Source organism: Bradyrhizobium sp. NP1 (assembly GCF_030378205.1).
Classification (GTDB): Bacteria; Pseudomonadota; Alphaproteobacteria; order Rhizobiales; family Xanthobacteraceae; genus Bradyrhizobium.
Map to the genome: position 1 here is coordinate 6,461,619 of NZ_CP127385.1, position 113,649 is coordinate 6,575,267.

At 63.0% G+C, this 113,649-nt stretch carries 110 protein-coding genes, 1 tRNA gene and 1 riboswitch (2 of these 112 running past the window's edge); of the genes, 53 read left to right on the forward strand and 58 right to left on the reverse strand.

What is annotated here, in order from left to right; genetic code table 11:
• The 5 genes from QOU61_RS31265 to QOU61_RS31285 form a co-directional block, all read right to left on the reverse strand.
• A protein-coding gene (locus tag QOU61_RS31265; RefSeq protein ID WP_289655043.1) for a DUF4118 domain-containing protein crosses the window boundary here: on the reverse strand, positions 1-593 show its beginning. The gene continues 2,125 nt to the left of window position 1, outside the view; only the first 593 of its 2,718 coding nucleotides appear in the window; the start codon lies at positions 591-593; the stop codon falls past the left edge of the window.
• Positions 594-634: 41 nt separating this feature from the next.
• Positions 635-1,237, reverse strand: a complete 603-nt coding sequence (locus tag QOU61_RS31270; protein ID WP_289655044.1) for a K(+)-transporting ATPase subunit C — start codon at positions 1,235-1,237, stop codon at positions 635-637.
• Between the two features lie 73 nt (positions 1,238-1,310).
• On the reverse strand, positions 1,311-3,428 hold the full coding sequence (gene kdpB / locus QOU61_RS31275; RefSeq protein WP_289655045.1) for a potassium-transporting ATPase subunit KdpB: 2,118 nt from the start codon (positions 3,426-3,428) through the stop codon (positions 1,311-1,313).
• Positions 3,429-3,450: 22 nt separating this feature from the next.
• Positions 3,451-5,151, reverse strand: coding sequence for a potassium-transporting ATPase subunit KdpA (gene kdpA, locus QOU61_RS31280; protein WP_289655046.1), 1,701 nt, complete (start codon positions 5,149-5,151; stop codon positions 3,451-3,453).
• Positions 5,152-5,187: 36 nt separating this feature from the next.
• Entirely contained in the window at positions 5,188-5,277 is a 90-nt protein-coding gene (locus QOU61_RS31285) for a K(+)-transporting ATPase subunit F (RefSeq protein ID WP_016846764.1), read from the reverse strand.
• A gap of 464 nt (positions 5,278-5,741) precedes the next feature.
• Between QOU61_RS31285 and QOU61_RS31290 the strand changes: the two genes are divergently transcribed.
• From QOU61_RS31290 to QOU61_RS31315, 6 genes are all read left to right on the forward strand, one after another.
• Positions 5,742-6,209 carry a hypothetical protein gene (locus tag QOU61_RS31290; protein ID WP_289655047.1) on the forward strand — a complete coding sequence of 156 codons (468 nt, stop codon included), beginning with the start codon at positions 5,742-5,744 and terminating at the stop codon, positions 6,207-6,209.
• A 15-nt stretch (positions 6,210-6,224) separates the two neighbouring features.
• A complete protein-coding gene (locus QOU61_RS31295) occupies positions 6,225-6,527 on the forward strand; it encodes a hypothetical protein (protein WP_289655048.1) in 303 nt (100 codons plus the stop codon).
• Positions 6,528-6,712: 185 nt separating this feature from the next.
• Positions 6,713-6,985: a hypothetical protein gene (locus QOU61_RS31300; RefSeq protein ID WP_289661944.1), complete on the forward strand. Its 273-nt coding sequence runs from the start codon at positions 6,713-6,715 to the stop codon at positions 6,983-6,985.
• A gap of 26 nt (positions 6,986-7,011) precedes the next feature.
• A complete protein-coding gene (locus tag QOU61_RS31305; protein ID WP_289655049.1) occupies positions 7,012-7,455 on the forward strand; it encodes a hypothetical protein in 444 nt (147 codons plus the stop codon).
• Between the two features lie 16 nt (positions 7,456-7,471).
• Positions 7,472-8,395, forward strand: coding sequence for a 4-hydroxy-tetrahydrodipicolinate synthase (gene dapA / locus QOU61_RS31310; protein ID WP_289655050.1), 924 nt, complete (start codon positions 7,472-7,474; stop codon positions 8,393-8,395).
• Positions 8,396-8,425: 30 nt separating this feature from the next.
• Complete coding sequence (locus QOU61_RS31315) at positions 8,426-8,827, forward strand: hypothetical protein (RefSeq protein ID WP_289655051.1); 402 nt, start codon at positions 8,426-8,428, stop codon at positions 8,825-8,827.
• Positions 8,828-8,843: 16 nt separating this feature from the next.
• Here the strand turns inward: QOU61_RS31315 and QOU61_RS31320 are convergent, their stop codons facing one another.
• Together QOU61_RS31320 and QOU61_RS31325 are read right to left on the reverse strand one after the other, a co-directional pair.
• Positions 8,844-9,041, reverse strand: coding sequence for a hypothetical protein (locus QOU61_RS31320; RefSeq protein ID WP_289655052.1), 198 nt, complete (start codon positions 9,039-9,041; stop codon positions 8,844-8,846).
• Positions 9,042-9,046: 5 nt separating this feature from the next.
• Entirely contained in the window at positions 9,047-9,289 is a 243-nt protein-coding gene (locus QOU61_RS31325) for a hypothetical protein (protein WP_289655053.1), read from the reverse strand.
• A gap of 282 nt (positions 9,290-9,571) precedes the next feature.
• On the opposite strand from QOU61_RS31325, the gene QOU61_RS31330 reads away from it, so the two are divergent.
• A complete protein-coding gene (locus QOU61_RS31330; protein ID WP_289655054.1) occupies positions 9,572-9,760 on the forward strand; it encodes a hypothetical protein in 189 nt (62 codons plus the stop codon).
• A 162-nt stretch (positions 9,761-9,922) separates the two neighbouring features.
• Here the strand turns inward: QOU61_RS31330 and QOU61_RS31335 are convergent, their stop codons facing one another.
• The 11 genes from QOU61_RS31335 to mobB all read right to left on the reverse strand — a co-directional run bounded on the left by QOU61_RS31335 (position 9,923) and on the right by mobB (position 20,844).
• A complete protein-coding gene (locus tag QOU61_RS31335) occupies positions 9,923-10,177 on the reverse strand; it encodes a hypothetical protein (protein WP_289655055.1) in 255 nt (84 codons plus the stop codon).
• 121 nt (positions 10,178-10,298) lie between these two features.
• On the reverse strand, positions 10,299-13,064 hold the full coding sequence (fdhF, locus tag QOU61_RS31340; RefSeq protein ID WP_289655056.1) for a formate dehydrogenase subunit alpha: 2,766 nt from the start codon (positions 13,062-13,064) through the stop codon (positions 10,299-10,301).
• A complete protein-coding gene (locus tag QOU61_RS31345) occupies positions 13,061-14,764 on the reverse strand; it encodes an NADH-ubiquinone oxidoreductase-F iron-sulfur binding region domain-containing protein (RefSeq protein WP_289655057.1) in 1,704 nt (567 codons plus the stop codon). The genes fdhF and QOU61_RS31345 overlap by 4 nt, the downstream gene beginning before the upstream one ends.
• A 154-nt stretch (positions 14,765-14,918) precedes the next feature.
• On the reverse strand, positions 14,919-15,173 hold the full coding sequence (locus QOU61_RS31350) for a hypothetical protein (RefSeq protein ID WP_289655058.1): 255 nt from the start codon (positions 15,171-15,173) through the stop codon (positions 14,919-14,921).
• A gap of 91 nt (positions 15,174-15,264) precedes the next feature.
• On the reverse strand, positions 15,265-16,917 hold the full coding sequence (locus QOU61_RS31355; protein ID WP_289655059.1) for an OFA family MFS transporter: 1,653 nt from the start codon (positions 16,915-16,917) through the stop codon (positions 15,265-15,267).
• Between the two features lie 436 nt (positions 16,918-17,353).
• Positions 17,354-17,695, reverse strand: coding sequence for a DUF190 domain-containing protein (locus tag QOU61_RS31360; protein ID WP_289655060.1), 342 nt, complete (start codon positions 17,693-17,695; stop codon positions 17,354-17,356).
• Positions 17,696-17,697: 2 nt separating this feature from the next.
• Positions 17,698-18,126: a fluoride efflux transporter CrcB gene (crcB, locus tag QOU61_RS31365; RefSeq protein ID WP_289655061.1), complete on the reverse strand. Its 429-nt coding sequence runs from the start codon at positions 18,124-18,126 to the stop codon at positions 17,698-17,700.
• Between the two features lie 10 nt (positions 18,127-18,136).
• On the reverse strand, positions 18,137-18,511 hold the full coding sequence (gene crcB, locus QOU61_RS31370) for a fluoride efflux transporter CrcB (RefSeq protein WP_289655062.1): 375 nt from the start codon (positions 18,509-18,511) through the stop codon (positions 18,137-18,139).
• Between the two features lie 133 nt (positions 18,512-18,644).
• Positions 18,645-18,705: riboswitch (Fluoride riboswitch) on the reverse strand.
• Between the two features lie 62 nt (positions 18,706-18,767).
• Complete coding sequence (locus QOU61_RS31375; RefSeq protein WP_289655063.1) at positions 18,768-19,013, reverse strand: sulfurtransferase TusA family protein; 246 nt, start codon at positions 19,011-19,013, stop codon at positions 18,768-18,770.
• Positions 19,014-19,059: 46 nt separating this feature from the next.
• Positions 19,060-20,313 (reverse strand): molybdopterin molybdotransferase MoeA, encoded by a 1,254-nt coding sequence (locus QOU61_RS31380; RefSeq protein ID WP_289655064.1) that lies wholly within the window; start codon positions 20,311-20,313, stop codon positions 19,060-19,062.
• Positions 20,314-20,322: 9 nt separating this feature from the next.
• Positions 20,323-20,844, reverse strand: coding sequence for a molybdopterin-guanine dinucleotide biosynthesis protein B (gene mobB, locus QOU61_RS31385; RefSeq protein ID WP_289655065.1), 522 nt, complete (start codon positions 20,842-20,844; stop codon positions 20,323-20,325).
• Positions 20,845-21,046: 202 nt separating this feature from the next.
• On the opposite strand from mobB, the gene fdhD (QOU61_RS31390) reads away from it, so the two are divergent.
• Positions 21,047-21,937, forward strand: coding sequence for a formate dehydrogenase accessory sulfurtransferase FdhD (fdhD, locus tag QOU61_RS31390; protein WP_289655066.1), 891 nt, complete (start codon positions 21,047-21,049; stop codon positions 21,935-21,937).
• Between the two features lie 4 nt (positions 21,938-21,941).
• The gene (gene mobA / locus QOU61_RS31395) at positions 21,942-22,574 is read left to right on the forward strand and encodes a molybdenum cofactor guanylyltransferase MobA (protein ID WP_289655067.1); all 633 of its coding nucleotides are present in this window, start codon (positions 21,942-21,944) and stop codon (positions 22,572-22,574) included.
• Here mobA and QOU61_RS31400 read toward each other — a convergent pair.
• Positions 22,571-24,520 carry a molybdopterin biosynthesis protein gene (locus QOU61_RS31400; RefSeq protein ID WP_289655068.1) on the reverse strand — a complete coding sequence of 650 codons (1,950 nt, stop codon included), beginning with the start codon at positions 24,518-24,520 and terminating at the stop codon, positions 22,571-22,573. The two genes, mobA and QOU61_RS31400, sit on opposite strands and share 4 nt — an antisense overlap.
• Before the next feature lie 177 nt (positions 24,521-24,697).
• On the reverse strand, positions 24,698-25,810 hold the full coding sequence (locus QOU61_RS31405; RefSeq protein WP_289655069.1) for a molybdopterin-binding protein: 1,113 nt from the start codon (positions 25,808-25,810) through the stop codon (positions 24,698-24,700).
• 240 nt (positions 25,811-26,050) lie between these two features.
• Between QOU61_RS31405 and QOU61_RS31410 the strand changes: the two genes are divergently transcribed.
• Positions 26,051-27,241, forward strand: a complete 1,191-nt coding sequence (locus tag QOU61_RS31410; protein WP_289661946.1) for an ABC transporter substrate-binding protein — start codon at positions 26,051-26,053, stop codon at positions 27,239-27,241.
• 65 nt (positions 27,242-27,306) lie between these two features.
• Here the strand turns inward: QOU61_RS31410 and QOU61_RS31415 are convergent, their stop codons facing one another.
• Positions 27,307-28,272 carry a TAXI family TRAP transporter solute-binding subunit gene (locus tag QOU61_RS31415; RefSeq protein ID WP_289655070.1) on the reverse strand — a complete coding sequence of 322 codons (966 nt, stop codon included), beginning with the start codon at positions 28,270-28,272 and terminating at the stop codon, positions 27,307-27,309.
• Between the two features lie 124 nt (positions 28,273-28,396).
• Between QOU61_RS31415 and QOU61_RS31420 the strand changes: the two genes are divergently transcribed.
• The 3 genes from QOU61_RS31420 (at position 28,397) to QOU61_RS31430 (ending at position 30,729) form a co-directional block, all read left to right on the forward strand.
• Positions 28,397-29,374 carry a Bug family tripartite tricarboxylate transporter substrate binding protein gene (locus tag QOU61_RS31420; RefSeq protein ID WP_502876989.1) on the forward strand — a complete coding sequence of 326 codons (978 nt, stop codon included), beginning with the start codon at positions 28,397-28,399 and terminating at the stop codon, positions 29,372-29,374.
• A 94-nt stretch (positions 29,375-29,468) separates the two neighbouring features.
• Positions 29,469-30,446, forward strand: a complete 978-nt coding sequence (locus QOU61_RS31425) for a Bug family tripartite tricarboxylate transporter substrate binding protein (RefSeq protein WP_502876843.1) — start codon at positions 29,469-29,471, stop codon at positions 30,444-30,446.
• A gap of 207 nt (positions 30,447-30,653) precedes the next feature.
• Positions 30,654-30,729: transfer RNA gene (locus tag QOU61_RS31430), tRNA-Ile, on the forward strand.
• Positions 30,730-30,756: 27 nt separating this feature from the next.
• Here QOU61_RS31430 and QOU61_RS31435 read toward each other — a convergent pair.
• Positions 30,757-31,650 carry an MBL fold metallo-hydrolase gene (locus QOU61_RS31435; RefSeq protein ID WP_289655072.1) on the reverse strand — a complete coding sequence of 298 codons (894 nt, stop codon included), beginning with the start codon at positions 31,648-31,650 and terminating at the stop codon, positions 30,757-30,759.
• Between the two features lie 195 nt (positions 31,651-31,845).
• Positions 31,846-32,772 (reverse strand): ABC transporter substrate-binding protein, encoded by a 927-nt coding sequence (locus QOU61_RS31440; protein WP_289655073.1) that lies wholly within the window; start codon positions 32,770-32,772, stop codon positions 31,846-31,848.
• A gap of 556 nt (positions 32,773-33,328) precedes the next feature.
• Between QOU61_RS31440 and QOU61_RS31445 the strand changes: the two genes are divergently transcribed.
• Positions 33,329-34,291, forward strand: a complete 963-nt coding sequence (locus QOU61_RS31445) for a tripartite tricarboxylate transporter substrate binding protein (protein ID WP_289655074.1) — start codon at positions 33,329-33,331, stop codon at positions 34,289-34,291.
• A gap of 68 nt (positions 34,292-34,359) precedes the next feature.
• On the opposite strand, the gene QOU61_RS31450 is transcribed toward QOU61_RS31445, so the two are convergent.
• A complete protein-coding gene (locus QOU61_RS31450; protein WP_289655075.1) occupies positions 34,360-35,154 on the reverse strand; it encodes an adenylate/guanylate cyclase domain-containing protein in 795 nt (264 codons plus the stop codon).
• Between the two features lie 892 nt (positions 35,155-36,046).
• Between QOU61_RS31450 and QOU61_RS31455 the strand changes: the two genes are divergently transcribed.
• The 3 genes from QOU61_RS31455 to QOU61_RS31465 all read left to right on the forward strand — a co-directional run bounded on the left by QOU61_RS31455 (position 36,047) and on the right by QOU61_RS31465 (position 37,271).
• Positions 36,047-36,178 (forward strand): hypothetical protein, encoded by a 132-nt coding sequence (locus QOU61_RS31455; protein WP_289655076.1) that lies wholly within the window; start codon positions 36,047-36,049, stop codon positions 36,176-36,178.
• A 69-nt stretch (positions 36,179-36,247) separates the two neighbouring features.
• Positions 36,248-36,580, forward strand: a complete 333-nt coding sequence (locus tag QOU61_RS31460) for a hypothetical protein (protein WP_289655077.1) — start codon at positions 36,248-36,250, stop codon at positions 36,578-36,580.
• 196 nt (positions 36,581-36,776) lie between these two features.
• A complete protein-coding gene (locus QOU61_RS31465; protein WP_289661953.1) occupies positions 36,777-37,271 on the forward strand; it encodes a Dps family protein in 495 nt (164 codons plus the stop codon).
• Positions 37,272-37,613: 342 nt separating this feature from the next.
• On the opposite strand, the gene QOU61_RS31470 is transcribed toward QOU61_RS31465, so the two are convergent.
• Complete coding sequence (locus QOU61_RS31470; protein WP_289662314.1) at positions 37,614-37,817, reverse strand: hypothetical protein; 204 nt, start codon at positions 37,815-37,817, stop codon at positions 37,614-37,616.
• Here QOU61_RS31470 and QOU61_RS31475 point away from each other — a divergent pair.
• Complete coding sequence (locus tag QOU61_RS31475) at positions 37,744-38,616, forward strand: lactate/malate family dehydrogenase (protein WP_289661955.1); 873 nt, start codon at positions 37,744-37,746, stop codon at positions 38,614-38,616. The two genes, QOU61_RS31470 and QOU61_RS31475, sit on opposite strands and share 74 nt — an antisense overlap.
• Positions 38,617-38,708: 92 nt before the next feature.
• On the opposite strand, the gene QOU61_RS31480 is transcribed toward QOU61_RS31475, so the two are convergent.
• Positions 38,709-39,014 (reverse strand): BA14K family protein, encoded by a 306-nt coding sequence (locus QOU61_RS31480; RefSeq protein ID WP_289655078.1) that lies wholly within the window; start codon positions 39,012-39,014, stop codon positions 38,709-38,711.
• Between the two features lie 251 nt (positions 39,015-39,265).
• On the reverse strand, positions 39,266-39,508 hold the full coding sequence (locus QOU61_RS31485) for a hypothetical protein (RefSeq protein ID WP_289655079.1): 243 nt from the start codon (positions 39,506-39,508) through the stop codon (positions 39,266-39,268).
• Positions 39,509-39,673: 165 nt separating this feature from the next.
• Between QOU61_RS31485 and QOU61_RS31490 the strand changes: the two genes are divergently transcribed.
• From QOU61_RS31490 to QOU61_RS31500, 3 genes are all read left to right on the forward strand, one after another.
• On the forward strand, positions 39,674-39,925 hold the full coding sequence (locus tag QOU61_RS31490; RefSeq protein ID WP_289655080.1) for a hypothetical protein: 252 nt from the start codon (positions 39,674-39,676) through the stop codon (positions 39,923-39,925).
• Between the two features lie 199 nt (positions 39,926-40,124).
• Positions 40,125-40,499 (forward strand): DUF2231 domain-containing protein, encoded by a 375-nt coding sequence (locus QOU61_RS31495; protein WP_289655081.1) that lies wholly within the window; start codon positions 40,125-40,127, stop codon positions 40,497-40,499.
• Positions 40,500-40,504: 5 nt separating this feature from the next.
• Positions 40,505-41,866, forward strand: a complete 1,362-nt coding sequence (locus QOU61_RS31500) for a PQQ-dependent sugar dehydrogenase (protein ID WP_289655082.1) — start codon at positions 40,505-40,507, stop codon at positions 41,864-41,866.
• 88 nt (positions 41,867-41,954) lie between these two features.
• Here QOU61_RS31500 and fdhD (QOU61_RS31505) read toward each other — a convergent pair whose 3' ends face one another.
• Positions 41,955-42,788 carry a formate dehydrogenase accessory sulfurtransferase FdhD gene (gene fdhD, locus QOU61_RS31505; protein WP_289661956.1) on the reverse strand — a complete coding sequence of 278 codons (834 nt, stop codon included), beginning with the start codon at positions 42,786-42,788 and terminating at the stop codon, positions 41,955-41,957.
• Between the two features lie 623 nt (positions 42,789-43,411).
• On the opposite strand from fdhD (QOU61_RS31505), the gene QOU61_RS31510 reads away from it, so the two are divergent.
• Together QOU61_RS31510 and rpoH are read left to right on the forward strand one after the other, a co-directional pair.
• Positions 43,412-43,792, forward strand: coding sequence for a hypothetical protein (locus QOU61_RS31510; protein ID WP_289655083.1), 381 nt, complete (start codon positions 43,412-43,414; stop codon positions 43,790-43,792).
• Positions 43,793-44,140: 348 nt separating this feature from the next.
• On the forward strand, positions 44,141-44,962 hold the full coding sequence (gene rpoH / locus QOU61_RS31515) for an RNA polymerase sigma factor RpoH (RefSeq protein WP_289661959.1): 822 nt from the start codon (positions 44,141-44,143) through the stop codon (positions 44,960-44,962).
• Positions 44,963-45,173: 211 nt separating this feature from the next.
• On the opposite strand, the gene QOU61_RS31520 is transcribed toward rpoH, so the two are convergent.
• From QOU61_RS31520 to QOU61_RS31535, 4 genes are all read right to left on the reverse strand, one after another.
• Positions 45,174-47,474 (reverse strand): FdhF/YdeP family oxidoreductase, encoded by a 2,301-nt coding sequence (locus QOU61_RS31520; protein WP_289655084.1) that lies wholly within the window; start codon positions 47,472-47,474, stop codon positions 45,174-45,176.
• A 313-nt stretch (positions 47,475-47,787) separates the two neighbouring features.
• Positions 47,788-48,735 carry a hypothetical protein gene (locus QOU61_RS31525; RefSeq protein WP_289655085.1) on the reverse strand — a complete coding sequence of 316 codons (948 nt, stop codon included), beginning with the start codon at positions 48,733-48,735 and terminating at the stop codon, positions 47,788-47,790.
• Positions 48,736-48,834: 99 nt separating this feature from the next.
• Positions 48,835-49,116: a hypothetical protein gene (locus tag QOU61_RS31530; RefSeq protein ID WP_289655086.1), complete on the reverse strand. Its 282-nt coding sequence runs from the start codon at positions 49,114-49,116 to the stop codon at positions 48,835-48,837.
• A gap of 102 nt (positions 49,117-49,218) precedes the next feature.
• A complete protein-coding gene (locus tag QOU61_RS31535) occupies positions 49,219-49,401 on the reverse strand; it encodes a hypothetical protein (protein ID WP_289655087.1) in 183 nt (60 codons plus the stop codon).
• On the opposite strand from QOU61_RS31535, the gene QOU61_RS31540 reads away from it, so the two are divergent.
• The 4 genes from QOU61_RS31540 (at position 49,378) to QOU61_RS31555 (ending at position 55,639) form a co-directional block, all read left to right on the forward strand.
• Complete coding sequence (locus tag QOU61_RS31540; protein ID WP_289655088.1) at positions 49,378-50,832, forward strand: efflux RND transporter periplasmic adaptor subunit; 1,455 nt, start codon at positions 49,378-49,380, stop codon at positions 50,830-50,832. The two genes, QOU61_RS31535 and QOU61_RS31540, sit on opposite strands and share 24 nt — an antisense overlap.
• Positions 50,829-53,948 carry an efflux RND transporter permease subunit gene (locus QOU61_RS31545; RefSeq protein ID WP_289655089.1) on the forward strand — a complete coding sequence of 1,040 codons (3,120 nt, stop codon included), beginning with the start codon at positions 50,829-50,831 and terminating at the stop codon, positions 53,946-53,948. Before QOU61_RS31540 ends, QOU61_RS31545 begins: the two co-directional genes overlap by 4 nt.
• A 199-nt stretch (positions 53,949-54,147) precedes the next feature.
• Entirely contained in the window at positions 54,148-55,419 is a 1,272-nt protein-coding gene (locus tag QOU61_RS31550) for a cupin domain-containing protein (RefSeq protein ID WP_289655090.1), read from the forward strand.
• Between the two features lie 34 nt (positions 55,420-55,453).
• Positions 55,454-55,639, forward strand: a complete 186-nt coding sequence (locus tag QOU61_RS31555) for a hypothetical protein (RefSeq protein ID WP_289655091.1) — start codon at positions 55,454-55,456, stop codon at positions 55,637-55,639.
• A 90-nt stretch (positions 55,640-55,729) separates the two neighbouring features.
• Here QOU61_RS31555 and QOU61_RS31560 read toward each other — a convergent pair whose 3' ends face one another.
• On the reverse strand, positions 55,730-56,197 hold the full coding sequence (locus tag QOU61_RS31560) for a phosphate-starvation-inducible protein PsiE (RefSeq protein WP_289655092.1): 468 nt from the start codon (positions 56,195-56,197) through the stop codon (positions 55,730-55,732).
• A gap of 158 nt (positions 56,198-56,355) precedes the next feature.
• Positions 56,356-56,793, reverse strand: a complete 438-nt coding sequence (locus QOU61_RS31565; RefSeq protein ID WP_289655093.1) for a hypothetical protein — start codon at positions 56,791-56,793, stop codon at positions 56,356-56,358.
• A 323-nt stretch (positions 56,794-57,116) separates the two neighbouring features.
• Here QOU61_RS31565 and QOU61_RS31570 point away from each other — a divergent pair, with 323 nt between their 5' ends.
• The 5 genes from QOU61_RS31570 (at position 57,117) to QOU61_RS31590 (ending at position 61,619) form a co-directional block, all read left to right on the forward strand.
• The gene (locus tag QOU61_RS31570) at positions 57,117-57,521 is read left to right on the forward strand and encodes a cupin domain-containing protein (RefSeq protein WP_289655094.1); all 405 of its coding nucleotides are present in this window, start codon (positions 57,117-57,119) and stop codon (positions 57,519-57,521) included.
• Between the two features lie 98 nt (positions 57,522-57,619).
• Positions 57,620-58,282, forward strand: a complete 663-nt coding sequence (locus QOU61_RS31575) for a 2Fe-2S iron-sulfur cluster-binding protein (protein WP_289655095.1) — start codon at positions 57,620-57,622, stop codon at positions 58,280-58,282.
• Positions 58,279-59,259 carry an FAD binding domain-containing protein gene (locus QOU61_RS31580; protein WP_289661962.1) on the forward strand — a complete coding sequence of 327 codons (981 nt, stop codon included), beginning with the start codon at positions 58,279-58,281 and terminating at the stop codon, positions 59,257-59,259. Before QOU61_RS31575 ends, QOU61_RS31580 begins: the two co-directional genes overlap by 4 nt.
• 12 nt (positions 59,260-59,271) lie before the next feature.
• A complete protein-coding gene (locus tag QOU61_RS31585; RefSeq protein WP_289655096.1) occupies positions 59,272-61,473 on the forward strand; it encodes a xanthine dehydrogenase family protein molybdopterin-binding subunit in 2,202 nt (733 codons plus the stop codon).
• A complete protein-coding gene (locus QOU61_RS31590; RefSeq protein ID WP_289655097.1) occupies positions 61,470-61,619 on the forward strand; it encodes a hypothetical protein in 150 nt (49 codons plus the stop codon). The genes QOU61_RS31585 and QOU61_RS31590 overlap by 4 nt, the downstream gene beginning before the upstream one ends.
• A 254-nt stretch (positions 61,620-61,873) precedes the next feature.
• Here QOU61_RS31590 and cydB read toward each other — a convergent pair whose 3' ends face one another.
• The 4 genes from cydB to QOU61_RS31610 all read right to left on the reverse strand — a co-directional run bounded on the left by cydB (position 61,874) and on the right by QOU61_RS31610 (position 66,413).
• On the reverse strand, positions 61,874-62,866 hold the full coding sequence (gene cydB / locus QOU61_RS31595; RefSeq protein WP_289655098.1) for a cytochrome d ubiquinol oxidase subunit II: 993 nt from the start codon (positions 62,864-62,866) through the stop codon (positions 61,874-61,876).
• A gap of 2 nt (positions 62,867-62,868) precedes the next feature.
• Positions 62,869-64,284, reverse strand: coding sequence for a cytochrome ubiquinol oxidase subunit I (locus QOU61_RS31600; protein ID WP_289655099.1), 1,416 nt, complete (start codon positions 64,282-64,284; stop codon positions 62,869-62,871).
• Between the two features lie 167 nt (positions 64,285-64,451).
• Positions 64,452-65,477 (reverse strand): aldo/keto reductase, encoded by a 1,026-nt coding sequence (locus QOU61_RS31605; RefSeq protein ID WP_289655100.1) that lies wholly within the window; start codon positions 65,475-65,477, stop codon positions 64,452-64,454.
• Positions 65,478-65,540: 63 nt separating this feature from the next.
• Positions 65,541-66,413, reverse strand: a complete 873-nt coding sequence (locus QOU61_RS31610) for an NAD(P)-dependent oxidoreductase (protein ID WP_289655101.1) — start codon at positions 66,411-66,413, stop codon at positions 65,541-65,543.
• Between the two features lie 380 nt (positions 66,414-66,793).
• On the opposite strand from QOU61_RS31610, the gene QOU61_RS31615 reads away from it, so the two are divergent.
• From QOU61_RS31615 to QOU61_RS31625, 3 genes are all read left to right on the forward strand, one after another.
• Positions 66,794-67,807 (forward strand): helix-turn-helix domain-containing protein, encoded by a 1,014-nt coding sequence (locus QOU61_RS31615; protein ID WP_289655102.1) that lies wholly within the window; start codon positions 66,794-66,796, stop codon positions 67,805-67,807.
• Positions 67,808-67,950: 143 nt separating this feature from the next.
• Positions 67,951-68,607, forward strand: coding sequence for an HD domain-containing protein (locus QOU61_RS31620; RefSeq protein ID WP_289655103.1), 657 nt, complete (start codon positions 67,951-67,953; stop codon positions 68,605-68,607).
• A 140-nt stretch (positions 68,608-68,747) separates the two neighbouring features.
• A complete protein-coding gene (locus QOU61_RS31625) occupies positions 68,748-70,205 on the forward strand; it encodes a catalase (RefSeq protein ID WP_289655104.1) in 1,458 nt (485 codons plus the stop codon).
• A 127-nt stretch (positions 70,206-70,332) separates the two neighbouring features.
• Here QOU61_RS31625 and QOU61_RS31630 read toward each other — a convergent pair whose 3' ends face one another.
• Both QOU61_RS31630 and QOU61_RS31635 read right to left on the reverse strand, forming a co-directional pair.
• Complete coding sequence (locus tag QOU61_RS31630; RefSeq protein WP_289655105.1) at positions 70,333-70,587, reverse strand: hypothetical protein; 255 nt, start codon at positions 70,585-70,587, stop codon at positions 70,333-70,335.
• Between the two features lie 167 nt (positions 70,588-70,754).
• The gene (locus QOU61_RS31635; protein WP_289655106.1) at positions 70,755-70,982 is read right to left on the reverse strand and encodes a hypothetical protein; all 228 of its coding nucleotides are present in this window, start codon (positions 70,980-70,982) and stop codon (positions 70,755-70,757) included.
• Between the two features lie 259 nt (positions 70,983-71,241).
• Between QOU61_RS31635 and tetH the strand changes: the two genes are divergently transcribed.
• Positions 71,242-72,027: a thiosulfate dehydrogenase gene (tetH, locus tag QOU61_RS31640; protein WP_289655107.1), complete on the forward strand. Its 786-nt coding sequence runs from the start codon at positions 71,242-71,244 to the stop codon at positions 72,025-72,027.
• 287 nt (positions 72,028-72,314) lie between these two features.
• Here the strand turns inward: tetH and QOU61_RS31645 are convergent, their stop codons facing one another.
• The 3 genes from QOU61_RS31645 to QOU61_RS31655 all read right to left on the reverse strand — a co-directional run bounded on the left by QOU61_RS31645 (position 72,315) and on the right by QOU61_RS31655 (position 76,167).
• Entirely contained in the window at positions 72,315-72,704 is a 390-nt protein-coding gene (locus QOU61_RS31645; protein WP_289655108.1) for a response regulator transcription factor, read from the reverse strand.
• Positions 72,705-72,808: 104 nt separating this feature from the next.
• Entirely contained in the window at positions 72,809-73,468 is a 660-nt protein-coding gene (locus QOU61_RS31650) for a response regulator transcription factor (RefSeq protein ID WP_289655109.1), read from the reverse strand.
• Positions 73,465-76,167, reverse strand: coding sequence for a PAS domain-containing protein (locus QOU61_RS31655; RefSeq protein WP_289655110.1), 2,703 nt, complete (start codon positions 76,165-76,167; stop codon positions 73,465-73,467). The genes QOU61_RS31650 and QOU61_RS31655 overlap by 4 nt, the downstream gene beginning before the upstream one ends.
• Before the next feature lie 1,550 nt (positions 76,168-77,717).
• Between QOU61_RS31655 and QOU61_RS31660 the strand changes: the two genes are divergently transcribed.
• The 5 genes from QOU61_RS31660 (at position 77,718) to QOU61_RS31680 (ending at position 82,308) form a co-directional block, all read left to right on the forward strand.
• Positions 77,718-78,116: a hypothetical protein gene (locus QOU61_RS31660; protein WP_289655111.1), complete on the forward strand. Its 399-nt coding sequence runs from the start codon at positions 77,718-77,720 to the stop codon at positions 78,114-78,116.
• 278 nt (positions 78,117-78,394) lie between these two features.
• Complete coding sequence (locus QOU61_RS31665; protein ID WP_289655112.1) at positions 78,395-79,180, forward strand: winged helix-turn-helix domain-containing protein; 786 nt, start codon at positions 78,395-78,397, stop codon at positions 79,178-79,180.
• A gap of 20 nt (positions 79,181-79,200) precedes the next feature.
• Positions 79,201-80,463, forward strand: a complete 1,263-nt coding sequence (gene hemA / locus QOU61_RS31670) for a 5-aminolevulinate synthase (protein WP_289655113.1) — start codon at positions 79,201-79,203, stop codon at positions 80,461-80,463.
• Between the two features lie 160 nt (positions 80,464-80,623).
• On the forward strand, positions 80,624-80,827 hold the full coding sequence (locus QOU61_RS31675; RefSeq protein ID WP_289655114.1) for a hypothetical protein: 204 nt from the start codon (positions 80,624-80,626) through the stop codon (positions 80,825-80,827).
• A gap of 449 nt (positions 80,828-81,276) precedes the next feature.
• Positions 81,277-82,308: a bile acid:sodium symporter family protein gene (locus QOU61_RS31680; protein ID WP_289655115.1), complete on the forward strand. Its 1,032-nt coding sequence runs from the start codon at positions 81,277-81,279 to the stop codon at positions 82,306-82,308.
• Positions 82,309-82,318: 10 nt separating this feature from the next.
• On the opposite strand, the gene QOU61_RS31685 is transcribed toward QOU61_RS31680, so the two are convergent.
• The 3 genes from QOU61_RS31685 to QOU61_RS31695 all read right to left on the reverse strand — a co-directional run bounded on the left by QOU61_RS31685 (position 82,319) and on the right by QOU61_RS31695 (position 84,957).
• On the reverse strand, positions 82,319-83,686 hold the full coding sequence (locus QOU61_RS31685) for a sensor histidine kinase (RefSeq protein ID WP_289661964.1): 1,368 nt from the start codon (positions 83,684-83,686) through the stop codon (positions 82,319-82,321).
• Between the two features lie 63 nt (positions 83,687-83,749).
• Positions 83,750-84,427, reverse strand: coding sequence for a response regulator transcription factor (locus tag QOU61_RS31690; protein WP_289661968.1), 678 nt, complete (start codon positions 84,425-84,427; stop codon positions 83,750-83,752).
• Between the two features lie 353 nt (positions 84,428-84,780).
• Positions 84,781-84,957: a hypothetical protein gene (locus QOU61_RS31695; RefSeq protein WP_289655116.1), complete on the reverse strand. Its 177-nt coding sequence runs from the start codon at positions 84,955-84,957 to the stop codon at positions 84,781-84,783.
• Between the two features lie 106 nt (positions 84,958-85,063).
• On the opposite strand from QOU61_RS31695, the gene QOU61_RS31700 reads away from it, so the two are divergent.
• Entirely contained in the window at positions 85,064-85,882 is an 819-nt protein-coding gene (locus tag QOU61_RS31700; protein WP_289655117.1) for a hypothetical protein, read from the forward strand.
• Here QOU61_RS31700 and QOU61_RS31705 read toward each other — a convergent pair.
• From QOU61_RS31705 to copM, 3 genes are read right to left on the reverse strand one after another with little or no spacing between them, the layout of a single operon-like run.
• Positions 85,818-87,089, reverse strand: a complete 1,272-nt coding sequence (locus QOU61_RS31705; protein WP_289655118.1) for an efflux RND transporter periplasmic adaptor subunit — start codon at positions 87,087-87,089, stop codon at positions 85,818-85,820. The genes QOU61_RS31700 and QOU61_RS31705 overlap by 65 nt on opposite strands.
• Positions 87,086-90,271, reverse strand: a complete 3,186-nt coding sequence (locus QOU61_RS31710) for an efflux RND transporter permease subunit (RefSeq protein ID WP_289655119.1) — start codon at positions 90,269-90,271, stop codon at positions 87,086-87,088. Before QOU61_RS31710 ends, QOU61_RS31705 begins: the two co-directional genes overlap by 4 nt.
• 54 nt (positions 90,272-90,325) lie before the next feature.
• Positions 90,326-90,844, reverse strand: coding sequence for a CopM family metallochaperone (copM, locus tag QOU61_RS31715; RefSeq protein WP_502876844.1), 519 nt, complete (start codon positions 90,842-90,844; stop codon positions 90,326-90,328).
• 455 nt (positions 90,845-91,299) lie between these two features.
• On the opposite strand from copM, the gene QOU61_RS31720 reads away from it, so the two are divergent.
• The gene (locus QOU61_RS31720; RefSeq protein WP_289655120.1) at positions 91,300-91,530 is read left to right on the forward strand and encodes a hypothetical protein; all 231 of its coding nucleotides are present in this window, start codon (positions 91,300-91,302) and stop codon (positions 91,528-91,530) included.
• 391 nt (positions 91,531-91,921) lie between these two features.
• Complete coding sequence (locus QOU61_RS31725; RefSeq protein WP_289655121.1) at positions 91,922-92,656, forward strand: MIP/aquaporin family protein; 735 nt, start codon at positions 91,922-91,924, stop codon at positions 92,654-92,656.
• Positions 92,657-92,752: 96 nt separating this feature from the next.
• Here the strand turns inward: QOU61_RS31725 and QOU61_RS31730 are convergent, their stop codons facing one another.
• The 3 genes from QOU61_RS31730 to QOU61_RS31740 form a co-directional block, all read right to left on the reverse strand.
• On the reverse strand, positions 92,753-92,911 hold the full coding sequence (locus QOU61_RS31730) for a hypothetical protein (protein WP_289655122.1): 159 nt from the start codon (positions 92,909-92,911) through the stop codon (positions 92,753-92,755).
• A gap of 295 nt (positions 92,912-93,206) precedes the next feature.
• Entirely contained in the window at positions 93,207-94,685 is a 1,479-nt protein-coding gene (locus tag QOU61_RS31735; protein WP_289655123.1) for a cytochrome-c peroxidase, read from the reverse strand.
• 171 nt (positions 94,686-94,856) lie between these two features.
• Positions 94,857-95,465 carry a TetR/AcrR family transcriptional regulator gene (locus QOU61_RS31740; protein ID WP_289655124.1) on the reverse strand — a complete coding sequence of 203 codons (609 nt, stop codon included), beginning with the start codon at positions 95,463-95,465 and terminating at the stop codon, positions 94,857-94,859.
• Between the two features lie 210 nt (positions 95,466-95,675).
• Here QOU61_RS31740 and QOU61_RS31745 point away from each other — a divergent pair, with 210 nt between their 5' ends.
• The 3 genes from QOU61_RS31745 (at position 95,676) to QOU61_RS31755 (ending at position 101,043) form a co-directional block, all read left to right on the forward strand.
• Complete coding sequence (locus QOU61_RS31745) at positions 95,676-96,908, forward strand: NADH:flavin oxidoreductase/NADH oxidase family protein (protein ID WP_289655125.1); 1,233 nt, start codon at positions 95,676-95,678, stop codon at positions 96,906-96,908.
• Positions 96,909-97,097: 189 nt separating this feature from the next.
• A complete protein-coding gene (locus QOU61_RS31750) occupies positions 97,098-97,523 on the forward strand; it encodes an IclR family transcriptional regulator (protein WP_289655126.1) in 426 nt (141 codons plus the stop codon).
• Between the two features lie 244 nt (positions 97,524-97,767).
• A complete protein-coding gene (locus QOU61_RS31755) occupies positions 97,768-101,043 on the forward strand; it encodes an efflux RND transporter permease subunit (RefSeq protein ID WP_289655127.1) in 3,276 nt (1,091 codons plus the stop codon).
• A 31-nt stretch (positions 101,044-101,074) separates the two neighbouring features.
• Here QOU61_RS31755 and QOU61_RS31760 read toward each other — a convergent pair whose 3' ends face one another.
• The gene (locus tag QOU61_RS31760) at positions 101,075-101,863 is read right to left on the reverse strand and encodes an IclR family transcriptional regulator (protein ID WP_289655128.1); all 789 of its coding nucleotides are present in this window, start codon (positions 101,861-101,863) and stop codon (positions 101,075-101,077) included.
• Positions 101,864-102,003: 140 nt separating this feature from the next.
• Here QOU61_RS31760 and QOU61_RS31765 point away from each other — a divergent pair, with 140 nt between their 5' ends.
• From QOU61_RS31765 to QOU61_RS31790, 6 genes are read left to right on the forward strand one after another with little or no spacing between them, the layout of a single operon-like run.
• Complete coding sequence (locus QOU61_RS31765; RefSeq protein ID WP_289655129.1) at positions 102,004-102,993, forward strand: ABC transporter permease; 990 nt, start codon at positions 102,004-102,006, stop codon at positions 102,991-102,993.
• Positions 102,994-103,001: 8 nt separating this feature from the next.
• Complete coding sequence (locus QOU61_RS31770; protein WP_502876990.1) at positions 103,002-103,949, forward strand: ABC transporter permease; 948 nt, start codon at positions 103,002-103,004, stop codon at positions 103,947-103,949.
• On the forward strand, positions 103,946-104,932 hold the full coding sequence (locus QOU61_RS31775) for an ABC transporter ATP-binding protein (RefSeq protein WP_289655131.1): 987 nt from the start codon (positions 103,946-103,948) through the stop codon (positions 104,930-104,932). Before QOU61_RS31770 ends, QOU61_RS31775 begins: the two co-directional genes overlap by 4 nt.
• The gene (locus QOU61_RS31780; RefSeq protein ID WP_289655132.1) at positions 104,929-105,957 is read left to right on the forward strand and encodes an ABC transporter ATP-binding protein; all 1,029 of its coding nucleotides are present in this window, start codon (positions 104,929-104,931) and stop codon (positions 105,955-105,957) included. The genes QOU61_RS31775 and QOU61_RS31780 overlap by 4 nt, the downstream gene beginning before the upstream one ends.
• A gap of 25 nt (positions 105,958-105,982) precedes the next feature.
• Positions 105,983-107,572 carry an ABC transporter substrate-binding protein gene (locus QOU61_RS31785; RefSeq protein WP_289655133.1) on the forward strand — a complete coding sequence of 530 codons (1,590 nt, stop codon included), beginning with the start codon at positions 105,983-105,985 and terminating at the stop codon, positions 107,570-107,572.
• 54 nt (positions 107,573-107,626) lie between these two features.
• Entirely contained in the window at positions 107,627-109,036 is a 1,410-nt protein-coding gene (locus QOU61_RS31790) for an amidohydrolase family protein (RefSeq protein ID WP_289655134.1), read from the forward strand.
• A gap of 70 nt (positions 109,037-109,106) precedes the next feature.
• Here QOU61_RS31790 and QOU61_RS31795 read toward each other — a convergent pair whose 3' ends face one another.
• The 5 genes from QOU61_RS31795 to QOU61_RS31815 form a co-directional block, all read right to left on the reverse strand.
• On the reverse strand, positions 109,107-110,666 hold the full coding sequence (locus QOU61_RS31795) for a tetratricopeptide repeat protein (RefSeq protein WP_289655135.1): 1,560 nt from the start codon (positions 110,664-110,666) through the stop codon (positions 109,107-109,109).
• Entirely contained in the window at positions 110,632-110,817 is a 186-nt protein-coding gene (locus QOU61_RS31800; RefSeq protein ID WP_289655136.1) for a hypothetical protein, read from the reverse strand. Before QOU61_RS31800 ends, QOU61_RS31795 begins: the two co-directional genes overlap by 35 nt.
• Positions 110,818-110,944: 127 nt before the next feature.
• Entirely contained in the window at positions 110,945-112,246 is a 1,302-nt protein-coding gene (locus tag QOU61_RS31805; RefSeq protein WP_289655137.1) for an MFS transporter, read from the reverse strand.
• Between the two features lie 102 nt (positions 112,247-112,348).
• On the reverse strand, positions 112,349-113,086 hold the full coding sequence (locus QOU61_RS31810; protein WP_289655138.1) for a TetR/AcrR family transcriptional regulator: 738 nt from the start codon (positions 113,084-113,086) through the stop codon (positions 112,349-112,351).
• A 110-nt stretch (positions 113,087-113,196) separates the two neighbouring features.
• Positions 113,197-113,649, reverse strand: the final stretch of a protein-coding gene (locus QOU61_RS31815) for an ABC transporter substrate-binding protein (RefSeq protein ID WP_289655139.1). 639 nt of this gene lie beyond the right edge of the window; only the last 453 of its 1,092 coding nucleotides appear in the window; its start codon lies off the right edge, out of view; it ends in the stop codon at positions 113,197-113,199.

Below are 113,649 nucleotides of genomic sequence, written 5' to 3' on the forward strand. Positions count from 1 at the left end.
TTCAGCCGCTGGATCAGGTCGTCGGGGGTAAGATCGATCAGCTCGATGCCGTCGGCACGGTCGAAGATCGAATCCGGCACCGTTTCGCGCACCCTCACATGCGTGATCTGCGCGACCACGTCGTTCAGGCTTTCGATATGCTGGACGTTGACCGCGGTATAGACGTCGATGCCGCGGGTCAGCAGCTCCTCGACGTCGAGATAGCGCTTCGGATGCCGGCAGCCGGGCGCGTTGGTGTGGGCGAGCTCGTCGACCAGCACGAGCTGCGGCCGCCGCGCGATCACGGCATCGAGATCCATCTCCTCCAGGATCTGGTCGCGGTATTCGAGGCGCTTGCGCGGGATGATTTCGAGGCCGCGCAGCAGCGCTTCCGTCTCCGCCCGGCCGTGCGTTTCGACGACGCCCACCACGACGTCGACGCCGGACTTCGCCCGGGCATGCGCGCTCTGCAGCATCTCGTAGGTCTTGCCGACGCCGGGGGCGGCACCGATGAAGATCTTCAGCCGCCCGACGCCGTTTTCCTCGCGCCGGGCGGCTTCCAACAGGGCTTCGGGCGACGGACGCTGTTCAGGATCTCGGCGTTGACTGGCCATACCGCATTATAGTCGCAGCACCGCGCATTCGCCTAGCGCGGCTATTTCGCCGCCGCATCCAGCGCCAAATTGAGCGCCAGCACGTTGACGCGGCGCTCGCCGAGCAGGCCGGCAAAGCGGGCCTGCGTGTTCTGCGCTACCAGCTCGCGGACACGCTCTTCGGGCATGTTGCGCGCCTTCGCCACCCGCCGCACCTGGAAGAGCGCGCCTTCCGGCGAGATATCGGGGTCGAGGCCGCTCGCCGAGGTGGTGACGAGGTCGGCGGGCACCGGCGTCGACGGATTTTCCGTCTTCAGCTTGTCGACGTCCTCCTTCAGACGGTCGGCCAGCGCCTTGCTGGTCGGCCCGAGATTGGAGCCGCCGGAATTGGCCGCGTTATAGGGCGCCGGCACGGTCTTGGTGGAATCGGCGGGATCGGGCGCCGTGGTCGCCGAGAGCCGGCCGTGGAAATACTTCTCGTCCTTGAATTCCTGGCCGATCAGCGCCGAGCCGACCACCTTGCCGTCCTTCTCGATCAGGCTGCCTTGCGCCTGCGTCGGGAAAAGCACGCCGGCAATGCCGGTCATGGCGAGGGGATAGGCCAGGCCCGTGATCAGCGTAAGCGCGACCAGGAGCACGATGGCGGGACGGATTTCTCTGATCATGGTGTGTCTCCTTTGTCATTGCGAGGAGCGAAGCGACGAAGCAATCGCTGCGCTCGCAGTGACGACATGCTGTCTAGGCCAGATGCAGGGCGGCGACCACGAGGTCGATCGCCTTGATCCCGATGAAGGGAATGATGATGCCGCCGAGGCCGTAGATCATCAGGTTGCGGCGCAGCAGCGCACCGGCGCCGACGGCGCGGTAGGCGACGCCTTTCAACGCCAGCGGAATCAACGCGATGATGATCAGCGCATTGAAGATGATCGCCGACAGGATCGCGCTCTGCGGGCTATTGAGCTGCATGACGTTGAGCACGTTGAGCTGCGGATAGAAGGCGAGGAACATCGCGGGGATGATCGCGAAATACTTCGCCACGTCGTTGGCGATCGAGAACGTCGTCAGCGCGCCGCGGGTCATCAGCAGCTGCTTGCCGATCTCGACCACCTCGATCAGCTTGGTCGGGTTGGAATCGAGGTCGACCATGTTGCCGGCCTCGCGCGCGGCCTGCGTGCCGGTGTTCATGGCGACGCCGACGTCGGCCTGCGCCAGTGCCGGCGCGTCGTTGGTGCCGTCGCCGCACATCGCCACCAGCTTGCCCTTGGCCTGCTCGTCGCGGATCAGCTTCAGCTTGTCCTCGGGCGTCGCCTGCGCCAGGAAATCGTCGACACCGGCTTCGGCTGCGATCGCCGCCGCCGTCATCGGGTTGTCGCCGGTGATCATGATGGTGCGGATACCCATGCGGCGCAGCTCCGCGAAGCGCTCGCGGATGCCGCCCTTGACGATATCCTTGAGGTGAATGACGCCAAGCAGGCGGCCGTCTCTTGCAACCGCAAGCGGCGTGCCGCCATCCTTGGCGATCTCGTCGGCCATCAGCTGGACTTCGCGGGCCACCTCCGAGCCGGCGGTGGCCTGGATGGCGCGCACCGTGTTGCCTGACGCCAGGGCCTGCGCCGCGCCGCCACCGACATAGTTGAGGATCGCATCCACCGCGCCCTTGCGCACCGACGAGCCGCCGCTGTCGACGCCGCTCATGCGGGTCTGCGCGGTGAAGGGAATGAAGGTGGCGCCGAGCTCAGCCATGTCGCGGCCGCGGATGCCGTATTTCTCCTTGGCCAGCACCACGATGGAGCGGCCTTCCGGCGTCTCGTCGGCCAGCGAGGCAAGCTGGGCCGCATCGGCAAGCTCCTGCTCGCTGACGCCGCGCAGCGGCCGGAACGCGGTCGCCTGGCGGTTGCCGAGCGTGATGGTCCCGGTCTTGTCCAGCAGCAGGGTGTCGACGTCGCCGGCGGCCTCGACCGCGCGGCCCGACATCGCGAGCACGTTGAAGCGCACCAGGCGGTCCATGCCGGCGATGCCGATCGCCGACAACAGCGCGCCGATCGTGGTCGGGATCAGCGTCACGAACAGCGCAACCAGCACCACGACCGAGATCGAGCCGCCGGCATAGGCGGCGTAGCTCGGGATCGTGACGGTCGCGAACACGAAGATGATGGTGAGGCCGGCGAGCAGGATGTTGAGTGCGATCTCGTTCGGCGTCTTCTGCCGCTCGGCGCCTTCGACGAGCCTGATCATGCGGTCGATGAAGGTCGAGCCCTGCTCCGCGGTGATGCGCACCTTGATCCAGTCGGACAGCACCTGGGTGCCGCCGGTGACCGCGGAGCGGTCGCCGCCGGACTCCCGGATGACGGGCGCGGATTCGCCCGTGATCGCCGCTTCGTTGACCGAGGCGACGCCTTCGATCACCTCGCCGTCCGACGGGATGTTGTCGCCGGCCTCGACCAGCACGATGTCGCCGACCTTCAGGCTGGTGCCGGGAACGAGGCGATAGGTGCCCTCCGAGCCCGACAGGAGCTTGGCCTGGCTTTCGGTGCGGGTCTTACGCAGCGTCTCCGCCTGGGCCTTGCCGCGGCCTTCGGCCACGGCTTCGGCAAAATTGGCGAACAGCACCGTGAACCAGAGCCACAGGATGATCTGGAAGGTGAAGGACAGGTTTGCGCCACCGCTCACGAGATCGCGGATGAAGATCACCGTGGTCAGCGCGGCGACGATCTCGACCACGAACATCACGGGGTTCTTGATCATCGCCCGCGGATCGAGCTTGACGAACGCGGCGGTGATCGCTGGCCATACAATCTTCGGATCCAGCATCGTGGCGACCGGCATCCGCTTGTTGGCTTTGAGGACAGGCTCCATGGATGTAACTCCGAAAGATCGATCAGAACAGGTTGCCGGCATTGTCAGCGAGATGCTCGACGATCGGCCCCAGCGCGAGCGCGGGGAAGAAGGTCAGACCGCCGATGATCAGGATGACGCCGACGACGAGGCCGACGAACAGGCTGCCCGTGGTCGGGAAGGTGCCGGCCGAGGGCGGAATCGATTTCTTGCTCGCGAGCGAGCCGGCGATCGCCATCGCCGGCACGATCATGAAGAAGCGGCCGACGAACATCGCGCTGGCAAGCGTCAGGTTATAGAAGAAGGTGTTGCCGGAGAGCCCAGCGAAGGCCGAGCCGTTGTTGCCGGTCGAGGACGTATAGGCATACAGCACCTCGGTGAAGCCGTGCGGACCCGCATTGGCCATCGACGCCACCGCCGACGGCAGCACGACCGCGACCGACGTCCAGCCGAGATACATCAGCGGCAGCACCAGGATCGCGAGCATCGCCATCTTGACCTCGCGCGCCTCGATCTTCTTGCCGACATACTCCGGCGTGCGGCCGACCATCAGGCCCGCCACGAAGATCGACAGGATGACGAACAGCAGCATGCCGTAGAGCCCGGCGCCGACGCCGCCGACGATGATCTCGCCGAGCTGCATGTTGATCAGCGGGATCATGCCGCCGAGCGCGGTGAAGCTGTCATGCATGGCGTTGACGGCGCCGCACGAGGCCGCGGTGGTGACGACGGCAAACAACGCGGACCCGACGATGCCGAAGCGGACCTCCTTGCCTTCCATGTTGCCGGAAAGCCCCAGCGCCTGCATGGTGCTGGTGCCATTTGCTTCCGCCCAGTAGGCAACCGCGACGCCGGCCACGAACAGCACGCCCATCACGGCGAGGATCGCCCAGCCCTGGCGCTGGTTGCCGACCATGCGGCCGAACACATTGGTCAGCGCCGCCCCGATCGCAAAGATCGAGATCATCTGCACGAAGTTCGACAGCGCGGTCGGGTTCTCGAAGGGATGCGCGGCATTGGCGTTGAAGAAGCCGCCGCCATTGGTGCCGAGCATCTTGATCGCGACCTGCGAGGCGACCGGGCCGACCGCGATGGTCTGCTTGGCGCCCTCCAGTGTCGTCGCGTCGACATAGGGACCGAGCGTCTGCGGCATGCCTTGCCAGACCAGGAACAGCGTGTAGACGACGCAGATCGGCAGCAGCACATAGAGCGTGCAGCGGGTGATATCGACCCAGAAGTTGCCGACGGTACGCGCCGAGGCCCGGGCAAAGCCGCGAATCAGCGCGACCGCGAGCACGATGCCGGTCGCCGCCGACAGGAAGTTCTGATGCGTGAGACCGACCATCTGGACGAGATAGGACAGCGTGCTTTCGCCACCGTAGTTCTGCCAGTTGGTATTGGTGATGAAGCTGATCGCGGTGTTGAAGGAAAGATCTTCCGCGACCGCCGACTGTTCGGCCGGATTGAACGGAAGATGGGCCTGCAGCCGCATCAGGAGGTAAATGACCAGGAAGCCGCCGACGTGGAACAGCAGCATCGCGACCGTGTAAGTCAGCCAATGCTGCTCGCGCCGCTCGTCGACGCCGCCGATCCAGTAGAGGCCGGCTTCGACCGGACGCAGCACCGGCGAGAGAAACGTGCGCTCGCCGCTGAACACGCGCGTCATGTACCAGCCGAGCGGCTTGGTGAGTGCGACGATGATCGCGCAATAAAGGATGATTTGAAGCCAGCCGATGACGGTCATGGGAAACCCTTGGAGATGGCGGAGTTTGCGAGACGGTCAGAACCGCTCGGGCCGCAGCAGCGCGTAGGTCAGGTAGAACAGCAGGCCGAGTGAAACGAGGCCGGCGAGCGAATAGTCGAAGATCATGGGTTTCGCTCCTCTCAGAGCCGTTCGCAGGCATAGGTGTAGCCAATCGCAAGAGCGAAAAGGCCGAATGCGAGTGCGAGCATGACAAGATCGAGCATGAGGTGTTCCCGTGCGTTCTCGAAAGGCCTTACGGCCTCTTGATCGCGGGAACAGGTGCCACCCGAAGCATAGGTTTTCGAGATAACCGAGCGGCCAACGTTATAGGAATCTTATAAAGACGATCCTCTTCCGCCTCCTCCTGCAGGCGCCAGCGCCGCGATCGCGTTGACGCGCCACATCGCGGCGGCGCGGGCCTCGCGCGTTTCGCAGGATCACATATAGGCGGATGGCGGCACCCGGTCGCCGGCCCCTATGAAATCCCTATATCTTGGCCTGCCGATCCCTCTCGTTTTCCAACAGCGTTCCGACCATCTTGCCGGCAACGGCCGCATCGATCGCGGCCTTTCCGTCATTGGAACGCCGTCATGTCAGCCTTCTCCGAACACCATGAGCCCGCCACCGTTGCCGATCGCCTGGGCGAGGCAGCGGGCGCGAGCGAAAGCCTCTTGCGCGACGTCATCGACAAGGCATGCCGCCGATTCCCGTCACTTGGTCAGCGCGAGAAGAGTGCGCAGGTCGAACGCTTCATCGCATCGCGCGCCTGGACGGACGCGGCGCTGGCGCTGATCGAGCTGGAACTGCCGCTGTGGCAGCTGCGCCGCATCGCCTATGATGGCGGCGAATGGTACTGCGCCCTGTCCCGAACCTGCGGCCTTCCCGACTGGCTCGATCAATCGGTCGAGGCGCGGCACACCGATCTGGCGCTGGCATTGCTCGCCGCGCTTGTCGAGGTCCAGCGCATAGCGGCGCCGGAAAGCCGGCCGAGCGTCCCGACGGTCGCGTGCGACGCGCGGCCGCTCGATGAGCCGCTCTGCTGCGACAATTTCGGCTGAGCGATGAAGAACCGCATGCCGGAGCAGCGAAGCCTGGTGCAGCCGCCGAGCCGGTCGAGACGGCTGAATTCGAAGCAGGCACTCGTTCGTTTCGGCTTCCGCATTCTCATCCTCGGCGGATTTGCGGCCTTCAGCAGCATCGGATTCGAACGGGGTCTTGCGACGCTGCTGTGGATGTCGATCGTGCTGTGCGCCGTCATCGGCACCATCAGGCGCGAACCGGTCTTTGGCCCGATCCTCAACCATTGGGACGAGGCCGCTGCCTATGCCGCGCTCTACGCGCTGGTCGGCGCGCTCGGCCTCCACGCGCCGGCCTGACGGCCGCTATGCCGCGCCTATAAGATCGATTTCGCGTTGCCCTCGAATTCATATCTGCCCGGGACGATATTGGCGCCGTGAGCAACAAGCCTGCCTCAGCCGCCCATCGTCGGCGCATTCCTCCGAAAACGCAGTCCGCTGGTCCGGTGCGCAGGCCCTGCTCCATCTTTGAAAGGAACAGCAACGTGAAGCTCGTCGAACCTCCATCGTGCAGTTTGCCTTCCAGCGTCGTCTTCATCGGCCGCGACAGCCACGGCCATTGGGTCGCGCAAGAACAGAATGGCCGCTTCGGCGGCCTGTTCGTCAACCGCGCGCAAGCTGTCAAATACGCATTGTTCGAGAACGGCCAGCACCCCGAAATGATCGTCGAGCTCTCGGGTGCGATCGAGCTCGATACCGACGGCGGACTGCTTTCACCCCGGCGCGGCAGGGCGCGCAAGACCCAGGCTACCGCCTGACGCCGTCGTTCACGCGGGAGGACCAGATGATCGAACCTCGTTCGGATTCAGATCGGGAGCAGCTCGTCGATACCCTGATCGCGCTGACGCACATGTCCAATCATCATCGCACCATCGTCGGCGGCGAAGATGGCGTGGAGCTGCTTCCGGCGCTTCGGCGCCGCGGACTGGTTCGCATCACGCTTGCCGCGGCGAGCCGTATCGGGAAGGGACAGTATCCGGTCGGCCTGATTGCGGGCGCTAGCACGCCGGCGGCGATCGAAACCGCGCTCGCCCGGATCTCGCCTTACCTCGGCGCCAGCGCTGCTGTCGCCGTCGTCATCGCATCGCGCGATGCGGAGTGCTGCCTGACCATCCGCAACAAGCTGGAACGGATGGGCTTCCGGATCGAAGCCGGTGTGCGGTGCCAGCTCGGCCTGGTGCTCTCGGCCCGGCGTCTGGGTTTCAACCACATGAAAGAGGCGGCCTAGCCGTTACAAGCCCGCCATGACGACCGCCGTCGACTCCGCTTCCTGGCTCACGGGCTACATCCCCGATCTCCCGACCCCTTTCGATGCGGCCGGCGGGCTCGATCTCGAGGCTTTCGCGCGGCTTTGCGCGCGCCAGATCGAGGCAGGCGTGCCTGCGGTCGTGGTCTGCGAAACTGCCGGCGAGGCATCGACACTGACGCTTGCCGAGCGCAAAGCCATCATTCGCACCGCGGCCGGGATCGCGCGCGGGCGCGCCCGGATCATCGCCGGCGCCGGCTCGAACGCCACCGCACGTGCCATCGAGCTGGCGCACTGCGCGGAAGCGGCAGGCGCCGACGCCGTCCTTTCGGTCGTGCCCTATTACAACAAGCCGATGCAGGCGGGCATCTACCAGCACTTCCGGGCCATCGCCGATGATAGTCGCCTGCCGATCATCATCCACGATGCGCCCGCGCGAACGGTTCGCGAGCTCGCCGACGACACGCTCGCAAAGCTGGCGCAATCGAGCCGGTTCGTGGCCTTGCGCGACGGAGCCGGCGATGTCGGCCGACCGCTGCGTCTGGCGGGCCTGCTCCGCCCGGGATTCCGGCTGCTATCCGGCCATGATGCAACCGCGCTCGGCTATATCGCGGGCGGCGGTGATGGCTGCATCTCGGCGGTTTCCAACGTCATGCCTGACCTCTGCCAGGCGATCTTCACCAATCTGAAGCAAGGCCGACCGCAGGCGGCGCGGCACCTGTTCAGGCGACTGATACCGCTGCAAGCCTGCCTTGCCGACGCCGATCCCGCCGCGCTCAAATATGCGTTGAGCCTTCTTGGTCTGTTGCGACCGGATTCGCGGCTGCCCATCGTTGAACCGGACGACGCTGCGAAAGCCGTAATCGCAAGAGCCGTCGCCGGGGTGGCCGACGAGGATTTGGCCTGGGCAGCCGAGGCATAGATCTGAACGACGCGCCTGGGAGGCGCCGTCATGAATGCACCACCCTCGATTCAACCGCATGCGAAGATGCTGCGCGCGTGGCAGCTGGCGATCCTGCGCTTCGCGGTGACCCACGACAATGCCGACCGGCTGAACGTGATCACCATCGCGGGCGAGCTCGACGCGCTCGGACGGACGGGGCACAGCAAGGCGACGTTCAGCTATTTCCGCAGGGCAAGCGCCGAGCTTTGCGCCGCCATCCTGCGGCCGGACGAGCCTGACAATGCGGTCCTGCGCGAATTTATCGCGCGCACCGACGATATCAGGCTCAGGCGCGCCTTCACCGCGGTCGTCAGCGTCGAACCGCAGGAAGCGCGCCAGCCGCGAAGGACGGCCCGACGCGATATCGGATTGTGGCGGGGATTGCCGGCACGGCGCAACAGCTCGCCGTAAGACGGGTCGCTGCAGGCTAGGTGCCGGAGGCCGGGAATCGTTCGCCGGGATGCTTCTCGCGCCACTTGGGTCCAGGACCGCGCATGTAGTGGTTTTCCGGCCGGTACTTCCGGCGGGGACCGTGCCAGGTCGGAAAGAGGAACGCCAGCAGAGAGCCGACGGCGCCGCTGGTCAGCCAGCGCAATTCCGATGCGACGGACGGAAGCGGTTTCATGTCGGCTACCTCCTGCCGATGCCGTGATATCCAGGATCGCGCTGCGCGCGCCGCAGTCTCGCATCGGCCATCGCCTCGATCGCGAAGCGCAGATAGAAGTTGACGCGATTGAGCGCGGCGCGACCGCGCCCCCATTTGCGCTGCGGCGTGCTGCCGAACCGGTAGCCGCGCCACGACGGATCCACACCCCCTGCGCTGCCGGGCGGCAACGCGCGTTCGTCACGATTGCTGCCAGGAAAATGCACCATCGCCGGACTCCTCGCTTACATCGACTTCGAAGCGAACATGAGCGCAGGCGCATAGGAAATCGAGACGACATTCCGCTCGAACCCATAGCGGCGGCATAAGAACCGATTGCGAAAAAGCCGCGCGGCGGCGGCGCTTACATTCCTCCTATGACGCGGCGCACCAGGTCCTCTCGCATTCCTATGCCGGCATCGACACATTGCGCGCATCAAACGCGCAAGCGAACGATCATCGGCTGCCGACCTGGCTGCCGATGATCGCAGCCAGATCCGGGAATTTCTTCCATGACAATGCTGACGCAGGGCTTCGAACGGAACACCTACCCGCAGGCGACGACGAAAACCGCGCCAAGGGCGTTGCTTGCCGCCGTGAGACGATTCTGCAAGGGCGCCGCTATCGTGCTGGCGGCAGGCACCCTGCTTGCAGGCGTCATCGCGCTGAAGGCGGCAATCTACATGCCGCATCTGCAGTGATGCGCCCCTAGAGCGTGATCCGGAAAAGTGTGTAGCGGTTTTCCCTCGCGACAAACGCGAAACGCGTTTGCGCGGAGATCATGCTCAATTAGGAATCTAAAGCGCGATGACGATTCAACCTGATCTCATCGTGCTCTAGCCGCGATCGCAGCGGCCGGACCGTCAGAAGTCCCATTTGTCGCCGAGAATGAGCGGCTGCTGCGGATATTTCTTCAGCGCCTGCGGGCCGGCTTCCCCGTCGCCATAGTGCGGGCGAAACATCAGCTCGCTCTGCAGGCGTCGCACCTTGGCGGCGACGATCGCGCGATGCAGCGTGCGGAGCGTCACGCGAACCCATTTGCGCGCACGCGTCAGCGTGAAGCGGCTCTGGCCGGCAACACCGTGCCGGTCTTCGTTGTAAAGGTGTAGCAAGGTCATGCCCATCGTCCCAATGCCGGCGCGGGCGAACCGCGCCGGAAGTCAGGAAGATGCGAAGGCCGGCATAGGAAATCGAGAGGGCGGGCGGCCGCGCCGCATAGGCGCGGCATAAAGGCGGCCGCTATTCGGCCGCCGAACGGAGTTCCGCCTTCTCGGCGCGCACCGCGCAGAACTTGAACTCCGGAATCTTGCCGAACGGATCGAGCGCCGGGTTGGTGAGCAGGTTCGCGGCCGCCTCCGCATAGCAGAACGGCATGAACACCATATTCTCCGGCACGTCGCGATCGGAGCGCACCTTGATCTCGACCGCGCCGCGGCGAGTCTCGAGGCGGACGAAATCGCCAGGCTTCAGGTTCATGCGCCGCATGTCCTTCGGCGTCATGAACGCCACCGCCTCCGGCTCGATCTCGTCGAGCACTTGGGAGCGGCGCGTCATCGAGCCGGTGTGCCAGTGCTCGAGCACGCGGCCGGTGGAGAGCACCATCGGATATTCGTCGTCGGGCAGTTCGTCCGGCGGAATGACTTTCGCCGGCACGATCTTGCCGCGGCCGCTTTCGGTCGGGAATCCCGTGGTGAAGATGATCTCGTTGCCGGGCTTGCCGGGATCGTCGGCCGGATAGGTCACGGCGCCCTCGCGCACCAGCCGCTCCCAGCTGATGTTGGCGAGCGACGGCATCAGCTGCGCCATTTCGGTGTAGACGTCGGCGGGCCCGGCGTAATTCCAGGGCAGGCCCATGCGCTTGCCGATCTCCTGGATGATCCAGAGATCCTGCCGCGCGTCGCCGGGCGGCTTGATCACCTCGCGCGCGAGCTGCACGCGGCGATCGGTGTTGGTGAAGGTGCCGGATTTCTCCGCAAAGGCCGATGCCGGCAGGATCACGTCGGCGTGGAACGCCGTCTCGGTGACGAACAGGTCCTGCACCACGAGATGCTCGAGCTTGGCGAGCGCCTCGCGCGCGTGTTGCAGGTCGGGATCGGACATCGCCGGGTTCTCACCCTCGATATACATGCCGCGGATCTCGCCGGCATGGATCGCGTTCATGATCTCGACCACGGTCAGCCCGCGGACCGGATCAAGATCCTTCTGCCACAGCTTCTCGAAGGCACCGCGCATGTCGTCGCGCCCGACCGGCTGGTAGTCGGGCAGGAACATCGGGATCAGGCCGGCGTCGGAAGCGCCCTGCACGTTGTTCTGGCCGCGCAGCGGATGCAGGCCGGTGCCGGGCCGGCCGACCTGGCCGGTGATCAGCGCGAGCGCGATCAGGCAGCGCGCATTGTCGGTGCCATGGACGTGCTGGCTGATGCCCATGCCCCAGAAGATGATCGAGGACTTGGCGCGCGCATACATGCGTGCCACCTCGCGCAGGGTCTCGGCCGGGATGCCGCAGATCGGCGCCATCTTCTCCGGCGTGAACTCCTTGATCTTGGTCTTCAGCTCGTCATAGCCCTCGGTGTAGCCGGCGATGTATTGCTCGTCCGTCAGGCCTTCGGTGATGATGGTGTTGATCATTGCGTTGAGCAGCGCGACGTCCGAGCCCGGCTTGAACGCGAGATGCTTGTAGGCATGGCGCGACAGCGTCTGCCGGCGCGGATCGATCACGATCAGCTTGGCGCCGTTCTTGGCGGCGTTCTTGATGAAGGTCGCCGCGACCGGATGGTTCACGGTCGGGTTGGCGCCGATCACGATGATGACCTCGGCGTCGAGCGCGGCGGCAAATGGCGCCGACACCGCGCCCGAGCTCAGGCCTTCGAACAGCGCTGCGACCGAGGACGCATGGCACAGCCGCGTGCAGTGATCGACGTTGTTGGAGCCGAAGCCGGTGCGCACCAGCTTCTGGAACAGATAGGCTTCCTCGTTGGACCCCTTGGCCGAGCCGAAGCCGGCCAGCGCCTTGACGCCGTGCGTGTCGCGGATCCTGACGAGACCACCCGCGGCAAGGTCAAGCGCCTCCTCCCAGGAGGCCTCGCGGAAATGCGTGAACGGGTTGGCCGGGTCGACCTGGTCGTTGGCGTCCTTCTTCGCATTGGGCAGCCGCACCAGCGGCTTGGTGATGCGATGCGGATGATGGATGTAGTCGAAGCCGAAGCGGCCCTTGACGCAGAGGCGGTTGTGGTTGGCCGGGCCGTCGCGGCCCTCGGCATAGATCACCTTCTCGTCCTTGACCTGATAGGTGACCTGGCAGCCGACGCCGCAGAACGGGCAGAGCGAGTCGACCTTCCGGTCCGCATAGGTGACGCGGGTCTGCCTGTCGTCGAGCATGACGGCCGGCATCAGCGCGCCGGTCGGACAGGCCTGCACGCACTCGCCGCAGGCCACGCAGGTGGACTCGCCCATCGGATCGTCGAAGTCGAACACGATCTTGGAGTCGTGGTTGCGGTAGGCCATGCCGATGACGTCGTTGACCTGCACTTCGCGGCAGGCGCGCACGCATAGCCCGCACTGGATGCAGGCATCGAGGTTGACACGCATCGCCGGATGGCTGGCATCGCTCGCCCAGCGCTCGGCGGCCGGGAAACGGCTCTCGGTGACGCCGGACTTTTCAGCCCAGTGCCAGAACTTCGAATCCGGATCGTGCGAGGTCTCGCGCGCCGGCTGGTCGGCAACGAGCAGCTCCATCACCATCTTCTGCGCCGCGACGGCGCGGTCGCTCGCGGTCTTCACCTTCATGCCGACGGTCGGCGTCCGCTTGCAGGATGCCGCCAGCACGCGCTCGCCCTCGATCTCGACCATGCAGGCGCGGCAATTGCCGTCCGGCCGGTAGTCCGGCTCCGGCGAGTAGCACAGATGCGGGATTTCGTTACCCTGGCGCTTGGCGACCTGCCAGATGGTCTCGCCGGGCTTGGCCTGCACCTGCTTGCCGTCGAGCTCGAACGTGATCTTGGTCATTCGGCAGCTTCCTTGAACTCGTCGGGGAAGTATTTGATGACGGAGGTAAGCGGATTGGCCGCGGCCTGGCCAAGACCGCAGATCGACGCATCCCGCATCGCCTGACTGAGCTCATCCAGCAATCGCCGGTCCCACACCGGGCGCTCCATCAAGATCGCGGCCTTCTGCGTGCCGACCCGGCAGGGCGTGCACTGGCCGCAGCTCTCGTCCTCGAAGAAGCGCATCAAATTGAGCGCGGCCGCCTTGACGCTGTCGGCCTGCGACAGGATCACGATCGCGGCGGAGCCGATGAAGCAGCCGTATTTCTCCAGCGTGCCGAAATCGAGCGGGATGTCGGCCATCGAGGCCGGCAGGATGCCGCCGGAGGCGCCGCCCGGCAAATAAGCATGGAAGCTGTGGCCGTCGGCCATGCCGCCGCAATATTCGTCGATCAGCTCGCGCACGGTGATGCCCGCGGGCGCGAGCTTCACGCCGGGATCCTTGACCCGTCCGGACACCGAATAGCTGCGCAAGCCAAAACGGCCGTTCCGGCCATGGCTCTTCCACCATTCCGCGCCCTTCTCGACGATGTCGCGCACCCAGAAGAGCGTTTCGAGATTGTTGATCAGCGTCGGCAACCCGAACAGCCCGACCTGGAACGGATAAGGCGGCTTGTGCCGCGGCAGGCCACGCTTGCCCTCGATGCTTTCGAGCAGCGAGGATTCCTCGCCGCAGATATAGGCCCCGGCCCCGCGCCGCAGATGCAGCCGCGGTCCGCCCGGCGGCAGTTTCTCGATCTCGACCGGCAACAGCTTGTGCGCGGCGGGATATTCATCACGCAAATAGATGTAGACGTCAGACGCCTCGACGATGTGGGCAGCGATCAACGTGCCTTCGAGAAAGCGGTGCACGTCGCGAAGCAGATAGAAGCGATCCTTGAACGTGCCGGGCTCGCCCTCGTCGGCATTGACGGCCATCAACCGGGGGCCGGGCTCACCGAGCACCGCGCGCCATTTGCGGCCCGTGGGAAAACCCGCGCCGCCAAGGCCGCGCAGGCTGGAATCGTCAAGCACCTTGAGGATGTCCTCCTTGCCGATCCGCCCGGCGCGCAAATCGCCAAGCAGCTTGTAGCCGCCGTCCTTCACGTAAGCGTCGTAGTCGACATAGGCCGGAATGATCGGATCGGTCTCGCCGCGCGAAACGGTCGCGAGAACCTCGGATTGGGTGGCGTTGAGAACGTAGCGGTGACCGACCTCGGCGACGGGCGCACTGTCACAGAACCCGACGCAGGGTGCCCGCACGACGCGGATGCCGGGACCTGCGCTGTCCTGCAAATCCGCCAGCAGCCTCTCGCCGCCGAGCATCGCGCAGGTCAGCGAGTCGCAGACGCGGATGGTGAGCGGGGCGATGTCCGGCTCGCCTTCCTTCACGATATCGAAATGCGCGTAGAAGGTCGCGGTCTCGAACACCTCCGCAAACGACAACTTCATCTCGTCGGCGAGTGCAGCGAGATGGCGCGCCGATATCTGGTGGTATTGGTCCTGGATGAGATGGAGATGCTCGATCAGGAGATCCCGCCGCCGCGGACGGTCGCCAAGCAACAGCTCGATCTCGTGGGCTGCGGTCGGGTCGACTTGGCGTCCCTTGGGCGTGGCCTTGGCGCGCTTGCGCCCGCCGCCCGGGTGCTCGAAGGGGCGAACCTGGTGGACATCGTGACTCATGGGTTAGGCCTCGCAGGACTCGGATCGGAAGCACCGAATTCTAGCCACTGGCATGCCAGATGCCAAGACAAATCGGATGGCTTCATAAGGATTTAGGGGGCATGCGGCGGTACCGCGATGCCCTCCTTGCGCCCTTCAGATGCGCGGGCCGGCCTCAGCTCTTGCCCATGCAATCTTCGATGTAGAACCAGCGGTCGTCGCCCGCGAGCCCCTTGGCCTTCACCTCTGCGCGACATGCCTTCAGCTTGGGCCTGTTGGCGCTCCATCTGGCCTTCATTTCCTTGAGCTTCTGCGTGGTCAGCTTGATCTTCGACGGCTTGGCGTCGCTGCTCGTGCTCTGGGCCGAGGCCGTCTGCAGCGCGCTTGCGACGACCAGCATGGCGGCAAGGCAAACAGTTTTGCGGAACATGGAAATCCCCCTAAGGCTCGTTCTTCAATATTGGGAAAGTACGCAAGCCCGCGGGACGCGCGAAGCGTACCCGCGGGCTGCACGCGAAGGATCAGAAGATCTTGGCAGCGCTTACCAGCGTCTTCCACACGCCCCAGGCGAGCGGAATGCCGACAAAGGCCCAGAACAGCAGGGCCTTGGCGTCCAAACCGCCCTTGCCGATGCCGAACGAGCCGGTCTGGGCGGCACCTGCGCTCGCAGTCGCCGCCTGCAGTTTCGCGACTTGCGCTTCGCTCATGTACCACTTCGGATTGACCGGCTTGATCAGGTAGTTGCAGATCAGGCCGGCAACCAGCATCGCACACAGGATGTACATCGTGCTGTTGTAGAGCTGGTCGCGGGGGACGCCGGCGGCGAGCTGGAACTCGCGCAGGTAATTGACCACGACCGGGCCGATGATGCCGGCGGTCGACCACGCCGTCAGCAGACGCCCGTGAATGGCGCCGACGAACTGCGTGCCGAACATGTCGGCGAGATAGGCCGGCACGGTGGCGAAGCCGCCGCCATACATCGACAGGATAATGCCGAAGCCGAGCACGAAGAGGAGCTTCGAGCCCATCGCGGCGAAGGTCGGCGCCGCTGCGTAGAGCACGATGCCGAGGATGAAGAACGTATAATAGGTGTTCTTGCGCCCGATATAGTCGGACAGCGACGCCCAGAAGAACCGACCGCCGATGTTGAACAGCGACAGCAGGCCGGCGAAACCGGCCGCGATCGCGGCGATCTGCGCCTTCTGCGCCGCGTTGAGCGCGTTGAAACCGACGTCAGGCAGGCCGATCAGCTTGCCGGCGAAGATTTCCTGCAGCATCGGCGAGGCCATGCCGATCACGCCGATGCCGGCCGACACGTTGAGACAGAGGACCCACCAGATCAGCCAGAACTGCGGCGTCTTGTGCGCGTTGTCGAGATGGACGTGATGCTCCGAGATCATCGTCTTCTTCTCGCTCGGCGGCGTCCAGCCTTCCGGGCGCCAGCCGGCCGGCGGCAGCCGGTAGCGGAACGCGCCGATCATCATGAATACGAAATAGATCGCGCCCATGGTGAGGAAGGTTTCCCACACGCCGACGGACGTCGGGGTCTTGAAATAGTTCATCAGGAGATCGGCGAGCGGCGCGCCGATCATGGCGCCGCCACCGAAGCCCATGATGGCCATGCCGGTCGCCATGCCGCGGCGGTCCGGAAACCATTTCACGAGCGTCGACACCGGCGAGATGTAGCCCAGGCCAAGACCGACACCACCGATCACGCCGGAGCCGAGCCACATGATCCAGAGCTGGTGGACGTGGATTCCGATCGCGCCGAGCACGAGACCACCGCACCAGCACAGCGCGGCGACGAAGCCTGCCTTGCGCGGCCCGACCCGCTCGAGCCAGCCGCCCCACAGCGCCGCGGAAACGCCGAGCACGACGAAGAAAAGCGTGTACATCCAGCCCAGGCTCGCGACCTTCCAGTCGCAGGTCGTCGTGAACAGCTCCTGGACCAGCGAGATGTCAGGGCAGGCCTTCGGCGCGGTCAGGCCGATCGCGCGCGACAGCGGCAGCCAGAACACCGAGAAGCCGTAGGCCATGCCGATGCAGAGATGGATGCAGAGCGCGGCCGGCGGCACCAACCAGCGGTTGAAGCCAGCGGCCGCAATGGTCCGCTCCTTGTCGAGGAAGCCAGCCCCGGCGCCGGTCATCGTGCCGGCGCTGCTAATCGTTGTCATTCGTCCCTCCATGCAGCGCGCACCGTCCCGGGCGCGGCTGCCATCGCCCATCCTGTTGTCGCAGCAGGAGGCAAATCGGCTGCCGCATGCTGCTTTGCACAATTTTCGGACGCGCCAGGATCGCTTCGCGCACTCCGAAAACGCCAACACCTGTCATGTCAGGATATGCCGCTACCAGCGCCGGCCAGACTCGAAAACGCCCGCCCCCAGATTGCGTGCCCTGCCACAGGCCGCGACGTAGCCTCCGCGCGTCCTTTTACGGAGAACGTAATTTGGGACAGAAGGCGGCGGCAGTGTCGATAGGCAAATGGTAGAAATCAGAACCTAAGCGATAATGTGGCTGTCGATCGAACTATGTGGCCGCCAATGGCGGCGATTTGGCTTTTCTATGGCCCGATCGATTTCTCCTATGGAGCAGCGGTCCGCGGCGCCGCGATCAGGCTGGAGCCTTGGTCCCATATTGCAGGACCTGCACCTTTTCGAGCGTGACGAGCCCGCTCGACATCATCCCATCCAGAGCAGGGAGGAAGGCCTTGATCTTGTCCTCGGCATCGACGATCTCGATCACCAGCGGCAAATCCTCCGACAGCCGCAGGATCTTCGTCGTGTGCAGCCGGCTCGATGCGCCGAAGCCCATCGGTCCGCGCAGCACCGTGGCGCCCGCCAGGGGCATCTCGCGCGCCTTCAGCACGATCGCTTCATAGAGCGGCGAGCCACCGAATTTGTCGTCCTCACCGATGAAAATGCGCAGCAACAACGCCTGCTTCGGGATTTGCATGGTCAGCTCCCTTTCAAACGATTGAGGCGGCTTGCCACCCGATGGCCGAGCCACACGGCCACGAGCCAAGTTACGACCGAGACGGCAATATATGACAGCGCTGTTTTCGTCGTACCGCCGTGCAGCAGGCGGAACGTCTCCAGGCTGAACGCCGAGAAGGTGGTGTAGCCGCCGCAGAACCCGGTCATCACGAACTGCCGCTGCCGCGTGCTCGCAAACAGTCTGCCATCGGGGCCGCTCAGCGTGCTGTAGAATCCGATGATGAAGGAGCCCGTGATGTTGACGAACAGTGTCGCCCACGGGAAGCCTGCCGCCGCGGGGATCAGCAGCGACGCCAGGTAGCGCGCCAGGCTGCCCAGCATGCCGCCGGCGGCGACGCAGACGTAGAGGATCGCCGTGTTCCAGGTGCTCGATTTCGCTGCGGAGGTCATCGCGTCCCGCTCACTTCAAGATATCGGCGAGCGTGAAGCCCGACGCGACGGCGCCGAGGCAGAGCACCACGGACAGCGCCACATAGCCCGCCGCACGGCTGCTCTCGCCGTCGCGCGCGAGCGTCAGCGTCTGCAGGCTGAACGAGGAGACGGTGGTGTAGCAGCCGAGAAATCCGGTCACCGCGAACAGCCACGGATCGGGCGACGCAAGGACCGAGGCCTTGTCCTCGGCGAGCGCGCCGAAGATGCCGATCAGGAAAGCGCCGGTGACATTGATCAGCAATGTCCCCCACGGAAACGTCTCGCCCACGCGCCGCGCCACGAAGCCGGAGACGAAGTAGCGCGCCATGGCTCCAAGCACGCTTCCGAGCGCCACGCTGATCATTCCGCTTAGCACGCCCACCTCCAATTGCGTCTTGTCCAATTGCGTCTTGCGTCCACCCTTTCAGGCAGCCGCGGCCGATCGGACCCGTTGCTTCCAGTGGAGGAGTTTGGACAAGCTCCTACCGACGCGAAAGCGCCCGGCAGGAGTCATCAGCCTTGCGGCGGTTGTCGGGGGACCCCATCCCCATCGGCTTTGAAGAATAATGGACGGAACGCGTCTGGCGCAACAGCTTTCGATGGCGTGCTGAAAGCCTGTCTCATGACAGTGCTTGTGAGCCGGCCTTTTCGATCAGGAACACGATGCGCGCCTCGCTGCGCTCGCGGATTTCAACCGCATCCCCGGTCTCGCGGATCAGGTTCGGGATGTCGATCACCGACAAGGGATCGGTGCAATGCACCTCCAGGAAGTCGCCCGGTGCGACCGCCTTCAGCGCCTTCCGCGTCTTCAGGGCCGGCAGCGGACATTTAAGGCCGGTGAGGTCGAGTTTTGTTGTCGTCGTCATCGGCGCAAGATGGCGAAGCGGTGCCGCGAGGTCAACGGCGAGAAACCTAGATCAGATTTGCGTAGGCCAGAAAGCCGACGCTCGCGCCGGGCTCGACGAGGGTGACCTGCTCGCCGAGTTCGACCAGCCCGTCGGTATCGACCAGCGATGACAACAGCCCCGCCCCCTCGCGCGGAAACTTCACCGCTTCCAGCGCGCCATCAGGCGCCTTTCGCAGGCTGACGCGGACATATTCGCGCCGGCCGACCTTCTTGCGATAGGTGAAGGCCGCGCGAACCGGCATCGGCAGGAGCGGCGCCTGGCGGGCACCCGAGAGCGCCAGCACGGTCGGCCGTACCACGTGGACGAAGGTGACGAAGCTCGCCACCGGATTGCCCGGCAGGCCGATCAACGGCGTGCCGCCGATCACGCCCATGGCGACCGGCCGCCCCGGCTTGATCGCCATCCGCCACAGCACGAGCGAGCCTGCGGCTTCGACCGCCGCCTTGACGTGATCCTCTTCGCCGGTGGAAACGCCGCCTGAGGTCAGGATGAGATCGTAGCCGCCTGCGGCCTGCTTCAGCGCATCCGCGAGCGCGGCGCGCTCATCGCGCAGGATTCCGAGATCGCCGACCGCGCAGCCGAGCCGCCGCAACATCGTCATCAGCATGAAGCGGTTGGAATCGAAGAGCTGCGCCGGTCCGCGCGCCTCGCCGGGCGAGACGATCTCGTTGCCGGTCGAAAACACCGCGACGCGCAGGCGCCGCCTGACCTCAAGATGAGTGAGCCCGAAAGCCGCGGCAAGCGCAACATCCTGCGGTCGTAGCCGCTGCCCCGCCGGCAACGCGGCGTGTCCCAGCGGAATATCCTCTCCCGCCGGGCGGACATTGGCGCCGGCCTTGAGCCCTGCGGGCAGCACGACGCGGTCGCCTTCGATGCGAACATCCTCCTGCATGAACACGGTGTCGGCGCCTTCGGGCATCGGCGCGCCCGTGAAGATGCGCATCGCATGGCCGGGTTCGACCGGCGCCCGCGCGACGCCGCCGGCCGGCACGCGCCCCGTCACCGGAAATGTCCGCTCGGCCTGAAGCGGAAGGTCGCGGCTTGCGATCGCATAGCCGTCGACGGCGGCATTGGTGAAGGGCGGGATCGGCAGCGGTGCCGCGATATCGTGCGCCAACACGCGGCCGTCGGCGTCGGCCAGCGCGACGGTCTCGACCTCCTTGACGGCGGCGACCTTTGCAGCGATCAGGTCGACCGCTTCATCGACCGACATCATCGGGCCGCCGAAAGCAAAGCAATCGTCCGAGAGCTGCGCCATGACGCGACCTTAAACCTCGCTTTTCGCCAGGACATCCTCGACCGATATCGCCGAGCGCCGCAGCAGCACGGCGACCGCCTCGATATCGTCGAGATGAGCGACCGGCAGCGTCGTTTCAACCGCGGTGTCGGTCGCGAGCCCGACGATGCCGGGATCGTCGGGATACAGCCACGGCTTTCCGTTGGCGGCGCGATGGACCTCGATCTTGCGATGCGGCTCGCGTTTGAAACCCTCGACGATGACGAGATCGACCGGCGTCATCCTGGCGAGCAACTCCGGCAGGCGCGGCTCGTTGGCCCCGCGCAGTTCATGCATCAAGGCCCAGCGCCGGCTCGAGGACACCAGCACCTCGGTCGCGCCGGCCTGGCGGTGCACCCAGGAATCCTTACCCGGAACGTCGACGTCGAAGGCGTGGTGGGCGTGCTTGATCACGGATACATGCAGACCCTCGCCGAGCAGATGCGGGAGCACGCGCTTCAACAGTGTGGTCTTGCCGGCGCCGCTCCAGCCCGAGAGCCCGATCACTTTCATCTCACTCTTACTCCGCAAACGACGTCTCCCGCGGAACCAACGCCTGTTCCCGTCATTGCGAGGAGCAAAGCGGCGAAGCAATCCAGACGGTCGCCACGGTCAGATTCTGGATTGCTTCGCTGCGCTCGCAAGGACGGCCGTAGATAGCCCGGTCTGGAAGCATTATATCGGTCTGCAGGGCTTGTCATGCTATGCTGCGAATATGATGAAGATCGAGAAAGCGCCCGTCCCCCTGATCGTTCCCAACCCGGACGACCCGCGCCTGACCGAGCGCGTCAGCGGGGTGGACCAGACGGGCAACCCGGTCGAGATCAAGGTGCCGGTGGAGCGGCCGCTGACGCTGTACCTCAACGCCCAGGAGATCGTCACCATGATGACGATCGGCGACTATCCGGAATATCTTGCGCTCGGCTACCTGCTCAACCAGAACATGCTGAAATACGACGACATCGTCACCGAGGTCGAATATGACGACGATCTCCAGGTCGTGGTCGTGCGCACCGAGCATCACACCAATTTCGAAGCAAAGTTGAAGAAGCGGACGCAGACCTCCGGCTGCGCCCAGGGCACCGCGTTCGGCGACCTCATGGAAGCGGTCGAGAGCGTGGCGCTGCCGATGGCGGAATTGCGCACCTCGTGGCTGTACCAGATGACGCACGCCATCAACACCATGCCGTCGCTCTATCTGGAGGCCGGCGCGATCCATGGCTGCGTGCTGTGCAAGCAGGGCACGCCCGTCTGCTACACCGAGGATGTCGGCCGCCACAACGCGGTCGACAAGATCGCGGGCTGGATGTTTCGTCACGGCGTCGATCCCGCCGACAAGATCATGTACACCACGGGACGGCTGACCTCGGAGATGGTGATCAAGACGGTGCGGATGGGGATCCCGATCCTGGTCTCACGCTCCGGCTTCACCGCCTGGGGCGTGGATCTGGCGCGGCAGGTTGGGCTGACGCTGGTCGGCCGCGCGCGGGGCAAGCGCTTCATCGCGCTGTCGGGCGCCGAGCGCATCGTCTACGACCAAGACCTCGACTATGTCGAGGAGGAGTCGGCCCGGCACAAGCGCAAGGGCGAAGCGCGTGACGAGTGAGGAAATGGCAGAGGATGCGAAGCCGCCGATTCCCGGCGTGCTGCTCGCCGGCGGGCTGGCGCGGCGGATGGGCGGCGGCGACAAGCCGATGCGCACGATCGGCGGCCGCACCATCCTCGAGCGCGTGATCGCGCGCCTAAAGCCGCAATGCGACGGGCTGATCCTCAACGCCAATGGCGATCCGGCGCGCTTTGCCGCGTTCGACGTGCCCGTCATCGCCGACAACGTCGCCAACTTTCCGGGGCCGCTGGCGGGCGTGCTGGCCGCGCTCGACTGGGCCGCGGCGAACCGGCCGGATGCCTCGCTGGTGCTGAGCGCGGCCGCCGACTGCCCGTTCCTGCCGCGCGACCTGGTGGCGCGGCTTTACCGCGCGCTGCGAGAGCAGGATGCCACGCTTGCGGTCGCGTCATCAGGGGGACAGACCCACCCGGTGATCGGGCTGTGGAGCGTGCGGCTGCGCGACGAGCTGCGCCACGCGCTCGTGGTCGAAGACGTCAGGAAGATCGACCGCTGGACCGCGCGCTATCGGCTGGCGACCGTGAGCTGGCCAGCGGGCCCGCTCGATCCGTTCTTCAACGCCAATACTATCGATGACATCGCCGAAGCCGAACGGCTCGCCGCACTCGACGGTAGCTAAGCGGGCCGGAAGCCGGCCTCGGTCAGTGCGGTGCGGCTCTCATCCGACGCAAGCGATTGCAAAAATGCCTGCACCGCGGGACGATCCCGGCGCGCCGTCACCAGCGCAAAATCATAATGCTCCTCGGCGAAGGGGATGAAGCCGAGGCCGGCCGCCTGCGCGACCGGCGCAATGGTCATGCCCCAATCCGCGCGATGCTGCGCGACGGCGGCCGCCACCGCATTGTGCGAACGCGGCTGGTTGAAATAGCCGTCGGGCCGCGCGCCGCCAAGCAGCCGGTCGATCAGGATGCGCGTGCCGGCGCCCTGGTTGCGGTTGACCATGATGCAGGCGGGGTCGGCGAGTGCCGCGCGCACCGCTTCCTCCGCGCTCAGCCCCTCGAAGCGGGCATCACCCTTGCGGAACACGATGCCCTGCATCCGGCGGTAGCCCGGCACGAGTTCGAGGCCTCCGCTGAGGAAAGGCGTGTTGTAGGTCTCGGTCTTGTCGTCGAACAGATGGATCGGCGCGAGGTCGCATTCGCCGCGCTTGGCGGCCGCGAGCCCGCCGAGGCTGCCGACCGCGATCGAGCGCACGGAAAGACCGGCGCGCGCCAGCGGCGCCGTCACGAGATCAAGCCCGGTGCAGTGGCTGCCGACGATGACGAGGTCGGGCACGCGCACATGCGGCGTGAACAGCGTCACCTCGGCGTGCGTGCCCGCCGGCATCTGGTCGGCCAGCGCGTCGATGCGCAGGAAACCGTCGGCCTGGGCGAACGAGGTGATGGCGCCCGAGCCCTTGGATGTCGGATAGGCGATCAGGCCGTCGGCGCCCCCGACCAGCGACACCATGACGAATTCGGTGCGGCCAAGCTCGGAGGCAATACGCACCGGCACCGTCGCCGAGACTTTCGCATCCGTGCGCGGCGGCAGGCCAGCCATGCGCCGCAGCACCGGCACGATCATGTCGTGGAAGGTGAACATCGCCGAGGTCGGAAAACCGGGGAGAATGACCACCGGCTTGCCGTCGCACACCGCAAGGCAGAGCGGCTTGCCCGGCTTGAGCGCCACGCCATGGGCGACGATGCCGGGCTTGCCGAGCCGGTTCACGATGCGATGGGAGACATCGCCCGCGCCCTTCGACGTGCCTCCCGAGAGCGCCAGCATGTCGCTCTCGGCAAGCGCCTTGCGCATCGCGGCCTCCAGCGCCCGCTCGTCATCGGCCACCGCGCCGTAGAAGACCGCCTCGCCGCCATTCTCGTTGATCGCGGCGGCGACAATCGCGCCATTTGAATCGTAAATCGCGGCGGGCCGCAGAGATGCGCCCGGCTGGACCAGCTCGTCGCCGGTCGAGATCACCGCGACACGCGGCCGGCGCGCGACGGGCACGCGTGCGATCCCGCACGCCGCGAGCATGCCGATCTCGCGCGAGCCGATGGTGCTGCCGGCGCGCAGCACGGCCTCGCCGCGCGCGATGTCGGAGCCGGCATAGGAAACGAATTGTCCGGGCGACGCGGCGCGGCGCACCTCGATGGCGCGCGCGCCGGCCGGCTGGGTATGTTCAACCATGACGACCGCGTCAGCGCCACGCGGCAGCGGGCCGCCGGTCGCGATCGTGGTTGCGGTCCCGGACAGCACCGGGCGCGCCGGCGCCACGCCGCAGGCGATCACCTCGTCGTTCAGCTTCAAGCGCACCGGTGCTGCTTCGCTCGCGCCAGCCAGATCGGCGGCACGCACGGCAAAGCCGTCGACATTGGATCGGTCGAACGGCGGCACGTCGATCGGCGCCGTTGCATCCTCAGTGAGCGCACGGCCGAGCGCATCGGCAAGCGGCCGATGCTCGTGCGCGACCGGACGCGGGAACAAAGCGGACTCGAAGCGCGCCAGCGCCTCCTCACGCGACAGGATGGTCAAAAACTGTTCCTGCTCGATCCCGTCACGGTTTCGCGGCGCCGAATTCTGGTTCATCTCGCGGCTCATCTACTAGTGGAGCGGATTTGACGTTCGCTGCCTACTTGCCGCGATTCCCTCATGCGAACGTCAAATCCAAAGCTCCACTAGCATCAATAAGTTGTTAGTGGTCCTTTAATTCTAACATTCGCAAACGTGCCTCCCAAGTGGCGAGCGAATGTTAGAATTGGACCACTATTCCCGCAACATATAGGCATCGGCCGCGGCGCCCACAGCAAATCCCTCGCTGCCAGCGGAAATGGCCAGCCAGGCATCAGCGCGGGCGATCATCCGCAGCGGCAGCTCGCCTGTGGCGAGCGGCAGCCAGGCGTCGTCCCGCCGTTGCAGCAGCGCGATCTCGGTGATGCCGACGGTTGAGGCGATCTTGCGTGCCAGCGGCAGGCGAAAGGTCGGTCGCGGCTGCCGTCCGCTCAGCCGGTCGAGCGCTGGAACAACAAGCGTCCACCAGGCGGCAAAGGCCTGGTCCGGTGCGCCGGGCAAAGCGACGACCGGTTTGCCTGCGATCAGGCCGACCGCCGAGGTGCGACCCGGCTGCAGCGCGATGCCATGGGCGATGATTTCACCGCATTGCCCGATCGCCGCGATGGTCGCGTCACCACGGCCAACGCCGGTGCCGCCGACCGTGGCGATGAGATCGCAGGAGCTCGCATCGAGCGCCGCGGCGATCGCGGCCGCATCGCGCGCGGACGGCTCAATCACGCTCACCTCCGCGCCTGCATCACGGGCCTGGTCCGCCGCAAAAGCAGCGGTCGCCGCTCCGCCGGGAAGATTGACGATACGAAGGCGCGGGCGGCGCGCAGTAATCGTCGGCCGCCCAGCCGCACGCGCCAGCAGGAGATGGCAGGCAAGGATGCGCTGCCCGGCGTCCACGAGACGATCGCCGGCCGCGATATCGCTGCCGGCACGGCGCAACCCCTGCCCCGGCGCGGCTTCCGCCAGGGCCTGGACGATCGGGCCGGTCGCATCGACGGCGTCGGCATCGAGCACGCAGTCGCAGGCATCGGGCATTCGATCGCCCGCCTCGACCCAGGCCGGCCTCGCCGGCAGTGGCACGGGCGAGTAGGCGGAGGCGCCGATCAGGTCATGGGCGCGCAGCGCCCAGCCATCGACGGAGGCGACATCATGCCGGGGATGGCCGGGCATTGCCGGCATGTCGGCTGCGATACAGCGCAGCGCATCCGCTGGCCGCAATTCGCCCGGCGCCACGGGCACGAGTCTGCTGAGCCACGCATCGCGTGCGGCAGGAAGCGGCGTCAGCTTGTCCGGCAGGCGCTGGGTCGAGTTCATGTCTGTCTATCTAGTTGAATTGGCGCAGAAATAAACCGTCCAGCGAGGGCCGGCCGGCCCTCTTGGCCTAACGGCGCGTTGACGGCAGGGCGAAAACTGTTACAAAAGAAGCAAACTATCCCGGATTTTTGAAACACTTCCGGTTAAGCGCTTCGGCGAAACAATAGCCCTTGGGCGAAACAATAACGGCCAATGTGCCGACACAACGGAGGAGACAGGATGCTCGCGAGACAATTGTCGATGCTCGGGGCCATTATGGCCGTGCTGACGGCATCGACCACAGCGCATGCCCAGATATCGGACGACGTCGTCAAGATCGGCGTCCTGACCGACATGAACGGCCCCGCCTCGACGCCGACCGGCCAGGGCTCGGTGACCGCGGCCCAGATGGCGGTCGATGACTTCGGCGGCAAGGTGCTCGGCAAGCCGATCAGCGTCATCGTCGGCGATCATCAGCTCAAGGCCGATATCGGCGCGAGCCTTGCGCGGCGCTGGTACGACGTCGAGCAGGTGGACCTGATCGTCGACGTGCCGGTCTCGGCCGTCGGCCTCGCCGTGCAGAACATCGCCAATGAAAAGAAGAAGCTGTTCATCACGCATTCGACGGGTGCGGCCGACTTCCACGGCAAGTTCTGCTCGCCCTATGCGATCCAGTGGGTGTTCGACACCCGCGCGCTCGCGGTCGGCACCGCGCAGGAAGTGGTGAAGCGCGGCGGCGACAGCTGGTTCTTCATCACCGACGATTACGCCTTCGGCCATTCGCTGGAGCGCGACGCCTCCGCCGTGATCACCAAGAACGGCGGCAAGGTGCTTGGCTCGGTGCGGCCGCCGTTTGCGACGCCGGATCTTTCCTCGTTCATCCTGCAGGCGCAGGCGTCCAAGGCCAAGATCATCGGCATTGCGGCGGGCCCGCCCAACAACACCAACGAGATCAAGACCGCCGGCGAATTCGGCCTGTTCAAGGGCGGCCAGCAGATGGCCGGTCTTCTGGTGCTGATCACCGACATTCACGGGCTCGGGTTGCAGGCGGCGCAGGGGCTGCTGCTCACCACGTCGTTCTACTGGGATATGGACGACAAGACTCGCGAATGGTCGAAGCGCTACTACGCCAAGATGAACCGGATGCCGACGATGTGGCAGGCTGGCGTCTATTCCTCCGTCATGCACTATCTCGACGCCATCAAGGAGAGCGGCACCGACGACCCGCTGAAGGTCGCGGCCAAGATGCGCGAGAAGCCGATCGAGGACTTCTTCGCCCGCAACGGCAAACTACGTGAAGACAATCTGATGGTGCATGACCTGATGCTGGTTCAGGTCAAATCGCCGCAGGAAAGCAAATATCCGTGGGACTATTACAAGATCCTGACCAAGATTTCCGGCGAGGACGCGTTCGGGCCGCCCGATCCGGCCTGCCCGCTGGTGAAGAAGTAACTGCGTAGCAGTCATTCCGGGTTCGCCTCTACGGGCGCCCCGGAATGACCGTCTCAGTTGACCGACTATTTAACCACGCCGATCTCGCGAAAATACTTCAGCACGCCGGGATGGATCAGCCCCTCGCTTGGCGCGGCGGCAACCGTGTTGGCCGCCGTCGTCTCGCAGGCCTGCGCCAGCTTCTGGCAGAACGTGGCTTCCGCGCCATGCAGCGTGCGCGCCAGTCGATAGGCGACATCGTCGGGCAGCGTCTCGCGAGCGAGGATGAAGCTCCAGGAGCCGACCGAATTGATCGGCGCGGTCTGGTTCGGATAGCTGCCGGCCGGAACGGTCAGCGGTTTCAGGAAGGAATGCTTGGCGCGGATGCGGACAATCTCATCGGCGTCAGGCGCGATGAAGCGCGCGCCGGACGGACTCGACGCCGTCGTCGAGAAACCCGGCCAGCCGATACCCGCTCCCCACAATGCCGCAGCGCGGCCGTCCTGCACCATCGCGGGGCCGTCGCCGGCACGGTCGAGATAGATCGACTTGAAATCCTCGTCCTGCTTCAGCCCCAGCCCATCAAGGACATAGCGCGACAGGATCGGCAGGCCCGAGCCCTTGGCGCCGAATGCGACCGGCTGGCCGACCAGGTCCCGGATCGTCTTGTAGGGGCTGTCGGCCCGCACCACGAACATGCCGGGACTGGAATACATCGCGGTGAGAATCTTGAGCCGCGTTGCGGTGCGCCCGATGCCCTTGAAGGCCTCGTAGGCCGGCTCGCCGGCGACCAGCGCGATATCGAGGGAGCCCGCTTCGAGCAGCGGAATGTTCTCGTTGCTGCCCTTGGTGTTGCGCGGCTCGACCGCAAGCAAGGAATCGGCCGCGTTCATCACCTCGGCGAAGTTGTTGCCATAGAGCGGAAAGCCGCCGCCGGGGGTCGCCGTGCCCAGGCTGATCACTGTTTTCGGAATGGCCTTGCCTCCATCTTGCGCCGCAGCGATGCCTGTGAACAGCAGCACGCCGACACAGACGACCGGGATGAGCCTCATGTTCGACCTCAAACGCATCGCGCCCTGCCCGTCAACATCACCGGTTGCGGCGAGGGTTATAGGCAGCTGCAAAGTTTTATGGGAGCATGGCGCCGACGGCAACGACAAGAAAACGATGGCACTCATGAGGAAATGCTGGCGCGGTGCGGCCCTCGGATTACTGGGATTCCTGAGCCTCGCGGCGACGACCGCGCCGGCCGCGGCGGCGGACTATCCGAACCACCCCGTGCGCTGGCTGATCGGCTTTGCGCCGGGCGGACCGGTCGACATCGTGGCGCGGATCATGGCGCAGTGGCTGTCGGAGCATTTCGGGCAGCAATTCGTGGTAGAGAACCGCACCGGCTCCGGCGGCAATATCGCGACCGCGGCGGCGATCGCCTCGGCGCCGGACGGCTACACGCTGCTGTTTTCCGGCGCCAACAACGCGATCAGCGCCTCGCTCTACAGGAAGCTGCCGTTCGACTTCATGCGCGACACCGAGCCGGTCGCGAGCTTCATGCAGGTGCCGAACATGCTGATCGTGTCGAACGCCATGCCGGCGCGGACGGTCAGGGAATTCATCGATTACTGCAAGGCCAATCCCGGCAAGATCGCCTTCGCGTCCTCCGGCAACGGCACCTCGGTGCACATGTCGGCCGAACTGTTCAAGGCGATGACCCGCTGCGACATGGTGCACGTGCCCTATCGCGGCTCCGCGATCGCCTATCCCGACATCATCTCCAACAAGGTGCAGCTGATCTTCGACAACCTGCCGGCGGCGCTGGAACAGGCCCGCGGCGGCAACCTGCGCGCGCTCGGCGTCACCTCGCCGGAGCGATGGCCGACCGTGCCCGACATCCCCGCCATCGCCGAAACCGTGCCGGGATATTCTTCGACCGTGTATTACGGCATGTCCGCGCCAAAGGACACGCCCCGCGAAATCATCGACATCCTCAACAAGGCGGTCAACGACGCGCTGAAGGACCCCAGGCTGGTCGCCCGCCTTGCCGAGATCGGCGGCGTGCCAAAGCCGATGAGCCCCGGGGAGTACGGCCGGTTCATTACCGAGGAGACGGAGAAATGGCGCAAGGTGGTAGAGCTGGCCGGCGTCTCGGTCGAGTGAGCGGCAATTTTCCGGCGCACGACTGGCGGCGCCGGCGCCGGAGGAAGCCGGAAAAGACAACGAATTTGAGCAAGCAGGGAATAGCGGGATGATGATGACCAGATTTCTCCGCGCGGCAGTTTTCATCGCAGGCTGCATCGCAAGCCTTGCGTTCGGCGTTTCGGCATCATCGGCCGAGACCTATCCGAACCGCCCGGTGCACTGGCTGATCGGCTTCGCGCCCGGCGGCCCGGTCGACGCGGTGGCGCGGGTGATGGCGCAATGGCTGTCGGATCATTTCGGCCAGCAATTTCTGGTTGAGAACCGTACCGGCTCCGGCGGCAATATCGCCGCGGCCGCGGCGATCGCCTCGCCGCCGGACGGCTACACGCTGCTGTTCGTCGCGCCCAACAACGCGATCAGCGCCTCGCTCTACAAGAAGCTTCCCTACGACTTCATCCGCGACACCGCGCCGGTCGCGAACATCATGCAGCTCACCAACATGCTGGTCGTCTCCAACGCGATGCCGGTGAAGACGGTCAAGGAGTTCATCGACTACTGCACGGCCAACCCGGGCAAGATCTCGTTCGCATCCTCGGGCAACGGTACTTCGGTGCACATGTCGGCGGAGCTGTTCAAGGCCATGACCAAGTGCGACATGGTGCACGTGCCCTATCGCGGCTCGGCGATCGCCTTCCCCGACATCATCTCCAACAAGGTGCAGCTCATCTTCGACAATCTGCCCTCGGCGCTGGAGCAGGCGCGCGGCGGCACGGTGCGCGCGCTCGGCGTCACCTCGCCGCAGCGCTGGCCGGGCGTGCCCGATGTCCCCGCCATCGCCGAAACCGTGCCGGGCTTCGAGTCGGTCGGCTTCTACGGCATCTCGGCGCCGAAAGGCACGCCGCCCGACATCATCGATATCCTCAACAAGGCGGTCGGCGAGGCCCTGAAGGATCCCAAGCTGGTGGCGCGGCTCGCGGAGATGGGCGGCATCCCGAAGCCGATGACGCCCGCCGAGTTCGGCAAGCTGATCGCGGATGAGACCGAGAAATGGCGCAAGGTGGTCGCGTTCGCCGGCGTCTCGGTGGATTAGAGCCGGATGGCTCCAGGCTGGATGCTGGCCCGCTACGGGCCTTGTTGAGCATGATCTCCGCGCAAACGCATTTGCGTTGCCGCGCGGAAAAAACCGGTCCCCACCTTTCCGGACCATGCTCCGCGCGGCGGCATTGCCGGATCGCCAGTGAGCCTGTAAACGAAGCAGGCTACCTTGCCAGCCGCTTCGAAGGGCGGCCTGCCGGCAGGGCCTGTAGCTCAATGGTTAGAGCCGGCCGCTCATAACGGTCTGGTTGCAGGTTCGAGTCCTGCCGGGCCCACCAGCTTTCGCGAAGCCTGTCAAAACCAGATCAGGAGACATCGAAGACAGGCATGAAGCTCGCCTCGGTTTTCGCGATCTTGCAGGCATAGGGATGAACGAAATGCGTCGGAAAGAGCCATCCGTCGTCGCTGGCGGCCTCGTTGAGAATTCTTCGTCGCGTTTCGCGGGCGAGCCGCTGGTCGATGCAGAACTGAGTGTTCCAATCCGGCTCACAGATCTGAATCGGATGATGGACCACATCGCCGCAGAATATGGCCGTCGCATCGGCGCAGTTGAGCTTCAACACGATATGACCTGGCGTATGCCCCGGTGCCGGCTCGATGACGAGATGATCTTCAACTGCAAATGAGCAATCGATCAGTTCGGCGCGCCCTGCACGAATGATCGGCAATACGCTATCTTGATATACGACAGTTCGGTTCGCGGGATCGTTTTCCGGAACAAGGTTCATGGCTCGCCGCCAATACTCCTCCTCCGCCCGAGCGAACAGATAGCGGGCTCGCGGAAAGGTCGGCACCCAACGGCCATTCTCAAGCATTGTGTTCCAGCCGACATGGTCGGCGTGGAGGTGCGTGCAAAGCACGACATCGATATCCGAGGGCGATACTCCGGCCTGTCGGAGACGATCGAGATACGGCGTTTCGAGCTGATGAAAGGCAGGATTGAATGGTCGGTGCTTGTGATTGCCGGTGCAAGCGTCGACAAGAATCGTCTGGCGCGCAGTTCTTATCAGCCAGGAATGATTGCTCACCCTGAGCCTGTCGTGCTCCGGGCAATAATACTTGGGAGCGAGCCAATCCTGATGCCGCCGCAACACCTCGCGGTCCATCGTGCTGAAGAAACGCTCCAGCGGCATGCTCCCCAGCCGCTCGCTCTCTTCTATGCGGGTAATCGTCGTTCCGCCGAGATTCCAGATCGACATATTTCTCCCCGGTCTTGAAAGCCGTTTGGTCTGAGAGGCTCAACATCGACTTGCCCCGGCGACGAAACCATCATGCGCCCTTCTGGTTTGGCACCTTCCAAGGCACGACGCGGCGCTCGATCCAGAACGCCAGATCAGGTAGCCGATGCCGGCACAGGTGCCGAAATTCCCGCCGACACCACGACAGTGAGGAACTTACTTTCCTTCGATCACCTTCAGGGCACGATCGACATATGAGTGATCAACGATCTTTTTGAGATCGACCTCTTTCCGCATCTGTCCAGCTTGAACGTACCATTTCATGTCTTCGGCCATGCCCTCGACATTCAGATAGCCCTTTGGATTGATGCCCGGAAAAACCATCTTGTCATAAAGGGAGCGATCCTTGACCGTGGTGTGCTTCACCAGAATATCAACCAATTCCTCCCGCGAGACGCGGCCGGCGAGCGCGTCATTATAGAACCGGGCACCCTGCAGGTAGGCAACCATGAACCGGTCGGCAACGTCGGGCCGACCGACGATGCCGGGACCGTAGATGATGACGGTATATTGCTGGCCGGGATACACCTCATCCACTCGTCTCCAGATTCGGCCGACGCCCTTCTCGACCGCTTGTGTGACGAGCGGCTCGACGAGCACGCCGACATCGACACGCCCGGTACCCAGCCCGGCAAGGGTGTCTGCGAAACTCAACTGGATGAAGTTGACGCTGTTTGCCTTGACACCCGCAGGCTCCGTCAGCCGGGCCATCATCACTTCATTGCTTACGCCCGTGTTGAAACCCGCAACCGCGACGGTGCGACCGGCAAGATCAGACGCCGACTTGATCTCGCCGGCAATCTCGCTGCGTGCGACCAGCGCCATATAGCCGTGACCCGGAGGCGAGCTGCCCTTGTCAGCGACGAGCTTGATGTCGATCCCCTGCCGGATGGCATTGTAGAGCCCGGCGCTGGGAGCGTTGCCGGCGACATCGAGAGCACCACTCGCGAGCGCCGTGGTGGCGAGCGCGCCCGTGGTAATCTGCGACAGCTCAACCTTGATGTTTTGCTGGGCGAAGTACCCCTTCTCCACCGCGATGAAGATGGGAGCGTCGGCCACCGACACGAACGTCCCGACCTTCACGAGGTCAGGCTCTGCGCTTGCCGGCGCCAAACGTGCTGTCGCCGGCCCGCTCGACAACGCCGAGTCCCCCGGCCGGAACGAAAAAGTGGGTAAGTTTGTATCTCGCGATACCAACGCTACACTCAGTCCTCAGTTACCTACATATGATCCACCGCTCCTGTCCGGAGCGGCGCGGCATATCCGGGCAACACAAGAAGATCATCGCCGGAGGAAAACCTGCATGAGATGGATTTTCCCAATGCCGCGTCTTCCAATCCAACGTCTGGTCGTAGTGACAGCAGCGCTGGTCGCGGCCCGAACGCTTAAAAACACGCTCAAGCTCTCGAGATGACGCTAACGAATTGGTAGACCTCGACGACATCGCCTGGCCTTACCAATATCGGCGGATCACGCTGCGCGCCTGCGCCATGGCGCTCTGATGCTGCGGTCCGCTGCACGTCGCAAACGGCAAAAGTTGCGATGCCCTACGACCTCCCTCGCCCAGAGGACAAGGAACGTCTTTCCCGTTCCTCGGAATGAGTGTAGGTCAAATGTTGTTTCAGGGAAGAGGCCTCCCATGCGGTTGACGACCTACGTGCTTGGCGTCGCGTTGGCGGGCCTGTCGGTCTTCGGCGCTTACGCTCAGACTTTCCCGACACGAAGCGTGACTGTGATCGTGCCGTTTGCGGCCGGCGGACCAACCGACACGATCATGCGCATTCTGGGCGATCGCCTGGCCGCACGCTGGGAGAAACCCGTAATCATCGAGAACCGACCCGGTGCCGGAACGATCCTGGCGACCGCCGCGCTCGCCAGGGCGGAGCCCGATGGTTACACGCTGGGGGTCGCCACCAACGCATTCGCGATCAATTCGGCGATCAACCACACGCTCACCTACGATACGCTGAAGGATTTCGCCAGCATCAGCATGGTGGTCTCGGTGCCGATCGTGCTGGTGGCGAACCCGACGTTTCCTCCCAACAGCGTTGCGGAGTTCGTCGCACTGGCCAGGAAGACAGGCGAGCCGATCAATTTCACCTCAGCCGGCCCGCGCACGGTCGGGCATCTCGCCGGCGCATGGCTGGAGAACCTCGCCGGCATCAAGCTGACGCATATCGCCTACAATGGCAGCGCGCCGGCGCTCACCGACGTGCTCGGCGGTCGCGTGCCAATCATGTTCGACCTGTGGAGCTCGGTAAAGCCCTACGTGGTCGAGGGCCGGTTGAAGGTGCTCGCCGTTGCCAGCGCGCAGCGCCTGAGCGAAGCGCCACAATACCCGACCCTGGCCGAAACTTTTCCGGGATTCGACGTCAATGCCATTCAGGCGATCATCGTGCAGAAGGGCGTTCCGGCGGCCGTGATCGACAAGATCTCCGCCGACATCCGCATCGTCGTGTCCTCACCGGAGTTCGCCGACAAGGTACGACCTCTCGGCGTCTTCCCGCGAGCGACGACGCCGCAAGAGCTCGATGCGCTGTTTCGCGAGGAGATCGAGCGCTGGTCTACCATCGCCAAGACCGCCAATATCCAGATCGACTGATTGCCGACATGCCTGCGTCGGCGTCGTGACCTGATCGCCGAGACTGGTGTCCGCTCGTGCAGGAAGCCTTAACGTTCGACCCGGTACAGGCGCCATCGCTCCGGCACGCCTTTGAGTTGGTGAAGACCGCGGTCCTGGAAGCGGATTCCAGACTGCGACATCAGATCCTTGACCGCGCTCGAGACCAGGACTTCGCCGGCACGCGCTTTCGCGGCGACGCGCGCGCCGATGTGAAACGCGAGACCGACCACCTCGGCTCCGCTCACCTTGTATTCGCCCGCATGCAGCCCCACCCTGATCTCCAGCCCCAGCGTGCGCACGGCCTCGCGGATCGCGGTCGCGCAGCGCACCCCGGCAGCCGGCGCCTCGAACGTCGCGAGCAGTCCGTCCCCCGTCGTCACGACTTCCTTTCCGCGCAAGGTCTTCAGCTCTCTGCGGACGACGGCGTAATAGTGACTCATCACCTGCGTCCAGCGGGCATCGCCGAGCCGCGCGGCTTGTTCGGTGGAGCGGACGATATCGACAAAGAGGATCGTGGCGAGCGTTCGTTCGAGTTCGGCGCCACGGCCGGCGGATCGGCGCCGGATCGCTATAGGTCCCGTCAACGGTTCATAGCGATGGTTGCGTCGCCGCGCGATCGCGGCTTTTGCATAGTCTTTGGCACGCTGCGCCGTGCCGCAACGAATTGTTTTCACCCTCGGTGGAAGCGTCCAGTAAACCTTTCGCCCATCTCCGGCGCCTTGGACCTCGACGGCGCCCCACTTCAGGAAAACCGCCGGGCCAACCCGTCGAACACACCATGCCTTTGATGTGTATCCGGAAACGTTCGACTGATGGACTCCGATGCGAAGAAACTTGGGCATGAACGTGCGGCCGATCGAAAGACCGTTTGGGCGTACCTAGTGCCGCCGATCTGACGTTCCTGCACTGGTTGCAGCGAAATCGTTTCAGGAACGTCAGATCGAAAGCGGCACTAGAATCATAGGTTTGCTGGTGCCCTTTGCTTTCCGAAGTTCGTGCACGAACTCGCGGCTATGTATCACGAACTTCGGAAGGCGGGCGCCAGGGTAAAGCGTAGTCGTACATTCCTGCATTGGCAACAGTCCCACCCTTGAGCAGACGATTTCCGCACGATGTTCTGTCGCTCATGACGGTCTGGTTGCAGGTTCGAGTCCTGCCGGCCCACCAAGGAAATCAATCATTTAACGAAGGAGCGTTGCGGACTGTTTCGCGGACCGCTTTCAATTTCCACCCTCGTCTCGCATCCTTGCCAAAAATCCATTCTGCACCCCGAGATCCAACGCCGTTCAGCGAGCTCTCGTCGCGCTGGGTCGCCGAGCCGAGGCGTTTGCCGCGTCAACCTGCGAGGCTTGCTCGGCGCGCCGCTCGTAATCCTCTGCAAGCATCTTAAGCCGATCCGCGATCGTCTGATCTGTCATGTTTCGGGCAATGCGAAGCAAGCTCCGCGCCGTATTCATATATTCCTCGCTCAGCATCATCGGCTCCGCGATCAAATTCCTGCCGCACGGACACAGGCGACAAGTGGTTTCTTCCATGACGGGGCGCCACTAAATTCGCGTTTAGCATCAGATCAACGCGGAAGGTCGAACACACTGGATCGTGAGTCGCTGTGATCAGAATAGCTGACGGCGCAGACCATATCTTTTGATGGCTCCAAACAAGGAGACGACGCACGGAAAGCTGGTTCACACTTTTCCGGATCATGCTCCAGGCAGGCAAGGAGGATCACGAAAGATGAGCAGCCGCGGTCTCGTAGCCACCTGGATGGCGGTCTTTACCGTCATAGCGATCGTGCTCGGCAGCCTGAGCTATTCTTCCTCGAACAACCGGCTTCACTACATCCAAATTCCGCCGTTCTGGAGCTGAATGCGGCAATCTGGTCGAGCCCTGAGCACGGACCATAATTGTTGGCCGGGCGTCAAAGGAGGTCCTTCGATGCGAGCGTCACAGGCATTTTTGACCGCGGCAGCGATCGTGTTCTCGCTGACGCCGCAATTTGCCGAAGCCGGTCCTTGCAGCAGCGACATCGCGGAGCTGGAGACCGCCATACAGCAGCCCAGCATAGAGCTGCCGAGCGGACCGGGGCGGCAATCAGTCACCCCTCACCCGACGCCCGAGCTCGCGAGACGACCGGATGAGCGACTGCAGTCGCAATTGTCGGCAACCGTGGCACGCGCCAAACGACTTGACATGAAAGGCGAGCGCATCGCCTGCTTTGGCGCGCTCAATGCCGCAAGACGCATGTACGTGCTGGTGGATACGGAGTGAAGCATCGCCCAACGCAAAAGCGGCGCGCCCGGCCCATGCCTTCACCCGCGGCGCGAAGAGTAACTTGCTATTTAATTGCAAGCACCGAGATCAGCAAGGATTTGTAGTCAGCCCGCCGGATGCCGCGCAACCCGGACACTCTCGTGTTGCGCTTTCCGTTGCGAAGCGTCCGACTGGAACCAATGAGGTGACCGATATGTTGCAGAAAGCGCCGCTGACGATTCCCACGACCATTCCGGAAGCAGCAGTCCATGAAATCTCGCGGGCGTTGAAGCTGCTTCTCTCTGACGTCTTCGCCCTGTACCTCAAGACAAAGAACTTTCACTGGCACATGTCCGGCCCGCATTTCCGCGATTATCATTTGATGCTTGATGATCAAGGCAATCAGATTTTCGCGATGACGGATGCCATCGCCGAGCGCGCGCGAAAGCTCGGAGCTACGACCGTCCGTTCGATCGGGCAGATTTCGCGGTCTCAGCGTATCGTCGACAACGACGCCGACTACGTCAAGCCGCTGGACATGATCGCTGAACTGCGGGACGACAATGCAGCCCTGACGCAGAACATGCGCGAGGTGCATTCGCTGTGCGACGAGGCCGGCGACGTGGCCACCGCAAGCCTGCTCGAGAACTGGATCGACGAATCCGAAGAGCGAACCTGGTTTCTCTTCGAATGCGGCCGACAGGTCTGAACCGAGGCTGCGACGGAGCCACCTGCCCGCCAGAAAAAAGGAGACGCCAATGACTGCCAGGAGCGCCCGGTCGGCCAGCAGACCTCTGGCCAACGATCGCGCAAAAGCTCGCTCCAGGAAGCCGAGAGCGGAAAGCAGGGAATGGAAGCTTGCCGATGAGCTGCTCGATGAAGCCCTCAGGCACACCTTTCCCGCCAGCGATGCGCTATCGATCGTCCAGAATGTCCGGGGTCCATCCCGGCGCAAGGCTTGACGCCGGGAACGTCATCACCGTCCATTCCGCGAGGCTTGACGCGACGCAATCCCGGCCTTTTCGGCAGGATAGGCTCCCTGCTTCCGCCATCATGTGGCGACGGCCTTGCGCGCCATTGGCTTGATGGCCTTCAATCTACGGCGCAAAGGAGGACGGCTCATGAAGATCGGAATAATTGGAGCGGGTGCGGTCGGCGCCGCATGTGCAATGGCGACCGTGATGAGGGGTTGCGCCGGCGAACTGGTGATCGTGAACCGGAGCCGCGATAAGGCAAAGGGGATGGCCACCGACATGGGCTACGGAGCTCCCCTGTCATCGACCACCGGGGTGACGGATGGCGACTATTCGGACCTCGCCGGCGCTGCGCTCGTGATGATCACGGTCGGCGTCAACGAGAAAACGGGTGGCGCAACGGATCGAAAGGATCCGCTGGGACGCTTGCGCCTCCTCGACAAGAATGCCGAGGTTTACCGCGAGGTGATTCCGCTGATAAGCGCGGCGGCGCCGGATGCCGTGCTGCTTGTCGTCACCGACCCGCCGGACCCGCTCGCCTATTTGACGCGCGAACTCGCCGGACATGATCGTGTTCTCAGCACCGGCACACTGCTCGACAGTCTTCGCTTTCGGCTGCATCTGGCGCGAAAGCTCAAGGTCGCTCCCGCGGACATGGAAGCACAGGTCCTCGGCGAGCATGGAACATCCCAGATCTTCCACTGGTCGGCTGCCCGCGTGGCGAGTCTCCCGATCGCGGATGCGCTCGAGCAATCGGGCCTTCACGATGACGACTTTCGCACGGAGATCGAGAGCGACGTACGCTATGCAAATATAACTATCATCGAGGGTATCGGCGCCAGCCAATACGGAATTGGAATGGTTTGCGCGCGGATCGCCGAAATCGTGCTGCGTGACGAGCGCGCCGTGGTGCCGATCGGGGTGTACAATTCAAACCTTCGCGTAACGCTTTCGCTGCCGAGCGTCGTCGGTCGGAATGGCTGCCTCCAGGTGCTGAACCCTCCGCTCTCGAACGACGAGCGTATTGGTCTCGAAAAATGCGTCGAAACATTGCGCAAAGCCCAGGAACGAATTCGCTGACCACGCCATGTGCCGCGAAACGCGACCTGCGAAGGCCGCATCGTTGCCGATGCGGCCTGATCTGTCGCCTGCACTGATGTCTTCGTGCCGTCTCAGTTGCACTCGTGCCGGCGCCCGTCACGCCCAACGAACGTACCCGAAGCCGGATCGTAGGAGCGATACCGGACGCAAGAAGCGCTTGTGCCGCTGTCGATGGACGGGCCGCCGCTGCCGAACAGCAGCGGCGTCATGGCGTCCAGGCCCGCCGCGGGCGTGGGCCGGCCGCCGTTCAGGACATCGTTGTTGGGATAGGAAAATGCGAACGCGCCCGGCTCCTGGATAGCCGCCTGCGCGAATACCGGCGTCGCCGATATCAGCGACAGAACGGCTACAGCGCCGAGGATCTTGAATCTGGTCATGGTCTTTGGTCTCCGTGCATCGATAGGAGGCGAGAATTTTTCGCCATTTCCTGGCCCCGAAATTCAGGGCGTCACCACGGAGTTAAGCCGGAGCGCTGCACGTCCCCACTAAATTGGCCTTCAAGAGACTAAATTGATTTTCAGCCGGCGGCTTACACGGCAAGACACATATCATCAAAACGAATTGAGGCGGCCTTGCGTTTGCCGGCCGCCTCAATGTCCATGCGCTCACCGACGGGCGAGCGGCGTTCTTAGCGATAGTGCGTCACGTGACGATGTCGCCGATGATGCTCCATCGAAGCGTAGCCGTTCTGCCAGTTGTTTCGACGGTAACTGCCATCGGTATAGGGATTGCCGGGACCCAGGTTCTGGCAATTTGCGTTCGGGTAGAACTGCGCGCAGTAGCCGGGGTCTTCGATAACGGCTTGCGCGAATGCGGGAGTTGCGGAAGCGGCCGCGACAAGAGTAGCGGCGCCGATCAATAGGAATTTCATCTTCATCTCCTGAGTCGTGTCGAGGCCCCAAAATGGGAACGCGCCTCGTCTCCGGCAACCCGTCGTTTCGATTGGCTACCCTAAAATCCAATTTAATGGCGCCGGCGCGCGGACAGGCTTACGTCACCCACGCAAACGCTTTTCGTCCAATAATGGAGCCTCGTCATGCCCAAGATCTCCGCAAAACTTGCGCTCGCTCTGCTCGTCTTCATGGCGGCGCCAGCCGCTTCATATGCAAGGACCGCGGGTGCCGTGGGCTCGGGAAATGTGCCCATCAGCGGAATTGCGCCGGGGCCTGCCAACGCCGGCGGGATGAACAATGTGATGGCCGATCCGAGCGGCATCGGCAACGCCGGCAGGGTCGCTCCGCTGCCGCCGCCGCGTATTTCCGCCCCGGTCGTTCCGCGGTTCAAGTGAGCAAAGATCTTCGGGCGCGAAGCTTTCCAAGTGGCCAGCCGGCACGGAGTTGAGCTCGCGTCTGTTCGACCGCAGATAGCTCAGATCGTCATGAGGATATGCAGAGATGCAGCAGCACGCTACGATCACGGAAGACGCTTTCACAGGCGAGGCCAGGGCGCGATCATCCGCTAGGCGCCGTAGACGCCCATTGCACAGGATGCTGGTGTCGTTTTCGGCCGCCTATTTCGTCGGCGCATTCGTCACCGATCTTGCCTATTGGCAGACGCCCGATGTGGTCTGGGAGAGGTTCTCGATCTGGCTGATCACTGCGGGCCTGATCTTCGCCGGCCTTGCCACCGTCGCTTATGTGATCGACCTCGCAGCCGCCAGACGGATCGATCGGCCGGCCTGGCCTCGCGTGATCGGTTACGCTCTCGCGAGCGCGCTCGCACTGACAAATGCCCTTGTTCACAGCCGCGACGGTTACACCGCAGTGGTACCGACCGGCCTGATGCTGTCCGGTCTCGTCGTCTTCGTTCTCCTGTTGACGGCCTGGGTGGCTCGCTCCCTGTCGAATCGTGTTGGAGGATGAATATGATGCGAGCTCTCGAAATTGCACATTCGGTAAAGCGGCGGCGTCTGGCCCTTCTGCTTGTCGCGGTCGCGGGGTTGGGACTGGCTGGCTGCAATTATGAAGGCGGCGACCCGAGGACGGAGATCGGCGCCAACCCTGAGCTGCCCGCGCTGCAGCAATATCTGTTGCCGCCGATCCGGATCGCGAAAGTCGCCGCTTGGGGAAAGGAAACTCCGACGGTGGCGCCGGGATTGCAGGTCCATGCAATGGCGACTGGCCTTGAGCATCCGCGGTCCCTCTACGTTCTCCCGAACGGAGACGTATTGGTCGTCGAGGCCAATGGTCCGAAAGCGCCGATTTACCGGCCCAAGGACATCATCACCGGCTGGGTACAGTGGTTCGCCGGCGCCAAGGCAAAGGACGCAAACCGCATCACGCTGCTGCGCGACACCAATGGCGACGGCGTCCCTGAGCTGAGAACGGTGTTTCTCGACCACCTCAATTCGCCGTTTGGGGTGGCGCTGGTCGGCAATGATCTTTACGTCGCCAACACCGACGCCATCATCCGCTATCCCTATCGGGAGGGCCAGACCAGCATTACCGCCCCCGGCACCAAGCTTACCGATCTTCCTGGCGGCCCGATCGATCACCACTGGACGAAAACTTTGTTGGCGAGTCCGGACGGCTCCAAGCTCTATGTCGGCGTCGGATCAAACAGCAATATCGGCGAAAACGGAATCGGGGCCGAATACGAGCGTGCTGCGATTTGGGAGGTCGACCGGGCATCCGGTGCGCATCGCATCTTCGCCAGCGGCGTACGCAATCCGACCGGCCTGCAGTGGGAGCCTGAGACCGGCAAGCTCTGGGCCATCGCCAACGAACGCGACGAGATCGGGCCCGACCTGGTTCCGGATTATTTGACCTCGGTGCAGGACGGCGGCTTCTACGGTTGGCCCTACAGCTACTTCGGCCGGCATCTGGACCCGAGGATCATGCCGCAGCGGCCCGACCTGGTGGCGAGAGCGATCACGCCGGATTATGCCTTGAGCTCCCACGTGGCACCCCTGGGACTGGCGATGTACACGGGCGCCGACCTTCCCGCGAGCTACCGGGGCGGTGCCTTCGTAGGCGAACACGGAAGCTGGGACCGAACGCCGCTCAACGGCTACAAGGTGGTGTTCGTGCCGTTCAGCGGCGGAAAGCCCAGCGGCCCCGCGCAGGATGTCGTCACGGGCTTCCTCGATGCAAACAATCACGCCCGTGGAAGGCCGGTCGGGCTGGCCGTCGATCGGGCTGGCGGTCTCCTGATCGCCGACGATGTCGGCAACACGGTCTGGCGCGTGTCGTCCGCCAAGCCGGGTACTACGCCAAGGCCGGCGAGCTAGCAGGTCTGCGGCAAACCAAAAACGAGCGTCGCCGCCTGACGAGAGAACCGTCAGGCGGCGACGCCATTTCACGCAGTCGATGTTCAGATCAGTCGTGACTGACAGCCATCGCATCACGTCGCAGTGGTGCATGCGAGACGCGGCCAGGATGCGTGAACACCTCGAATCCGTCCGCACGCGCGATCGCGGCCAGCGTGATGCCTGCGGCATCCGCCATGCGAACAGCGAGCGCGGTCGGTGCCGATACCGACACGATCACGGGCACGCCGATCACAGCGCTTTTCTGCACCATCTCCACCGAGACGCGGCTGGTGAGAAGTATCATGCCATCGCCCGCCGCGATGGACGCTCGCGCCACCGCACCGGACAGCTTGTCGAGCGCGTTGTGGCGACCAACGTCCTCGCGCAAGGCAGCGATACCACTCGTGAGATTCCAGAAGGCCGCAGCGTGAACCGCGCGCGTCTCGATGTTAAGCGTTTGGCGCGACGGCAGGCTCTCCATGGCAGCCATGATCTGCTGCGGCGTGAACTGCCGGCTGCGCCCGACGATAGCCGCAGGACGCATCGCTTCCGCGATTGACTCGATGCCGCACAACCCGCACCCGGTCGGCCCCGCCATGCGCCGCCGTCGCTCCTGCAGGCGATCGCCTCTCGGTTTTCGGAGCCACATCCGCAGCTCAACACCGTCATCGAGACGGATAACGTCCAGCGAATCGATATCAGAAGAAGAGGTGATGACGCCTTCACTCAGGCTGAAGCCGACGGCGAAATCCTCCAGATCCCGCGGCGTCGCCATCATGACGGCATAGGTCCCGCCATTATACGTAAGGGCGACCGCGGTCTCTTCTGGAACCGAGCGACTGCCCAGGCTCGAACTGCCTTCACGCCAAACCTCGCGATCGACGACTCGGGCCGCTTCCATCACGCGATGCTCCGTTCCGTTCTCTGCGCTGCGGTCCGCGATTGACCCAGCCAGACAGCGGCAGGAACTACAGATCACGATCTGACGTCGCTTCTCAATTAAAATTGAGTTTAGCCGGCGCACTCCTGGCGAACCGTCCCCTGTTCAGCGAACCTCGCTGATCGCTCCGGCAACGTCTCTAAACCAATATTTAATGGCGCCAACAGCTGCCTGCGCCTAGCTTGTGTTGAGCAGCCACGCCTGTCCCCCGAGGCGATATCATGCGGCTGTCGAGTGGACGGCGCACGCCGCGCCTCATGTCCCTCCTCCCCTGGAGGCAGGCATGCGCCGTCCGATTTCTTGTCAGAGATCGCGGCGGCTTCCATTGCTTCGACAAGAGCCGGACCATCTTCGAATTGTCATCACCGAAGCACAGACGATCATCAGGCGTCGTGGCCATTGCTCGCGCGAGCCGTTGTGCACCCCGCCGTTCGATCAGCATGATTGAATGCGAATTTAATAGGGACGACAGCCGAGAGATCCCATCTCCAGTGCATCGCGACGTCGACGCTCGTCTCGTCGAGACGCCCACGTCTGACAAGGAGCCTGCGGCGGAAAGTCCGCCTATTCCAAAGGAGAAAGTCATGAGAGGACGAGTGATGATGATTTTGGCAAGCGCGGTGCTTGCCGGCAGCCTTGTTGCCACTGGCGCGCAGGCCCGCGGTGGTGGCGGCGGAGGAGGACATGGTGGTGGATTTGGCGGCGGCGGCCACATCGGCGGATTTGGCGGCGGTCACATCGGTGGCTTTGGCGGTGGCCATATCGGCGGATTTGGCGGTGGCCACATCGGAGGTATTGGTGGAGGTCGCATCGGCGGCCTTGGCGTGGGCCACATGGCAGGCGTTCGCCACGATCACTTCGATCGCTTTGGCGGGCGCCGCTTCGGCGGCGGGTTCTACGACTACGGCGTCGGTTGCCCGTACTACACCTCATATAACTGGCCGTACTGCACCTACACCTACTGAACGATACCACGTTGGCCGCAGTTGCCGGCCCCCGGACTGAACAGACTCGCCTGGAAGAACCGGCATGGCGAACGCCGGTTCTCCCGGCGAGTCGTTGCCGTCCGATGAAACCTCGCATTTTGAAATCTAATTTAGAGTCCTAAACGTCAATTTAGTAGCTCGCCCCCGCGCTGCGCTTATCATCTGGTGATCCAATCAACTTCCGATTGGCGCAAGAGAGCGACTGGAGCGACTAACATGGGCATTGAAGGACAGTTTGCCGGCCTCGCGACCCGGACACGGTTTCAGCCGGCGCTCGTCAAAATCGGACGCGGCAACGGTTATCTCAACGACATCCGGCGCTTTCCCATGCTCGAGAGGGATAAAGAGTATGAGCTCGCCAGGCGTTGGCGCGAGCTCGGCGACCGCGACGCCGCGGACCAGATCGTCACAAGTCATCTGCGTCTCGCCGCAAAGATCGCAAAGGGCTACCGCGGCTATGGCCTGCCTCTTTCGGAAATCATCGCCGAAGGTAATGTCGGCCTTATGCAGGCGTTGAACCGTTTCGAGCCGGAGAAAGGCTTCCGTTTCGCCACCTATGCGATCTGGTGGATCAGGGCCTGCATACAGGACTACATCCTGCGCTCCTGGTCGATCGTGAAGATCGGCACGACGACCAACCAGAAGAAGCTCTTCTTCAAGCTGCGGACGGCGAAAAGCAAGATCGCCGCTTTCGAGAGCGGCGATCTGCATCCCGATCAGGTCGCTTCGATCGCAAAGGATCTCGCTGTCCCGGACCACGACGTCGTTGAGATGAATCGCCGGCTCGGCGGCGACAAGTCGATCAACGCCCCGGTTCGGGACGATGGTGAAGCCGGCGAGTGGCAAGATCATCTGGTTGATCAGTCGCCGTCACCGGAATCCATCGTCGTCGAACAGGACGAGAAGGAACGCCGGCTCAAGGCACTGGTGGCTGCGATCGACGTACTGGACGACCGCGAACGTCGCATCTTCGAGGCGCGCCAACTCGCCGACGAACCACAGACGCTCGAAGATCTCGCGGAGAGATTCAAGGTGTCTCGTGAACGCATTCGGCAGATCGAGGTGCGCGCCTTCGAGAAGGTACGCAAGGCCGTCAAAAACTTCATCGCAAGGACACCGGCGACGACGCAGGGTGCCTGGAGCACCTGAGCGAACCGATCCGTTCGTTCAGGACGGAGGCGTAGCGCTCGAGCTGTTCAGCCACGGAACTGCACACGGCTCCGAGCGCTGCACGCCTTTTCAAGGCGCCAGTCGCGCATTCGGCGGCGCCATCATCGAGATCAGCATATTCGCAATTCACGATGGCAAATTCACGATGGCAGGTGAGTTCTCACCTGCCATCGGTCTCGACGGCTCATCCTTATTTTACTGAGGCGCGAACCACAACGGGAACCGACTTGTAGGAAGGCGTTCCCGATTTCTCATCGTAGTGATCGAGCGCAACCAGGACATTGGCCTCCGGATAATAGGCCGCAACCGAGCCCTGCGCGATATTGAAGGCGACCGCGGTCAGATTGCGCATCGCTCGCGCGCCTGGTTTCGATCCCGCATCGGATGCGACGCTGACATCGACGAGGTCGCCATGCTTCAAGCCGCGGCTTGACAGGTCTCGCTCATTGACGAATACGACGTCCCGGCGACCGGTAATTCCGCGATAGCGATCGTTCATGCCATAGATCGTCGTGTTGTATTGGTCATGACTTCTGATCGTCGTGAGCGTGAGAGCTTCATCATCCGCCAGACGCGGATCACCCTCCTCTACTCCGGGATAGACGATGAAATTGGCCTTCTTCGTCGGCGTCAGCCACTCACGCTCCGACGCGGCAACATACAGCCGAAAACCGCCTGGCGTTTTTATGCGGTCATTGAAGTCGGCGAATGCCGGGAAGACCGCCTCGATGGCATCGCGGATCTTTCCGTAATCGGAGACCAGCTCGGCCCATCCGACCCGCGTGTTCGGCAGCGTGGCCAGAGCCATCCCGGCGATGATGGCTGGTTCTGACCTGAGATGCTCCGACGCGGGCTGCAGGCCACCGCGCGAGGCGTGAACCATCGACACTGAATCTTCTACCGTGACCGACTGGCGGCCCGACGCCTGAATATCGACCTCGGTGCGTCCGAGACAAGGAAGAATAAAGGATTGCTTCGCCATCAGCAGATGGGAACGATTGAGCTTGGTGGCGATATGGACCGCCAGATCGAGGTTCCGCATCGCCTTGAACGTGACTTCCGGATCGGCCATCGCAACGGCGAGATTGCCGCCAAGACAGACCAGAGCCTTCGAGCGTCCATCACGGATCGCCTCAATCGCTTCGATCGCATTATGGCCCTTGTCGCGTGGCGGCTCGAATCCGAAAACGCGCGCCAATCCGTTCAAGAGCGCGTCGTCCGGAATCTCGGTGATGCCGACCGTTCGGTCCCCCTGTACGTTCGAGTGGCCACGCAGCGGAGAAATGCCGGCGCCCTTGCGCCCGATATTGCCACGGAGCATCAAGAGATTGGCGATCTGTTGCACATTGCCGGTCCCGTGACGATGCTGGGTGATCCCCATGCCGTAGTTGATGATGACCCGCTCCGCCTTGGCATAGATATTGCCGACTAATTCGATCTCCGACCGTGACAGACCGGACGCCTCCTCGATCGCGTCCCACGAGGTGGCGTCGAGGTCAGCCAGCAACTCATCGATGCCGGCGGTATGATTCCTGATGAAGTCGCGGTCGAGAACACCCGGGCCGCCTTCGGCGAGGCTTTTTGCATCGAGCGCCACGAGCGTCTTCATCATTCCCTTGAGCACCGCGATATCGCCGCCGACCTTCACCTGATAATAGGTCGACGCGATCGGCGTCGAATTCAGCGTCAGCATCTCGAGCGGGTGCTGCGGCGAGGTGAACCGCTCCAATCCGCGCTCGCGCAGCGGGTTGAACACGATTATTGGAACTCCTCGCTTTGACGCCTCTCGCAGTGTCGTCAGCATACGTGGATGATTGGTCCCGGGATTGTGGCCGATGCAAAAGATCGCGTCGCAGTGATCGAAATCCTCGAGCGTTACCGTTCCCTTGCCGACCCCAATCGATTCCGGCAATCCGACGCTCGTTGCCTCGTGACACATGTTGGAGCAATCGGGAAAATTGTTGGTACCGTATTCCCGTGCGAACAGCTGGTAGAGAAACGCCGCCTCATTGGAGGCGCGGCCGGATGTGTAGAACTCAGCCATGTCGGGGCTGGGCAACTGACGGAGCGCTGCACCGATCTTCGCGAGCGCCTCATCCCACGAAATCGGCAGGTATCGATCGGTTGCCCGGTCGTAGGCCATCGGATGCGTCAGGCGCCCCTCGTTCTCCAGGTCGAAGTCCGACCAGTTCCAGAGTTCGCTGACGGTATGGGCCGCGAAGAATTCGGGGGTCGTCCGCTTGGCAGTCGCCTCCCATGACACGGCCTTCGCGCCATTTTCGCAGAACTCGAATGAGGACGTATGTTTCGGGTCGGGCCAGGCGCAGCCCGGACAGTCGAATCCGTGCGGCTGGTTCATGTTGAGGAGACCGCGTGTTTCCTTCACGACGGCCTTCTGGCTGCGGACGGCTTCCGCCACCGCTTTCAGCGCGCCCCAGCCCGCTGCAGCGCCTTCATACTCGCCGACGCCAACGACATCGTCATCGCTCATCATTGTGCTCTCCATGATCGTCGTGCCTGCGCGCCGCGCGGATAGGCGGTTTCCGTCAGAAGCCCGGTTCATGGACATCAGGGGTGAGTGCGATCGGCTCAATTAAAAAATAGTTCAGACTTGCGCAGCGGTGCAGCGGACTCGATGCAAGCTCGCTGGTTCGAGCCAAGGGTGACATGCCGGGCTTGCGGGCGCCGAGACCATAAACGCGTATTTAATTGAACTACTCGGACGATCCAGCCACCTTCCGACCGCAAGAGCCTCGTCCGAAACGTCGAGAGCCAGCCGCAGCATAGGACGAAACGCCCCGCGGCTAGCTTCGAAGGAGCAACTCGATGCGCGCCTTACCTGTAGCCAGGCCGATCATTGCCGGCGCCTTCGCGCCAACGTCCGACACGGCACGGCTGAAATCGGATGCGGACAAGACATCGGACATCTGCCGCGGCTGACCTCTGCCAAGACTTCGTGCGCGCCACAAACTGAGAACATCGATGAAATTCTCGCTGATAGCCGCGGTCCTACCAGCGCTGTTCGTCTCCAACGTTGCCGTCGCACAGATCGACGGACAATTTGACGGAACGGACACCGCCCCTACGCCCGTCATTGGCGCGACTTCGCCCCTTGGCATCGCGACAGACGCTGGCGTTTCTCCGACGGGAATCCCGTTCGGCGCCACCGAAATCACCTCGCCCGGAGTAAGTCCGGTGCCTACGGGCGTAACGGGCACGATTACAATTCCAACGACAACGAGCGCCACCGCATGTTCGACGGCGGCGACTGCGCCCACGGAAATGTTCGGCTCGACCGCAAGCTTCGACGGAGGCGGAACGGGAGCCGCAGCCGCGACACCCGCCACGGCGGCGAATTCGGGCGCTGGAGCGATGTCGGCGACATCAACGACATCAATGTCGCCGGCAACACCGGTGACGTCGGAATTGCCGGTAACCTTCGGGTCCCCAGGACTGCTGGACACGTCGGGGATGTCGGGAATGTGCGGATCCGGCTCAGGCAGCGTTGCTGCTTCCTCCAGTCCAACGTCGACCTCGCCCACCGCGCCGGGCGGCGTCGCCCGCACCGGAATTCCCTTCGGATCCTTCGAGATCAGCAATCTTGGCGTTAGTTCCACGCCGGCAGTGCCGCTGCCAAGCGTATTGCCCACCGTGAGCACGATGGCGCCGAGTTCGCCGGTTGCAACGACGCCCACCATTTCACCGACGACTTCGCCCACACCGACCTCGAGCAATCCGGCCTGCGCGACCACGGGCAGCCCCGTGGGGCCCGGGACTTTCGCCGGCGAAGGCAACGGCGGGGTCCAGGGCACGTCGATCGACGCGCGGTTGCTGAGAAGATTTATCCTTTGTCAGCGGCCATGAAAAGGAAAGCCGCCGCTTCCGCTGTCTTGGCGACTGCGCTGCTTGCGGCCACTCGCCGCGCAATCCTTCCGATCGAATAGGGGATTCCCGATGAGATCATTGTTGATGTTCGCGATAGCCATGTTGTGCTGCGGACCGGCATTCGCCCAGGTCGGGACGGCCATGCCTCCGCTCGGCGTCACCTCTTCGCTCGGAGCGGACCCCAGCGCGCCGGTCGGCGCCAATGGTTTGGCGCCGGGCGTATCAACTCCGGTCAATCCGGTACCCAACGGCGTCACCGGCACAATTGATGTTCCAAGCACAAGCAGCGGTGCGGGAGCCTGTTCGACCTTGGCGACTTCGCCAATGGGAACGTTCGGATCGCCCGCGACCTACGACGGTGGCGGATTGGCAATGGCAAACGGAACCTCGTCGCCCACCACCGCGGCCACGATGGGCGGCGTAGCGCCGTCAGCATCGACGGCGATCTCGGCGACGTCGGGAGAATCGACATCCTCAGGAATGGTGGCAACGTCGGGGCTGGCGGGAATGTGCGGCTCCGGCTCGAGCAGCATCACGGCATCGTCGAACCCGACGTCAACGTCATCCACCACGACACACGGCGCCCCCGCCGGAATTCCGCTCGGATCCTACCAGATCGGCAATTTAGGGGTCAGCTCCGCACCGGCAATACCGACGCCGACCGTGTCGCCGATCATGGGCACCGTTGGGCCGAGTCCGGCAGCACCAGTGATGCCCACCATTTCGTCGCGCGCGACAAGCACCACTCCGTGAAACACGTCTTCATCTGGGAGGAGAGCGTCATGAAAAAGAAAGTCGTCATCCCGTCCGTCCTGCTGATTGCGGCGCTGGCGGCCGGCGGCCTGCACTTCGCGCATATCCACGCGTTGGACAAGGTCGCTGCCGCGCCGGCTCCGCCGGCTCCGGTGCCGGTCGTCGCCGCGACGGTCACCCAGCATGACGTGCCGATCTATCTTGTCGGCGTCGGCACGGTGATTGCGTACAACACCGACATCGTGCGCGCCCAGATCCAGGGGCAGATCGTCAGCATCAACTTCACCGAAGGCCAGGCCGTCCATGCCGGTGACCTGCTCGCGCAGATCGATCCGCGTCCGTACCAGGCCTTGCTCGACCAGTACAACGGAAATCTGGACCGCGACGAGGCTCAGCTCAAGAATGCCCACACCAATCTCACCCGCTACACCACACTGGGAGACAAGGGCTGGGCCACACCGCAACTGATCGAAACCCAGCAGGCGCAAGTGGACGAGCTGGAGGCGGCCGTCAAGACCGACAAGGCGCTGATCGACTCCGCGAATGTGCAGCTCAGTTATACCCGCCTGACGGCGCCCATCGATGGCGTGGTCGGCATTCGCCAAATCGACGTCGGCAACATCATCAGTCCGTCAAACACGAACGGCCTCGTCGTCGTCACGCAGCTTCATCCGATTTCGCTGATCTTCACCCTCCCGGAGACGAGTCTGCCGCAAATCCAGTTGCAACAGCAGAAGACCAAGACGCCGTTCACGGTCTTTGCCTACAACCAGGACAATACGATGCGGCTGGATCAAGGCGTGCTTGGCCTCGTCAACAACGAGATCCTGCAGACAACCGGCTCGATCCAGCTCAAGGCGAATTTTGACAACAAGGAAAACCGGCTCTGGCCGGGCGAGCTCGTCAATGCGCGGCTGCTCCTCGATACCAGGCATAACGGCCTGACCGTTCCGGCAGGGGTCGTGCAGCAGGGTGCGAACGGACCCTATACCTGGGTCATCAATCCCGACCACACCGTGGCAGTCCGCAAAATCAAGGTCGCGCAGATCAGCGACGGCCAGGCGCTGATCGATTCCGGCCTTTCGGCCAACGAGCAGGTCGTGGCCGACGGACAATACAAGCTGCAGCCGGGCACGCATGTCGCGCTTCTGCACGGCAAGGCAGCCCAGGAGCAGGCCGCGCAGGACGCAATGCAGGCGCCGATCCCATGAATATCTCCGCACCGTTTATCGAACGGCCGATCGCCACCGCGCTGGTGATGGTAGCGTTGCTGGTCGGCGGCCTGGTTGCCTACCCGCTCATGCCGGTGGCCTCCCTGCCGAACGTCAACTATCCGACGGTTACGGTCACGGCCCAGTTGCCGGGCGCGGACCCGCAGACCATAGCAGCGACGGTGACATCGCCGCTGGAGCTGCAGTTCGGCGAGATCCCCGGCCTTACGCAGATGACTTCATCGAGCGCGCTGGGCTATGCCCAGGTCACCCTGCAGTTCGAATTGAGCCGCAATATCGATGGCGCGGTCAGCGATACGCTGTCGGCCATCCAGACGGCGTCCGCGTACCTGCCGAAGAACCTGCCGTATCCACCCATGATCCGGAAGGTCAATCCGGCTGACACGCCGATCCTGGTGCTCGGGGTCTCTTCGGACACCCTGCCGATCACCGTGGTCGACGCCTATGCACAGAATATCCTTCTGCAAAAGATCTCGCAGATCTCCGGGGTCGGGCTCGTGGGCATCGGAGGTCAGGAACAACCCGCCGTCCGCGTGCAGGTCGATCCGGCGGCGCTGGCCGCCCGGGGCATCAACCTCGAGGATGTGCGCACCGTGCTCGGCCAGGCGAACGTTGACCTTCCGAAAGGTCAGCTCAACACCCCGCGCCAGACCTTCACGTTCAATACCAACGATCAGCTGTTCCAGCCCGACAAATACGCCGATCTCATCATCGCCTATCGCAACGGTTCGCCGGTCCGCATCCGCGACATCGGGCACGTCATCAGCGCGGGACAGAACGAACTGATTGCCGGCTGGGAAAACAACAAGCGCGCCATCATTCTGGCGGTGCAGCGCCAGCCCGGCGCCAACGTGATCGAGACGGTGAACCGGATCAAGGCGATGATGCCTGTGCTGCAGGCCTCGATCCCGGCCGCCGTCAAGATAGACGTCATTTCCGATCGCACCCAGACCATCCGCGCGTCGGTCGCCGACGTGCAGTTCACGCTGCTGTTGACGATCGCACTCGTCGTCATGGTGATCTTCATATTCCTGCGCAGTTTCTGGGCGACCGTCATTCCGGCTGTGACGGTACCGCTGTCGCTGATCGGTACTTTCGCTGTCCTGTACGAGATGGGTTATACGCTCGACAACCTGTCTCTAATGGCGCTGTCGATCGCAGTCGGATTCGTGGTCGATGATGCCGTTGTCGAGATCGAAAACATCCAAAGGCACATAGAAGAGGGCATGTCGCCGTATGCCGCGGCGATGAAGGGATCCGGCGAGATCGGCTTCACTGTCGTGGCGATCACGTTCTCGCTCATCGCCGTGTTCATTCCGCTGTTCCTTATGAGCGGTTACGTCGGATTGCTGTTCCGCGAATTCGCGATCACCGTGAGCGTGGCTCTCCTGCTCTCGCTGGTGATCTCGCGGACGCTGACGCCGATGATGTGCGCATACCTGCTCAAGCCGGAGACTAATGAGCACGGATGGCTTTACCGCATGTCCGAGCGCGGCTTCGATGGCCTGCTCTACGCCTATGAGGCCGGTCTCAAGATCGTGCTTCGGCACCGCTTCATCACGCTCATGGTGATGATCAGCACGGTCGTGGTGACCGGGTATCTTTACGTCATCATTCCCAAGGGCTTCTTTCCCCAGCAGGATACCGGATTGATCATCGGCCAGTCGGAGGCGGCGCAGGATATTTCGTTCCAGGCTATGACCGAGCGCCAGCAAGCCATGCTCGACGTCATCGTGAAAGATCCGGCCGTGGACTCAGTGGCTGCCGCGACGGGCGCCGGCGGCGGTCTCTTCACGCTTAACGACGGACGCGTATTCATTCAGCTCAAGCCGAAACAGCAGCGTGGACCAATCGACCAGGTGATGGCGCGGCTGCGGACCAACCTCGCCAAGATCCAGGGCATCACGCTGTATATGCAGGCCGCGCAGGACATCACGGTCGGCGCCCGGCTGAACAAGACTCAGTTTCAGTACACCCTGAACGACGCCGACCCTGGCGAGCTCAACCATTGGACAGACCTGTTCTACGAGAAAATCAAGTCGCTCCATTCCGTCACCGATGTCGCCACTGACCAGCTCAATGCCGGGCCGCTGCTCGACATCACGATCAAGCGCGACGTCGCCTCGAGCTACGGCATCCTGCCCTACACGATCGACAATACGCTCGACGATGCCTTCGGCCAGCGCATCGTCTCGACCATCTACACCACCTTGCAGCAATATCATGTCGTTCTGGAGGTCGCCCCGAAATTCCAGTATTCGCCCGACGCGCTGGCGAACATCTACGTCAAATCGTCGAGCGGCCAGCAGGTGCCGATATCCACGCTGGTCGATTCCGCGATCAAGGTCGCGCCGCTCGTGGTCAACCACACGGGTCAATTCCCGTCGGTGACAATCTCGTTCAACCTTGCGCCGGGCACAGCCATCGGCCAGGCGGTAAGCGACATTCGGGCGGTCGAAAAATCGCTGCACCCGCCGCTCTCGCTGCAGACCAGCTTCCAGGGCAACGCGCAAGCCTTCGGATCGTCGCTGAAGAGCACGCCGATCCTCATCCTTGCGTCACTCTTTGTCATCTATCTCATCCTCGGCGTGCTCTACGAGAGCATCATCCATCCGATCACGATCATCTCGACGCTGCCTTCGGCCGGCGTCGGTGCGCTGCTGCTGCTGATGGCGGTTCACATCGATCTGAGCGTGATCGCGATCGTCGGCCTGATACTGCTCATCGGCATCGTCAAGAAAAACGGCATCATGCTGGTCGACTTTGCCCTGCAGGCCGAAGAGAATGAAGGGTTGACGACCGAAGAGTCGATCTACCAGGCCTGCATCAAGCGCTTCCGCCCGATCCTCATGACCACGATGGCGGCGCTGCTCGGCGCCGTGCCGATGATGGTCGGGACCGGCGTCGGCTCGGAGATTCGGCAGCCGCTCGGTTACGCCATCGTCGGCGGCCTCGCTCTGTCGCAGATCCTCACCCTCTATACGACGCCGGTCGTTTACATCTATCTCGACCGGCTGCAGACACGGCTGTTCGGAGAAAAGAAGAAGCACACAGTCGCCGGCCATGCAGCGCAGGCGCCGGCGCCCGCCGAATGACTGGGATCGTAGCCATCCCCAAGCCGCTGGAAATGGTTGGCGTGCGCCGGAGCGCAGCGGAAGCGGCAACCCGCGAAAACGGCACCCACAACATAGGCACGGATTCGTAGTCTAACCGCAAATTTAGTGGCGTGTACGAGGTGCTCGCCACCATCTCCCAGGTACTCACATATCATCTCTGCAACAGGAGCGATTCACGATGTTTTCGAGGCGAGACATGCTGGCAGCGACGGCCGTGGGTGGGGCGATGGCGGCAGCGACAATGACCACGGCTAATGCTGACACTCCGGTGAAGAGCGATATCAGCTTCGGCAATCCGAACGATCCGCCGCAGGGCGCGGTCAACGCCAAGAACCCGAGGAGCATCAGCGATCCCGGTCCGCAGAACCCGGCGATAAGGGATCAGTTCCCCGGTGCGTTTTCCCCGCCCGCGACCGACGTCGGCAGCATGCCGCTGAGCTGGGCGTCATTCAACAACGCGCCACGGCGCATTCAGAACGGCGGCTGGGCGCGCCAGGTGACACAGGACTCCTTTGCGGTTGCGGACACCATCTCCGGCGTCAACATGCGGCTTACGTCCGGCGGCATCAGGGAGATGCACTGGCACCAGTTTGCCGAGTGGGCCTACATGACCTACGGCACCTGCCGCATCACCGTGCTCGACGAATTGGGCCGACCCTATATCGCCGACGTCAAGGAGGGCGACCTCTGGTATTTCCCCGCCGGCCTGCCGCATTCGCTGCAGGGGCTCGGCCCGGACGGCTGCGAGTTCGTGATATGCTTCGATGAAGGCAAGGCCTCCGAGTTCACCACCCTCCTCGTCTCGGAATGGTTCACGCACACGCCGCCCAACATCCTGGCCGAAAACTTCGGTGTACCGGTCGAGACGTTCAAGGATATTCCCCTGCGCGACCTCTATATCTTCCAGGGCGACCTGCCCGGCGATCTCGCCGCGGACCGCCTGGCGGTGAGCGGAAACGGCGCGCCGCCGCACCCCTTCACCTTCTCGCTTGGCTCGGGTGCTCCGGCGCGCGAAACCAAAGGCGGTTCGGTGCGGATTGCCGACAGCCGCAATTTCACCGTTTCCACGACCGTCGCCGCCGCATTGGTAACCGTGCGTCCCGGCGGCTTGCGGGAGATGCACTGGCACCCCAACGCCGATGAATGGCAGTACTGGATCAAGGGCAAGGGGCAAATGACAATCTTCAACACGGGCCCGAACGCCGTCACCATGGACTTCAACGCGGGCGACGTCGGCTACGTCAAGAAGAACCTCGGGCACTACATCAAGAACACGGGCGACACCGATCTGCAGTTCCTCGAGGTGTTCAGAGCTCCCTATTTCGCGGATGTCTCGCTGTCCGACTGGATATCCCGCACGCCGCCGGCGATGGTTGCCCAGCACCTGAACGTCAGCGAAGCCACCATCGCAAAATTCCCGAAGAACAAGCCGGAAGTCATGCCGGTGTGATCGGGCACGTGACGCGCGATCGAGTCCGCGTCCGATGCAGCGCAGTTCCGATGAGCACAGCGCGAGCTACCGCGCTTTGCTCATCGGTCGTTTTTTTCTGAGCGGCGGCGTTACAGACGCCTCTGATCACAAAGGGCTGGCGGCACCCGATCTGGTCGAATGCCCGGTCGCCGTGAAGTCGTCGCAGATTGGGCAGCGGCTGCCTGATGCAGTGGTGTGAAGCGCCTCGGGAGTTGCGCCGGTCGTCAGCTTGCATCAGGGCATGTTAGTCGCGCAGCAAGTCGAGAACTGGACCAATCAGGCTGACGCGCTAGGCCCCGTAACCGGGCCTGTCGGATGGATCATCCTTATAGGACGCGAACCGCAGAACCAGCACGGCAAAGGAGAGGACCAGGATCGCTCCTGCCACTATCAGAAGATCCTTCCCCGTCTTGTGTTCCGCGCCCCCAATCTCGATCAGGACGCGGCCGAGCGCGGTCATTGCGATATATATCAGGTAGCGAACCGGAAGCTTGGTCGTCTTGAAATAGATTCCGACCATAGCGCCGATTTCAAGATAGATGAACAAAAGCAGGATGTCCGAAAGTTCGGCCCGTCCCTTGCCGAGCATGCCGATGAAAGCGGTAATAGCCGACCAGACCGTTGTTGCGCCTATCGCGAAAAGCGCCAAAAAATGAAATCCGTCAACCAGCAATATGCCCATTGCGTCGGCGGCTGCCTTCATTCCCCGATGAAGACTTTCTGCCGTTCGAGTCAGGTCGCTTCGTGCGTCCGGCATCTGAACAGTTCCTTCGGCGGGCGCCGGCAATAGCGTCGGTCATAGGACACGGCGCGCCAAACGCGACGCTCACCGGAAACCGCCGTGCCGTCTTGGACATCACGGCCGCTTGCTGCGACTGCATTCGGATCACGCGCGTGCACGCGCAGGCGCGCGGCTCAAGGGTCGCAATCAGTCAGGTCTTTATCCAGCAGGGAAACCACCTGATTGGCTTCCAGCGTGACGTTGCGCACCCAACAAACACGCCCCGTGTTGTCGGTGACTCTCAGTAGATAGCGTCCCGGGGCAATGCCGATAAGTCCAAGAATCTTGTCGTGACCGACCTCGCCACCGGGAACGAGTGCGATCTGATCGGGACCGAACGTGTCTTGCCCGGCCGGCGACATGTAGACCTGCGTGATCGGTGCCGACGTCAAATTCCGAAGACCGGGGCTCGTATCGCTCTCGGCGGCTTGTGCCGCTGCCGTCAGCCCGCCAACGATCGCCAGCGCCGCGCCGGCGAAAGCCCACGTTTGCCGGCAGCCTCGGCCGGGAGGCGATGTTCGCCGCTTGCCGCAAGTCACGCGCTTCAACATGCTCGAGGCGAAGATCATCATTGGTCCTTCCCGTGACCCGGTACTGCTGCCTGCAGCAAACCGCAAACCGATGCCGGCGATGGTCCCGGCAACCATGAAAACAGCTGACATTCGAGCTAAGCATGGGTCTCTCACGCACCACTAAATTAAAGTTCACAGCGCCGAGCGGCCAACGATAAGCCCTCACCCGTGATGAAGAGCGTGCTTTCTCCGTCGTCTGGATCAAGGTGGATCGGTGAAATAACGGACGAGGCAGGTGCGGACACTAAACTCCAATTTAGTAGCTCTCCGATCAGCCGCTTCTTAGCTTCAGGGTTATCGATCCAAAACTGCTCCGGAACGTCATGAGCTCTCCTGCGGCAATTCGCATCGTCGGCCCGGCCGAGTTCGACGCGGGAACCGCGCAGACACCGGGCTCCGAACGTCGCGCCGCCATCGCTCCGGCGCTCGGCGTGGCGTCGGTCATCTGGGGCGGCCTGTTCGAGGTAGAGCCGGGAGCGCGTACGGGAATTCATCATCACGGCGAGCAGGAGACGATCGCCTACGTCCTTTCCGGCATCTGCGAAGTACGCTGGGGGACAAAGGGAGAATCGGTCGCCCGCGCGAAGGCCGGTGATTTCATTCACGTCCCCGCCTTCCTGCCGCACATGGAAATCAACCCGTCGAAGCTGGAGCCGTTTCGATGGGTGGTGGTGCGCAGCACAGCGACGCCAATCGTCGTCAATCTGCCGGACGACACCTGGCCGTAAGCCGGGCGTCCTCCTGCGGACGGCGGGACAACGCCAGGCCGTAAGCCTGCTGTGTCCCTGCACGTCGTCTTCACGGGCCATGCAAACATGGAGCAATCATGGACGACCAAGACCCCAAACCCGACCTCGGCGGCATCAAGGTGACCCGACGCACAGTGGTCGAGACCGGAACGACCGCGCTGCTTCTGTCCACGCTGCCGCGCGCAGCCTTCGCGGCTGGCCTGGCCGACGAAGAGACGCCCGCCCCCGCCGTGAAGGTCGAGCTCCGAATCAATGGCCGTGCCTACTTGCTGACGCTGGATCCGCGCACGACCTTGCTCGATGCGTTGCGGGAGCATCTCGCACTGACAGGCTCAAAGAAGGGTTGCGATCACGGCCAATGCGGCGCCTGCACGGTGTTGATCGAAGGCCGCCGTATCAACTCCTGCCTGACGCTTGCAGTGATGCACGACGGACAATCCGTCACCACGATCGAGGGGCTCGCCGAAGGCGGCAATCTGCATCCGCTGCAGACGGCCTTTGTCGAGCATGACGGCTTTCAGTGCGGGTACTGCACCTCCGGCCAGATCTGCTCCGCCATCGGTATGCTGGCTGAAAGCCGGCTCGGCATGCCGAGCTACGTGACGGAAGACCTGGCGCGACCGGCCGCCGAACTCACCGACGCGGAAATTCGCGAGCGCATGAGCGGCAACATTTGCCGCTGCGCGGCCTACCCCAACATCGTGGAAGCCATCAAACAGGCTGCGGGATTGCAGACATGAAGGCCTTTAATTATCAGCGAGCCGATTCGGTCACGCTGGCGGCGGCCGCCACCGCCCGGTCCGGCGCGAAGATCATCGCCGGCGGCACCAATCTGCTCGATTTGATGAAACTGCAGGTGGAGACCCCATCCAGCCTGGTCGATATCAACCGCCTGCCGCTCGACAAGATCGAAGAGACCCCCGACGGAGGCTTGCGGATCGGCGCGCTGGTGCGCAACAGCGATCTCGCAGCCGACCCGCGCGTGCGGCAGCGTTACGGCGTCCTGAGCCGCGCGTTGCTGGCGGGCGCCAGCGCGCAGTTGCGTAACAAGGCCACGACCGGCGGCAATCTGCTGCAGCGAACCCGCTGCTACTATTTCTATGACGTCACCAAGCCCTGCAACAAGCGCAACCCGGGGTCCGGCTGTGCGGCGCTCGCCGGCTTCAACCGCATTCACGCCATCCTGGGTGCCAGCGAGCACTGCATCGCGACGCAGCCGTCGGACATGGCGGTGGCGATGCGTGCGCTCGATGCCAAGGTGGAGACGGTCAATCCCGCGGGTGACACCCGATTCATTCCGATCGCGGAGTTTCATCGCCTTCCGGGCACCACGCCCGAGATCGAGACGTCGCTCAAGCCGGGTGAAATCATCACCGCGGTAACGCTGCCTCTGCCGCCACCGGGCGTGCAGGTCTACCGCAAGGTTCGTGACCGCGCTTCCTATGCCTTTGCGCTGGTTTCGGTCGCTGCAATCGTCGACAGCACGCGCGGCCGGATTCGTTCGGCCCGGCTCGCCTTTGGCGGTTTGGCGCCAAAACCCTGGCGATCGCCGCAGGCCGAGCAAAGACTTGCGAACGCCTCCGCCGATAAAGCAACCTTCGATGCAGCCGCGACGGCGGTTCTTGAAGGCGCGCGCGGATTCGGCGGCAATGATTTCAAGATACCGCTGACGCGCCGCACCCTGCACAGCGTGCTGGCCGAGATCACCCGGGCTTAAGGAAGCGAACGCATGGAAATGAACTCACCCGTCGGCCCCAATGCCCTGGATGGAGAAGGCGTTGTCGGCAAGCCACTCGACCGCGTGGATGGCCGGTTGAAGGTCACGGGCGGCGCTCGCTACGCCTATGAAATGCAGCAGGGGAACGTGCTGTATGGCTTCGTGGTCGAGGCCTCGATCGGGAAGGGAACGATCAGATCAATCGATACGCGGGCTGCGGAGAAGGCGCCCGGCGTCGTGCTGGTTCTCACCCACCGCCACGCGCCCGCGCAGGGTACCGGCAATCACCGCGAGGCGCACCCGGTGCTCACCGGCCCACAAGTGACGTGTTATGGCCAGCCGGTCGCCTTCGTGGTCGCGGAAAGCTTCGAGCAGGCCAGGGCCGCGGCCTACCTCGTGGATGTGAAGTACGATCGGTCCAGCGGAAAATACCCGCTCCGGACCAACCTCCGCGAGGCGCGCGTTCCGCGACCAAGCGATGGTCAGCCCGCCGACAGCGCCGTGGGTGATTTCGCCGCCGCGTTCGCCGACGCACCGGTAAAGATCGACGAGACCTACACCACACCATTGCAAAGTCACGCCATGATGGAGCCCCATGCCACGTTGGCAATGTGGGACGGCGACCAGTTGATCCTGCACACCGCGAACCAGATGCTGAACCAGGGACAAAAGGTCATCGCCAAGACCTTGCAAATTCCGGTCGAGAATGTGCGGCTGATCAGCCCGTTCATCGGCGGCGGGTTCGGCGGCAAGCTCTGGGTCAATGCCGACGCCATCCTGGCCGCGATCGCCGCGCGGCACCTCAAGCGACCGGTGAAAGTCGCACTCACACGACAGCAGATCTTTCACGTCACGACGCACCGCTCGGACACCATCCAGCGGGTTCGTCTGGGGACTGACCGCGATGGTCGAATTCTCGCGATCGGTCACGATGTGTTCTCGGGCAATTTGCCCAGCGAGCAGACCTACGAAGGCGCGGCGCTGCAGACCCGCACGCTTTACGCGGGCGAAAACCGGCTGACGCGACACCGTCTGGTCCCGCTGGATATTCCGGTCGCATCTTCAATGCGCGCACCCGGCGAGTCGGTCGGGCTGATGGCGCTTGAATGCGCCATGGACGAACTGGCCGAAAAGATCGGGCTCGACCCGATTGAACTGCGCGTTCGCAACGAACCGAGCGAGGACCCGGAAAAGCATATCCCCTATTCCAGCCGTCACCTGATCGCGTGCATGCAGGAAGGGGCGCGTCGATTTGGATGGGACAAGCGCAATCCGAAGCCGGGCCAGGTCCGCGATGGACGCTGGCTGGTGGGGATGGGCATGGCCGCGGCGACGCGCGGCAATCCGCTCCAGCTCTCCAGGGCCAACGTCCGGCTGGATCCTGACGGCAACGCCACCGTCCGAATGGCGATGACCGACATCGGCACGGGGACTTATACCATCCTGGCGCAGATCGCCGCCGAGATGCTTGGCCTGCCGATGGAACGGATCCGGGTCGAGCTCGGCGATACCAATTTTCCGCAGGCCGCGGGTTCGGGCGGGTCGTGGGGCGCAGGCAGCTCGGGCTCGGCGCTGTTCGAGGCCTGCAATGCGCTGCGTGAAAAGCTGGCACGGGCCGCCGGCATGCATCCGGCAAGCGCCCGCTTCGTCGATGGCAGCATTGCATCCGGAGAACAGACCCGAAAACTGACCGACCTTCTCGACGGGGGAATGGAGGCCGACGGCGAAATTGAGCCCGGCCGTACGCTCGAGGATTTCTCGCAGCAGTCCTACGGAGCACATTTTGCCGAAGTCGGCATCGACATGGATACCGGCGAAGTGCGGCTGCGGCGCATGCTCGGCGTGTTCACCGCCGGTCGCGTCCTCAACGCCAAGACGGCCCGCTCGCAGGCGATCGGCGGAATGGTGTTTGGCGTCGGAGCCGCCCTGCACGAGGGGATGACGCTCGATTCCCGGTTCGGCTATTTCGTCAATCGGGATCTCGCCGAATATCTCGTGCCGGTGCACGCCGATATTCCGTCGATCGACGCGATTTTCCTTGCCGAGCTCGACGACAAATCCAATCCACTGAAGAGCAAGGGCATCGGCGAGCTCGGCATCTGCGGCGCCGGCGCGGCGATCGCGAACGCGGTCTACAACGCAAGCGGCGTGCGGATACGGGATTACCCGATCACGCTCGACAAGCTGCTTTCCCGGCTGCCGCTGCGCGCATGACCGGGGTCAAGGCCGGAAGCCTCCCGCAAGGTCCGATCGCGCTCGCCACGCTTGCGATCGCTGCAACGATCATGGCGATCGATCTTGCGACCTCGCCCGGCATGGCTGCTGGGCCGCAAGCGGCGCCAAGGCCTACGCCGACCTGACCGACGCGTGCAATTCATGTCATCAGGCTCTCAACCACGGCGTGGTCCGGATTCGCGTACCGAGCCGGACATCCGCGCCGGATCTGAACCCCGACAGCACCTCACGGAATTGAGGCGGTGCGACGCCGGCCGTCATGGCGCGTCGGCATCGATGCCAGGAGCGTGACGCTCGGGGTCGAGGCTTGAGACGCGGATCGCAAGACCGGATCGGGACCAGCCGCTCAGCTCGAGACCAGCCGCCCCTAGCCCGAACCTCAATGATGGCCATATCCGGACGTCGTCCCGACCCTACCCCGGAAGACACTGTAGCTGACGGCCGTATACACCAGCATCAGGGGGAAGACGATGACGCCACACCCCCAGAACATGAAATTGAGGCTCGACGGCGGCGCCGCGGCCTGATCAACCGTGATGACGGAGGGAATCATGTATGGCCAGAACGACAGCGCCAGGGTGGCAAATGCCGAGATGAAGATCAGCGCAACCATGTAGAACGGCAGGTAATCGTCGTGCTTCACGATGCTGAGCGCGAGCACCGTGGCCGCAAACGCTCCTGTCACCGGGAATACGAACAGATACGGCCGGTCGATCCAGCGATGCAGGATCGGAAGGTGCTCGGCCAGCGCATAGGCGAAAACGAGCACGAGGAACGCCAATACACCGATCGCGAGCACGGGGATCTGGCGGCGAGCGATGTCGCGAACGTCGGCCTCGCACTTCCTGATCAGCCAGCAAGCACCGAGAAGGGCATAGCCAAGGCACAGGCCGATGCCGCAAAGGACGGAAAACGGCGTGAGCCAGCCGATCGCGCCGCCGGAATATTGGCCGTTCGTAAACGGCAGCCCTTCGACCAGGGCGCCGACCGTCAACCCTTGTATGAAAGTGGCGATCAGGGAGCCGCCGACAAAACTGACATCCCAGATCCAGCGCAGCCGCTGTGTCTTGTACCGAAACTCGAACGCCACGCCGCGCAGGATCAGACCCAGCAGCATGACGATGAGAGGCAGATAGAATGCCGACAGCAACGCTGCATAGACCACGGGGAAAGCTCCCCACAAGATCACCGCGGTAACCACCAGCCAGGTCTCGTTGCCGTCCCAGATCGGCGCCACCGCGCTCAACATCGCACTGCGCCTGGCTTCACCGCGGGCGAGGCCGGACAGCAGACCAACACCGAGATCGAGGCCATCGAGCAGCACATAGAGCAGAATGCTCACCGCCAACAGCGAAACCCAGAACATGACCACGGCTATTCTCCAGCGCTGATATAGTTTGGTGCTTGAGTTGACTCTTCATCGGCGAGCGACATCGGACGGTTCGGGACCACGACATGCGGAACCTCGAACGGCTTCCTGGCGGGACCAATGCGGATGAGTCGGTAGATGTAAAACGTGCCGAACAGGAAGATAAAAGCGTAAACCGCACAGAAGATCACGAGCGAAATCGTCGCCTCGGTCGTGGTCAGGAATGGCGTCATGGCATCCGCGGTTCGCAACAAGCCAAAGACAACCCAGGGCTGGCGGCCGACCTCGGCGGTGAACCAGCCGGTAATGATCGCTATGAACGGCAGCGGAAAGCTGAAGAAAGTCAGCCAAAGCATCGGGCGATTGTACGCCAGGCGGTGCTTGTAGCTCAGATAGCTACCGAACCAGGCGAGCGCCAGCATCACCAGACCGCATCCCACCATGATCCGGAACGCGAAGAACGGGATCACCACCGGCGGCCAGTTTTCCTGGGGGATGCTGTTGAGCCCTGTTTCCGCAGCGGTGAGACTGTCGGAATCGATCAGACTGCCAAAGGGCGGGGGCAACGTGATCGCGAAGAGGTTGCGCCTGTGCTCCACGTCGGGCCAGGCGAACAGCACTTCAGAGCCTGGCTTCTCATCGTTCCAGCGTCCCTCGATGGCCGCCATCTTGGACGGTTGATAGGAATTGACATACTCGCCGTTCAGATGTCCGAACAGCAGCTGGATCGGCATCAGCACGGCCGCCAGACCAAGGCCCATGCGCAGCATGATGCGCGACTCGGCGTGGTATACCTTCCGCAAGACGTACCATGCCCCGGTCGCGGCAACACAGAAAGCACCGGTCAGGTAGGCAGCGAGCAACATGTGGGGAAATCGCGACCAGACAACCGAGTTGAAGAGGATCTTGGTCCAATCGTCGGGAACGAAGGCGCCGTTTTCCATGACGTAGCCCGACGGCACCTGCATCCAGCTGTTGTTGACCATGATGAAGAACGCCGAAAACGTGGTCCCCAGCGCAACCATCGCGGTTGAAAACAGATAGAACCATGGCGGCACGCGGCTGCGGCCAAAGATGAGGACACCGAAGAAACTGGCCTCGAGCATGAACGCCCAAAAGGTCTCATACATCAGCAGCGGACCCTGAATCGGCCCGGACATTTTGGACAGCACGCTCCAATTGGTGCCGAACTGGAATGCCATCACGATCCCGGATACCACACCCATTCCGAACGCAACGCCGAATATCTTCAGCCAGAATTCAAAGATCACGCGATAGGCCGGACGGCCGGTTGCAAGAGCCATAGCCTCGATAACACTGAGCCAGGCTGCCAGCCCGATCGTGAACGACGGAAAGATGATATGGAACGTGATGGTAAAGGCGAATTGAATACGCGACAGAAGAAGCGCTGTCATGTCCATTGCAATCCTCCCGCCGGGACAAGGTGAGCTACCCGAAGGTAGTGGCGGGAGACGGGAGGCCCATTAAATTCGTCGTTAGTTTCTCGACCCGACCCGAACGATCACGTGGTCCGACGACCGAAGTCGTCGGACCACAATCGCCGATATGAAATCTGGCGGGCCGCGTCTCATGCGGCGGCACTGCGCGATGGCGGCGCCATGAACTCCGGACCGACTGGATCAGTAATGCTCTCGCGCAGGATCCGGTCGATCTCGGCCCTGGTTGCAGGATCGAGCCGCCAGCCAGTCACCTCGTCAACCGGCTGCAATTGATGTGGGTGGCGCGCGCCCCACAATGCCGTGGTGATACCCTGGTCGAGCATCCAGCGCACCGCCAGGTGAATAACGCGCTTGCCGAACCGCCGCGCGAGGCGATCGAGCTTCTCCACGGCTGTCAGGTATTGCGCGAACCGCGGCTTGACGAACTTCGGGTCCGTGCGCCTCAAATCGTCGCCGTCGAAGGCCGTGTCGGCCTGCATTCGTCCGGACAGCAGGCCGCGGCATAGGGCACCGTATCCCAGCGTCGCAATCTTGTTCTTTTGACAATAGGGAAGAAGGTCGGTCTCGATCCCGCGTTCGAACAGATTGTACGGCGGCTGCAGAACATGGAGCGGCGCGACGTTGCGAAAGCGCTCCATCTGAAGGACGGAGAAGTTGCTTACGCCGATGGCGCGGATCTTGCCCTGCTCAAGCAGTGCAAGCATCGCTTCCGCGGTTTCCTCGATCGTCACCAGGGGATCAGGCCAATGGACCTGATAGATGTCGATGTAATCGGTCCGAAGCCTGCGCAGTGAATCCTCGACCTCCGCCAGGATACGGGCACGACTGGCATTGCGAGATACTTTTCCGCCATCCCACTGGAGTCCCGCCTTGGTGGCAATGATCACGTCCGAGCGTATCCGACCCTGAGCAAGTGCCTTGCCCACGATCTCCTCGGAGCGGCCGAACCCATAGACCGGAGCGGTATCAACGACGTTGATGCCATGCTCGAATGCCGCGCGGATCGTGGCTATCGATTCGGCTTCATCGGTTCCGCCCCACATCCATCCGCCGATGGCCCACGTGCCGATCGCGACGGGCGACACCTTGAGCGACGTGCCCGGAATCTCGGCAAGCTCCATTGCTGGTTTGAGAGCTTCTGCTTGATCAGTCATGATTTTGTTTCCTTCTTTCAACGCATCCGTCATGACGGGCATGAGGGACGGACAGGTTCAGATTCATTTGACGGTGACCGGCGGCGCGGCGTAGAGCCCGGCCTCCTCGGCCGCGACAAGGCCGAGGGCGGTCCAGTCAAGTTCGCCGTAACCGCGCGCGATTCCGGTGATCAACCGGTCCCGGACCACGCCCACCGACGGCATCGGGACGCCCGCTTTCTCCGCTTCCGCAAGCGCCAGGCGCACGTCCTTGAGCACAAGCGGCAATACAAACCCGGCCGCGTAGTTCTGTCTGGCGATCTTGTCGCCGTAGATCTTGTGCGCACGCCCGCCGAACATCGTGCTCGTCATGATGTCGATGAAGGGCTGCGGATCAAGCCCACGTTTTCGAACGACAGCAACGGCCTCTCCGAGCACCTCAAGCGCGGTCGCGCTCATCATGTTGCCGAGCAGTTTGACGAGGTTTGCATTTCCAGGCTCGGCACCGATCACAAACGTCCTTTGCCCGAGATTGTCGAGGATCGGCTGGCAGTACTCGAGATCGGCCGGAGCGCCAGCGGCCACGATGAACAACTGGCGCGCCCTGGCAGCGTCCGGATTGCCGAATACCGGCGCGGCGACATAGCCCTGCCCATTGCGCGCATGCTCGCTTGCCAGCTGCGCCGCGGCCGCGGTGCTGATTGTGCTCATCGAAAGATGGATCGCGCCGGGCATGAGACCAGCGGCCAGACCGTCGAGACCGATGTCCCTGCGACCGAACACGATTTCGCGCACCGCATTGTCGTCCGGCAGCATGCTGATGACGACCTTGCAGTCCAGCAGGTCGTTGAAATCGGTCGTCGCCCTGAGACCTGGCGTCTCCAGACGTGCGACCTGGTCCGGGCGGCGGACATAGGCAATCACCCGCCTTCCCGAGGCAACGAGGTTGGCGGCCATTGCCGCTCCCATATGACCAAGGCCGACAAAGCCGATTTCGCCCAACACCGGACCGCGGCCGGCGGGTTTGGCGCCCGATGCGCTTCCGAAGGCGGGAGGTGAATTTGGCTCGTGCTTGATCATGGCGGCTCCTGGGCGTCCACCGGTCGCTCGCCCTAGGCGTACGTTTTGCGGCGGATCCAGATACGTATCTGGTGATGAGCCGATCTCGTGCTTGTCTCGGCTTGCCGGGCTTTACGCCTTCTTGCTGGGCGCTCCAGTAAAATCGAATTTAGTCTCTGAAGAGCAATTTAGTGGTTCGATGAATCCGCCTGCCTAGACTCCACGGACTCGGCGCGAGAAGCGCCGGTTCCGTTTCCCAATTGTGAGCAGCAGTAACGATGGCCCTCGATGACAGCATGGATCGTGATCCCATCCATGGATCCGACGATAACAGTCCTGATCGACAGGGGCGGTCAACGTTCGTCGCTGGAGAAAGAACGGGTGAGATCGGCGTTACACTCTCGGGCCTTCGTCCTCCTTCTCGATCGATCGTTGAGATTTCGCCGGCCAATATTGCTCGTCGCCGATTGGCGAATTGGGGCGCAATCCAGGGCGAGAGGGTCAACGTCACCCGACGCGAGACTTTCGAATACGGCTTTCAAGCTCCGCGACACCTGCTGATCGCTCACGAACGCGGAGAACGGGAGGATGGCGAGACGCTCATCGAGGGACTGCCAAGATCGACCTTGCGCGAGTTCAACTGCAAGCTCAGCTTCGTCCCTGCCGGGCACAAGTTCTTCGGATGGCAGACACCACGGGTGCTGACGCGTGTCACGTATTTCTATATCGACCTGCAGGATCGGCTGTTTGATCTGGAATCCGGCGGCGCCCGCCCCACGATCGGTCCCCGATTGTTCTTTTTCGACCAGGCCGTCTGGGACACGGCACTCAAACTCAAGGCCGAAGTCGGAAATTCCGATCCGGGCAGCCGCCAATATGCGGAGGCCCTGGGCGTCGTTCTCGTGCACGAGCTCATTCGACTGGAACGGGCGACAACTGCCACAGCGAGGCTGATTCGTGGCGGATTGCCCGTGTGGCAGCAAAAACGCGTGATCGAATTCATCGAGGAGCATCTCACGGAAGACATCTCGCTCGCCGCTCTCGCAGAGCTCGCCGGTCTGAGCCTCTATCATTTCGCACGCGCCTTTACACAATCCTTTGGCGTGCCTCCGCATCACTATCATATGGCACGCCGGATCGGTCGCGCCAGGAATCTGCTGCAAGCGCCGACGCTCTCCGTGACGCAGATCGGCGTCCAGGTCGGCTTTCGCGAAACGAGTTCATTTACGCGAGCGTTTCGCAGATTCACCGGATTGACGCCGACCGAATATCGCCGACACCGAGGAGGCTAGCGTCGCAGGCGCCCGGCCGCTGACAGCCGCTCGAGCTCGTGACCAACGCGCTTGCTAAACTATAATTTAATGGTAGCGGCGGGCTCCGAACCTACCTCGGCTGCAGGGGGAGCGCTTGAAACGTGAATGGGTATAACCGTCCAATGAGCATCGATCTTGCAGACAGCATCGAGCTTGCCGGGATCAAGATTCCCGACAGCAAGCTCGCGCGCGAGATAACGGAACTGGTGCGCGACAGCGAGACAGCGCTGCTGTTTCACCATTCGAGCCGCGTCTATTACTGGGGCGCGCTGGCCGGCAGGCGCCGCGGTCTCCGGTTCGATCCTGAACTGCTCTATGCCGGCGCGATGTTCCACGACATGGGATTGACCCATCAGCACAGCAGCCCGGATGAGCGCTTCGAGGTCGACGGCGCCAACGCCGCGCGCGACTTCCTGCGCAGCCGCGGCATCGCGCAACACGACATCGATACGGTCTGGACCGCGATCGCCTTGCACACCACGCCGGGCATCCCGCAGCACATGCACCCGGTGGTGGCCCTGGTGACGGCCGGCGTCGAAATGGATGTGCTTGGCCTGGCTTATTCCGATTACAGCGACGCCGAGCGCGAGGCGGTGGTGCACGCACATCCGCGCAACGCGCATTTCAAGGAAGACATCATCCAGACCTTCTACGACGGCATCAAGCACAAGCCGGAGACGACCTTCGGCAACGTCAAGGCCGACGTGCTCGCCGACAAGGATCCGCATTTTGTCCGCGGCAATTTCTGCAGCGTGATCCGCAACTCCGCTTGGCGGTGATAAGGCCGCCTCCCCGCAAAATCGAAATCAAGCCACCGAAGCAACCTGCCGGCCGAGCAGCTCGCCCGACGTCGGCGGCGGAGCTGGCACAACCGACTTAACACCCGGCACAGCCGACTTAACACAGCGAGGAACTGATCATGGCCAAAGACACGCGATTTACCAATGCCACCGGCGCGCCGGTCGCCGACAACACCAACATCATGACGGCCGGCCGGCGCGGCCCGGCGCTGCTGCAGGACATCTGGCTGATCGAGAAGATGGCGCATTTCGACCGCGAGGTGATCCCGGAGCGGCGCATGCATGCCAAGGGCTGGGGCGCCTACGGCACCTTCACGGTGACCCACGACATCAGCCGCTACACAAAGGCCAAGCTGTTCTCGAAGATCGGCAAGCAGACGCCGATGTTCGTGCGCTTCTCGACCGTCGCCGGCGAAAGAGGCGCTGCCGATGCGGAGCGCGACATCCGCGGCACCGCGCTGAAGTTCTACACCGAGGAGGGCAACTGGGACATCGTCGGCAACAACACCCCGGTGTTCTTCTTCCGCGATCCGCTGCGTTTCCCCGACCTCAATCATGCGATCAAGCGCGATCCCCGCACCGGCTTGCGCAGCGCCGACAACAACTGGGATTTCTGGTCGCTGCTGCCCGAGGCGCTGCACCAGGTCACCGTCGTCATGTCGGACCGCGGCATCCCGAAAAGCTTCCGTCACATGCATCTCTTCGGCAGCCACACCTTCTCGATGATCAATGCCGCCAACGAGCGCGTCTGGGTCAAGTTCCACTTCCGCACCCAGCAGGGGATCCAGAACCTCACCGACGCCGAGGCCGAGGCCCTGGTCGCCAAGGACCGCGAAAGCCACGGCCGCGACCTGCTCAACGCGATCGAGGCGGAAGACTTTCCCCGCTGGAAGCTTTTCATTCAGGTGATGACTGAAGCCCAGGCGAAAACTCATAAGCACAATCCCTTCGACCTGACCAAGGTCTGGCCGAAGGCGGAGTATCCGCTGATCGAGGCCGGCGTGATGGAGCTCAACCGCTACCCGGACAACTACTTCGCGGAAGTCGAGCAGGCCGCCTTCTCGCCCGCCAACATCGTGCCCGGCATCGGCTTTTCGCCCGACAAGATGCTCCAGGGCCGGCTGTTCTCCTATGGCGACACCCAGCGCTACCGGCTTGGCATCAACTTCAACCATATCCCGGTCAATGCGCCGAAATGTCCGTTCCAAAGCTACCACCGCGACGGCAAGATGCGCACCGACGGCAATCTCGGCGGGACGCTTACCTTCAATCCCAACAGCGCCGGACTCTGGGATAACCAGCCCGATTTCGACGAGCCGCCGCTGCCGATCGAGGGCGAAGCGGCGCACTGGGACCACCGCGTCGACGATGACCATTGGGAGCAGCCCGGCAACCTGTTCCGGAAGATGACCCCGGCGCAGCAGCAGGTGCTGTTCGAGAACACGGCACGCGCGATGGGCGACGCGAGGACGCACATCAAGCAGCGTCACGTCGACAATTGCACCCGCGCCGATCCGGCCTACGGCGCAGGCGTCGCGAAGGCGCTCGGGCTCAAGCAGCGGGAGCTGGTTGATTGAGACGAGCCGCACGCGGTCCCGCCGGTCAGCGGCTACTCGTTGGCGCTGATCCTGGCGGTGACCGCTTGTAATGCGAGAAAAGAACGGTGAAGAGTGCCCCACCCGGACTCTCTTCGCCGCACTATAACTAGATGGAAGGCCTGTCGCACAGGCCGCAATCCCGCCTTGGCTCGCACAACCGGGAGCCGTTCTCATCGCCATCACCGTCTTTCGGTTTGGCCAAATGCCTCACTGGATTGCCGTTCGGAGGCGGAGAAGCGGCGTCATTCCGCAATGTTATTTCCGATGTGACGTAAAAGGCCGGAATCAACAAGGGCACACTGAGGATGACGCCGAGCGTCAGTGCAATGACGATCGAGTCCTGTTTCGTCAACGTGAACATGTCAAACTCCAACTTCCGGAGATCCGCCGGCGGCGGACGCAACAGCTGCAATCGTCGCCGGCGGCGGCGCCTTGTAGATGAAGCCGTGACAAGCGGTCGAGATCGGAGCGGTTGTTGACGCTGCCGACCCGTCCCGCGAAGGTTCACGGGCCGCCGCCCGCAAACCGTCAATCGTCCGATTTCGGACCGCCATGATAACGGTACGCGTTGGTCGCGTCGGTTTCTGTCGCTGCGGACCGGTCGACCGCATTGAAGGCGTCGACCGCCTGCCGGTCTAGGAAAGTACTCGCGGCGGTCTCATGTCGCGAATCCGAAGCGGCCGGTTCGGCCAGCGCCTGCCCAGAGATGGTCATCAGCATCACTAACGATGCGGCGATTGGTAGAGTCTTTGTCATGGTCTGTTCCTTGATTGTGTCCCCGGGCTGCCGAGCGCATCACGGTACAAAAAGAAGCGAATGCTGTTGATACCGATATGGGCTTGCAATCCGCCAACGCCACTAAAATCCATTTCAGAAGCCCGTGCGCCAACGTTCGAGCGGGCTTGATGACGTGCAGCAAGCCCGAATGCTCAGTGAGCTTTCTAAAGAAGGATTTATTGGTCCCGGAAGAACCAGCTGATTAGCTGCTTGAGGACGGCAGGCAGGAATCACGACGATGAAGCTAATAACCGGCAGACGAAGCGTATTACGAACAATTGCCTTGACGGCGGCCACGAGCGCGATTGGCGCTGCCTCGGCGTCGGCCGGCATTGCGGGCTCCGCGTTGCTGCCTCCCGGTGCTACGCATCTTGAGGCGTTGAGGAAACGTCTCGCGCAGGCACCCCGCCGCCGCGATTTCAAGTCCGTACCGATGATCCTGGACCATCCGGAGCAATGGGATCACGAAGCATTGACCGAAGTTCTCTCCTACGCAGCTGCGCAGAAGCAGGTCTGGGACAATACAGAGATCGGAGGCCCCTGGCTCAACTTCATGCGCAACGCCCTCAATTCACAGATCTGGTCTTTCAAGCATCCGGATTTCCTCGCGGTCTCGGTGACCCATGGGACGGCGCTGCTCGCACTTTATGACCAGGCCATGTGGGACAAATATCGGCTCACAAAACTGGCCGGGGACGATTTCGAGACCAACACGCTGATTCTCGAGCGGAAGGCGGCGACGGTCGATTCCACGAACTACGAGGATCCGGCCGGCGCCTTCTCGGCTGCCGACAATTCAATCCCCGCGCTCATGCGGCGCGGCGTGGTTTTCATGTGCTGCCATAACGCGATCTGGGAACAGGCGGCAGCGCTCATCAAGCTCGGCATCAATCCCGACAGGCTCTCTCACGACGCACTTGCGGCTGAATTGACCAACCATCTGGTGGATGGCGCCGTCGTGATCCCGGGCGCCACTGGCACGTTGCCCGAGCTGCAGCAGGCCGGCTTTCACTACGCGACGTGACACCGAGCCCTATCGCCACAACGGAGCGTCTTCATCCCGGCGCGACAGCCGCTGATGCGCGGCCGCCCTCGCCTATTCCACCGACATGCTGGACGCCTGTATTGCGCCGCTTCGCGCGATGGATCGGTGGACCGGCTCGTTCACCCTGCTCTCTTGAGCCTAGTTCGCTCGGGGCGAATTGCTCCGGTGCTACCGGGTTCCGTCCAACTACCGAAATAGTTGGGAGCTTCGATACCTTGGTTTAGCCTTGCTTCGGACCGCTTCCCAGGTCCGGAGGGATGGGGATCTCAGTCCCCCGCTCCGCCATCACGCGACATCGGCACCGCATTGAGGCATTCGATGAGTGTATTCCCGTCGAATGGCTTGGTCAGATAGCAAATCGCCCCGGCCGCAAGCGCCCGCGCGCGGACCTTCTGGTCGGGGAATGCCGTGAAAAAAATGAACGGAACACCGTAACCCTGAGCGCGCAGATGATCTTGCAACTGAACGCCGCTCATACCAGGCATTTGGACGTCCGCCATCACACACAAGAAGTCGTCGAGGTGGCTCGACTGCAAGAATTCTTCCGCAGATGCGAATGTATGCACGATATATCCGAGCGACCTCACGAGGCTGTCGGTCGTGGCGCGTACTGATTCATCATCGTCAACGATTGCGACAAGCGGAAGCTTCGACAAAGCGATCTTTCCTTGATACGGAGACAGCGCCAAAGCGTCAGCGTCGCCCAGCCCCCAGATAGCATCACGGATGGAGATCGGAAAATGATACCTGAGTATAGACTCTAGCCCTTCCGGCGACGGATTCCGAGCAAATCAGCCATCCCTACCAGCTCAATCACCGATCGCGCTCTCATTTTTCGCATCATATTGACGCGATGCACCTTAACTGTGATCTCGGTAACTCCCAGCTCTGCCGCGATCTGCTTGTTCATCAAACCATCGACGACGAGAGCTATCACCTCCCGCTCACGTGATGTCAGGGAGTCAAACCGAACCCGCAGTTCCGCCACGACCTTTTCGCTGTCGCGCCGTTTCTGGTCTCGCTCAAGCGCTCTCACCACTGCATCCAGCATCTCCTGGTCGCGAAACGGCTTGGTCAGGAAGTCAATGGCCCCAGCCTTCATCGCCTGGACCGACATCGGGATGTCACCGTGCCCCGTCATAAAGATGATCGGGATGCGAATATCGGCCTCGGCCAGTTCGGCCTGGAAGTCCAGTCCGCTGACCCCGGGCAACCTGATGTCGAGCACCAGGCAACTGGCCGCATCGGGCATCTTGATCTGCGCAAATTCGCGCGCCGATCCGAACAGCTCCACCCGCAAGCCGACAGATCGGAAGAGGCTGCTCAAGGTCTCGCGGATCGCCATATCGTCGTCGATGACGAAGACGATTCGTTCCGCCGAACTGGCGAGGTCGCGTTGCGATTTGGAACTCCCCGTCACGCGGCTTCCTCTTGATACAATGGCAATGTGAACCGAAACCTTGCGCCCGGACCAGCATTGTTGGCGCCCGACAACCGCCCCCCATGAGCTTCTATGATCGAGCGGCAAATCGATAGTCCCATGCCCATTCCGCCGGATTTCGTGGTGAAGAAAGCATTGAACAATTTGTCGGCACTGTCGGCGGATATTCCGACGCCCGAGTCCACGACGTCGATCACCACCCGCTGCGTTTCATCCTGATAGGATCGGACGACCAGTTCATGCGGCCGATCCGCGATCGATTGCATCGCTTCAACACCGTTCATCACCAGATTGATGATCACCTGCTGCAGCTGGACGCGGTCAGCCATGACGATGGGTGCGGTTGGCGCCAGCTCTGTCCGCCACCGCACATGACGCGTGGCGAGCTCGCGCTGAACCAACGTCATGACATCATCGATAATGCTGTTGATATCGAGCGGCTCCTTTTGCGGAGCGGCGTTCCTCGCCAGCGCACGAACACGTCGGATCACCTCGGCCGCTCTGTTTCCCTCCTTGATGATCCATTGCGCGGCCCGACGTGCTTCGTCCAGATTTGGATTGTTGCCATCGAGCCAACGCAAGCACGCTCCCGCCGCATTGACGACAGCGGCGAGCGGCTGGTTCACTTCATGCGAGATCGAGGCTGTCATTTCTCCCAGTGTCGTCACGCGCGTTACGCGCGCAAGTTCTTCTTGCGCCTTGTGCAGCTTCTGCTCGGCCTGCTTGGTAGCCGTCAGATCCATCACCGCTCCAACGTATTCGAGCTGGCCCGCATGATTCCTGCCAGCGTGAGCGACAACACGGACGAACTTGACTGACCCATCCGGCATCAAAAATCGGTGCTCGTAGTCGAGATCCTTGCCGTCGCGAAACGCGCGCTCACGTGACTGTTCTACAAGCGCACGATCCTCAGGGTGAACGCGCTGCATGATCATTTCGAAGGTGATGGAATGCGACCCATCGTATCCAAGGATTCTGAGGAATTCTTCCGAACCCACGCGTTCGCCCGTGGAGATGTTCCAGAAGAAGCTGCCGGTTTGGCTCACGCGCTGTGCTTCGACCAATTTCGACTCGCTTCGCCGAAGTTCTTCCTCGGCCCGCTTGCGGTCCTCGATGTCGGTCGACGAGCCATACCATTTGACAATGTTTCCCAACTCGTCGCGCAGCGGCACGGCGCGGAACAAGAACCAGCGATATTCACCATCGAAGCGCCGAAGCCGCGCCTCGAGCTCGCCGGGCATGCCGGACTCACGTATTGCGGTCCATTTCTGCAGCATGCCCTTCTTGTCTTCAGGATGAAAGGCGCGGGGCCAACCGGTTTCGGCCTGGTCCGGCGAGAGGCCGGTATAGTCGAGGGCCGGTTGATTGAGGAAATCGGGGATCCCGTCCGGGCTGGCGCGCCAGACCAGTGCCGGGATTGTGTCAACGACCAGTCGAAGGCGATCCTCCGACCTCTTGATTTCGTCGAAGGCCTTTTTCAGCTTCTCGTTTGCGAGGTGCTGCTCGGTGACATCGATATGCGTACCAACCAGTTCGATCACCTCGCCATCCTTTCCCAGAAACGGGTGCCCCACGGAGTGTACGTATCTGATCGATCCGTCAGGGAGCGCGATTCGAAAATCGACTTCGAGGTGCGCTTTCTCTTGAACGGCACGCTGCGCCATTTCGACGACCCGCTCCCTGTCCTCGGGGAGAATACGATCACGGAAAGGTTGGGGTGACAGGGTATCCTTTTTCGGATCGACGCCAAACAAGCGGTATAATTCAGGCGAACGATACACGAATTCTCGGCTGCGCACATCCCAAGCCCAGCTGCTGGTCTGACTCAAGCGTTGGGCTTCGGCCAAATAGGCCTCGCTGCGTCGCAACTTCCGTTCCGTTTCCCTTACGGCAGTGACATCCGTCACTGCGCCGATGAACTCCACGCTCCCCGACGTATCTCTTTCGGCGCGAGCGACCACATGGACATATTTCACCGAGCCATCCGGCATCAGGACGCGATGTTCATGATCGAAATCCTTTCTCTCGCGGGACGCACGGTCAATGGTTTCCTGCACCGCCGGGCGGTCCTCGGGATGGGTGCGCTCGACAATAAATTCGACGGACGGCTTCCTCGTCAGGTCAAGCCCGAGGATTCGGTAGGTCTGGTCTGACCAGACGATCTCCCCGCTGGCAATATTCCATCCAAAGCTTCCGGTGCCGCTCAATGACTGTGCTTCATTCAAATACATTTCGCTGCGCAGAAGCGCCGCTTGACTTTTCTCTTGGTCCGCCATCGCCGCATGCACGTCATCGCGCGAACGCCGAAGCTCCTGCGTAGCCTTCCTTTGCGCCGAAATCGTAAATGCAACGATGAGCGATGTAAGGGAAAACAGGACCAGGCGCGGGGCTTCCGAAATGCCCACGGCGAAAAGCTCATGCTTCCAGACGAATGAATTGGCCGGGGGCGCCAGGTAATAGTGAAAGGCCAAAAGCGTGAGTATGACCGCCAGCAGCGCCGGGCCGAAGCCGCCTACCCACGCGGCAAAAATGACTGCGCAAAGCATCGACGAGGCGATGGCTTCGGCATTGAACAAACGCGTTACGAGCTCGGCAGCAATGATCGCAGCTGCAACCGACAGGACCGCTACGGCATAAGTATTGGCCAGGGACCGGTGAGGAGGATAAGGCTTTGTCATTCTGCCTGCCCGTCCCGCTTCAGCTGATGAGACAGCAATGCTGCAGGGAAACAATACCGAGGCCGATCTTTCCGGAATCCGGGAAGCATCCCCGGTTCCCGGCAAGCGAGATTAGAGCATTTTGAAGAAGTCCGGCAATGCGACCGCCGCGCTAGGCTGGCCGCGGTTCCGCAGCGCCGAAGTCGTCCCAAATTTCGCTCAAGGCCGCGCAAAACCGAACCAGACAGCGTCATCTCGCGCAAGCGATTCCGCCTGCAAGGCCTCACCCTTATCAATTGGCTGCTCACAATACCGATGCGCGATCCTGATCCGATGGTCGCTTCGGGCAATCACGGCGCCGCACGGTGACGAATATCTGCTGGCAGCATCGCTGCTCGCCCCCGCGGATCAACGACGGCTGACGAAAATGCCCTCCTGCGACCATGCAGCAGCGAGGACCGCGAAGTCGCCGTGCCTGTCTGGAGCACAGCCCGCGCGATCGACCATGGCCCGAGCCAACGCGGCGAGCCGGTGCAGGTCTATGGTAGCCCTGGCGGACTTGCATAAACACCGGAATGCGTTCTGACCTCGGCCGAATAATACGACGTCGCAGCGCAAACCCAACCGAACCTCGAGATAAACCAGCTAAACCTTCGTTTAGTTGAAACGTCGGCTTGGCAAACCTAGTCTTGCACAGCGGCAGCGCGGCCGCGTTTTTCGCTCTGACGCGTACCCTATGCCTCCAGGCGGGTGGCTTCGCTTAGCGGCGTCTCATCTCCCGGTCACGCTGAGGCAGGCGGGAGGCTGTCCGCCCGCCGTCACAGCGCGAAACTGTCATCCGCGGCTCCTTTCGGATTTTCTCCGCGTGTCGTTGGCCGATGGTGACCAACCAGGTTGCAGTGGTGCCGCGCGCAAAAGCTGCCGCGGCCTGACCTCAGAGGACTTCGCGATCTGGCTACGCGCTCACGGGCGTATGTGAGCCAGCGGGACGCGCGGACGTTCGCCGCCGCCCCCGCGAGCATGGGGCGAAGCCCAAATCATCATAAACCTCCGTATAACTCTTCCGATGCTTTTTCGATATCGGATGCTTACCCGCGTACGATTGAGAGAGCACTCCCACCCTCCTAGTCTAGCTGACAATCGGACGAGCCGATTGCAGGTGACAGGATGTTGACGATCCCGGCCAATCAGATCGCGCCTAGCCGCAGAACGCCTGCGGCGCGCTCCGCGGCGGTCCTTCACCTCCACGCGAATTGCAACGGCGAACACGAAGCCGACAACAACCGCCACCGAGGCGATCCACAGCGGAGGCAGCAATGCGCAGCAATTCCCAACATCTTCGTGACCACGCGGCCAAGCGCTGCCCGATCTGCGATGGGAAATTCGGGCTCATCAGGCACTATTCCTGGCGAACCGCGCTCTGTTCAAGGAAGTGCGTTGATCGGTTCAGGGTACGCCCGGAAGCCGACCGCAAGTGGCTGTCCTGGCTTCGCGTGGCCTGACAACGCCTGCATCGCCCGCTACGCGCAAACTTCGGCAGATTCCGGCTTGCTGCGCAAGGAGATTGCGCGATGAACCTCTTCCGCAAAATTTTCCTGAGCGGCTGCCTTTACTCCGGGTTGGCGATGCCTGTCCAGGCGCAGGACGCACAAGACCACGCCGGACTCCATCGCCATCCGCCCCAGGATCAGCTTCTGCACGAAAAGTTCTACTCAACGTGGCACATGCCCGACAACCCGTCGGCCAGCTGCTGCAATGATGCGGACTGCTACCCGACCGACATCAAATACATCGAGGGCAATATCTACGCGAGGCGCCGAGAGGACGGAAAGTACATTCCCATTCCGCCAGAGAAGGTCGAGCGAAACAGGGACAATCCCGACGGCAGAAACCACCTCTGTGCGCCGCCGCCCAGCAGCCTCCACCCATCGGATACCGTCTACTGCTTCGCCCTAGGAGGTGCCACGTGAGATTCATCCTGGTCAACGGTCGGACACCCCGCTCTCAACCGGTGTGTGTGATGTGCGAGAAGCCGATCAAAGGCGGCTACCTGCGGGAAATCGGGACGCACCTCACCTACTGCGATCACGATTGCTACGCAGATCACTGCGATAGCGCAATCCGGCTTCTCGAAAGCCGGGCAAGGGCATCAGCTTGACGGCCATAGAAGCCGGTCGGCGGAAAGGACATCGCAATGAGAACTCGTACCACGAGCCGCAATGTACCACCAAACCATGCGGAGTCGCCGTTGGTCGGCGCTGACCCAAGGGCTTCGGAGTCGAGATCGACACAGTCGCCGAAGCCTCGCGCCGGACGCGCGCAACATCAGGGCTTTGTCTCGCGCACACGGAATTCGCCAACGCCGCGGAATGAAATCGCGGAACTTCTGGCTGATATCGACGGCGTGCCCGTTCTGTTTCGTTTGCTCGTCGCGGATATGCCCGTCGACGCCCAGTCAGAATCTGTCCGCGACGACGCCAGCCTTCATCCGCTGCTGTCGAGCACACTCGAAAAGATGGTCGACAGGATGCGCGGATCGCCGCGGCGACGCGACATCCCCTCACAGCAGCCGCTCGCGACGGTCGAATTGATATCGAGCGCGGAACATTTGAACCGGCTGCCGGTGCTATCGAATGATACGGTGCTGCGCGTAGGGCCGCTGGAGCTCGATCTCCTGGACCGAACCGCGAGGCGCGACGGCCGTCAGATCGATCTGCGACCGCGCGAATTTCAGTTGCTCAAATACATGATGCAGCGAAGCGAAAAGCTGCTGACACGAGCCACTCTCTTGAAGGAGGTGTGGAACTATAAGTTCGTGCCGGAAACCAATCTCGTCGATGTTCACATGGGCAGATTGCGTCGCAAGGTCGATGGCTCAAATGAGGCTCCTCTGATTCGCAACGTCCGCGGCGTCGGCTTCGTTCTAAGTGCGACTTCCTTTTCGCAATGTTTGACGCCGAGACCCGGAAAACGATCGGCAGCCTGGCCATCGGACCACTCCTCGCAGCCGGTGGAAAGGGTGTTGCAATGGTAGCCCATCACACCGGCGGCCCAATGTTCGATTATATCGGCAGCTTCAAATCTGCCATCGCCGCCCTGCAATGTGAGCGCCGCTATCGCGTCTTCGCTGATCTCGAACGCAAGGCAGGACAGTTCCCCTTTGCAGTTTGGAACAGTCCGAACGGCAAGCGCGATGTCGTCGTGTGGTGCTCGAACGATTATCTCGCGATGGGCCAGCATCCGAAGGTGATCGATGCGATGTGCGACGCCGCGCGCAGAATGGGCGCCGGCTCGGGCGGGACACGCAACATCTCGGGCACCAATCGGGCGCTGGTCGAGCTGGAGGCTGAACTCGCGGACCTGCATGGCAAGGAAGCGGCGCTCGTTTTCACATCAGGCTACGTGTCCAATCAAGCCGGAATCGCCACAATCGCCAGGTTGCTTCCGGATTGCTTGATCCTGTCCGACGCGCTCAACCATAATTCGATGATCGAGGGCGTCCGTGCCGCTGGCTGTGCCAAGCAGATCTGGCGTCACAACGATCTTGAACATCTGGAGCAGCTGCTCTCGCGCGCGGCACCTGGCCGTCCGACGTTGATCGTCTTCGAGAGCGTCTACTCGATGGACGGCGATGTCGCTCCGCTCGAAGCCATTTGCGATCTCGCGGAGCGTTATGGTGCGATGACCTATCTCGACGAGGTGCATGCCGTGGGCATGTACGGACCTCGCGGCGCCGGTATAGCCGAGCGGGAGGGGGTGATGGCACGAATCGACGTCATCGAGGGAACGCTTGCCAAGGCATTCGGAACGCTCGGCGGCTACATCGCCGGCAGAAGCGCTGTCGTGGATGCCGTTCGATCCCATGCTTCCGGATTTATCTTCACGACATCCCTGCCGCCCGCGATCGCCGCGGCAGCGACAGCGTCGATCGCCCATCTAAAGACATCGGGCGTGGAGCGCGCGGATCATCGCGCCGCCGTGGCAGCAACCAAGGCAGCTTTGCGGGAAGCTGGCCTGCCGGTGCTGGCGACTGAGACGCATATCGTGCCGGTGATGATCGGCTGTCCCGATCTGTGCAAGCGGGCAAGCGATCTTCTGCTCGAGCGGCATGGCATCTACATCCAGCCGATCAACTATCCCACGGTCCCCCGGGGCACGGAACGATTGCGGATCACGCCTACCCCGGCACATGATTTTCGACTGATTCAGCAATTGGCGGACGCCATGGTCTCGGTGTGGCGAGAACTTGGCCTGCCACTAGGATGCGGCTATCAGCCCGCCGAGCAGCATGCGCAGGCATTCGCGGCTGGCGGATAATCCGAACCGACGTTTCGTGACGGCCGCGCGACGGCGCTCCGGTCGCCGAGCCTGCGATCGCCCGCGAATGTGTTCAGCGCTCGTCAGAAATGAAAGCCACGGCCGTGGCGACGCGTTTACGTCGGCCACTCAATGGCAGGGAAGCACAGGAGCTTGACCGATGACCTCTTTCCATCAATTCAGCGTTTTTGCGGCATCGCGCGGTGAGGGGCTTCATCCGAAGCTCCAGGCCTTGCTTGAGCGCGCGTCCGTCGCTCCGTTTTCGGAGATATCGATGCGTCATGATGGCCTGATGCAGGCCGGGCCAAGTCCGGAATCGGAAATCGTCCCATCGCGCGTCAACGTGACATTGTTTTCGCGATAGCTACCTGCGCTGCTGCTACCGGCCCCAAACCGGGAAAGTGGAAGCCTCGGCAGCGCTTGATGCAGCGCCGTGACCTGACGCGAGGGAAGCCCCTAAACAGACTTTTAATGGTGACGGACTGGCCGCCTCCTATCTGAGAAGTGTTCGCGCAATAAAGGAGGCGACCATGACGATCATTGCATCAGAATTTGCGCTCGCGATCAGTCGCGACGAATGGATCAGCTGTTCCCACTGGGGCATGTTTCCGGCGTAACGAAAGACGTCGAACTCGCGCGGCGAGGCATGAGAAGACTGTTTCCCGAACAAGGCGAGCGCTGGGCTTGCGCTCGGGCACCTTGTGAAGCAGCCCGGCGCCGATGCACGGCCTGGTAAGCCTTCCAGCATGAACCCCAAGCGGAGGAGTGCCGATCGTCGCGGCCCGACAAGCTGGAACCTAGTGAATTGCCAGGATGAATCAGATCACCAGCATGTCCCGCCCCAAGTTCGTGCCTGACAACTTCACCCTGGCGCTGATCGGGACGCTGGTCGCGGCCAGCCTGCTGCCATGCCGCGGCTCGGCGGCAGTGATCGTCGATCATCTCACCAATATCGCCATCGCGCTGCTGTTTTTCCTGCATGGGGCGAAGCTGTCGCGCCAGGCCGTGGTCGCGGCGGCAAGCCACTGGCGACTGCACGCCCTGGTGCTGCTGACCACATTCGTCCTGTTTCCGCTGTTCGGCCTGGCGTTCAAACCGCTTCTGTCTCCGCTCGTCACACCCACGCTCTACGCCGGCATCCTGTTCCTCTGCACCCTGCCGTCCACGGTCCAATCCTCGATCGCCTTCACGGCCATCGCAAAGGGCAACGTCCCGGCGGCGATCTGCAGCGCGTCGGCCTCGAGCGTCATCGGCATCGTCGTCACGCCGCTGGCGGTGAGCCTCGTGCTCTCGAGCCATGTCGGATCGGGTTCGGCCTGGCGCACCGTCGGTGAAATCGTGCTACAGCTGTTCGTGCCCTTTGTCTGCGGACAATTGCTGCAGCCGGTGATCGGCGGATGGATTGAGCGCAGCGAGAACATCGTCAGCGGGGTTGATCACGGCTCGATCTTGCTCATCGTCTATTCAGCCTTCAGCGAGGCAGTCGACGAAGGCCTGTGGCATCAGGTTCCACCTTCGGCGCTCGCCGGGCTGCTCGTCGCCGACGGCGTCCTGCTGGCTGCCGCGCTGATCGCCACCTCGCTCGTCAGCAAATGGCTGGGCTTCGAGCGTGCCGACCGGGTGACCATTGTCTTCTGCGGCTCAAAGAAGAGCCTGTCTCAGGGCATCACCATGGCCAAGGTGATCTTCGCTTCGCACGCCGTGGGCGCGGCCGTCCTGCCGCTCATGCTCTTCCATCAGATCCAGCTGATGGTCTGCGCGGCACTGGCCCAGCGGTGGAGCCGCAGCGCGCGGCCCCTTCCGCCCCTGGCTTCAGCGGATGCGAAACCCCTGCTGCCGCGTTGACGACGGCTCCTCATCCTGGCGAGCGGTCGGGACAAATGATCTCCAGTCGGCCGCCCGGGCCGGGATGAATCACGAGCCTGAAGCCATGCAGCTTCACGATCGCAGCCACCAGGTTCAGGCCGAGGCCTACGCCTGGCGTATTTCTCATCTTGTCGGAACGGTAGAAACGCCGCAGCACGACCTCCCGCTCCTGCTCGCTGATACCGCAACCGGTGTCGCTGACGCGCACGATAGTCTCATTGTCGCCGCGCATCAGCCCAATGGTCACCCGACCACCTTCCGGCGTGAACTTGATCGCATTGTCGACGAGGTTGGCAACCGCCTCAAACAGGAGATCCCGGTCGCCGCGCACGTCAAGCGCCTGTTTCGCCTCGACCTGCAAGCTGACATTCTTGTTTTCTGCGATCGGCTCGTAGACATCGCATACCTCCCGCAGCATTTCGTGCAATGAGACGGTACCGAACCCCGCCGAGCGTCGATTATTTTCGATTTCGGCCAGGCGCAACAGCGCCGTGATGATCGTCAGCGACTGGTCAATGTTTCCGATTGCCTTGTCCGTTACCGTCTGGAGCTGTTCAAGCGTCACGGCGTTGGTGCGACCGCGCTCCAGCACCAGCCGTGCCCGCGTCAGCGGCGTTCGCAAATCGTGGGCGATATCGTTACCTACGCCGGCGAGCGCGTGAATCATGCTCTCCATTTCATCGAGCATGCCGTTGACGATGACGGCGAGCCTCGAAAACGGCTCGTCGGTGTCACGATGTGGAAGCCGCTCGCGCAGATCGCCGGCGATGATGCGCTGGACGCGTTGATTGACCTCCTCGACGCGTTTTTGGGCGCGCATGCTGAGCCACGCGCCAGCCAGCAGGCACAGGCAAAGCGCCGGCAACAGACCCAGCGCCAGCGCCTGAGCGACGACGTGGGAAATCTCCCTAGTTTCGTCGACCTCTCGTCCGATCACCAGCGCCTCACCATTCGGCATGTGTCGGGCAATCGCACGAATCACGTGGACCGTCCGCCCATCCGGAGGCGTTCGCTCGACCGAGATGTTCCGCACGGTATCATCCACGTCAAGCTCGGGTGGAAACCGCTCCAGATTGCCGGCTGTCTTGCGGCCGTCGGCGCCGAACAGGCAGGCATATTGAACACCTCGGGAATCCTCCCCCAGGTGAGTATTGATCGCGTCTACTCGGCGGTCGTCGGGCAGGCCGGCGATGAAGTTCAATTGACTGGCGATCATCTTGTCGGATCGTGCGATCAGATACTGATCGGTCTGCCAATAGATGAAGCCGAACAGCACAATGACGAAAACGGAGAACACGCCGGCCACCGCCAGCGCCCATTGAAAGGTGTTCGAACGGATGATTGGAGCCTGGATCATCTGATCTCGCCGCGCGAATGTCTTGCCCAACGTTTGCGGCGCGTCACCACCGGCCATGGGCGCCTATGGTCCGGTGCGAAGGATGAAGCCCGCTCCACGGACATTGTGGATCATGGGCGCTTCGCCCGGTCCATCCACCTTGTGGCGCAACCGGCCCATATGCACGTCCACGAGGTTCGTTGCCGGAACGAACTTGTAGTTCCAGACCTCCTCCAGAAGCATGGCTCGCGTCAGAAGCTGATCGCTCCGTCGCATCATGTATTCGAGCAGGCGAAACTCGCGCGGCAGCAGATCGATCGACCGATCACCGCGTTTTGCGGTTCGCTCAATCAAGTCCAGCTCGAGCGGTCCTGCCTGCAACGTCGTCTCGCGCGATTCCACCGGCCGGCGCAGCAACGCCTCCAGCCTGGCGACGAGCTCCACCAGCGCGAATGGTTTGGTGAGATAGTCGTCACCTCCCATCCGCAAACCGCGCACGCGATCGTCGACCGCTCCCAGCGCGCTGAGGACCAGCACCGGCGTACGGACCTGGTCCTTCCGCAATGCTTCGATCACCGTGAGGCCGTCCATTCCCGGCAGCAGCCGGTCGACGATCATGGCGTCAGGTCGCGATGAACGTGCCTTGTCGAGGCCTTCGATGCCGTTGGCCGACCATTCGACTTCAAAGCCGCGTTCGGCGAGCTCGGCGGCAATTTCCTCGGCCGTTTCGCTGTCATCCTCGATGAGAAGCACTTTTGCCATCAATTCATTCTCGGCCGCCGCTAAGGCATTCGCACCGCGCACAGTGCTCGAGCCTGCGTTTCCTGGGATCATATACTTGCTCGAGAGCAAAGGCATCATGTCAACAGCCCGCAAGCGCCATGGGAGAAGAGTCTGCCGGCGTCGCCCGCCTCGCTCGGGGGTGGAAGGCGTGGCGGACGCCGTCCTTTCTACGGCCGGGGCGAGTAGGTCGGGACCGTTCTTGACGAGACATAAGCCTGGAGAACCGGGCGCACCATTAAATACGGTTTTATAAACGGCGTGTTAGGATTGACCTGCCGCCAGGGGCCGCGGACATGCGGCCCCGCAGCGACGGCGACGGAGCCATTTTCCTGTCAGCAGCCCGCCGGCGATACGCCCGGGGTTGCCGCAGCGCCGGTGGCGTTGGCCGGCGCCATGGTGCCGGGGGCTGTGACGTTCATCGTCACGCCCTCTGCGCATGCCGACGTATTTGGCGTCGGCACCACACCCGTTGTCGGATCGATGCTGGTGTCGCCTAGCTGCGTGACCACGGGCTGAATTGTGCCTGGCGGCGGGCTGTTCGGAATTTCCGGGGTCGAGAGCGGCAAAGCTGCGCCATTGACGGGCGGACCACCCGGCGTAGAGCTGCATACGACGGTGGACGAGCTTCCGAGCGGGGACACCGGCGCTGTGGTTCCGGTCGCGCTGCCGACGATTGTCGTCGGAATGGTCCCCAGCGGGCTCGACGACATCATCGCGGTCGACGGCATCATCGTAGTGGATGGCATTGCAGTAGCTGGCGGCGTCGCGGCGTTGCTACCCGGCATGAATGTGGAAACGGGATTCGGTCCCGTCGACGACGTCAGCGCGGGCCTTGCAGTGGTAGAAGGCGGAGCCGCTGCTACAATGGACGACGACACCGGTACCGTCGAGCCGGGAAAATCCGTTATGAATGACGTCGCTGGCTGTGCGGATAGTATCAGAAATGACGCCGTCGCACTCCCCGTCGCGGCCGTAGACGCGGAAGCCGATGCGGTTGATGTGGTTGAAATCGATGGCGTCGTTCCGGTCGTGCCGCCCATTGCCGACATGGAGACAACCGGTACCGTCGGCGTTCCAGGCGTGATTTGCCCTGTCGGTGCGGCGCAGGCTACGACCGTGCCCGGCGCTGAAGGGTCAGATGCCAGCGGCACCGGCGCCAACGTCGTGTCGGGAGCGCCCGGCTGCAGTGTCGCCGAGAACGGACTCGGGCCATTGAGCGGTGACGTCACGATCGTCCCCGGTGTCGACGAAAGTCCCATGGCCGTGGTGCCCATGGTGGAGACCTGCGCAACGCAAGCAGTGCAGCCCATCAGCAGGACGGCAGCTGTCAACAGTAAGCGCCGCATGGCGACCACCCTTCCGAATCGATCTAGCTCGTCTGCGGCTTGCGCACGGCGACCTTGCTGCCCTCCGCCAGGTCGATCATCGGATTGAGGATCACCTGGTCACCCGGCCTGACGCCGTCGTGCACTTCGACCTCCTTGCCGAAGTCGCGCGCGATCGTGATCTTCTGCAGATGGGCGGCGCCGTTCTCGACCACCGCAACATGCAACCCGTTCTGATCGAAGACGACGGCATCGGCCGGAATGACCATCGATGGCGTCTTGCGCGGAATGAACAGCTCGACGGTACAATAGATTCCGGGGCTGAGCGCACCATCCGGATTGGGGACGTCGATCTCGGTCAGCAGCGTCCGGCTGCCGGGCTGCAACGCGGTTGCGATCCGCGTAACCTTGCCCGGAAAAGTCCGATCTGGAATCTCGGGGACACGAACCACCGCGTCGACGCCCGGCCCAAGCCCGTAAGCCTCGTCCTGGGGAACGAACACCTGGGTCCGAATCACGTCGGGGTGCATCAGCGTGAACATGAAGGTCGATCCCGATGTCACCAGGCTGCCATTGTCGATGTTTCGCTGTGTGATCACGCCATCGAAGGGCGCTACGACGCGCTGGTAGGCCTTCTCCTGTTCCAGTATTCGAATCTGGGCCGCCTGCGCGGCAATATTCGATTCAGCCACCGCCACCGCCGCCTGCTGCGCCTGTAGCGTCAGGCGGTCATTGTCGCCCTGCTGAAGCGTGAGCCATCCCTGCTTGACCAGCTTGCTGTCGCGCCCATTGGTGACCTCGGCAAGCTCTCGGCTGGCCTGCGTCTGCTTCAATGTCGCCTGGTTCTGGGCCAGCGTCGCCTTGGCCTGCGCTATCTGGTGGTCGAGTTCGGGCGCGGTGATGTCCACCAACAGGGCGCCTGCCTTGACCCGATCGCCGATGTCGACGTAGCGCTTTTCGATGTAGCCGTTGGTGCGCGCAAAGATATTGGCCGCCTCAAATGCCGTTGTGGTCGCCGGCAAGGTAACAGCGATCTTGCTGTCGCTGGCGCGGACCGCAGCGACGCGGACCTCGGGGACAAGGGTCCTGCGCTGTTGTGCGGTGGCCGCGACGGCGAGTTCAGCCTGGTAATGCCGCCAGCCTCCTGTTCCAAGGCCGCAGACGAGCAGTATCAGCGCAGTTCCGCCGAACAGCGCCCCGCCGTAGCCGCGTCGTCGCTTGCGTCGAGCGTTCGGGAGCGCAACGACGCGATCGCTTTCGGGATCGAGCCGGCCGCGGGTATCTTCATTTCTTGTTCGCTCACGAATGTCGGTCATTCCGGGATTTCCTCAAATACGCCATGGTGAGGCTTTCCGTCGTTGCCCTTGCGGAGCATGGCGAACAGGTAAGGCACGATCAGCAACGTCGTCGGCGTCGCGAACAGCAGGCCGCCGATCACAGCACGCGCGAGCGCGGCGTTCTGCTCCTCGCCGGCGCCGCCGATCGCCATCGGGATCATGCCGACGATCATCGCCGCCGCCGTCATCAGCACCGGGCGGATCCGGGTGCGGCCGGCACTCAGCGCAGCCTCGAATGCGGAGTGACCCTTCAACTGCTGCTCGCGCGCGAAGGTGACGAGCAGGATCGAGTTCGCCGAAGCGACGCCAACCGCCATGATCGCTCCCATCAGCGACGGCACGTTCAGCGTGGTGCCGGTGATGAACAGCATGGTGACAATACCGCACAGCGTCGCCGGCAGAGCCAGGATCACGACGAACGGATCGCCGAAGGTCTGGTAGTTCACAACCATCAGCAAATAGACGAAGACGGCGGCGAACAGCAGTCCGATGCCGAGATCCCGGAAAGAGCTGTTCATGCTGTCGATCTGACCGATCACCTGAATCGAATTCCCGGCCTTCATTTCCTTCTGCAGGTCTGTCGTGATCTTCTTGATGTCGGCCGCAACACTGCCGAGGTCACGACCCTGCACGCTGGCATAGACGTCAAAAACCGGCTGGATATTGGTCTGGTTGGAATTGGTGGCGACCGTGTCCCGCTTGAACGTCGCGACATTACTCAGCATGCCGGGGACGGTTTGCCCGCTCGCCGCAAGCGAGGTGGAAACCGGCGTGTTTGCCAGCGCATTGAGCGAGTTGATTTTATACTCTGGCGTCTGCACCGCCAGGTAATACGGAATTCCCGAACTCAGATCGGTCCAGAAATTGGGCGATACCTGCACCGACGAGCTCAGGCTGACATTGATATTGGTGGCCACCGTGCTTGCATTAAGACCGAGCTGCGCCGCCCGCGTCCGGTCGATCTGGGCGTAGAACGCCGGACCATCAACCTCCTGCTGCAGATGAGCGTCGACGATGCCCGGAATCGCGGCGAGGCGCTGACGGAGCTGCTTTGCAACTGCAAGATTGTGCTTGTCGTAGCCCATCGTCCGGACATCGATCTGCGCCGGCAGTCCGAAGTTCAGAATCTGCGTTACGATATCGGCTGCCTGGAAATAGAACACGTCCTCCGGGAATGCGGCCGGCAGCACCTGGCGCAATTTCTTGACGTAATCCGCGGTCGGCTTGTGGCCCTCCTTGAGCTGCACCTGGATAACGCCATCGTTGATCCCGATCGTCGAGCCGTCGGCGAACGCGAGATTGTAGGCTCGCGCCGGCAGTCCGATATTGTCGACGATAAGGTCGCGGTCCTTTTCCGGAATGACCTCGCGGATCTTGTCCTCGACCGCCTGGAATATCGCCTCGGTGGTTTCGATGCGGGTTCCGGCGGGAGCGCGGACGTGAAGCTGGATCTGGCCACCATCGATCAGCGGGAAAAAATCGCGACCAACGAACAGGAGCATCACGGCGCCGAGGCTGAGCATCACCACGGCGACGATCGGGACGATAACCCGCCGGCGAAGCAGCGTCGTCAGCAATCTTGAATAACCATCACGCAGTTTCTCGAAGCCGCGCTCGAAAGCAGCAGAAATTCGTGAGAAAAGACCCGCGGGACGGCCGTCATCCGCGTGATGGCGTTTTTCACCCTTGAGCAGCAAGCCGATCGTGATAGGGGTCAGGGTACGCGAGAGGCCGTAGGACGCCAGCATCGCGAATACGACCGCAAGCCCAAGCGGGGTGAACAGATACTTGGCCGGCCCCTCGAGGAACACGACCGACGTGAACACACAGCTGATGGCAAGCGTCGAGACCAGGGTCGGCACCGCGATCTCGGCAGCGCCATGCAGCGTCGCCTCGGAAAGCGGCATGCCCTCCTCGGTCCACAGGCGATGAGTATTCTCGATCGTCACGGTCGAATCGTCGACCAGAATGCCGACTGCCAGCGCCAGGCCGCCGAGCGTCATGGTGTTGAGCGTCTCGCCGAGAAAATACAGCACGGTCAGCGATGACAGGATCGCCAGCGGGATCGAAATCATCACGACCAGCGTCGATCGCCAGGAACCCAGGAAGATCAGGATCATCAACGCGGTGAGTCCCGCAGCGATGGCGCCCTCGCGCAAGACGCCATTGACCGAGTTTTTCACGAACACTGACTGGTCGAACAACTCGGTAATCCTGAGTCCATTCGGAGCAGCGGCGCGAATTGCCCCCAGCGCCTGCTTCACGCCGTTGACGACCGCAAGGGTCGAGGCATTGCCGTTCTTGATCACGCTGAGCAGGACCGATCGCCTGCCATCCTCGCGCACGACGTTTTGCTGCACCATCGCGCCGTCGCGCACCTGAGCGACGTCCTTTAGAAGGATGGTAGCGCCATTGGCGAACTTGACCGGCATCATGTTGAGGTCGTCGATCGTCGCCGGCGTCGCGTTGGTTCGCACCGTATATTGGGTTTTTCCGATCTTCGCCGTTCCCGACGGTAAAGTCAGGTTCTGCGTATTGACCGCGTTCACGATGTCGAGCGGCGTCAGCCCCCGGGACAGAAGCTTGTCCGGGTCGATATCAACCATGATCTGGCGATACTTGCCGCCCGCCGGTGTGGGCAATGTGACGCCGGGTACCGGCGCCAGCTGCTGCCTTACGCGGTAGATGCCGAAGTCGTAGAGTTGCTGCTCATTCAGGTTGTCCGAATTGAGGCTGAGCTGCAGAACGGGCACGCTCGATGCATTGAATTGCACGACGATCGGGGGCTCGATGCCTGGCGGCATCAGCGAGCGAATGGCATTCGTCGCCGACACGATTTGCGCGATCGCGAGATCGAGGTTGACGTCCGGCTGGAAGTAGATTTTCTGGATCGAAAGACCATTAAGGGTCTGCGCTTCCATGTTCTTGATGCCGTTGACGTTGGCACTGATGGAATACTGGCTATAGGTGCTGACCCGCTGCTCCATTTCCGGCGTGGTGAGGCCGGTATACTGCCAAATGACAGTCACCACCGGAATGCGGATCTCCGGAAAGATATCCGTCGGCATCGATCGGATGGCGGCAACGCCAAGAAACAGGATCAGCGCCGCCAGCACATAGAACGTGTGCGGGAACCGCAGTGCAAATCGGACGATACCCATGATCTATCCTTGCAGCACAGGCCGCCGTGAAAGATGCACTGCGACCGGCATCGACTATCGAGACACCTTCGTTCCATCGGTCGCGTCGCCCAGCCTGGTTAGTTGCGGTGACAACTGCACGCGAGGCAGATCCATCAGCTGCATCGCGGATGATCGCCCGTCACTGACGGCATTTCGCATCACGCTGATCTCTCGCTGCTGAGCAGCAACGATCTTCCGCGCAAGCTTGCGAAGCTGCGCGTTATGGCCGAATTTGAGCTCGGCCTTCGCCATGTCGACGGCGCCCTGATGGTGCGGCACCATCATCTCGACGAAATCGCGATCGACATCGCCGGTCGGCTTGACCATCATGCCCGCCATCATCTTGTTCATGGCGGCTGCGTTTTCCGACAGGAACGGCTGCTCGTCCGGATATTCAGGCCGGTCCGCGGCATATTGAATCCGCATCGAGCCGGGGAGGTGGTGATGCCGTGGAGGATCCTTCGCCAGGGCGAACGACGTCGCCGCAACCGACGCCGTGGTCGCCAGCGAGATCACACGTTTGCGGACAAAGGCGCGCGAGACCAAAATCATCACCGTCTCCAGTTGCAGTCAGCCGTCCATCTGCATGGACTTCTTGCCCGTCGTTCGCGTCCCGCCGACATGTTTCTTGGAAACTTTGCCCCAACAAAGCACCTGGCAAGCCGCTAGGCTCCGGGATCTGTCCGAAGATGCCCACCGAGCCCGGCGTTCTCAATTAAAAACCAATTTAGAGTTCCGGACGTCGGTTCGACGGGAGTCCGCGCAGCCTGCGACCTCGAACCGCCGCGTGACAGCGGTGTCATCGCCTGGCACGCCGCAGCGACATCGGCGAGCCCGCGCTCGTTCAAGCCCATCAGCAGGCGCCGGAGTTCGTTATCGCACGATGTGCCGACCTCGCACGGCGTTGAAGGAACGTGATGAAATGTTGCTTTAATCCCTCGACCCCTGCCCCACTTCCCGAGATGGGCCAATCGTCGTTGGCTTTTCACGTCTAACGGAGACATCAAATGACCAAGGTTAAACTTCTATCGGCTGCGCTGATTGCTGCAGCCGCCTTCGCAACTCCGGCGATGGCTCGTGAGGGCCACGTCGCCGTGCGGCACCAGGCCGCCGTGACGACTCAGTCCGGCACCGATTATGCCGACGGGCGTTCCTGCATCCGGGCTCCCGCTGTCGGGGCGTTCGCTTCGGATCCCTGGGACAATGGCCCGCCGTGCGAACCTGCGTCGGTCTATTGATCGTCCGCATCGCAGCGCCAGTAGCAGACCGGATCGATTCGGTCCGCATCCAACGCTGGCGTGACCGCGCTCGAAGAGGTCGGGCTGGAAACGAGATGCCATAAGGCCTGACTTCTTCTTTGGCACTGCCCGCTTGCTCCAAGCGGGCAGCGAAAACGTCGATCAACCAATTGATGCGGCGGCTGCAGGCCCGTGACGGGCGCGAGCGCGGTGACGCCTCCAAATCCAAAGCAACACGAAGCGGCCGCCGCAGACCATCGCCGTGGAGCAGACGCACCCGCTTCGCCGACCGGCGGCACTTTCCCGCGCCACCGGTCGCCCCCCAATCGATGTGCGTTGCCCGGTACTCACCTGACCGTGCCGAGCCGTCATCTCATCTCTGGAGTTTTCAATGTCTGACCGGATCGCACCCAGGCTCCTCGTGGAGTTCATCGGCACTTTCTCGCTCATATTCATCGGCGCCGGCGCCGCGGCCGTGCTCGGCGATGGTGTCGGCTTGCCCGGCATCGCCGCGATCGCCTTTGCCCATGGTTTGACCGTCATGGTCTTTGCCTTCGCCTACGGCTCCGTGTCTGGTGGCCATTTCAACCCCTCCGTCACGACCGCCGTCCTCGCTGCCGGCGCCATGCGTGCGGGCGAGGCGGCCGGCTACATCGCCAGCCAGCTTGTGGGCGGTCTCCTTGGCGCGCTGTTGCTGCGGGCCGTGCTTGGGGGTACGGCAACCGGCCTCGGCACGCCGATGCTCGCGCACGACCTGGCCCTGGGCAATACGACCCTCACGGTCACGCCCTGGGCGGGCTTTGCGATCGAGGCGGTCCTCGCCTTTTTCCTGTGCACGGTCGTGCTCAGCACCGCGGTCGCGGGCCGCGCTGGAAATTTCGCGCCGCTGGCGATCGGCATGACGCTGACCCTCAACATCATCATGGGCGGACCACTCACGGGCGCAGCCTTCAACCCCGCGCGGGCGCTCGGCCCGATGGTCGCGACCGGAAATTTCAACGATGCCTGGCTCTACCTGGTGGCCCCAATCGTCGGCGCCATCATCGCGGCCATTGTGCACACAGGCGTCGCCCGACTCATCCACGAACGGATTGCGACGGCCGCTGCCCAAACACCCGCCGAGTGAGGTCAATAACAGGCTCGCCGTCGGTAACACGCACCGGCTTCGCAAACTTCGGACAACCGCATGGAGAACATGGCCGGCGCAAGCGCCGGCCATGAGCTAGCGGTTGAACGGCGGAGCGATACCGTGAAACGCGGCATAGCCGCTGGTTACGTGACCGACAGGATCGGTTTTGGCAGCGTGCGCTATCGTGGCGAACACAATCACAATGCAGGTGAGAATTCCTAACCAAGTCGACACGACGCTGATCTTGTTCATGGCTCCATCTCGCTTTCATGCGCGGAAACTACGAGAACGGCCCACCCAGGAGAAGACACGAAGGCGCGAACACAGTGTTTCGCCGCGGTTGATAATCACATCCTCTTTCGCCAGACCGTGAGCGCAGCAGCTGTGCGGGCGTCACCATCGTCCTGCCGTCATCCGACGCTCGTCAACTCCGAGAGGGCCCGGTTCGTGTTGGGACAGCCCAACGGGGGGCGTCGTCCGGATCGCCATTCCATGACATCGAAGCTCCCGTAGCACCCACAAAACGACGTCAGCCGAATTCGCGGGGCTATTTCTGGGTCGGCGCATATCCGTCCGTCAGCGTCTGCATGAAAGCCACCAACGCGTCCTCCTCCTGGTCGGTCAGACCCAGGTTTCCAGTCTTGCTCTTGTTCATGTTTTCGGTGGTCTCAGGGACCGGCCAGCAACCGGTCCCTTCGCGCGGATCGCGCGGCGCGCAGCGCGGCAGCACGTCGCGCGTATTGTAGAAATGGACGATCTGCTTCAGGCTCCTGAAGTAGCCATTGTGGCCGTATGCTTTCACGAAGTCGGGCGCCGGTCGCTTGTCCACATTGCGCAGTGTGGGAACCTTGAAGCGTCCTTGATTACCCGATGCCAGTGTCTTCCAGCGCGCATCGACAGCGGATGGCTGGCTGAGCGGATGGCCGTTCGCGAGGAAGGCGCCGACGCCGCCATCCACGAACGAGGAACCCTTGTTGTTCGCGACATAGCCGCGATCGTCCGGCGCATCTTCCATGTAGTAAGGGAGCCCCGGATTGGCTGGTGTCCCAATGTTGCTCGCGGTGGAATCCGTGAACAGCGGGTCTTCTCCGGGTCCGCCGTCGCGGTGGCATTCGTTGCATCGGCCCTTGCCGCGGAACACCTCGTAACCCTGCTGCTCCTGTTGAGTAAACTGCGCCTTACCGGCGAGCACGGCATCGTATTTCGACGAGAACGCGGTGACTTCGTGGGAGGCTTCGTAGCCCGCGATCGACTGCGCCATCTGGTCGAACGTCGTGGCGGCGCGGCCGCGATCGACCATGCTCAGATGCACGGGCGTCGGGTCGCCGGCGGCCGGCGGACCAGGGGTGTTACAGACACCTTCGACGTTGGTCGGCCAGTCGATTGCGAACGCCTGTGCGCCCCACACAGCTTCGAACAAGCCGCGATAGGGACGTTGCGAGGCGCGATAGACCGAACATGCAATGTCGGGAAGACCCATCTCGGTCGGGTTGGTCGGCGGACCTTCGGCCTGCTCGGCCGCAGGATTGCCGAGGCGCCGCCCGGTCGCACGCATGTCCCAGAAATTGCCGCCCACAAGATCGCCCTGGCCCTCATTGTAGTGCAGCACCGGCGCAAGCGGCGCATAGGTGTGGGTCTGCGGCTTGCGTTCGCTGAAACGGGTCCGAACCGACCCGGGATAGGCCCCTGTTGTCCGGTTGATCTCCGAGATCGGCCCGGTAAACCCGGTTTCCGGCATGTGGCAGAATGCGCAGGCCTCGTTACGATTGACCGAGAGTTCCTTGTCGTAGAGCAGCAGCTTGCCGAGCAGTTCGATCTGCTGGACCTGATTGTCAGGGAGGGACTTCAGGCGCTGCAAAGTATCCGTCTCGATCCGGTCAATTTCAGCTTCCAGGCGGGCGATCTCGGCGAGCGTCGCCGGCGAGAACGGCGCGGCACTCTCGCGGGCAGGCAGATTTGCTGCAGCCAGGAACGTCGCCGCGACCATGCCGGCCGGAAACGCAAATCCGATGTGCCACATTTTCATGAGCGCAGCCTCTTCGCTTCGGTAGAACGCCGTCGGCCTCTGTCGCCGCAAGTCCGAGCCATATTATCGCTGAGCGCCTCTGGCATCGATGGTTAGCTTGAAATTCGACCGGGTCATCTGCGGGTGCGGACATGGCGGGGACCGCAGAGACGACGTTCGCCCGGATTGCGACTACTCCGCCAGCACACGACAGATCTTCAGCGCGTCGGTGGCGACCGCATCGACGCTCTTTGCATAACCACCGCGAATCCAAACCTTCGTAATTTCCAGCACCGCGCCGGTCACACCGGCACGCACGAGCTCCCCCCTCTTCAATCTTGCGCTGGCGTTTGGAACGAGCGTTCGCGACAACAACTCGCCGAACTCGCGAAGCAGCGCCGCTCCTGCCTCATCGACGGCCGGCCCGACGCGGGAGATCTCCAGCACGAACAGCCGGGCGCCGACAGGATCGTCCTTCAGCGCCTGAAAATAGGTCCGCAGCACCGCATGGCAACGCTCGTCCGCTCCACCGCCGTGCTCAGCCCGGACCCGGTCGAGGCAATCGATCAATCGATGCGAAACGGTCCGGAAGGCGGCAATCAGCAGCGCCTCGCTGCTTTCGAATGATTCGTAGAAATAGCGCTCGGTGAGCTCTGCTGCCTCGCACACCGCCTTCACGGTCGCGTTACGGTAGCCGACCTCACCATAAACGCGGATCGCCGCCTCGATCAGCCGCTCGTGCCGTGCCAGCCGCCGCGCCTCGGCGGAATGCCCTCCGTACTGCCGTTCCGTCACCATCATCCTGCCTGCTCGAGCTACTTGACAATAGCTATTGTCAGATATTTAATTCTGACAATATCGTATGTCAGACGAAGAGACCAGACCCGCGATTGCGCAATCCCTGGCCTCCGATCGCATCGCGGCGCGCCAACGGGAAGTTTCCAGGCAAGCCGACGCAGCCCGCCAGCGCGAACACACTTGATAGCGCACCCAAACACCCGAGCCATTCACATGAGCCCCTTCACTCCCCTGGTTTTGCCCAATGGTGCCGTGATTTCCAATCGCCTCGCAAAAGCGTCGATGGAAGAAAACATGGCTGACTACGAACACCTGCCATCCGAGGACCTGTTTCGCCTCTATCGGGCCTGGGCCGACGGCGGCGCCGGCTTGATCCTCACCGGCAACGTCATGATCGATCGCCGCGCTCTCACCGGGCCGGGCGGCATCGTGCTCGAGAATGACAAGCACCTCGACAGGTTTAGCGAGTGGGCGCGGATAGGACGCAGCAAGGGCGGTCAGTTCTGGATGCAGATCAACCATCCCGGCCGTCAGGTCCCCGCGAACCTGGGCCAACCGACGGTCGCTCCGTCAGCCATACCGCTCGAGCTCGGGGCGTTGTCGCGCATGTTCCCGATTCCTAGGGAAATGACCGAGCAGGAGATCGATGACGTGGTGCGGCGGTTTGCGCGGACCGCGGCTCTGGCGGAGCGAGCCGGCTTCACCGGCGTCGAGATCCACGCAGCGCATGGTTACCTGATAAACCAGTTCCTCTCGCCCCTCAGCAACAGGCGGACCGACCGCTGGGGCGGATCACTCGACAATCGGGCACGCTTGCTGAGGACGGTTATCGAGGCTGTGCGTGCCCAGGTGCACCCGGCATTTTGCGTTGCCGTCAAACTCAATTCGGCGGACTTTCAACGTGGCGGCTTCGATACGGCCGACGCGCGCGGTGTCCTGGAGATGCTCAACGCACTGCCCATTGATTTGGTGGAGATCTCCGGCGGCAACTACGAGGCGCCGGCCATGCAAGGCGAAGCCCGCGATGGCCGCACGCTGGCGCGTGAAGCGTATTTCCTGGAATTTGCGAAGGAGATGCTGTCGACCGCGCGCATGCCGCTGATGGTGACCGGTGGCATCGGTCGGCTCGAGATCGTCGAACGTGTCCTGGCCAGCGGCATCTCGGTGGCGGGGATGGCCTCGGCGCTGGCCATCGAACCACGACTGCCGGCTCTGTGGCGCCAGGGAAAGGATGTGGAAGCGAAGCTTCGGCCGGTCACGTGGCGGCACAAGCTGTTGGCAGCACGGGCCTACATGGCAAGCATCAAGTACCAGCTGCGGGCGACCAGTCTCGGGCGATTGACGAATCCCAACGTCTGGCCGTTGCTCGCCTTTGTCATTGAACGACTGGACGTGAATCGCCGGTCCGCCCAATACCGCAGGTGGATGGCCGCGCATTCCTCGTAACAATGAAGATTGGCTATAGAGCCTCGATCGGCCCGCCCTTCCCTGTGGAAGGGCCAGGCTTATGTGCTTGCAGGCTAGCGGATCAAGCCGCCCGCCAGCAGGGAGGATACCTGCGATCGACACCGCCGCCGGTCAGGCCCGGATCAGCCATGGGAGTCGTGCAACCTCGCCGTTCTGCAGAACCACGAAGTGCTCTATCTGGAGCGCGTCGAATGCGACTGGCCGCTGCGCATGCAGCTGCAGGCCGGCTCGCGCGTTCCGATCCACGCGACCGCGTCCGGCAAGCTTCTGATCGCCCAGATGTCGGAACGCAACCGCAAGGCGCTGCTCGGCAGCATCCAGCGGCAAAAGTTCACCGGCAACACGCTCGTCGGCCTCGACGAAATGGAAGCCGAATGCCGCAAGATCCGCGCCAACGACCTTTCGATCAACAAGGAGGAATACCATCTGGGCCTGATCGGCGTGGCGGTGCCCGTCCGCAGATCGGACGGCACGGTGATCGCCGCCTTGTCGATCCATGCCCCGAGCTTCCGCATGTCCGTCGAAACGGCGCTGAGCTACGTGCCGCTGTTGAAGGCTTCCTCGGCCAAGATCGTCTCCGAACTCGGATTGTGAGATCAGCCGGCTAGCTTGCGGGCGCTGCGCCCGGAGCAGCCTCGCCGCCAGCGCGATCGCCTCGAAAAGCCGGCAATTCAGCGTTTGGCGCCCTTTTTGGCGCCTTTATTCGGGTTTTTGCGCATTTATTCGGGTCAGGCAATCGCGGCGGGCGTGTGGCGACGCCGTGTGACATAGTGCGGCGCTTGCATTCGAGGCGCCGCCGGTTAGAAGCTGACCCGCAAAAACGTCGATCGTGCACGTCATGGGTCTCTCCGCCCTTTTTATCCGCCGTCCAGTTGCCACCACGCTGCTGTCGCTGGGACTGGTGGTGGCGGGCGCAATTGCATTTTTCAAGCTGCCGGTCTCGCCGCTACCCGATGTCGACATTCCGACCATTTCGGTGCAAGCAACCTTGCCCGGGGCCAGTCCTGCCGACGTGGCCGCAACGGTCGCGAGCCCGCTTGAACGTCACCTTGGCCAGATCGCCGATGTCACCGAAATGACGTCGGCGAGCTTCCTCGGCTCCGCTCGCATCAATCTGCAGTTCGGCATCGATCGCGACATCAACGGCGCGGCGCGTGACGTTCAGGCGGCAATCAACGCAGCGCGCGCCGACCTGCCGAGCAGTCTGCGGAGCAATCCCACCTACCGCAAGTTCAATCCCGCATCGGCACCGATCCTGATCTATACCTTGACGTCGGACACCCTGACGCCGGCCGAACTCTATGACGCCGCCTCAACCGTGCTCGCCCAGAAGCTCTCGCAGGTCGAGGGGGTCGGCGAGGTCTCCGTCAGCGGCGGATCGCTGCCCGCCGTGCGCGTCGAGCTGATCCCTTCGGCGCTGTACAAATACGGCATCGGGCTGGAGGACGTTCGCGCCGCGCTCGGCAGTGCCAACGCGCACAGCCCGAAGGGCGGCATCGATGTCGGGAACCGGCGCTACCAGATCTATTCCAACGATCAGGCCAGAAAGGCGGAGGACTACAAGTCGCTGATCGTTGCCTACCGCAACGGCGCGGCGGTGCGCCTGACAGATGTCGGCGATGTCGTCGATTCCGTCGAAAACGTGCGCACGCTGGGCCTTTCCAACGGCAAGCCGGCAGTCATGATGATCGTGTACCGGCAGCCCGGCGCCAACATCATCCAGATGGTCGACCGCGTGAAGACGCTAATGCCGCAGTTGCGGGCGTCGGTCTCGCCCGCTATCGACATCAACCTCGCGGTCGACCGCTCGAAGACGATCCGGGCATCGCTGCGGGACGTCGAAATCACGCTGGTCATCGCCGTCGCCCTGGTGATTCTCGTGGTGTTTGCGTTCTTGCGCAACGCGCGCGCGACGCTGGTGCCGGTGGTAGCGGTCTCGGTGTCGCTGGTTGCGACCTTCGCCGTCATGTATCTGCTGGGATATAGCCTCGACATCTTCTCGCTGATGGCGCTTACGGTCGCGACCGGATTTGTGGTGGACGACGCCATCGTCGTGCTGGAAAACATCACGCGTCACATGGATGCGGGAAAGTCGACGCTGGATGCCACGCTGCTTGGCGCCCGCGAGGTCAGTTTCACAGTGCTGTCGATGAGCGTGTCATTGATCGCGGTCTTTGTCCCGATCCTGCTGATGGGTGGCCTGGTCGGCCGCCTGTTCCGCGAATTCGCCATGACAATCACGATTGCCATCGTGATCTCGCTCGTGATCTCGCTGACGACGACACCGATGATGTGCGCCGTGCTGCTGCGTGGAAATCGCGACCAGACTCACGGGTGGATCTATCGGGCCAGCGAGCGCGTCTTCGATGTCATGTTGAACGGCTACCGGCGGTCGCTCGCCATCGCGCTGCGTCATCCGCGCTCGGTGATGCTGATCCTGATCGCGACCCTGGGCCTGAACTTCCATCTCTACGGGGTCGTCCCGAAGGGCTTCGTCCCGCAGCAGGATACTGGTCTGTTGATCGGATCGATCCAGGCCGATCAGCATACCTCGTTTCAATTGATGAAACAGAAGCTCACACAATTCATTGCCATCGTCAAAAGCGATCCGGCGGTCGACACCGTGGTCGGCTTCACCGGCGGCAGCGGTCCGGGTCCGGGCGGCTCGACCAACACCGGCACGGTGTTCGCATCGCTGAAGCCGCTCGGCGAACGCAAATTGCCGGCCGAGCAGGTGATCGCCCGGCTGCGCGGCGAGCTGGCGGCGGTGGCGGGCGCCACGCTGTTCCTGCAGTCGATCGGAGATCTCGGGGCCGGAGGACGTTCGGGCAACGCCGCGTATCAATACACGCTGCAAGGCTCGACGTTCGATGAGCTGAACGAATGGACACCGAAGCTCGTCGCGGCGCTTCAGGCCGTGCCGACTTTTGCCGATGTCAGCAGCGATCAGCAGAACAAGGCTCTGCAATCGAATCTGATCATCGATCGCGATGCCGTCGCCCGCCTCCGGCTGACGGTCGGCCAGATCGACAACACGCTCTACGATGCCTTCGGGCAGCGACAGGTCTCGACGATCTACGTCGCGCGCAACCAGTATCACGTGATCATGGAGGTCGCGCCGCCCTACTCGCAGAATCCGCAGACGTTGAGCGAGGTCTATGTCAGCACGTCGGGCGGATCAGCGAGCGGCTCACAGACCACCAACGCGGTGGCCGGAACGGTCGTTTCGCCATCGCAGAAGACCTCGGTCAGCTCGGTCGCGGCAAATGCGGTGCGAAATCTCGCGACCAACTCGATCGGCGCCGCCGGCAAGGGAGCCTCGTCGACCGGGACAGCCGTCAGCACCAGCCCGGAGACAATGATTCCGTTGTCCAGCGTTGCCCGGTTTGCACAGGATGAAACGCCGCTGGTCGTCAACCATCAGGATCTTCTGGTCGCCAGCACCGTCTCCTTCAATCTCCCGCCGGGCGTCTCGCTGAGCACCGCGGTCACGGCAATCGAGGCGACCATGAGCCAAATCGGCATGCCGGCGAGCATTCACGGCGGGTTTGCGGGAGCCGCCAAGATCTTTCAGCAATCGCTGGCGAGCGAGCCGTTTCTCATTATCGCGGCGTTCGCGACCATCTACATCACGCTCGGCATGCTTTACGAAAGCTACATTCATCCGCTCACGATCCTGTCCACGCTGCCCTCGGCCGGCGTTGGCGCGGTGCTGGCGCTGATGCTTTTTCGCACGGAATTCGACATCATCGCGATGATCGGGGTGATCCTCTTGATCGGCATCGTGAAGAAGAACGCCATCATGATGATCGACTTCGCACTCGACGCCGAGCGTCAGCGCGGGCTGTCGTCGGCCGACGCCATCCACGAAGCCTGCCTGATGCGGTTCCGGCCGATCATGATGACCACGATGGCCGCCCTGTTCGGCGCGGTCCCGCTGATGATCGGCTTGGGCGAGGGCAGCGAGTTCCGCCAGCCGCTGGGCATTGCGATCTTCGGCGGGCTGATCCTCAGCCAGATCCTCACGCTTTATACCACCCCGGTGGTCTATCTCTATCTCGATCGTCTCCGGCACTGGAGCCAGAGGCGAAGGGCCGCGCGCAGCGTTCGGTGATCGAGCTCCTGAGAAGTCGGAACCCCATGACTCAGAGGACCGCCTCGATGCGACCCACGGCGCCCAGCAATACGGCGGCAACCTTCTTTTCGCGCGGCTCCAGCACCGATTGAATACCGGGCGTCTGCAGCACGAAAGCCACCCGCCCCAGCCCGTCGCGGACGGGTGCCGCCAGCGTCATGATCCCCGGCGTGTATTCGCTTCGACCGACGGCATAGCCACGTTGCGACGTCATCCTGATTTCGGCCAGCAGGTCGTGCCGCCGGGTCAGCGTATGCGGCGTATACGCGCGCGGCTTGCGACGCAGCGCGGCCTTGATGGCATCAGGCGAGCTGAACGCCAGCCGCGCGCGCAGCTGCGTCGGCGCATCCCAGGGATACCGGAATCCGACATGCACGGCCGCGAGCAGTTCGCCCGCGCGCTCGACCTTGTCGACCGCGACGAAATCGTCGCTCTCGTCAACCCGGCACAGGATGCTCGGCAACCCGGTCTCGGCCGACAGCCGCACCAGTTCGTCGTGCACCTGCGCTGAGAAGTCGCGGCGCCCGGTCAGACGAGCGAGATCGCGCAACAGCGAAGCGCCGAGGCTGTAGCGGCGCCGATCGGCATCGTAAACGACCCAACCCTCGGCATTCAGCGTACGCAGAATGTTGAAGCAATGGCTCTTGGTGATGGCAAGATCGGCGGCGATCTCAGACAGATTCACACCCTCGCTGCCGTGCCCGTCCAGATAGCGCAGGATCGCGATGCATTTGGCGACCGCCGGAACGGCTTGCTCCACGTCAAGGCGGCTTCTCGTCGTCTGCTGCTTGCCCGCCACTTCCTGCCCTCTTGACAACACCGGGATCGAGTCCACACAATCGCGTATATAGAACATTGTTCTGCATATAGAACAAGATCAATCGACACGGTCGCGGCGGTAATCCACTGCGCGGTGTCGCGGAGGAGCCAGGGGCACGGATGCTGCGCTTTCTGACCAATCGCCTGCTGCAGGCCGCCGTGGTGATGCTCGCGGTGGGCGCGATCTCCTTCGCGCTGTTTCGCTATGTCGGCGATCCCGTGGAGATGATGCTCGGCGTCGACGATCCCGCGGAGATGCGCGAGCAACTGCGCGTGCAGCTCGGCCTCGATGCCCCCGCGCCGGTGCAGTTTGCGCGTTACCTGCTCCGATCCGCCGGCGGCGATTTCGGCCTCTCGTACCGGACGCGGGAGCCGGTCGGAGCCATGATTTTCTCAAGGTTGCCGGCGACGCTGGAGCTGGTGTTCTGCGCGACACTGTTTGCGATCGCGGCCGGCATTCCGCTCGGCATCGCCGCTGCGCTCAACCGCCGCAACTGGATCGGGCGGTTGGTCGACACGATGTCGCTGGTCGGTGTGTCGATGCCGACCTTCATGACGGGAACGCTTCTCATTCTCCTGTTCTCCGTCACCTTCAACCTCCTGCCCTCGTTCGGGCGCGGCGAAACCGTTCGGCTCGGCTGTTGGACAACCGGGTTCCTGACCTTGAGCGGGCTGAAGTCGCTGCTGATGCCGTCGATCACGCTCGGCCTGTTTCAGATGACCTTGATCATGCGACTGGTTCGCGGCGAGATGCTGGAGGTGCTTCGCGCCGATTTCATTCGCTTTCAGAGGGCCCGGGGCCTGCCCAACGGGCTGATCCATTTTCGCCACGCATTGCGCAACAGCCTGATGCCGGTGGTGACTGTCGCGGGCCTGCAGCTCGGAAGCCTGATCGCGTTCACGATCGTGACCGAGTCGGTCTTCCAGTGGCCGGGCATGGGACTCCTGTTCGTCCAGTCGATCAACAACGTCGACGTGCCGGTGATGGCCGCCTATCTGATGGTGGTGGCGGCGTTCTTCGTCGGCATCAACGTCATCGTTGACATCCTGTACGTCCTGATCGACCCGCGCCTGCGCGGCGGGATGGCAACCGGCGGGGCGGCGGCTTGACCATAACGATCAAGGCCGCGCAGTTGGCACGTCCCGCCCCTTCGTCCGCCATGCGGCGGCTTTGGCGCAGCGACGTGTTCCGGCTTTTTCGCACGTCACCGGCGGCGGTGGTCGCTGCGATCCTCGCACTGACGTTTGTGGCGCTGGCGCTGTTCGCACCGCACCTCGCCCAGCAGAATCCTTACGACCCGGCAAGCTACGACATCGTCAATTCCGAGCGGCCGCCGGCTTGGATGGCCGAAGGAACGCGGCAATATCTGCTCGGCACCGACGATCAGGGTCGCAGCATCCTCGCCCTGATCCTTTACGGCCTGCGTATCTCGATGCTGGTCGGCCTGATCAGCATTGCAATTGCGATTGTCGTCGGCGTCGCGCTCGGACTGATCAGCGGCTATCTCGGAGGCTGGATCGACACCGTCGTGATGCGGATCGTGGATGTCCAGGCGAGTTTCCCGCCGATCCTGATCGCGTTGCTGATCGACGGCGTGGCGCGCGCGGCGATTCCGGCCCAGCGTCACGAGGACGTCGGCATCCCCGTGCTGATCGTCTCGATCGCACTGTCGAAATGGGCGCTGTTCGCCCGTACCATGCGCGCTTCCGTGCTGGTGGAAAAGAAGAAGGAATATGTGCAGGCGGCGCACCTGCTGTTCCTCAATCCATTCGCGGTGATGCTGCGACACGTGCTGCCGAACGCGCTCGGTCCGGTGCTGGTGCTCGCGACCGTCAACCTTTCGATGGCTATCCTCACCGAAGCGACGCTGTCGTTTCTCGGCACCGGCGTTCCACCCACCACGCCCTCGCTGGGCACGCTGATCAAGATCGGCAACGACTACCTGTTTTCGGGCGTCTGGTGGATCACCGTCTTTCCAGGCCTCGTGCTGATCGCACTGGTATTCTCGTTCAACGTGCTGGGCGACTGGCTGCGCGACGTGCTCAATCCCCGCCTGCGAACATGACCCATCCACTCCCCCCTCTGCTTGCCGTGCGCAATCTGTGCGTGCTGTTCGACCGGCATGACGGCCCGATGACGGCCGTGCATGACGTCTCGTTCGAGCTCGGCGCCGGCGAGATCCTCGGTCTGGTCGGCGAATCCGGCGCAGGAAAGAGCCTGACCAGCATGGCAATTGCCGGGCTCGTCGATTTTCCGGGCCGGATTTCCGCCACCGCCATCGAGCTCGGCGGACGGCGCATCGACCATCTCGCGCCACAGGCATTGCGCCACGTACGCGGACGCGAGATCGGGGTGATCTTCCAGGACCCGCTGACGAGCCTCGATCCGCTGTTCACGATTGGCGACCAGCTTGTCGAAACCATCCGGGTGCATCTTCCGCTGACGGCCGCGCAAGCGCAACGCCGTGCCCTCGACCTGCTACGCCAGGTCGGCATCGCCGCCCCCGAGCAGCGCATCGGACATTATCCGCACCAGCTTTCCGGCGGGATGCGCCAGCGTGTCGTGATCGCGCTTGCGCTGTGCGCCGAGCCAAAACTGCTGATCGCCGACGAACCGACGACCGCGCTCGACGTGTCGATCCAGGCACAGATCATGATGCTGCTGCGCAAACTATGCCGAGAGAACGGCATCGCGATCATCCTGGTCACCCATGACATGGGCGTGATCGCGGAGACGGCCGATCGTGTCGCCGTGATGTATGCCGGCCGCATCGTCGAGATCGGCCGCACCGCCGACATCATTCAGCGGCCGTGCCATCCCTATACGAGGGGGCTGATCGGCGCGATCCCCAGGATTGGCCATCGTCGGCGCCGTCTGGTCCAGATCGAGGGCGCAATGCCGCGGCCGCCGTTTGCGCACGCGGGATGTGCCTTCGCCGCGCGATGCGGAAAAGCGGATGCGTATTGCCGCTCGACCGTCCCGGCCCTGGTGCAGACGGCGGCGCAGCAGGCGGCGTGTTTTCATCTGGAAATGGAGGCGCTGCCGTGACCGCCGCCAGCGACAACCACCCGCTGCTTCGCGTGGAAGGCCTCGCAAAGAGCTTTGCGCTTTCAGAAGGCGCACTGGGCCATCGCCGGCGGGGTGCGCGGGTGCACGCCGTCAACGGTCTCAGCTTTTCGGTTGATCGCGGCCAGACCCTGAGCCTGGTTGGCGAATCCGGCTGCGGCAAATCGACCGTCGCGCGACTCGTAACCGGGCTGCACAGGCCGGATAGCGGCGCGGTCTATATCGACGGCACCGAGGTTTCGCGGCTGCGCCGGCGTCGTGACCTGAGGCCGTTCGGACGTCGCCTGCAGATGATCTTCCAGGACCCTTTTGCGAGCCTCAATCCGCGATGGCGCGTCGCGCAGATCGTCGCGGAGCCGATGCGGGCCTTCGCGCTCACCTGCGAGCGGTCCGCGATCGAGGCACGCGTGGCTGAACTCCTGACCCAGGTCGGGTTGCGGCCGGAAGATGCGCAGAAATTTCCCCACGAATTTTCCGGCGGGCAGCGACAGCGCATATCGATCGCCCGCGCGCTCGCCAGCAATCCCGAATTTCTGGTTTGCGACGAGCCGACCTCGGCGCTGGACGTGTCCGTGCAGTCGCAGATCCTCAACCTGCTTACCGAGCTGCAGGAGCGGTTGAAGCTCGGCTATCTCTTCATCAGCCACAATCTCTCTGTGGTCTACCACGTCTCGCATCGGGTCGGCGTGATGTATCTCGGGCGGCTGGTCGAGATCGGCCCCACCGACGCCATCTTTTCCAGGCCACGCCACCCCTATACCCGCCTTCTGCTCGACACGGTGCCCGACATCGAGATGTCCGGCCGCAATCGCCGTCCGATTACCGGCGAAGTGCCCAACCCGATCGATCTGCCGCAAGGATGCGTTTTTCATCCGCGCTGCCCGCTGGCGCGGGATGTCTGCCGCAAGGTCGCGCCGGCGGTGACGCAACGCGAGGACGACGTCAGCGTCGCCTGCCATGCGGTCACCGAAAGCTGGAATCAGGAATTCGACGGGCCGCATCCATAGCGGCGAAGGTGGAGGACGATCTCGAATGCGACGCGCATCCCGACAACTGACAGCGGCAGCCTGCCTGCTGATCGCCGCATTCGCCGCGGGCGCAAGTCCGGCATGGTCCAAGCCGTTCAGCTGGGCGTTCCAGACCGACATCAATGAGCTGGATCCGCAGGCGCGGCGGGTGGTGTTTACCCGCACCTTCCTTGCCAACATCATGGAACCGCTGGTCAGCTACGGCAAAGACCTGCAGATCGAGCCGGTACTCGCTGAAAGCTGGTCGCTGGTCGCCCCGGACCGCTGGCGCTTCAAGCTGCGCAAGAACGCGACCTTCTCGAACGGCTACCCGTTCGGCGCCGATGACGTCGTCGCGACGTTCGAACGCGGCATGAACGAGGCCTCGCCCTATCGCGGCGCGTTGGCCGGCGCGAAGTCTGTCGAAAAGATTGACGACCTGACCGTCGACATCCTGACCAGCGGGCCGTATCCGATCCTGACCCGAGACCTCACCGACGTCCTGATTTTCAGCAAGAGGTGGCTGGAGGAGCACGCGGCGCTGGCGCCGGTCGATCCGACCAAGGGCCAGGAAAGCTACACCCTGCGTCACATCCTTGGCACCGGACCGTTCGCGCTCAGGAGCTATGAGCCTGACAGCAAGATCGTGCTCGAGGAGAACACGACGTGGTGGAACGCCGCGCGCAAGGAGCATAACCTCACCGAGGTCACCTTCCGTCCGATCAAGGCATCGCCGACGCGCGTCGCCGCCCTGCTCTCGGGCGAAGTCGACATGATCTATCCGGTCGCCCTGCAAGACGTCGACCGCATCAGGCAGTCCGGCGGCTTCAAGATCGTCGAGGGACCCGACATCACCACGATGTATCTTGGCATGCGCATCGGCCAGGACAAGCTCACAACCGGCGAGCCGAACCCCTTCAAGGATATCCGCGTCCGCCAGGCTCTCTACCAGGCGATCGACACCAAAACCCTGGTGGATCGCATCATGCGGGGCAAGGCGACCGAGGCGACGGTGCTGATGTCGCCATATCATCAGGGGTACGACAAGCGTTTCGGCCGGCGCGCGCAACCCTACGACATCGAGGGCGCCAGGAAGCTTCTCGCCGCGGCAGGCTACCCCAACGGCTTCAAGGCTTCGATGGTCTGTCCCAACGATCGCTACGTCAACGACCAGGCGATCTGCATCGCGCTCGTCGGCATGCTCGCCAAGGCCGGCATCAAGGTGGATCTGCAATCGGTGCCGGCGTCACGCTGGCTGCCGATGATGAACAATGCCGAAACCGACATGTGGGTCGGCGCCTGGACGGCGGTCGGCACGATCGATGCACACAGCTACCTTCACACCATCATGCATTCGCGCGACGAGAAAAAGGGTTTCTTCAACGCCGGCCTGTACAGCAACAAGCGGATGGATGAACTCGAAGAGCTTGTCGCCCGCGAAACCGACGACGCAAAGCGGCTCGCATACCTCTACGAGGCGTTCTCGCTGCACCGCCAGGACTTGCCGCAGATTCCGCTGCTTCAGCCCATGCTGATATGGGGCATGAAGGACAGTATCCACGTCCACCAGCTTCCCAATTCAAGCTTCAACCTGCGCTGGGTCCGCGTGGATTGACGCCATCCGGACCCGCCTCACCCCGTCCCCGCCAAATCGAGCGAATTTCTCGGCATGAAACGCACCCTCATCACAAATGGCTGCATCATCTCCATGGATCCCGCCATCGGCGATCTCGCGACCGGCGACATCCTGATCGTCGGCGATCGTATCGCTGAGATCGCACCCCGCATCGACGCCAAAGCCGACGAAACCATCGATGCCGGCGGCCAGATCGTGCTGCCGGGCCTAATCAACGCGCATATTCACTCCTGGCAGACGGCCTTGCGCGGTCTCGGCGGCGACTGGGCCGGCTCCGACTATTTCAACTTCTTCCATCAGACGCTCGCGCCGCGCTACGCGCCCGAAGACACCTACATCGGGACGCTGGTCGGCGCGCTCGCGCAGATCGATGCCGGCGTCACCACGATCTTCGACTGGTGCCACAACAACGCGACGCCTGCCCATACCGATGCCGCGATCGACGCGCTGTTCGAATCCGGCATTCGCGCGCTGTTCGGCCATGGCACCGTGAAACCGAAACAGAAGCCGGGAGAGCCGCATTTCTCGCAGGTCCCTCACCCGGTCGCCGAGATCGCGCGGCTGCGCAAGCAGCGGCTCTCGGGCGATGACGGGCTGGTCACGCTCGCGATGGCCATTCTCGGGCCGGATTATTCGACGATCGAGGTTTGCCGGCAGGATTTTCGCCTGGCGCGCGAATTTGACCTGCTCACCAGCGCCCACGTCTGGGGCCGTCCCAACCGCCTCGTCTCCGGCGGCTATCGCACGCTCGCTGGCGAGGGGCTGCTGGGGGAAGACCACAATCTGGTGCACGGCAACTATATTGCCGACGACGAATTGAAGGTCATCGTCGACCACGGCGCCTCCGTGACATCGACCGCGGCCGTCGAGCTGCACTTTCACGTCAGCGAACCCTTGACCGGACGGGTCAAGCGAATGGGCGGCTTTCCGTCGATCGCGATCGACAGCGAAGTCGCCGCCCGCGGCGACATGTTCGACGTCATGCGGTTTGCGCTGCGCGCCCAACGCCTTTTCGACAATCAGGCTACTGTCAAGCGCATGGAGGCGGACGGCTCCGCATCCGAGTTCGCACGCCGCAATCAGCCGGTTGGCACCGGCGGCTCGCCGATCAGCCAGGTGTCCGTCAAGACCCGCGAGGCTCTCGAATGGGCAACCCTGAACAATGCCAAGGCAATGCGGCTCGACCACCGGATCGGCACGCTCACGCCTGGAAAGCAGGCTGATCTCATCCTGATCCGAACGGACCGGCCACACATGGTGTCGGCGCAGGATCCGGTTCAGGCCGTCGTCTATTACGCGCAAGGCAGCGACGTCGATACCGTTCTGATCGGCGGACGGATCGTCAAGCGCGACGGGCATTTGCTGTGCGATCGCTGGGACCAGCACAAGGCTCAACTCCAGGCATCGGCGAAGCGGCTGCTCGATCACGACCCGATGCGATAGCGGAACAAAAGAACAATAACGTTCATAGCGTCCGGCACACGCCGGTCGCTGCCCTGCCCTGAGCCGCGGGCTACGCAGCCGTCCTTGTCGCGATCATGGCAGCAACGGCATCGAGGGCCTTCTCGATCGCCCTGTGGCGATAAGCCCAGCGTGGGTCGTCTGCCGGCTTGGCGATCACCATCGTGGCGTTGGTTTCGAACAGCAGCACCTTTCCGTCGTCATCGAGGGCGAAATCGACCCCCGCATAATCGAGGCCGAGCACGTTTCCAATCCCTGCAAGGGCAGCCATGGCCTTTTCGCCAAGCACAGCCGGCATATCTTCCAAAAATTCGGCTTCCTCCAGACGATGCTCCGGGTTTGCCGCCATATCGGACGTGAAGTAATGGACTTTCCAGTCCTGCGATATCGCCAGATGCAGCGGATAGAGCCGGCCGTCGATGATCATCACGCGGTACTTCCGCGCGTTGCCATCTTTGCCGCGCGCATTCAAATGCTCGATGACGAGAAGTTCCTCGCCGGGAAGCGCGGCTACGGCCTCGCACAGGTCGGCCGCCTGTCGTACCAGCGAGAAATTGCGGCCGGTGTGATAGCCGGGAGAGCGCAAAAGCACCGGGAAGACAAAGCCTCGCCCGGCCAGGGCATCCGCGCCATCGGGGCCGGCCAAAAGCTTTCGAGCCACCGCCATCGTTCGCGCCGTCTTGACGCCTCCTACGCCCCGAAGGCGCACCGTGTTCTCGATCCGACCGGTCTTCAGCACCGCCTTGGGATCGTTGATGACGGGTACGGCGGTCTGCGCAACAAGGCGGCTGGCGACCTCCAAAGCCTCCGCGCAAAGATCAGCATCGCCGATCGCGTTGAAGATCAGCCGATGCGGCGGCAGTCCTGCCGAGGCATCGAAGTGGTCGGCCACGAGAATGGTGGTCTGATAGCGCATGTCGTCGAGAAGCAGGCTGGTCGGGATGTTGCCGCCACCCGAGGATACCAATTGCAACAGCTGCAGCGGCGCCTTGTCGCCACGGTAAGGCAAAGTGGAGATCGCGTGCTGCCGAAAGCCTTTCCTGAAATGCTCGCGCGCATCGGCGCGCTCGCCCAGATCCGCCAGCACCGCCCCAAGCCCCTGATGCGCGGTCGCGTGGTCGGGGTCGATCTGCAACGCCGCCTCATAATGTCGACGTGCATCCTCATGCTTGTTGGCACGCAAAAGCAGATTGGCGAGGTTGACATGGCCCATCGGATTTCCCGGATGATGCAGTATCGCTTCCGAATAAACACGGCAGGCCGCATCGATCGCGCCCATGTCCGTCAGGAGGGCGCCGAATTCATTCAGTGCGCTGAAGTGGGTCGGGAATTTTCGCAGGATGCCGACAAAGGCGAGCTTGGCGTCCTCACGACGGTTAATCGCGGCAAGCAGGACGGCCCGTTCAATTTCGAGAGCGACGACATCCTCGCGCGGCTCGTGGAGCAAAAGCTCTAGCTGACGCAGCCTCGCTTCCTGCGCCCGACGCGGTCCCCAGCCGCTGTCAGCTCCGGTGGTCGGAATTGGCGCGGCTCGCTTTGCGCACATCGCTTGTCCGGCATTGTCCACGCGTCCAGGATCAAACAGGGTTTGCCGATTCGCCCGCGTTGCCAATGCCTCCAGCCATTACATATTTGTAATCCAGGTGCTGGAGCGTGCCGGTCGGGCGACCGCCCGTCTGTCGACAGACCGGCAAATCTGAAGAATTCCTTAAGTTAAAAATATCGATAGCGAACGCGGCCCGCAGCAGGGCCAGCGCTTTCAAGGCCAATCCCCGGGCAAAGCCGACGACGATACGAGCTAGCTGTTTCGCGCCGCCGTGAAGAATTTCGTCCCGTCGACAAAGCGGTTGGGGCGGCCAGGGACGGTCACCCGACACTTTATTCCATTGTTCACGTCGCCGCCTGCCCCGAGCGGCCGGGTGCTCCAAGCTGCTCGTGCGGCGGCATCGCGCGCTCCTGCTCGGCGGCGAGATCGGTTCCGTTGGTCTCAGGCAGGAACAGCGCTGCGACGATCAGGATGGCATAGGCGCCGACCGTGAAGACGCCGATGGCCTGGCCGAGGTCGAGCGTCGCGCTGAGATAGCCGACCAGGGTTGGAAACAGGGCGCCGATCGCGCGACCGGCGTTGAAGCAGAAGCCCTGCGCCGTGCCGCGAATCCGTGTGGGGAAAAGCTCGGTCAGAAACGGTCCCATCGGCGCGAATATGCCGTTGGCGCAGAAGCCGAGCGGAAACCCGAGCAGCAGGATCGCGGTGTCGCCCAGTGGCAAATGCGTGTAAGCGAAGGCGAGCACGGAGGCAGCAATGGCGAACACGAAGAACGTCCTGCGCCGCCCGATCGCATCGGCCAGGTGCGCAGCCGCCACGCAGCCGCACCAGGCCCCCACGATGATCACGAGCAGATAGCCGCCCGTGTTCAATACCGAGAGGTCGCGCGTGGTCTTGAGATAGGTCGGCAGCCAGATCGACAGCGCGTAGTAGCCGCCCTGCACGCCTGCCGCCACCAGCACGCACAGGATCGTACGGACGAGATAGGCCGGCGCGAAGATGCTGAAGATCCCGGCAAAGGTGGCCTCGCCACCGTCGCGGGCGCGCGCGCGATCGAACACGTCCGGCTCGCGGACCGACTTGCGGATATAGAGGACGAACAGGGCCGGCAGCAACCCGACCCAGAACATCGCACGCCACGCGATGTCGGCCGGCAGCAGGGAGAACAGCAGCGTGAACAGAATGGCCGAAGCGCCCCAGCCGATATGCCAGGAGGCCTGAACGACCCCGACCGCACGGCCGCGGTATTGCGCGCGGATGACCTCGCCGATCAGCACGGAGCCTGCGGCCCATTCGCCGCCAAAGCCCAGGCCCTGCAGCCCCCGGCATATCAGCAGTTCGGTGAAGTTGCTGGTGAAGCCGCTCAGGAAAGTGAAGACCGCAAACCAGACGATGGTGATCTGAAGCATCCGTACCCGACCGAAGCGATCCGCCAGGACCCCGGTCAGCCAGCCGCCCAACGCCGAAATCAGCAGCGCCGCGGTGCCGAGCAGACCCGCATCGGTGCGACTGATCCCCCAAAGCGAGATCAAGGTCGGAACAACAAAGCTGTAAACCTGGACATCGAAGGCGTCGAGCGCCCAGCCCCCGCCGGTCGCGATCATCGTCTTGCGCTCGCGATCGTCGAGCTCTCGCAGCCACCCCATGGCGTTTCTCCCGTACGGAGGCGCTTGCTCGCCTCTTATTCATACGATCGTTTGATTGAATGGACATGTCAAGGGTACCGTTTCGCGACCGCAAGAGGCCGGCTAGCGCTGCGTGCGCCGCGCCGGGCCGGCTGCGCGTCCGGGACCGCGGCTTTCGCTCAGCGCCGCGGCTGCGCGGAAGCCCGCGGCCGCATAGGCCACCAGTTCACGGATCGCCTGATCGCCGCTTACGCGCTGCGCCTTGTGCTTTCCCTGCAACCCCTTCGGCGGCCGCGTCATTCGTGATGGGCCGCCCATGGCGTAGATGATGGCGCCGATCACGAAATTGTAGCGCCAGATCACTTCGTTCAGCGACAGGTGCGGCAGCGCGCGCGCGAGCGCGCCGATGAACCGCGAGCGAACCGGCTCATAATACTTTTCCAGGAACGCGGTTTCGTTGGGCGAGGAAAATGCATGGCTCAGAAACTGCATGACGACCATCGCGCGGGCATTGCCGGCCGCTTCCGCGGCGAGCCGCAGTGGCGGGCTGACCAGCGCCTCGATAATGGATTCGAGCGGAGGCGACCGGCCGTGCCCTGCCTCCGCTTCGGCCGCGTCCAGCCGAATGAGGCGCTGCTCGTTCAGGGGAACGACCCTGCGGCGGAAGATCTCCTCGAACAGCTTCTCCTTCGAGCCAAAATGGTAGTTGACCGAGCCCAGATTGGTGTCGGCGGCGGCCGCGATGGCTCGAATCGAAACCTCTTCCGGCCCATGCTCGGCAAACAGTCGTTCCGCGACATCCAGTATCTGCTGCCGTGTCCGCTCGCCGATGATTGCCGTGTTGTGGCCGCGCCGCTTCAAGATGATGCTCCGCCTGATTGTCCGACGGACAATAGCGGTTCCGATGCCCGGATAAAAGTTGCGGCGCGGCGGCGCGCCGGCCGCGGCCGGAAACGGGCGAATGGCGCGCCTCAGGCGCTCTTGACGCGGTTGAATGCGGTGATCCAGTTGCTGATGTCGTCGGGGAATGACAGCTCGTGGCTCTTGATCTTGCCGTCGAAGATGGCGTAGCCGAGCGTGGTCCGCTCGGCCTCGGACAGGCCCTCCGAGCCGGCCGTGGTTGTCGCCAGATAGCCGTTCACCTTCGTGATCTCCGAGGCATAATCCTTGCCGAGCATGGCATTGACGAGGGCCTCGCCGCCTTCCGGATTCTTCGCGGACTTCGGGATATAGGCGCTCTGCGAGAACGACAATACGCCTTCCTTGACCCAGGCCGAGCCGATGTCGAGCCCCTTCTGGCGCAGCTCGGTGCGAACCGGGATCGGCGCATAGGCCACGACCACCTCGCCGCTGGCAAACAGTCCTACTTCCTGTGCAAACGTCGTCCAGAAGGTCCGTACGTTCTTTTTCTTCTTGATGAGGAA

Excerpts from the sequence above, each read along its gene's own strand:
- QOU61_RS31270 (WP_289655044.1), bottom strand. The coding sequence starts at position 1,237 with ATGATCAGAGAAATCCGTCCCGCCATCGTGCTCCTGGTCGCGCTTACG.
- kdpB (WP_289655045.1), bottom strand. The coding sequence starts at position 3,428 with ATGGAGCCTGTCCTCAAAGCCAACAAGCGGATGCCGGTCGCCACGATG.
- kdpA (WP_289655046.1), bottom strand. The coding sequence starts at position 5,151 with ATGACCGTCATCGGCTGGCTTCAAATCATCCTTTATTGCGCGATCATC.
- QOU61_RS31285 (WP_016846764.1), bottom strand. The coding sequence starts at position 5,277 with ATGATCTTCGACTATTCGCTCGCCGGCCTCGTTTCACTCGGCCTGCTG.
- QOU61_RS31290 (WP_289655047.1), top strand. The coding sequence starts at position 5,742 with ATGTCAGCCTTCTCCGAACACCATGAGCCCGCCACCGTTGCCGATCGC.
- QOU61_RS31295 (WP_289655048.1), top strand. The coding sequence starts at position 6,225 with ATGCCGGAGCAGCGAAGCCTGGTGCAGCCGCCGAGCCGGTCGAGACGG.
- QOU61_RS31305 (WP_289655049.1), top strand. The coding sequence starts at position 7,012 with ATGATCGAACCTCGTTCGGATTCAGATCGGGAGCAGCTCGTCGATACC.
- dapA (WP_289655050.1), top strand. The coding sequence starts at position 7,472 with ATGACGACCGCCGTCGACTCCGCTTCCTGGCTCACGGGCTACATCCCC.
- QOU61_RS31315 (WP_289655051.1), top strand. The coding sequence starts at position 8,426 with ATGAATGCACCACCCTCGATTCAACCGCATGCGAAGATGCTGCGCGCG.
- QOU61_RS31320 (WP_289655052.1), bottom strand. The coding sequence starts at position 9,041 with ATGAAACCGCTTCCGTCCGTCGCATCGGAATTGCGCTGGCTGACCAGC.
- QOU61_RS31325 (WP_289655053.1), bottom strand. The coding sequence starts at position 9,289 with ATGGTGCATTTTCCTGGCAGCAATCGTGACGAACGCGCGTTGCCGCCC.
- QOU61_RS31330 (WP_289655054.1), top strand. The coding sequence starts at position 9,572 with ATGACAATGCTGACGCAGGGCTTCGAACGGAACACCTACCCGCAGGCG.
- QOU61_RS31335 (WP_289655055.1), bottom strand. The coding sequence starts at position 10,177 with ATGACCTTGCTACACCTTTACAACGAAGACCGGCACGGTGTTGCCGGC.
- fdhF (WP_289655056.1), bottom strand. The coding sequence starts at position 13,064 with ATGACCAAGATCACGTTCGAGCTCGACGGCAAGCAGGTGCAGGCCAAG.
- QOU61_RS31345 (WP_289655057.1), bottom strand. The coding sequence starts at position 14,764 with ATGAGTCACGATGTCCACCAGGTTCGCCCCTTCGAGCACCCGGGCGGC.
- QOU61_RS31350 (WP_289655058.1), bottom strand. The coding sequence starts at position 15,173 with ATGTTCCGCAAAACTGTTTGCCTTGCCGCCATGCTGGTCGTCGCAAGC.
- QOU61_RS31355 (WP_289655059.1), bottom strand. The coding sequence starts at position 16,917 with ATGACAACGATTAGCAGCGCCGGCACGATGACCGGCGCCGGGGCTGGC.
- QOU61_RS31360 (WP_289655060.1), bottom strand. The coding sequence starts at position 17,695 with ATGCAAATCCCGAAGCAGGCGTTGTTGCTGCGCATTTTCATCGGTGAG.
- crcB (WP_289655061.1), bottom strand. The coding sequence starts at position 18,126 with ATGACCTCCGCAGCGAAATCGAGCACCTGGAACACGGCGATCCTCTAC.
- crcB (WP_289655062.1), bottom strand. The coding sequence starts at position 18,511 with ATGATCAGCGTGGCGCTCGGAAGCGTGCTTGGAGCCATGGCGCGCTAC.
- QOU61_RS31375 (WP_289655063.1), bottom strand. The coding sequence starts at position 19,013 with ATGACGACGACAACAAAACTCGACCTCACCGGCCTTAAATGTCCGCTG.
- QOU61_RS31380 (WP_289655064.1), bottom strand. The coding sequence starts at position 20,313 with ATGGCGCAGCTCTCGGACGATTGCTTTGCTTTCGGCGGCCCGATGATG.
- mobB (WP_289655065.1), bottom strand. The coding sequence starts at position 20,844 with ATGAAAGTGATCGGGCTCTCGGGCTGGAGCGGCGCCGGCAAGACCACA.
- fdhD (WP_289655066.1), top strand. The coding sequence starts at position 21,047 with ATGATGAAGATCGAGAAAGCGCCCGTCCCCCTGATCGTTCCCAACCCG.
- mobA (WP_289655067.1), top strand. The coding sequence starts at position 21,942 with ATGGCAGAGGATGCGAAGCCGCCGATTCCCGGCGTGCTGCTCGCCGGC.
- QOU61_RS31400 (WP_289655068.1), bottom strand. The coding sequence starts at position 24,520 with ATGAACCAGAATTCGGCGCCGCGAAACCGTGACGGGATCGAGCAGGAA.
- QOU61_RS31405 (WP_289655069.1), bottom strand. The coding sequence starts at position 25,810 with ATGAACTCGACCCAGCGCCTGCCGGACAAGCTGACGCCGCTTCCTGCC.
- QOU61_RS31410 (WP_289661946.1), top strand. The coding sequence starts at position 26,051 with ATGCTCGGGGCCATTATGGCCGTGCTGACGGCATCGACCACAGCGCAT.
- QOU61_RS31415 (WP_289655070.1), bottom strand. The coding sequence starts at position 28,272 with ATGAGGCTCATCCCGGTCGTCTGTGTCGGCGTGCTGCTGTTCACAGGC.
- QOU61_RS31420 (WP_502876989.1), top strand. The coding sequence starts at position 28,397 with ATGAGGAAATGCTGGCGCGGTGCGGCCCTCGGATTACTGGGATTCCTG.
- QOU61_RS31425 (WP_502876843.1), top strand. The coding sequence starts at position 29,469 with ATGACCAGATTTCTCCGCGCGGCAGTTTTCATCGCAGGCTGCATCGCA.
- QOU61_RS31435 (WP_289655072.1), bottom strand. The coding sequence starts at position 31,650 with ATGTCGATCTGGAATCTCGGCGGAACGACGATTACCCGCATAGAAGAG.
- QOU61_RS31445 (WP_289655074.1), top strand. The coding sequence starts at position 33,329 with ATGCGGTTGACGACCTACGTGCTTGGCGTCGCGTTGGCGGGCCTGTCG.
- QOU61_RS31450 (WP_289655075.1), bottom strand. The coding sequence starts at position 35,154 with ATGCCCAAGTTTCTTCGCATCGGAGTCCATCAGTCGAACGTTTCCGGA.
- QOU61_RS31455 (WP_289655076.1), top strand. The coding sequence starts at position 36,047 with ATGAGCAGCCGCGGTCTCGTAGCCACCTGGATGGCGGTCTTTACCGTC.
- QOU61_RS31460 (WP_289655077.1), top strand. The coding sequence starts at position 36,248 with ATGCGAGCGTCACAGGCATTTTTGACCGCGGCAGCGATCGTGTTCTCG.
- QOU61_RS31465 (WP_289661953.1), top strand. The coding sequence starts at position 36,777 with ATGTTGCAGAAAGCGCCGCTGACGATTCCCACGACCATTCCGGAAGCA.
- QOU61_RS31475 (WP_289661955.1), top strand. The coding sequence starts at position 37,744 with ATGAGGGGTTGCGCCGGCGAACTGGTGATCGTGAACCGGAGCCGCGAT.
- QOU61_RS31470 (WP_289662314.1), bottom strand. The coding sequence starts at position 37,817 with ATGTCGGTGGCCATCCCCTTTGCCTTATCGCGGCTCCGGTTCACGATC.
- QOU61_RS31480 (WP_289655078.1), bottom strand. The coding sequence starts at position 39,014 with ATGACCAGATTCAAGATCCTCGGCGCTGTAGCCGTTCTGTCGCTGATA.
- QOU61_RS31485 (WP_289655079.1), bottom strand. The coding sequence starts at position 39,508 with ATGAAATTCCTATTGATCGGCGCCGCTACTCTTGTCGCGGCCGCTTCC.
- QOU61_RS31490 (WP_289655080.1), top strand. The coding sequence starts at position 39,674 with ATGCCCAAGATCTCCGCAAAACTTGCGCTCGCTCTGCTCGTCTTCATG.
- QOU61_RS31495 (WP_289655081.1), top strand. The coding sequence starts at position 40,125 with ATGCTGGTGTCGTTTTCGGCCGCCTATTTCGTCGGCGCATTCGTCACC.
- QOU61_RS31500 (WP_289655082.1), top strand. The coding sequence starts at position 40,505 with ATGCGAGCTCTCGAAATTGCACATTCGGTAAAGCGGCGGCGTCTGGCC.
- fdhD (WP_289661956.1), bottom strand. The coding sequence starts at position 42,788 with ATGGAAGCGGCCCGAGTCGTCGATCGCGAGGTTTGGCGTGAAGGCAGT.
- QOU61_RS31510 (WP_289655083.1), top strand. The coding sequence starts at position 43,412 with ATGAGAGGACGAGTGATGATGATTTTGGCAAGCGCGGTGCTTGCCGGC.
- rpoH (WP_289661959.1), top strand. The coding sequence starts at position 44,141 with ATGCTCGAGAGGGATAAAGAGTATGAGCTCGCCAGGCGTTGGCGCGAG.
- QOU61_RS31520 (WP_289655084.1), bottom strand. The coding sequence starts at position 47,474 with ATGAGCGATGACGATGTCGTTGGCGTCGGCGAGTATGAAGGCGCTGCA.
- QOU61_RS31535 (WP_289655087.1), bottom strand. The coding sequence starts at position 49,401 with ATGCTGCTCGAGCCGGAGCCGCACATTCCCGCCAGCCCCGACGTTGCC.
- QOU61_RS31545 (WP_289655089.1), top strand. The coding sequence starts at position 50,829 with ATGAATATCTCCGCACCGTTTATCGAACGGCCGATCGCCACCGCGCTG.
- QOU61_RS31550 (WP_289655090.1), top strand. The coding sequence starts at position 54,148 with ATGTTTTCGAGGCGAGACATGCTGGCAGCGACGGCCGTGGGTGGGGCG.
- QOU61_RS31555 (WP_289655091.1), top strand. The coding sequence starts at position 55,454 with ATGCAGCGCAGTTCCGATGAGCACAGCGCGAGCTACCGCGCTTTGCTC.
- QOU61_RS31560 (WP_289655092.1), bottom strand. The coding sequence starts at position 56,197 with ATGCCGGACGCACGAAGCGACCTGACTCGAACGGCAGAAAGTCTTCAT.
- QOU61_RS31565 (WP_289655093.1), bottom strand. The coding sequence starts at position 56,793 with ATGATGATCTTCGCCTCGAGCATGTTGAAGCGCGTGACTTGCGGCAAG.
- QOU61_RS31570 (WP_289655094.1), top strand. The coding sequence starts at position 57,117 with ATGAGCTCTCCTGCGGCAATTCGCATCGTCGGCCCGGCCGAGTTCGAC.
- QOU61_RS31575 (WP_289655095.1), top strand. The coding sequence starts at position 57,620 with ATGGACGACCAAGACCCCAAACCCGACCTCGGCGGCATCAAGGTGACC.
- QOU61_RS31580 (WP_289661962.1), top strand. The coding sequence starts at position 58,279 with ATGAAGGCCTTTAATTATCAGCGAGCCGATTCGGTCACGCTGGCGGCG.
- QOU61_RS31585 (WP_289655096.1), top strand. The coding sequence starts at position 59,272 with ATGGAAATGAACTCACCCGTCGGCCCCAATGCCCTGGATGGAGAAGGC.
- QOU61_RS31590 (WP_289655097.1), top strand. The coding sequence starts at position 61,470 with ATGACCGGGGTCAAGGCCGGAAGCCTCCCGCAAGGTCCGATCGCGCTC.
- QOU61_RS31600 (WP_289655099.1), bottom strand. The coding sequence starts at position 64,284 with ATGGACATGACAGCGCTTCTTCTGTCGCGTATTCAATTCGCCTTTACC.
- QOU61_RS31605 (WP_289655100.1), bottom strand. The coding sequence starts at position 65,477 with ATGACTGATCAAGCAGAAGCTCTCAAACCAGCAATGGAGCTTGCCGAG.
- QOU61_RS31610 (WP_289655101.1), bottom strand. The coding sequence starts at position 66,413 with ATGGCCGCCAACCTCGTTGCCTCGGGAAGGCGGGTGATTGCCTATGTC.
- QOU61_RS31615 (WP_289655102.1), top strand. The coding sequence starts at position 66,794 with ATGGCCCTCGATGACAGCATGGATCGTGATCCCATCCATGGATCCGAC.
- QOU61_RS31620 (WP_289655103.1), top strand. The coding sequence starts at position 67,951 with ATGAGCATCGATCTTGCAGACAGCATCGAGCTTGCCGGGATCAAGATT.
- QOU61_RS31625 (WP_289655104.1), top strand. The coding sequence starts at position 68,748 with ATGGCCAAAGACACGCGATTTACCAATGCCACCGGCGCGCCGGTCGCC.
- QOU61_RS31630 (WP_289655105.1), bottom strand. The coding sequence starts at position 70,587 with ATGTTCACGTTGACGAAACAGGACTCGATCGTCATTGCACTGACGCTC.
- QOU61_RS31635 (WP_289655106.1), bottom strand. The coding sequence starts at position 70,982 with ATGACAAAGACTCTACCAATCGCCGCATCGTTAGTGATGCTGATGACC.
- tetH (WP_289655107.1), top strand. The coding sequence starts at position 71,242 with ATGAAGCTAATAACCGGCAGACGAAGCGTATTACGAACAATTGCCTTG.
- QOU61_RS31655 (WP_289655110.1), bottom strand. The coding sequence starts at position 76,167 with ATGACAAAGCCTTATCCTCCTCACCGGTCCCTGGCCAATACTTATGCC.
- QOU61_RS31660 (WP_289655111.1), top strand. The coding sequence starts at position 77,718 with ATGAACCTCTTCCGCAAAATTTTCCTGAGCGGCTGCCTTTACTCCGGG.
- hemA (WP_289655113.1), top strand. The coding sequence starts at position 79,201 with ATGTTCGATTATATCGGCAGCTTCAAATCTGCCATCGCCGCCCTGCAA.
- QOU61_RS31675 (WP_289655114.1), top strand. The coding sequence starts at position 80,624 with ATGACCTCTTTCCATCAATTCAGCGTTTTTGCGGCATCGCGCGGTGAG.
- QOU61_RS31680 (WP_289655115.1), top strand. The coding sequence starts at position 81,277 with ATGAATCAGATCACCAGCATGTCCCGCCCCAAGTTCGTGCCTGACAAC.
- QOU61_RS31685 (WP_289661964.1), bottom strand. The coding sequence starts at position 83,686 with ATGATCCAGGCTCCAATCATCCGTTCGAACACCTTTCAATGGGCGCTG.
- QOU61_RS31690 (WP_289661968.1), bottom strand. The coding sequence starts at position 84,427 with ATGGCAAAAGTGCTTCTCATCGAGGATGACAGCGAAACGGCCGAGGAA.
- QOU61_RS31705 (WP_289655118.1), bottom strand. The coding sequence starts at position 87,089 with ATGACCGACATTCGTGAGCGAACAAGAAATGAAGATACCCGCGGCCGG.
- QOU61_RS31710 (WP_289655119.1), bottom strand. The coding sequence starts at position 90,271 with ATGGGTATCGTCCGATTTGCACTGCGGTTCCCGCACACGTTCTATGTG.
- copM (WP_502876844.1), bottom strand. The coding sequence starts at position 90,844 with ATGATTTTGGTCTCGCGCGCCTTTGTCCGCAAACGTGTGATCTCGCTG.
- QOU61_RS31720 (WP_289655120.1), top strand. The coding sequence starts at position 91,300 with ATGACCAAGGTTAAACTTCTATCGGCTGCGCTGATTGCTGCAGCCGCC.
- QOU61_RS31725 (WP_289655121.1), top strand. The coding sequence starts at position 91,922 with ATGTCTGACCGGATCGCACCCAGGCTCCTCGTGGAGTTCATCGGCACT.
- QOU61_RS31730 (WP_289655122.1), bottom strand. The coding sequence starts at position 92,911 with ATGAACAAGATCAGCGTCGTGTCGACTTGGTTAGGAATTCTCACCTGC.
- QOU61_RS31735 (WP_289655123.1), bottom strand. The coding sequence starts at position 94,685 with ATGAAAATGTGGCACATCGGATTTGCGTTTCCGGCCGGCATGGTCGCG.
- QOU61_RS31740 (WP_289655124.1), bottom strand. The coding sequence starts at position 95,465 with ATGATGGTGACGGAACGGCAGTACGGAGGGCATTCCGCCGAGGCGCGG.
- QOU61_RS31745 (WP_289655125.1), top strand. The coding sequence starts at position 95,676 with ATGAGCCCCTTCACTCCCCTGGTTTTGCCCAATGGTGCCGTGATTTCC.
- QOU61_RS31755 (WP_289655127.1), top strand. The coding sequence starts at position 97,768 with ATGGGTCTCTCCGCCCTTTTTATCCGCCGTCCAGTTGCCACCACGCTG.
- QOU61_RS31765 (WP_289655129.1), top strand. The coding sequence starts at position 102,004 with ATGCTGCGCTTTCTGACCAATCGCCTGCTGCAGGCCGCCGTGGTGATG.
- QOU61_RS31775 (WP_289655131.1), top strand. The coding sequence starts at position 103,946 with ATGACCCATCCACTCCCCCCTCTGCTTGCCGTGCGCAATCTGTGCGTG.
- QOU61_RS31785 (WP_289655133.1), top strand. The coding sequence starts at position 105,983 with ATGCGACGCGCATCCCGACAACTGACAGCGGCAGCCTGCCTGCTGATC.
- QOU61_RS31790 (WP_289655134.1), top strand. The coding sequence starts at position 107,627 with ATGAAACGCACCCTCATCACAAATGGCTGCATCATCTCCATGGATCCC.
- QOU61_RS31805 (WP_289655137.1), bottom strand. The coding sequence starts at position 112,246 with ATGGGGTGGCTGCGAGAGCTCGACGATCGCGAGCGCAAGACGATGATC.